The sequence below is a fragment of the Dyadobacter sediminis genome, from assembly GCF_005860765.1.
GTDB classification, from domain to species: domain Bacteria; phylum Bacteroidota; class Bacteroidia; order Cytophagales; family Spirosomataceae; genus Dyadobacter; species Dyadobacter sediminis.
In genome coordinates this window covers 922,745-1,038,087 of sequence record NZ_VCEI01000021.1, presented here as the reverse complement: position 1 = coordinate 1,038,087, position 115,343 = coordinate 922,745, and the positions used below count along the sequence as shown (strand labels likewise).

The following is a 115,343-nucleotide window of genomic DNA, read 5'->3' as shown; positions in this document are numbered from 1 at the left end:
CGGCCAGAAATAATTTGTGACTGACCAGAAGCTGCTTTTCCCAGCCCGCAATTCCGCGAAAGAATTCGGAACGGATCACGCCTTCTTTTTCCAGCCAGTACGATTGCTCGCCAAACCATGCATCATCGCCTGTCGGAAAGCGGTGATAATACGTTGCGGCGGTCAGCAGGATAAAGACAAAAAGTACGAAATACAGGCGTTGACCGGAAAAAAGGTGCATGCAGCTTGATAATGAATATGCTTTCAATTAAACAAGCCACAATACTAGCAATTATTCGTTTAACGTTTACTGATTACAATTTTTTATCCGGTAGGTTTTGGGAGTAAACCGGTTATTTAAATTTACTTTCCGCTAAAAGGCATTTTACATAACCTTGATTTCACTCTTCCTGAAACGGATCAGGATCTGTTCAAGCACATAGCTTTTGAATGCCGTTTCGGAATAAACGTCATTGAGCCAGACTGTAATTTTGAGCTCGACATTGTCCGCTGCAATCGCGCTGAACAAAATTTGGCGGGGCGCTTTTTTTACAATCCCTTCTGCATCATCAACAATATCGTTGATGATTTTCTTGGCCGCTTCCAGATCGGAATCGATATTGATCTTGAAAACAACTTCGCTTTTCAGACGTGCATTGCTGGTTGTGTAATTGACAAGCCGGCCTGAAAGCAGATCGCCGTTCGGGATAATGACGCTGGAACCCTGCGGCGTAAGCATGCGGCTCGAACGGATTCCGATGTCCATAACCTTTCCTTTTTTGTCGGCCAGCTCGATGTAATCGCCGATTGTAAACGGTTTTTCAAAAATAAGGATGATTCCGGAAACAAAATTATTGACGATATTCTGCATACCCAATCCGTTTCCGACACCGAGTGCCCCCAGCAAAACAGTTATTTTATCCAGCGGAACACCCGAAGCTGTAACTGCAAAAAGGAAGCCTATAACAATGATCACAAGCCGGATCAATGCCAGTTTGGAGCCTTTGTGTACGGATTCTTCCGTAAAACTGACCTCCGGACCGGAGAAAAACAGACTGATGTTTTTTTGAAGATTATTGGAAATCCAGAGAATCAACGAGAAAATCAGGACATTTTGAAGCGTAAAGGTGATGCTGCCGAAATTACGCGGTTTTTCCATGATCCCGAATAAGAAACCGAATACCGGATCAATGATATTGAGGTTGATGAAAAATACAAGCAGCCAGAGCACAACCGAAATGACCGTCATGGCTTTTTGAAAAGAAGCGCGCGTTTTCTGAACATTGATCCTGGAAAATATTCCGTTGGAACATGAACTTACTTTGATCTGCAGTTCCACTGCTTCCGTAAGCACATGCACAAAAACGCCCAGACTCAGAATTTGTATCAGTCCGCTTATTGCTGTGATATTGAGTGTTTTGGCCAGTGTAACGCGGCCAAGCGCATTCAGTAAAATGGCTGAACTATTCAGGAAAACATAAATAATCAGAATTGGTTTTATAAATCTTTCTTCCAGCTTTACTTCTTTCAGTTTTTTGTAAAACCTGATTCCGAACAAGATAGAGCCGACATTCAGCCCAATTAGTAAAAACCGTAAGAAGAAAGATGCGTCAACGATTACATTGCTGAAAATGACGAGCACATATAAAATCAAAACCGAAAACCACCACATCAGGTGATTTGGCGGCAGCATTTTCAGAAAGAAAACGGTCAGCGTCATCAAAAGCAAAAACTGGTTCAGTTCTATATAGATGGACGGCGCGCGGGGTTCGAACAGAGGAGTCAGGTTAAGCAGCACAATAAACGTGGCCAGCAATGGCCTGGCATTTATGTAGTTGAATTCAAGTTTGCCGATTTCCCGGCTGAGCTTTGCGCCTGCGGCCTTGCTGTAATTGTAATAAACCCATACAAAAAATCCGATACAAAGCAGTACAAGTAAAATGCGGTTATCCCACGTGGACTGAAAAAAATACCTCAGAATATTGTTCTGGCCCAAATAGGAAACGCTGATCATGTTCCTGACCTTTTCCTGATTGTCGCGGACAGAAGGCTTCCAGATGTAGCTTGTTTCCCTGCCGAACAAATTGCGGCCGGATTCCTTCAGATAACCGCTGATGGTGGACTGAAGATCATTGGCCAGAAAGTACACTTCCGATACGTCCGCAAGCAGATTGCTGACCGTATCCAGATTGGCCGTCGTAATCTTTCCGGCTTGCTGCAGCCTTTGCCTCAAATCATAAATCTGTCCGGAGTAAAGCTTTTTCTGTGTCGTATCGCGGTTGTTGACAGCCAGTAACGAATCCCGTCCGAATTCAATGATCTGTTCGGACATCTGCTGCAGTTCCGCATTGTGCCTCGACAGCAACTTTCGCCATTGTGTGGTTTTCTGCTGTACATCGGTGAGCATAATCCGGTAATTCAGAAGATCTTTATTATTCGGAATAGCCTCGGTGTCAGCAAGCGCGCGCTGTATATGGCCGGCGTTGCCTTTGATGGTCTTGAGTTCACGCCGGATGTTACCGCTGTTGTAACCTTTTGTATTAGCCGTGTTGATCTGGGTGATCACCGCCTGGGCCTGTTCTATTTTAAATAAAAGCGTATCCGGAATTACAATGCTCCTTTTTCCCGTGGAATCGGAACGCTGCGCATTGGCCGTGAATGAAACGGCACATGCAGAGAAAATCAGAAGAAATAAAAAATGATAGAAAACCTTAAATGCAGCAAACGATTGAGTACTTGTATTTTTCTTTTTGTGTTCAGACATGTTTATTTATTTTCATCACGAGGATGTGCTGTCAATCTATGTCTGAATCTGCAAAAATTTCATACCAGAACCTGCTGTACCTGCATTTCAGCGATCATGCAGCTTGAACATGGTTGCGTACGGAATGGCTGTTGGCTGTTAGCTATTGATGTTTAGCTTTTTGGAAATTAATAATGGGATTTGAGTTAAAAAGTGTAATAACAAAATGCTTTATACGCTTTTTCAGAATACCTGTGAAGCAGTGAGTTCTTTCAGACCAGGGTTATGCCGCTGAGGTCTTTGGTCCCTTTTTCAGGATCTGTCTTGTATTCAAAATGCAGCTTTTTTCCGGTTTCATCGGCTTCTTCCAGCAGTTCGAAAACACGGCGTTCGCCCAGCATCAGCAGTGCCTGAAACAGAACGCCCGCGTAAGTACTTTCTTCACTCCCCGGCCCTTTTTCTTTTGCAAGATCATTGTAATGTCCGAACAATTCTTTTCCTTTTCCCATGATGGTATAACTGGTTTGGTGAAAAAGTTTGGTGAAGGTTGTAACTACTCGTGATGCCCTTCCTTTTTTACAGGATGATCCATGCCATGCCGTTGAACTATTCCGATTCCTCCTGTCCGCTTACATCCGGATCCGTTTTTCACCGGATGGCGGCGCTTTTACTCACACTCCATTCTTCGACCAGTTTGTTGACATGCCGCAGCCAGAGCCGTTTTCCATGCACATTCCAGTGTCCGTCGCCTTTATGGAACCACTCCGGATGCCTGCGAATTTCCCGGTGAAGTGATAAAAACGGTGCTTTCAACGCAGGATGCTGTTCAATTCGTGTAATCTGGTTGTTATATACGGACCTGTCGGGCTCGCAAACCGTCACTTTGTTGGGCAGCAGACAAAAATAGACTTCATCAAAACCGGCGTTTTTATAATAATCCCGAATGGCGTTCATGTTTGTAACTACCGTATCAACGGATGCCGGGCCAACTGCGGCGAATGGCGACAAAACACTTTTCGGATTTGCCTCTACATCATAAAATATATACTCCCGGTTGGCCGAAACAAGCGAACCGGTATGCGTCCGGTTAAACCATGAAAGCATGATTCCGGCTTTCAGTTCCTTGATTTTCAGAAACGGTTCAGAGTTAAAAAGCAGAAATTCCAGCCGCTGGTTAATCTGATGCCCGAACTGGTCCCACCAGAAGGAAGCCGGATCGGTTTTTTCAGCGGGTTTATTTGTTGCCGGTTTATTTTCAAACTGAAAACCCATGTTGATGTAGAGTTTCCGGTAATCGCTTTTAAGCCGCTCCTGAATGGTTCTTTCAATAATTTCTATAACCAGAATGGATTTACGGTCAGGATGCAGCCGGGCTGTATCCACATTTACGCCAAGCCAGATATGGTAATTATTTCTGCCGGCATAAAAACTGGTATCCATCGGTGTAAAGCTGTCACCAATGGTATAAAGATCTACATGATCAAATCTTTTTGCAGGCTTGTCCGCTTCCGTAAGCTGCGAATTCTGCTGCATATCCGTTTCCTTGAATTTCTTCAGATTGGATACATTGTAAAGATCTCCGAAACGGTACTGATCCGGAATAAGGCCCCATTCGAAAATTTGTCTCTGCAGGTTGGAAGATAAACCCACAACAAGGATAATCCCGGAAGCTGCAATTAAAAAAAGACGGAGCAAGCCGTACATCCGGTTCATAATTTAAAACTGAAAATAAATAAACTGATTGCTGTTGAACACGCCGAAAAGGTAACACAGAAAAGAAACTGTGAAGAAAGAAAGCCAGAATGCAGGCTTTTGCGGCACATAATCCGGTAAATAATAATCCTTGAACATCAATAATGCGATCAGGAACATGCAAAACCCGAACTCGGTGCCATTGATACCGATTTTCGGAACCGCGTAAGCAGCCGGATCAAATATAACGGAAATGATCTCAATTGCTTCGGCTGTACTGCCGGCCCTGAAAAATATCCATGCAATTGCCACCAGCAAGAATGTCCAGATAACATGAAAGGTTTTTACAACCGGAGAAACTTGATTTTTATTCGATGCCGGCCACCACGGAACGCCTTTCATAAACTGTGCAAGGATGAGGTAAATGCCGTGAATGCCGCCCCAGATAATGAATTTCCAGTCTGCACCGTGCCAAAGCCCGCTTAACAGAAACACAATCATGGTGTTTATATAAAGACGCGACTTTCCGACGCGGTTTCCTCCGAGCGGGATGTACACGTAATCCCGGAACCATGTAGACAATGAAATATGCCATCTTTTCCAGAATTCTGAAATGGAAGCTGAAAAGTAAGGCGCTCTGAAATTGGTCATGAGTTTAAAACCCATGGTTCGGGCGGTACCGATGGCAATATCCGAATAGCCCGAAAAATCGCAGTAGATCTGAAAGCTGTAAAAAACAACGGCAATGATCAGCGTGGAAGCATTCTGGCCGGCCACATCGCCGAACGCATGGTCTGTAACCAGTGCGAGCCGGTCGGCAATGACCACTTTCTTGAACAGTCCCCATGCAATCATCCATAATCCGATCCGGATGTTTTCCCAGTCAAATTCCATTTTCTTGTGAAATTGCCAGAGCACGTTCTGCGGCCGTTCGATGGGCCCGGCCACGAGCTGCGGATAAAAAAGAACATACAGTGCATAGATGCCAAAGTTTTTTTCCGCTTTCTGATTGCCGCGGTATACTTCAATGGTATAGCTCATGGACTGGAAAGTATGAAATGAAAGTCCGATCGGCAGGATTAATGAGGGATAAAGCTCCCTGAACAGCGGAACCTGATTTTTTTGTCCGGCGAATCCAAGCAAAGCGGAGAAATTAATGCTCAGAAAATCAAAATATTTGAAAAAAGCCAGAAAGCCGACATTTGCCACAAGGCTCAGAATGAGAATCCACCGCCGTTTTTTGCCCGCCGAATTTTCGATCCATATGCCGGCGGCGTAATCAATAACAATCACTACACCCAGAATCAGCAGATAAGCCGGAATGAACGAAGCATAAAAGTAAGCACTCGCCGCCAGTAAAAGAATCCAGCGCAGACGCCAGTTAATCGTATAATAAAGTGTTGTAACAAAAATGAAAAAGATAACAAAGTGCAGCGAGTTAAAAAGCATTTCCGTTGAGTATGATTCAGCTTATATTCCAATGAACTTTTAAACCTGTTGTCAGCCGTGTGCAGGAGTTCTGATTCAGATATAATAGCCATTTGATAATTAGTTTGCAGAATATGTACAAAAGCTGCACTGATTGCAGGTTTGTCCAATTTAACCGCTTCGTTGGTATTGCGAATATTCAAAAGTTACCCGCATAATTGCAAGCAGTAGCCGGATGAATTGTAAAGAAGTTGATTCCCGCCTGCTTTTATTCTTACCTTTAAGCATCAAATTACGATCTGAAAATTGAAATACATCGCATTACTTCTGTTGCTTTTAAGCTTTTACAACGGCTTTGGTCAGGATGGCCTGCTGCCGCTTGACAAGGATAAAAACGTTTATTACGCCGATCTGGGAAAAGCGGACAAATCGAGGGCAACCATTTACAAAAATGCCCAGAACTGGATCTCAGCCACTTTCGGAAATTATGAAAATGCAGTTAAGCAGGATGATCCGCAATCCGGAAAACTTGCTATCATCAGCTACGTTCCGGTTTCAGGTTCTTCGTACGAATACGTAAGGTTCCAACTTGCAATTGATTGCGAGGATAACAGGTATCAGGCAAGAATTGACAGGCTTGACGGCATTTCAAGATTACACAGCCCGGAAAGGCTTGGTATTAAAAACAACGATGTGGTAACGGCAAAAGAACAGGCCGTAAAAACAGAAAACAACCGCAAAAACCGCACTGAAGCAGAAGAAGCGCTGAAAACAGCAAAAGCAGATAATGACGCCGTTAACACGGCTATGTTCAAGCTGCTTGCAAGTCTGAAACAGGCACTAACCGCTGGCGAACAGTAATAGGGCTATTTAAAAATGTTCATTTCAGCTTTTTCCACTTTTCTGCAAGCTTTTCCGCAATGACTGCATAACCTTTGTCGGATGGATGAAGCCCGTCATAAGTCATGTCCACTGCTTCCGCCGGATATGGATATTCGTCTTTTTCGGGATCAAAAGGAATATTGGTGTAAGCAGGATAAGTATAATCATTGTAATTTCCAGAAGCCGGATCTTTCAGCCTTTTAAAATGGACCATGTTTTCCAGCGTAATCCCGCTTTCATGGTACAAATCCAGAACAGGATATTTTTCAAGTTTTCCGATTTCGACAATAGCCTTCGCAAATTGTTCCAGAGTCTGCCCGTTCTTCGGTTTATATGAACCGTATGCATTGTTTTTGGCACCGTTGATATAAACAAAATCACCGCGCTGCATAGGTGTGATGAGTATTATTTCTGCTTTTTTGTTCAGCTTTTTCAGTTTATCCGTGATGACACGAAATGAGCCATAAACGGTTCCGGTGCCGGTTTGCTGCTCGTAATCAGCGATAGTACCGAGCGTTTTTCCCTGCCACCAGTCATTTGTACCCAGAAAAACGGTATATACATCGGCTTTTACCAACCCGAGATCATTGATTTTATCGGCAATATTTACCGATGTCCAGCCATTATGGCCCTGATTGATATAACTTACAAACGGGTACTTTTCAGCAATCAGCGCCATGTACCCTTTGGTGATACGGTTTCCGGTTTCATCCGGATGATCGTTGAGATAAGTAATGGAATCGCCAATGGCAACCCAGGAAATTTTACGCGGGCCAGCTCCGGCCATTGATAAAAGCAAGGCAAAAAACAGCAGAAATTTCTTCATCAGGGTTCAGGTTATTTTTGTCCCAATATAAGAATTCCCACGATTTCTGGTATGAAGAAACACTATAAAAAATAGCAGTGAACTTTCCATAGCCGGGCTATCCGAAATTCACTGCCAACTGTTATAAATCTGTCAAATTATTTTTCCAGGTTTTCAATCCATTTCCTTGCGTTCACAAAAGCCTCCATCCAAGGTGAAACCTCGTCTTTTCTTCCTTCGGGATAGTTGGCCCAATGCCATTGAAAAAGCGATCTTTCGATGTGCGGCATCATGACAAGGTGCCTTCCGGATTCGTCACAAAGCATGGCCGTGTTAAAGCCGGAGCCGTTCGGACAAGCCGGATATGTTTCATAGCCGTATTTGGCAACGATTTGATAGCGGTTTTCAGTAAACGGAAATTCGAAACGGCCTTCACCGTGTGAAACCCAGACGCCAAGCGTACTGCCCGCAAGCGAAGAAAGCATCACCGATTTATTTTTCTGAATGGTCAGTGACGTGAAAATACTTTCGTGCTTGCCGCTTTTGTTATGCAGCATTTTCGGTTTTTCTTCATGATCGCCATTAATCAAACCAAGTTCAATGAATAACTGACAGCCGTTGCAGACACCCACAGACAGGGTATCATCGCGTTTAAAGAAGTTTTCAAGCGCAATTTTTGCCTTTTCATTGTAAAGAAATGCACCCGCCCAGCCTTTGGCAGAACCCAGCACATCCGAATTGGAAAATCCGCCTACGGCTCCGATGAACTGGATATCTTCCAGCGTTTCCCGGCCCGAAATCAGATCGGTCATATGCACGTCTTTTACGTCAAAACCGGCCAGATACATGGCATTAGCCAGCTCCCTTTCGGAATTACTGCCTTTTTCACGCAATATGGCTGCCTTCGGCCTTGGTTTTGAAGGGTCGATTTCCGGTTTTTTCCCGTCGAAATGAGCAGGGAAATTGTAGCGGAGCAGCTGAAATTTATAATTGTCGTAGCGTTCCTTTGCCAGTTGCGGGCCGCTTTGCCTGCAATCCAGCAGATAGGAAGTTTTGAACCAGACGTCGCGCAGCTGATCTATGTCAAAATCCCATGTTCCGGCTGCATCTTTTACAACCAAAGTAGCCGCCATATTTACGGTTCCGATCTTGTGAAAAGCAACGCCGTTTGCAGCAAGAATTTCCTCGGCAGACTCGTCGGCCTGGAAAACGATTCCGTTGTTTTCAGCAAAGAGTTTTTCAATCATATCCTGATCGCCAAGCGCGGAAAGGTCAATCGCAGCGCCCAGATCGCGGTCTGCAAAACACATTTCAAGCAAAGTCGTAATCAGCCCGCCGCTGCCGATGTCGTGCCCGGCCTGTATTTTTCCGCTTTTGATCAGTTCCTGAATCGTATTGAATGCCGTTTTAAATGTATTTGCATCCAGCATATCCGGCGTTTCAGAACCGATTTTGTTCAGGATTTGTGCGAATGACGAACCGCCCAGCTTGTAACGGTCGCCGGAAAGATTGATATAATAGATGGAGCCGCCGGTTTTGCGCAAAACCGGTTCCACAACGGCTGTAATGTCATCGCAATGCCCGGCTGCAGAAATAATCACCGTGCCCGGTGCAATCACTTCCGCATCTTTGTACTTCTGCTTCATCGAAAGCGAATCTTTTCCCGTAGGAATATTGATTCCCAGACTGATCGCAAACTCCGAACACGCTTTTACGGCCTTGTACAAACGGGCATCCTCGCCTTCGTTTTTACATGCCCACATCCAATTGGCAGAAAGCGAAACGCTTGTAAGGCCGTCTTTCAGAGGTGCCCATACGATGTTGGAAAGCGCTTCGGCAATGGCGTTACGGCTTCCGGCAGCGGGATCAATCAAAGCAGAAAGCGGCGCATGTCCGACCGAAGTCGCAATACCGTCAATTCCCCGAAAGTCCAGCGCCATAACGCCGACGTTGTTCAAAGGCAACTGAAGCGGACCGGCACATTGCTGCTTGGCAACGCGTCCGCCCACGCAGCGGTCTACTTTATTCGTAAGCCAGTCCTTGCTGGCAACGGCTTCCAGTTGCAGCAATTGTTCAAGGTATTCATGAAGCTTTGCAATGTCATAAGCAACCGGCTCATACTTTCTTTCAACTGTTTTGTCCTGCATTACCACCTTTGGCGAGCTGCCGAACATATCGTCCAGTTCCAGATCCATCGGACGAGCGCCCGTTTTGGCTGATTCGAAAGTAAAGCGGTGATTGCCCGTTACGTCGCCGACTGTATACATCGGCGCTCTTTCGCGATCTGCAATTTTCTGTAAAGTTTCCAGGTTTTCCTTGCCGATCACAATTCCCATACGTTCCTGGGATTCGTTCCCGATGATTTCTTTGGCAGAAAGCGTCGGATCGCCAACGGGTAATTTATCCAGATCAATTTTTCCGCCCGTTTCTTCCACCAGTTCGGAAAGGCAGTTCAAATGACCGCCTGCACCGTGATCGTGAATGGAAATAATGGTATTGTTGTCACTTTCCACCATGCCGCGAACCGCATTGGCTACGCGTTTCTGCATTTCAGGATTGGAACGCTGCACGGCATTCAGCTCAATACCGGAACCGAAAGCGCCGGTATCCGCAGAAGATACGGCTGCGCCGCCCATTCCGATCCGGTAATTTTCACCGCCGAGCACCACGATTTTGTCATCCGTCTGCGGCTTGTCTTTTTTCGCCTGGTCTGCTTTTCCGTATCCGATCCCGCCGGCCTGCATAATTACTTTGTCATAACCCAGCTTACGGCCTTCTTCTTCATGCTCAAAAGTAAGTACGGAACCCACGATCAGCGGCTGACCGAATTTATTCCCAAAATCGGTAGCACCGTTGGAAGCCTTTATCAGAATGTCCATCGGCGTCTGATAAAGCCATTTTCTTTCCTCCACGCCTTTTTCCCACGGACGGTTTTCTTCCAGACGCGAAAGCGCGGTCATATAAACAGCCGTTCCGGCCAATGGAATGGAGCCTTGTCCGCCGGCCAGCCGGTCGCGGATTTCTCCGCCGGAACCCGTTGCCGCTCCGTTGAAAGGCTCCACGGTGGTAGGAAAATTATGTGTTTCCGCTTTCAGCGAGATAACGGATTCAAAATCTTTTATTTCGTAATACTCAGGAACATCCGGCCTTTTCGGCGCAAACTGCTGCACTGTGGGCCCTTTTACAAAAGCGACATTGTCTTTATAAGCAGAAACAATTCCATTGGGATTCGTTTCAGAAGTTTTACGGATCAGCTTGAAGAGAGAAACCGGCTGTTCCTCGCCGTCAATGACGAAAGTGCCGTTGAAAATCTTGTGGCGGCAATGTTCCGAATTGACCTGAGAAAAACCAAAGACTTCCGAATCGGTTAGTTTGCGACCGAGTTTTTGAGCCAGTTTATTCAGATAATCCACTTCCTCATCACTGAGCGAAAGTCCTTCCTGCTTGTTATATGCAGCAATATCGCTGATTTCCAGCACAGGTTCAGGCTGAATACGGATCGTGTAAATATCCTGATCAAGCTCGTTGTACTTCTGCGAAAGCATGGGGTCAAAACCGTCAAAGCCGGCTTCTACCCTTTTAAACTCCTCAATCCGGACAATGCCCTGAATGTCCATATTCTGCGTTATTTCAACGGCATTGGTGCTCCATGGCGTAATCATGGCAGCGCGTGGACCTACAAAGGAATCTGTAATGACCGTTTCTTCCATGCGTTGTGCGCCGCCAAAAAGCCAGCTTAGTTTTGAAATATCGGAGTCTGTAAGTATGCGCTCTGTTTGTAGGGCAAAAACAGTATTGTGATCGTCGGCGAAGAAATAAATCATGGTATCGTTTTATGGTGCAAAGGTAATTTAAAAATTCCTTGATGCCCATTGGAAGATGAAAATTGCTCTGTTTTGGTAACAGCCGGCGGCTACGTTGTTGTTCCTGAACGCGGTGAATAAGTTTTAGGAAACAGATTTGACATGCTAAAAAGAAAGCTGTTGGCTCCTCCGGAGCCTTCTGGCATCCACAATTTTATTAGGAGGCCCCGCCGGGGCCAATGAACATCCTATGCATTTACGTGCTACAAACAGGGAGCCGCTCTGCGGATTGGCTGAATGCGGTTTTCCCATGGGTAGAACTAAACAATAAGGCACCAGCGCCAAGCTCCGGAGGAGCTTTCTGTTTCTAGAAAAAAGCATAGCGGCGATTTTTTTTGGCTCCGGAGGAGCCTTCTGGCGTCCACAATTTTATCAGGAAACCCCGGCGGGGCCAATAAACATCACGTGTATTTTCGTGCTACAAACAGGGAGCCGCTCCGAGGCTTGGCTGAATGCGGTTTTCTATGGGTGGAACTAAACAATAAGGCACCAGCGCCAAGCTCCGGAGGAGCTTTCTGTTTCTAGAAAAAAGCATAGCGGCAATTTTTTTGGCTCCGGAGGAGCCTTCTGGCATCCACAATTTTATCAGAAGGCCCCGCCGGGGCCAATGAACATCTTATGCATTTACGTGCTACAAACAGGGAGCCGCTCTGCGGATTGGCAGGATGCGGTTTTCTATGGGTAGAACTAAACAACAAGGCACCAGCGCCAAGCTCCGGAGGAGCTTTCTGTTTCTAGAAAAAAGCATAGAGGCGATTTTTTTTGGCTCCTCCGGAGGAGCCTTCTGGCATCCACAATTTTATCAGAAGGCCCCGCCAAGGCCAATGAACATCCTATGCATTTACGTGCTACAAACAGGGAGCCGCTCTGCGGATTGGCAGGATGCGGTTTTACAAAAAAAATGCATCTCAGCATTGTTAAAACTATATTTTCATTAAACAATTAGAGTAACTTGCCCGAAGTATAATCCTCAATCCTAAATAGACCTATGAAGTCCAAACTCCTTGCCTGTTGTGCTTTAATGATCATGATGACGTCCTGCAATGACAAAAAAACGACAACGGACGAAACTGCATTACCATCCATTACCGGAACATGGGAACTGGTTTCCAGCCGGGTTATTGCCAAAGGTGACACAACGGTCACTTATCCGGTTAAAGGTCAGGAAATGATCAAGATGTTTGCCGGGAATCATTTTTCCTTTCTGAAACACGACACCAGTCAGGGAAAAGGCGATTCGGCAGTTTTTGATGCAGGCGGCGGTACGTATGAGCTGAAAGGCGAGGATTATTCGGAGCATCTGCAATACTGCAATTACCGCGAATGGGAAAACAGGGACTTTCATTTCAAGCTGCGGACCAAAGGAGATTCATTGATCCAATCCGGCATTGAAAAAATCGACAGTCTGGACATCAATCAGGAAATTCTCGAGATTTACGTCAGAAAGCATTGAGATCAAATCAAGTCTTGTTTAATATTTTTCGTCATTTCAGCGTCATTTCTTCCGGCAATCTTGTTATTCCGGGCAGGCTATTCTTACCTTGCTCAGAAAGTAGATTACTTTTGAACAGCCAATACAAAAAGATTAAAACAATTACTTAACCCGATGAAACCAAAGACCGAACATCCGGAGCAACTCAATTTGTTTTCACCGGATCATGACGCAAATCTGAATACATCCGATATAAATCATCCCGAAACAGTACAAGGCAAATTATTTCCTGATTTTAAATCTCTACCCAACATCCCGTGGATTCAGGTTGCAAAAGATGCGCCTTATTTTATAACTGAAAACGGCGAAGACTGGACGCCGGTCGGACAAAATGACGCCATCACATGGCCTGATTTTGCAGGACTTTTCCGACGTAAAAATCTGCAGCAGGTGGAAGGTCATCTGGCCTGGCTTGCGGGACATGGCGTAACGTGCCTGCGGCTGATGCTGGAATACGCACAGGGCGAAAGCCGCTATTTTGAAAAGCCTGCCGGCACGTTTTCCAAAAATATGGTCGCGTTATGGGACGATCTTTTTCTGCTTTGCGCAAAGTATCATATGCGCATTCTGCTTACGCCGGTGGATACTTTCTGGATGTGGATCCGCTGGAAACATCATCCGTACAATGCTGCAAATGGCGGTCCTTGCAAAAAACGTTCGGAATGGCTTTTATGTGAAGACACATTAAAAGCTGTCAAAAACAGGCTCAGTTTCGTTGCCGAAAGATGGGGCGGCAGCGGCGTTCTGTTTGCCTGGGACCTGTGGAACGAAATCCATCCGGCACATGCAAGCGGCCGAACGGACGTTTTCGGCAATTTTGTGGGCGAGCTCAGCCGGCATCTGCGCGAAACAGAAATGCGGCTTTACGGACGCTGCCATCCGCAGACCGTATCGCTTTTCGGGCCGGTACTGAATGAACAGCCTGCCGTTGCAGATGTTATCTTCCGGCATCCGCTGCTTGATTTTGCAAGCACGCATTTTTATGATGCAGCTACGATCGACAATCCGAAAGATACGGTGGCATCAGCCATTTGTACCGGAAGGCTCGTTCGGGAAGCACTGGAACATTTACCCGCAAACAGGCCGTTTTTCGACAGTGAACACGGGCCGATTCATGCCTTCAAAGACAAGCATATTACTTTTCCGGCTTATTTTGATGATGAATATTTTCGTCATATTCAATGGGCGCATCTTGCTTCGGGCGCAGCAGGCGGCGGTATGCGCTGGCCAAACCGGCATCCGCACTGCCTGACTCACGGCATGCGTGCTGCTCAGAAAAACATGGCGGAATTCACAAAATTGATCGACTGGCAAAATTTCAGGCGCAGAAACCTAAATCACGAAGTAAAGTCAAGCCATCGGGCATTTGCCGTTTTTGCCTGTGCTGATGGCCAACAGGCAGTTGTATGGCTGCTCCGGACGGATATCAACAAAAAGGTGACAAGAACGTTACACATCCTGAATGAACAGGCAAATTCATTGGATACTGAAGTCAATATTCCCGGAATGGAATCCGGCACTTATTCCATTACAAGCTGGGATACACGCACCGGACAAACGATCCGGTCCGAAACTTTGGAACTGAAATCAGCGGGAAATCTTCTTTTCAGTATTTCCGGAATTGCCATGGATGTGGCTGTTGCAGTAAGGCGTATAACGCCGGAAGTGTAATTTACCCGTTGTAAAGTACACTTTGGTTTTGCAGGCATTTGAACATAACCAATTTGAAAATGCTCAAATGCTGCAAAGCCTGAAAAAACTTCTTCTGTTACATTTCTCAGAACGTCACTACTTCATCCGGTTTCGATTTTAAATAAATTTCAGCAGAACTGTTATCCAGAAAACACGTGCAGCTCGGGTGCAACTGCAGGATGCTTGCCGGAAATTTATTGCTTACATTTTGCAGCAGACTGTCGCTTACAGCCTGCGCTTTGCGTTCATCAGGAACCGAACAAATAATATGCTCCGATTTCATGATCTGCTTGACCGACATGCTGATTGCCTGCTGAGGCACGTCTTCAAGCGATTCAAACCAGCCTTCATTCATTTGCTGTCTGCGGCACGGCTCGTCCAGATTGACGACGAGATAAGGCTGCTCCGTATCAAAATCAGCCGGCGGATCATTAAAAGCCAAATGCCCGTTTTCACCGATTCCAACGAGCGCAACATCAACCGGATGTTCTGAAATCAGCTTGTTTAACCGGCTTAGTTCCGTTTCAGAGTCTGCTTCGCCGTTAATCAGAAATACTTCATGCAATGGCGGGACATTTTCCAGAAAACGTTCTTTTAAATACTTTCGGAAACTGGCCGGATGCGTTACAGGCAAACCGATATATTCGTCCAGATGAAACATGGTTACTTTTGACCAGTCAATGTCCTCTTCCTTCAGAAGCTGACTGATTGTTTCAAACTGGCTTGTACCCGTAGCCAGAATGATATTGGCTTTTCCTTTTTCCGAAATAGTGCGGCGAATCAAATCTGCGGCTTCACTTCCTGCGGCCCGGCCCAATTCCTGGCTGTTGTTCGAGATGATAATTTTCATTCAAATCATTTTAATAATTAAAACTTAGGCTTTTTATGCCTTGACAAGTGTATTTCCTCCTTTTTTAAGCTCAATATCAACCGGCGTATTCGTTTTCCATGCGCCGGAAGTAAAATCGGGAACGTCAATGGAATTGGAACGGTTGGCAACCGACCATTCACTCAGCGGCGCGATCACGCTCCACGAAGCCGCATCGTATACATCCTGATCCAGCGGAAGTCCGTTGCGCAGACAGTCGATCAAACGCCAGTCCATTAAAAAATCCATACCGCCGTGCCCGCCTACTTTTTTGGCCAGCTCGCCGATTCTGGTCACAATTTCAGGCTGATACTTTTTTTCAAGCACTTTATATTCCTCTTCCGAAATCCATTCATGGCCATGTGAAATTTTTCCGGGCAACGGGTATTTCTGGGCAGTTCCTTTCGTGCCGCTGATGAGGTGAATCCGTGAGTACGGCCGCGGCGACGTCACGTCGTGCTGCAACATAATGGTTTTGCCTTTATTGGTCCGGATTGTCGTCGTATTCATATTTCCTCGAAAGCTTTTCCCTTCAAATTCCTTGAAGGCCGGATCTGTTTTTGCCATTTCATTGGCTTTTGCAGCAAGCATGAAATCATTGCTCGCAGTAGAAACCAGATAATCCATTTTATCGCCTCGGTTGATATTGAGCACCTGACAAACCGGCCCGAGTCCGTGCGTCGGATACAGATTACCATTTTTCTGGTTTTCTCTCAATCGCCACAGATCATACCTTTTGGTTTTATCAAAAAACGATTCATAAATGTCATGGATATAGGCGCCTTCCACGTGCACGATCTCGCCGAAAAACCCCTGGCGCGCCATGTTCAGCGTAAGCAGCTCGAAGAAATCGTAGCAGCAGTTTTCCAGCATCATGCAATGCTTTTTGGTACGTTCGGAAGTTTCAACGAGTTTCCAGCAGTCTTCCACCGTCGTGGCAATCGGAATTTCGCAGGCGACGTGCTTGCCGTGTTCCATGGCATAAAGCGCCATCGGTGTGTGCAGGTTCCAGGGCGTACAAATATAAATCAGATCGATGTCGTCGCGTTCGCAGACTTTTTTCCATTCGTCCGCATGGCCTGAATAAAGCTGCGGTTTGTGCGAAGTTCCTTCAAAAGTCTTTCCGGCTGCGACTGCATTTTCCTCCCGGATATCGCACAACGCCTTTACTTCCACATTATCCAGATGAACGATGCGCTTGATGGCGCCTCCGCCCCGGTTGCCCAGACCTATGTAAGCCATTCGGACGGTATCTATTTTCGGCGCCGCATAGCCCGACATGTTGAAAGTCTGGCGATGCGCTGCTTCCGCCTGTTTTTTGATGGCCGGCAACTGCGAAGTAGCTTTGCCTGTTGTACAGCCCTGCTGGAAAATGCCGCTTGCCAGACCGGTTCCGCCCAGTGCGGTAAGTTTTAAAAATGCTCTCTTGTTCATTGCTGATCCGTTTTATTGAAGCCGGGAAATCGTAGTTTGTCCGGCCGGAAAATTTAACATACTATTCAATGGTCGTAAGCGGCGCAATATTCAGTTCAGCGCCGTTGTAGCCGGCATTCTGATTGATTACGCCCTGTGTATTAGCCGTAATCACCAGCGACGGAATGGGCCAGAGTGCATGAAAAGGCGCCATATTTGCGGTGTTACCCAACAGCTGGATTTTCTTTTCGTACGTATTATTGTATTTCATTACCCGGTCAAAATAGAAGTTTTTGGTACTGAAATTGCTTAAACTGTATCCGCCCAGATTCGATTTCGCCATGATGTATGAGATTCTCACCAGCTCGGAATGCCGGGGTTCTTCGGCAAACAGTTCGCGGGCGCGTTCATCCAGAATGAAATGGATATTTACATCGGCGGCTGTAACCGGCAATGCTTTTGCACGTTCCCTTACTTTGTTAAGGTCCGCTGCGGCTAAGGCAAGCTGTCCTTTCCAGTAATACGCTTCGGCTCTTAAAAGATACGTTTCGGCCAGTCGGAAAATATACCAGTCGCCGTTGCCGCCTACGGGTATGGCTTTCGGATCGTCCATTGGATTGTACATGATGTAATGCGGAATGGCGTACACATGCTTGAAAGTATCTACTTGCGCAGCCAGAAACCTGATATTTACAGGCTTGCCGAAATCGACCGATGCCGGATTGTTGTATTTCAGTTCGTCAATATCCACCCAGTTGATATCGCTTCTTCTCAAATCCGGCGTAACGCGCCAGTTGACGCCCTTGTAAGTCCAGATATCGTACTGATAATAACCTGTCAGGCGAATGTTGGCGTTTCCTCTTCCCAAAGAATCGTACATCGGCCCGCTCGCCACCATGCCGGGCTTTCCCTGACTGTCCAGCACCTGTGGCTGAAACCATTGCGGATTGTACAAACGCATCGTATAAAGACCAAGCGACCTTGCTCCCGGCGGCGCTTCGTAACGATCTATGGAGGCAAGAATAGTTTCGGTATTCTGCGTGCTGCTGAAATTCTTGGAACGGTGCAGATCCCAGATCAGGTTACGCTGCGGTTTGGCGGCATCAATCCCGAAGCGCTGCATCATCAGCGCATAAGGTCCTGAAATCACATTGTTTGCAGCTTTTATGGCCTTGTCAAATTCCAGATTGGCGAGGTAAACTTTCGCAAGCAAATGATTTCCCGCACCTTTGGATACCGCACCGGCTTTGGCCGTAACGGGCAGCCACTGAACGGCAAATTCCAGATCTGATTGTATTTTCTTTAAAATGGCTTCCCGGCTGTGCGTCTGGAAATCCAGCTTTGCGCCTTCTATTTCCTTGCTGATAAACGGAACATCACCATAGGAATTCACAAGCCGGTAATACCAGTAAGACCGGTGCCAGTATGCTTCCGCCAGGATGCCGTTGCGTTCTTCTTCAGATGTCCACTTGATATGATCAATTCTGGAGATCAGTACGTTGGTATTTTTTATGGAAGTATAAATCTGCGTAAACATGGCCAGAAAACGATAGTACTGATCCGTATTCGGCGTGAGGTTATAAAAATCCAGCTGCGACCACGGCGAAGCAAGGTCCGAAGCTGCAAATTCCATGGTCAGATTGGGCATCGTTCCCGTATTTTCGTTTTTAAGGTCTTTTCGCATCGTAATGATCAACGACTCAAAACCGGTCTTGTCCGTAAAAACGTTTTCAGGACTGAAAAAGGAAAGCGGCTCGGGTTTCAGCCAATCCTTGTTACAGGAAGTCAGTGCAACCAAGAGTATAAAGTATGCTGCAGATAGTGGTCTGAGTAATTTCATAATTCTTTTCATTTAGGGTTATGCTCCAGATTACAGTGACAAGGTGAGTCCGATAGTAAAATTCCGCGGCATCGGCACATTATTTCCGGCATTGTCCCACGCTTCCGGGTCCCAGCCGGGCCATTTGTTGAAGCTGTACAGATTCCTGACCGAAGCAAAAACACGCATATTGTTCATTTTCAGCCTTGTTGCAAGCTCCGACGGCAATGCATACGCAATGTTCACATCCTGAATCCGGACAAAAGAAAGCGGTTTGTAAACCTTGATCCCGCCGCCAAAAACATTGGTATTGGTGTTCAGTCTCGGAAAATCATTAATGCCGTTTTCAGGTGTCCAGTAAGGAAAATCGTTGGTGTTCCTTCTGTCGTACGTATCCGATCCGCCCGTGCGCAGTCCTTCGGCAAACGGTGCAATGTGGCCGAGTTCGCTTCTCAAGAAAACGGAGGCCGAGAAATTTTTGAAAAAGGTAAATTCATTCCGGAGTCCGAGCCGGAACCTTGGCTGACGGTAACCAATGAACCTTTTATCCAGAAGCGCCTCGTATTTTCCGTTTCCGTCCACGTCCGTAGCTTTGAAATCGCCCGGTTCCAGCTTGTAAACGGCGGCAGCATCTTTTTCATTCGTCTGCCAGATTCCGTTTACGTCGTAATTCCAGACACGGTCCAGCGCCTGTCCCGGAAACCATTCATTGGTGTAATCCGGAAGTTCCGTTCTCACCGCATTGCCGTCAATGGTTTCTTCCTTGTAATCTCCGAACAGCCTTTTGATTTTATTCCGGTTAAATGAAAACACCAGACTGGAACGCCAGCTGAAATTTTTCTTTTCCGTATTGACGGTATTGATGGTCATTTCGAAACCCTTGTTCCCAAGCTGGCCAAGGTTGGAAACGATGTTCCTGAATCCTGTAATTTCCGGAAGCAGGCGGTTCATCAGCAAATTGGAAGTCGTCATGTCATAATATTCCATGCTGAGGTCCACACGGTTTTTCAGTATGCTCAGGTCCATGCCCAGATTGATGGATTCCGTTCTTTCCCAAACCAGGTTCGGATTAGCCAGCGTATTCGGATAAACGCCGACCTGTACATTGGAGCCATCGTAATACTGCGTGGAAAACATTTGCGCAATGGCCGAATAAGCGCCGATATCGCGGTTCCCGTTCACGCCGTAGGATAACCGCAGTTTCATCTGGCTTACAAAATCAAGGTTGAAAAACTTTTCTTCCGAGATTTTCCATGCCAGTGCGAGCGCCGGAAACACAGCTCTCGGCTGCTTTGTACCGAATGCCGAAAAACCATCTCTTCGCAGGGAAGCCGTTAACAGATATTTATCCAGCAAAGTATAATTCAGCCGGATCATGGCGGCGTCGCCGGTCAGTTGCGTGTCATTGGTAAAAACGGTCGGGCTGGTTCCGTACTGAAGGCCGTGAAAACCGAGGTTCTGATTGGGCACAAAAGACTGGTTTGTAATCGTGGATGCCCATGCCCGGTTTCTTTCCGAACTGTACAGCAGTGTCACGTCAAAAAGATGAACTCCGAATTCCTTATTCCAGTGCAGCAGATTGTCCAGAATCCATTCGTAAGTGGAAGCATCGTCGCGCGTGGCGTACCCGTTGGAACGCGAAGAACCTCCTGCCAACGTCGCCGAAGACCAGAAATCATAATCTTTCATAGCTTCGTAACGCGGCTGAAAAGACAATTTGTAATCCATACCGAACGGCAGTTTCAGTTTTGCATAAATGGAGGCAAAAAGCGTATTGACCTTTTTAAAACGGTCCTGACCGTAATAATCGATCAGCGGGCTGGCTACTGCAAAACTGTTTGGATACCAGGAAGCACTTCCGTCTGCTTCAAACATGGAACCATAAGGGCTCATCAGATACATTTGTCCGAGATTGGCCGTAACGGTACTTTCATCACGGTCTGCAAACTGGGTATTGACGCCGACGTTCAGCCAGTCCGTCACTTTGAAATCCACATTCAGCCTCGAACGGATCGTAGAAAACTTGTCTCCGCGGATCAGTCCTTCGTTATTCTGATAACCCAGCGACCAGTAATACGTAACGTTCTTTGAGCCGCCGCCGATGCTGACGTCATAATTCTGCCGGATGCCTTTCCGGATTACTTCATTATACCAGTCTACCGTTTTGCCGGCCAGATAATTTTCGGTTTCAATCGGGAAAAACCGCAGTCGTCCGAGCCATTCCTGCGTATTGTCGGTCTGCGGATTGTTGCTTGCGTTTCTCCATTGGTCCAGCGTTACGCCGGCAGGAAGCTGCGCCGGATTGTCATAATAAAATTTCGGATTGTTCGGATTGGTGGCGCGGAGCAAATCCCTTCTGAACGTAAGATAACCCTGCGCATCAAAGGGCTTGAAATCGTTCGTGGTTTCCGTCATGCCGACGTTTGCAGAAAAGTTGATTACCGGCTTTCCGACCGTTCCTCTTTTGGTCGTGATCAGAATAACTCCGCCGGCCGCCCTTGCGCCGAACACAGCCGCCGAACTCGCATCTTTCAGGATATCAATTGTTTCAATATCAGCCGGATTGATATCCGAAATACTGCCGTTGAAAATGACACCGTCCATAACCACCATCGGATTCGTGGAAGCATTCAGTGATTTCGGCCCTCTGATCTGAAGAGAACTTCCGCCGGCAGCAGTAGTACTCTGATTGGCGTTAAAACCGGCAACGGTTCCCGTAAGCATGTCGGTAAGCTGCGTCATCGGCTGGTTTTTAAACGTTTTGGCATCCAGCCGGATTACCGCCCCCGTCAGATCGCTTTTTTTCATCGTTCCGTACCCGACCACAACGAGTTCATCCAGCGCATTTACATTGGACTCGAGTGCGATATCAATGGTTGTTTTTGTTCCGACATACATTTCTTTCTGCGTGTAACCTACAAAGCTGAACGAAAGCGTATCCTTCATGCCGCACTGAATTGTGTAATGCCCTTCTGCATTAGTCGTGGTTCCCCGCTGCGTACCTTTAACAATGACGGTCACACCCGGCAGGCCGGTTTTCGACAAGCTGTCCAGTACATTTCCGCTGATTTCTTTTTGTTCCTGGCCGTAAAGCAAGCCGGAGCATGACAGAAACAGAAGCATAAGCCAGGCTCTGGAAAACCTTGAAATAGGTAGTTGAAGAATCATATGGTATGGTTTAGGTGAGTGGAAATACTTGCTGCTGAAACTTGCTTTGCCCGTTTTTAAACCGTAATTATATTCCGTGAACGTGTATTACAGGAATACATCAAACCAGTGCTTCAAACAATAGGCGGAAGTATATTCTGAATAAAAACAATTTTACAAGGAATTACTCAAGGTTCCTTGCCAAATGCGGAAAATAGTAGCGTAAACGTTACCGATAACGTTTACGATGCCGGACAAATCAGTACTTGGAGGTGCGGGAATTATTAATTATTATTCAGAACACGCCATTGCATGAATTAATCAGCAATCACACGGCGAATTATTTTTTGGCTTTATACCGGATTCAGACTTTATGCGCAAGAGATATACGACGATTAAAGACATTGCGAAAGCATTGAATATTTCGGTTGCGACGGTTTCGCGGGCATTGCGGGACAAATATGACGTGAGCGCGGAAACAAGGCAGAACGTTCTAAAAATCGCGGAAGAACTGAACTATAAACCCAACTTCAATGCGACCGGCCTCGTTCAGCGGAGCACGCATAATATTGGCGTAATCATTCCCGGCATCACCAATTATTATTTTTCAACCGTCATTACCGGGATTCAGGAAATGGCGCGTGAAAATGATTTTAACATTATTCTGTACATCACCAATGACTCGCCTGAGACAGAAATCAAAATAGCAAAAAACCTTTCTGCAAGCAGTCTGGACGGGATTCTGGCTTGTGTGTCGGCACATTCCAATGATTGTTCCCACTTTCAGGAAATGATCGAAGACGGCCTGCCTGTTGTCTTTTTTGACCGCGTTGCCAAGTCAGTGGATACGTCAAAAGTGATGCAGGACGATTATAACGGCGCATTTGCGGCAGTTGAACATCTGATCGGCTGCGGTTACAAGAAAATAGCGCATATCACAGGCACAAAAGATTTGTCACTGACGGAAAACAGACTGAAAGGATATTATCATGCCCTGGAAAAATACGGTTTGCCGATTGTACCGGATTTTACCATACACTCGGGATTTTCACAAAAAGACGGAGAAAATGACGTGAATATTTTGTTTGAAAACAAATGGAATACGCCCGATGCCATTTTTGCCGTAAATGATCGTAAAGGAGTCGGAGCCATCATTGCGTTAAAAAAAAGGAACATTCAGGTTGGTAGAGAAGTTGGTGTCATCGGGTTTACAAATGACCCGATTTCTGAAATTATTTCCCCTGCCCTTTCCACAGTTGCCGAGCCGGCACTGGAAATCGGAAAAATCAGTTGCGGATTGTTGCTGAAACACATTAAAAAGAGCAGCTTTCCGGCAGAACAGGTTATACTTTCAGGAGAACTTATTGCAAGAAACTCGACGCAAAGACATGAACTGCCATGAATGCAGGATTTGTGCAGGCTGAAAAAATCCGGGCGGCTTTCCTGTTTTTATTGAATATTCAGCAAAACTGAAGCACTGCGCCAATAAATGATTCTACCTTACGCGGGCGTTTTACACTCTTCTTATTCCATTCTGATAACGCCGGCTTCGGGGCATTTTCTTTTAAGCGACTGCCTGCAAAAAGCACGGCAGAAAATGCAGCAGCAATCCAGACGAATAATTTTGAGCTCGGTTTCATTAACAACGAATGATTCAGGAAAAAAACGATTGATTTCCTGAATCAACATCTGTAAAACTGACATTAACAATAGCTTTATCCACTGGCTTGTTATGAATGATCAAACGATGAATCACGGTTATTGCTGATTGGATTACTGATCACCAATAAACTGCGAGGCACGGAAACTTCTTAAAATTCGCCAGAAGTATTTTTCTGCACGTGTAGGAAATTCCATTTTCAATGTTTAACTTTGAAATGCAAAGTACTTTTTATGAAAACAGAGCAGGAATATATCAGGGATTTGACAGAGATCCGTTCCATGATGGAACGATCCACCAAGTTTTTGTCTTTAACGGGCTGGTCTGGCATCATGGCCGGCATATATGCGCTGATCGGCGCTTATATCGCCTTTCAGCTGCTGGATTTCAACGGGCATGATGTAGCTTTGTACAACCGGAATATACAGCAATTGCCTGCGAACGGCCCGGAACTGGTTATTTTAGCGTTAACGATTTTGCTTCTGGCTGTCGGTACTGCTGTTTTTCTTTCCTACCGGAAGTCGAGGCAGCGCGGTGAGCAGCTGTGGAATGCGGCGGCACGCAGAATGGTCATTAATATGGCTATTCCGCTGTTTGCAGGCGGCTGCTTCATTCTGATTTTGTTTTCCAAAGGAATTCTGGATCTGATTGCCCCTTCCATGCTGATCTTTTACGGGCTTGCTCTTCTGAACGCCGGTAAATTTACTTTTGGAGAAATGAGGGATCTGGGAATCATCCAGATTATACTGGGTCTTGCAGCTGCTTACTTTACGATGTACGGATTGGTTTTCTGGGCTGTTGGATTTGGATTGATGCACATCGGTTATGGTATTTATATGCATGTAAAGTACGAGAAGTGAAAACAATCATCAACGCGTTAAATAAAGCTTTTGAAAGCAGGGTAAGGCTTGGCATTATGTCAGCGCTTATTGTCAATGACACCTTGGATTTCAACAATTTGAAGGAATATCTGGAAGTAACGGACGGCAATCTGGCCAGTCATCTGAAAGCATTGGAAAAGGAAGAATATGTTGCCGTCAAAAAGTCGTTTATCGGCCGAAAGCCCAATACGCAGTATGTCATAACCCAGCAGGGAAAACAGGCTTTTGAAGAACACATTTCCGCATTGGAAGATCTGATCAGAAGCCAGCGATAAAACTATATTTTTTTATTCATTCACTTTGAAATGCAAAGTACTTTTAGCTATGAAAGCCAATTATGACACATCTTGAAAAGGGAGGAAAGGGTAAAAGGGAAAAGGGAGGAAAGGTTTGAACCGGCAGCTAATAGCCAAACAGCTAACAGCTAACAGCAAAATAAAAATCTAACGAATTATTCACGAACCAAACAATCAATAAAAATGAAAGAGGAAATTATTGACAACATTCAGAATCCCAGACGGCTGGAAGCATTGTACCGGGAAAATAAAATGGCGTTCAGAAGCGCTTTTAATATCATTTATCAGGAAATCAAGGAAAATGCAACGGCTCAGATCTGGAATGAACGGCTGAACTTTGAGCGTAACGACATTTCGTGGGGCACCAACAAGGAGCTTATCTTTGTGATTGCAGCTTCATTTCTGGCGGGCCTGATTGCCAAAATTCCGAATTTCACGGCGATTGATCCTGAATTCTTTTATCCGAGAAACATTGCATTTGTCGTTTTTCCGTTGCTCGCAGTTTACTTTATCTGGAAGCAAAAAGTGGAATTCAAAAATATCGTTGTTATTTCCATAACATTCCTGTTTGCAGCCATTTATATCAACTTGCTTCCCGATAACCGTACAAGTGATACGCTGGTTTTAGCCTGCATGCATCTTGCGTTGTTTTTATGGACGGTTCTGGGCTATGCATATGTCGGCGGAAAACTGCACAATTATCAAAAACGGCTGGATTTTCTGCGGTACAATGGTGATCTGATCGTCATGACGGCCATTATTCTTCTGGCAGGCGGTTTGATGGCCGCAATTACAGTCGGGCTGTTTTCGCTGATTGATGTCAAAATAGAAGAGCTTTATTTTCAATATGTCGGAATCTGGGGACTTTCGGCCGCTCCGATTCTGGGCACGTACCTTGTTCAGACCAATCCGCAGCTCGTCGGCAAAGTTGCTCCGATTATTGCCAAAGTTTTTACGCCGCTGGCTTTGGTAACGCTTGTCGTTTATTTGATAGCCGTGATTTACACCGGAAAAGATCCGTACAATGACAGGGATTTCTTGATTATTTTCAATCTTCTTTTGGTTGGTGTCATGGCACTTATTCTTTTTTCCATTATTGAAACTTCGAAAAATGCAGGAAGCAAAATTGAAACGCTTTTGCTGCTTGGACTTGCGGTAATGACCATTGTAATCAACGGAATCGCGCTTTCAGCCATTGTTTTCCGGATTTCGGAATGGGGAATTACACCGAACCGGCTGGCTGTTCTTGGAAGCAATTTACTGATGCTCACCAATTTGTTAATAGTGACTTACAGACTTTTTCGTTCTGTAAATAACCCGCGCGAAGTTGAGAAAGTGGAAATCAGCATTGCCTTGTTCCTGCCCGTTTACAGCATCTGGACCATTCTGGTGACGTTTGTTTTTCCGGTTCTTTTTGGTTTTAAATAAAAGAAATTTAATAATTCAAACTGAATTGTAATTCAATTCTAATTTAAATGAAAGCACGGAGAGGTCATTACGAACGTTGTTAAATTACGCTTTGTCAAGCCTCGGGACTTTCGTCCGTAAGCCTCTCCAAAACCTTTGTTTTAATTCATTATTTATGAATAACCCGCTTTTCCTTTTTAATTTGTTCAAAGCTTTCCCAAAGAAGTTTTAAATCGAAAAGAGCTGATTTTTCAACTTTATTGAATGAAATATCCGAATGATAAAGCGCCAGATCATGAATCAGTTTCAATGAACGCGACAATTCTGTAGCGCCATGTGAAAGTACAAGTTCTAAAAAATCCGCCTGTGATTGCGTGAAATTAAATCCGGCATCTGATTTTGAATGCGTATCAACTATTTTGTTAACTGAATAATCATTTGCGTTAACGCCTAGACCGTTTGACATTTGCGATTTACTTGGATTAAATTAAAAAATGGAAAGGTCACTGCAAACGTCACCAAAGCACGCTTTGACTGGTCTCGGGACTTTCACCCGTATGCCTTTCCAAGGCCATATAATTAGACCAGTTTGTTAATAATTGTGCCATAAATAAGTAACGTTTGCATTACAAATATAGAATTAAATTATAATCTGTGGCAAGTTGTAAAATACGCAGTTATTCAAAATCGGCTTGCACAGTAAATGCGGTAAATGGATTTCCGTTCTGAAAATCATCTAAATATTTTCAAACATTTTCTGATTTTCAATAAATATTTCAGAGCGCGCTGCCTTTACTTTAATTCAGAAGACAAAAAGTCCTGACCCAAAATTTATCCATTAAATTTTACCATGAAAACCAGCAAAAAAGAACTTTCCACGGAACAAAATTCAGAACTGATTCAGATTTTAAAGGATCGTTTTGAAAAAAACATGAACCGCCATAAAGGCGCAGACTGGGAGAAAGTGCAGGCAAAACTGGAAGCAAATCCTGAAAAACTTTGGTCGCTCGATGAAATGGAAATTACTGGCGGCGAGCCAGATGTCATTGATTTTGATGAGAATACAAATGAATTTCTATTCTGTGATTGTTCGGCAGAAACACCGAAAGACCGCCGGAGTTTTTGTTACGACCATGAAGCGCTGGAAGCCAGAAAAGCAAACAAACCGGAAAACAGCGCCGTAAATAGCGCCGCAGAAATGGGCGTGGAATTGCTGACCGAAGAACAATATCAGCAACTGCAGCAACTCGGAAATTTTGATACGAAAACATCAAGCTGGCTGAAAACTCCTGCTGAAATCCGCAAACTGGGCGGTGCAATATTCGGCGACCGCCGTTTCGGAAGAGTCTTCATTTATCACAACGGTGCCGAGTCCTACTACGCCGCCCGAGGCTTCCGCGCTTCACTAAAAGTCTAAAAATCAAAAAAACAACAAATGACAACAAACAACAACAAACGACTAAAAATAACAACAAATGACTAAAAATGACCAAACATGACAACTTGTAACTAACTATGCAAATCCATGAAAACCCCTGACCAAACATGACAGCATTAAAGGAAACCCTTTCCCAACTCGAAGCACTTGGCAGTGAAAAGATGCATGCGTTCAACAAAAAACATGGCGTCGGGAATAATCAGTTTGGCGTTAAAATGGGCGATATCCGGACATTGGCAAAAAAGATCAAAACCAATCATCAGCTGGCACTGGAACTTTGGAATACCGGAAATACCGACGCACGGTTTCTGGCTATTCTACTGATTGATCCGAAGCAATTATCATCGGACGAAATAAGCGGTATGGTGAAATCCGAGCGGTTTACACATGTTGCCGATTGGCTATATACGTACGTCATCAAACTACATTCCGACAATGAAGCGCTCCGAATAGAATGGATGCAATCGGAAGATCCGATGTGCGCCCGCGCGGGATGGAGCCTGACAAGCGGATGCGTTGCCAGAACCCCGGAGGTGCTGGATTTGCCTGCGCTGCTGGACAGAATAGAAACTGAAATGCCAAATGCTGCACCCGAAGCACAATGGACCATGAATTCGACGCTTGCACAAATCGGCATCCGCTTTCCCGAATACCGAGCCCGTGCACTTGCCATCGGAGAAAAACTGGGAATTTACCGTAACTTTCCCGTATCCAAAGGCTGCACCTCTCCTTTCGCGCCGATCTGGATTAATGAAATGGTGCGCAGGCAGGAATTAGAAAAAGCATCTGAAAATAAAAAAAGTTGAACCCAGGAAGTTCAAATTAAAAGCAATCTCATTAGGTACTGTGTTTCTGGCCAAAAGTTACTTTCTCTAACCTAAAATAACTGCATAACTAAAAAACAATCCGCCTCCTTCAACAAATGACAAAGAATAACAATTAATGACAAAGAATGACAATCAATGACTACAAATGACTATAAACAACAAAACCCCACCCATCATCAATACCCCGCCGCCTGACCATCTTTCCGCATTTCGGAAGCGCCGTGATAAACCTTGTTGACACTATCGACCTGAATAGCCTGATACCCGCCAAAAAAATCTTTATCGCTGAGTTTATGGCCTTTTGCCCTCAGCTTTTCTCTGGTTTCTGCCGGTATGCCGCTTTCCAGTGCGAGCAATCCGCCTGTTGTCATCGTGGTGCCGACGGGTTCGCTGCTTCCCGAATGACTGAACCGCGCAGCATCTCCGGCCTGCTGCACATTCATGCCGAAATCGATCATATTGCATAAAACCTGCAAATGCCCCTGCGGCTGCATGGCGCCGCCCATCACGCCAAAACTCAGGAACGGCTTTCCATTTTTCATAACAAATCCCGGAATTATGGTGTTGAAAGGCCGTTTGCCCGGCGCGTACACATTGGCGTGCCCGGATTTTAAGCTGAAACTGGTGCCGCGGTTGTGAAATACAAATCCAAGTCCGTCCGGTACCATGCCGCTGCCGAATTCCAGCATATTGCTCTGGATCAGCGACACAATGTTCCCGTCTTTATCTGCAACGGTGAGGTAAACCGTATCTCCTTCTTTTAAAGCCAGTTCTCCCGAATCATACCTTTCCGCAGCGGCTGTTTTACTGATCAGTTTTCTTCTTTGTGCGGCATACTCCTTGGAAACAAGCTGCTTTACCGGGACTTTGGAAAACTGCGGATCAGCATAATAACGCGCACGGTCTTCAAAAGCAAGTTTTTTGGCTTCAATAAGCAAATGCAGGTATTCCGCACTATTATGGCCCATGCTTTTCAGGTCGTAGCCTTCCACGATGTTCAGCATCTGAAGGACCGAAATCCCTTGTCCGTTCGGCGGCAGCTCGTACACATCAAATCCTCTGTAATTAGTTGAAACAGGCTCGACCCACGTACTTTTTGTTGCGGCAAAATCCTCTTTCCGAATGAGTATTCCGGTTTTACGAGCATAGGAATCCATTGCGGTTGCAATTTCACCTTTATAAAAAGCATCCCGTCCGCCTTTACCGATCTTCTCATAAGTAGCGGCCAGATCCGGATTTTTAAAGATTTCTCCTTCTTTCGGCGCATGGCCATTGATTAAAAATGTCTTTTTAAAATTATCAAACTCACCGACTACACTTTTCTGCGCATCCAGCCGGACAAAAGCCTGATTCCATGAAAAGGCAATTACTTCGGGCACCGGCGCGCCTTCCCGTGCAAACGTGATACCCGGCGAAAGGAGTTTTTTCATCGGCAACTTGCCAAAACGCCTATGTAGTTCAAACCAGCCATCCACCGTTCCCGGCACCGATACGGACAATGGCCCGTAAAGCGGAATCTGCTCCTTATCTTTCAGCTGCTCTTTCAGCATGGCAAACGACTGCCCGGCTGCCGACCTTCCGCTAGCGTTCAATCCATACAGTTTCTGATCTTTTGCCGACCATACGATTGCAAATAAATCGCCGCCGATCCCGCAGTTATTGGGTTCAATGACGCCCAGTGCCGCATTGGCTGCAATCGCGGCATCTACTGCAGAACCGCCTTCTTTCAAAATATCCAATGCAACTTGTGTGGCAAGCGGGTGACTCGTCGCAGCCATGCCGTGCTGCGCAATGACGGAACTTCTTCCGGTAAAATTCGGGCCGCTGAGGCGATCCCCTTTTCCGGTTGTCTGCGCAACGGAAATACCGGAAATATGAAGTAAAATGGATACTGTACAGCAGGCAAAAAGGCTACTCGGTTTATTTGAAAACATCGTTAATCGGTTACTGTGTCAATATAAAGTAAAAATCTGCTATTCAGATCAAGATAGCGATTTTTTCATTTTTAACACGTTATAAAAGCCTTTACAATTTGTCCGCTGCTGTCCGGCATTGTCCGAAATCGAACAGGTTTATTTCTGAAAAATGCCTTGAAAAACGTTTAAACAGGGAATGAAAAAATGGTATGATATTTACCCGGACTTCGTTTGCCACGTTTATAATCTGAACTTATGCTACGGAGCTATATCACCATTGCCTGCCGGAACCTCGTCCGCTACAAAGGCTACACGTTCATCAATGTTTTCGGGCTGGCTATTGCGATTGCCTGCTGTCTGGTTATTTTCCTTTTCGTGCAGGATGAACTGCGGTTTGACAGGTTCCATGCGAAAGCAAAACAAATTCACCGGATTATCAATCACCGGAGTTCCGACGGCGTACAAATGGTGATGGCGCGCACGCCGCCTGCTTATGGCCCGGCTCTGGAACGTACCTTTCCGGAAGTTTTGCAAAGTACCCGGATTTTTGGTTTTGGAAACAAAGAACTGGTTGCTTACGGAAACAGAAAGTTTTTTGAAACCGGTATCCTGCTTGCAGATTCCACTTTTTTCGAGATGTTTTCATTCCCGTTAACCCGTGGCAACGCAAATCAGGTGCTTAACTCACCGGATGCCATTGTCATTTCGGAAACGATGGCGGAAAAGTATTTCGGAAATCAGGACCCGCTTGGCAAACAGCTTGTGCTGGACGGCTCCTATAAATTCCGGGTAACGGGCATTATGCGCGATATGCCTGCACAATCACATCTGAAGGCAAGCTTTATCGGATCATTTGATGCATTGCGTGAAATTGTAAGTGCTGAACGCCTCCAAAGCTGGGGCTGGCAACAGTTTTATACTTACATCACGCTGTCGGAAGGAAGTGATCCTGCAAAGCTGAACGCCAAACTGCCGGCGTTTCTGGCACAGCATGCCAAAGAAGAGGCCAGTCAGCAAAACTCGCGTGACCATTATCAGCTTCAGGCGCTTACGGACATTCACCTGCGCTCGTCCGACATCGAATACGACATCGTGGAGAAAGGAAACATCCAATACATCTATGCATTTTCGCTTGTCGCTGTATTTACGCTGCTTATTGCCTGCTTCAACTTTATGAACCTGAGCACCGCACGTTCTGCACGAAGGGCCAGGGAAGTCGGCATGCGCAAGGCAATCGGGGCGCAGCGAATCCAGCTGATCGGGCAATTTCTGGGCGAATCCATTCTGCAGACCGGCATGGCGCTTGTGCTTGCGATATTGCTGACTGCCATCGTAATTCCTACGCTGAATAACTGGACCGGAAAAACGCTTTTACTAAGTTCACTAAGTACATTTCCGTTTTTACTGGGTCTTTTCGGATTTACGCTGTTGATCGGACTGCTTGCCGGAAGTTACCCCGCATTTTTCCTGTCAGGATTCAAGCCGTTGCATGTGCTGAAAGGCATGGTCATCACCGGGAATTCAGCGACATTTCTGCGCCGGAATCTGGTTGTCGTTCAGTTTGTCGTTTCCATTATGCTCATGATCGGAGCCGGGGTTGTATTTTTTCAGGTCAGGTATATTCAGGAAAAAAATCTGGGTTTCTCGAATGAACAGCTAATTACGATGCCGATCCGCAATACAACCATGCTGCAAAATATAGAAACGATCAAAGCGGAACTCAGACAAAATCCATCCATTCTGAATGCCACTGCCTGCTACGGCGTGCCGGGCGGCCAGTTTGCAGGGGACGGCATTGTAATACCGGGCCGTACCGAAGAATTTTCGACCAATATGTTTCTTGTCGATGAAGACTACATTCCGACCCTAGGCATGACGATGGCAGCCGGACGTAATTTTTCAAAATCATTCGGCAACGACGCACGTGAAGCATTCATCCTGAACGAAACGGCCGTTCGTGAACTGGGCTGGGGCAAACCTGAAAGTGCAATCGGCAAAACAGTAAACTGGCGCCAATGGCAGCCGGCCACACCTGCCGATTCCATCAAGCGGGGCAAAGTAATCGGGGTTGTAAAAGATTTCAATTACAAGACCATTCACCAGAAAATTGAACCTATGGTTCTGCAGATTGTTCCGGCGGAGTTCTCGCAAGTTGTTGTCCGCATCCGGCCGGAGGCTTCCAGGTCTGCACTGGCTATGCTGGCCGAAAAATGGAAGGCGGCTGCCAGTGAATGGCCCTTTGAGTATACTTTCCTCGACGAGCAGTTTGCGGCGCAGTACAAGTCAGAACAGATTTTCAGCAAGGTTTTCGGGCTGTTTACCTTTCTTTCCATTTTCATTACTTGTCTGGGCTTGTTTGGACTTGCCGCTTTTACTGCCGAGCAGCGCACCAAGGAAATCGGCGTCCGCAAGGTTTTGGGCGCCAGCGTGGCAAGTATTGTCGCGCTGCTTTCAAAAGATTTCCTTATGCTGGTATTGATTGCGCTTGTAATTGCCTCGCCGGTTGCGTGGTATGCCATGAATTACTGGCTGGAAGCATTTGCTTACAGAATTGAGATCCAATGGTGGATGTTTGTGCTGGCCGGCTCGCTTGCTATCGCCATTGCCTTTTTTACGGTTTTTTTCCAGAGTGTAAAAGCGGCCTTGCTGAACCCGGTAAAAAGCTTGCGAAGTGAATAACAGTTTGTTTGTCTTCTTAAAAAATCCGAATGCAGCGGTTAACAGTATGGCAATTTTGATTTATAATACATTTTGAAAGCTTGCAGTGTACCGTTAAAATTAACGGTACACTGGCATTCTACACCTGCTTTGCAAGCTGGATATTGGCAATCATCTTGATTTTCTCGCCCAGGGCCAGTCCGCCGGTTTCAGTAAGCGCATTGAAAGTAACATTGAAATCCTTCCGGTCAATGGTTCCGCTTACCTCAAAACCTACTTTGATATTCCCGTAGGAATCTTTTTCAGTGCCGCCGTACTCGGCTTCCAGCTCCACTTCCTTCGTAATTCCTTTAATAGTCAGATTGCCCGTCAGCTTATATAAATCCGCCTTGATCTTTGTAAATGATGTAGAGGCAAATGTGAACTGCGGATAGGTTTCTGCTTCAAAAAAGTCGGCATTTCTCAAATGTTCGTCCCGTGCGGGCTGACCGGTATCGACACTGTTTACATCGATCGTAAACTCCACATCGGCATTTTCAAACTGATCCTCTTCGGTAACGACTTTGCCGCTGAATGATTTGAACGATCCGGTAACGGTGGAAATAACAAGATGTTTTACCTTGAACTGAATTTCTGAATGGAGCGGGTCTACATTCCAGATGATCTTTGACATTTTCTATAAATTTATGTTCGTACTGATTTTATGAATGAAGCCTGTTTTGCAGCCGCAACGAAGGCTGGTTTTTCAGTCTTGCGGATTACAAATGCTCCTTCTTGTTTGACTGCACAAATTTATTTACCTTTAATATGAAAAAGATACTAGTATACAAAAGCATAGTAGTATCCTGTTGTATACCGCATTTTTAAAAACGGACTGTCATGGAAAGAAAACTTCACACCAAGGAAACCTGCAAGCGAAGTGTTACCGAAATTACAGACGCATTGTATGTACTGAATGGAAAATGGAAATTGCCCTTGATTGTTTCACTGACAAACGGGCCCAAACGTTTCAATGAAATACAAAGGGAATTGAAGAACATAACGCCCAAGGTACTTTCCAAGGAACTGCGCGAACTGGAGCAGAATGAATTTGTAACCCGGAAAGTTTTCGATACAGTCCCCGTTTCAGTGATTTACGAACTAACGGAATACAGCAAATGCCTCGACGCTATTATAGAAGCGCTGCGGGCATTCGGACAGCAGCACAGAGAAAGGATTATCGGGAAAAACAGGTCATTGTCGTTACATGAACATGCAGCAGAACTTCCGGAGCCGAATATAGGGATGAGTTGGAAGTGATGAAATAGATCTCTTCCTGAATAAACTATCAGTTATAAAACAATCAAATGATTCTGCATGAGTATCTGCTGAACTTGCTCGGGCATTTGCGTCCCGATCAGCAGAAATCGCCTTTTTGACTTTTTCCTGATTTCAATGCCATTGTTGCCGGATACGGTTTGAGCAGTTCCCCGCCAGGAAAACCGGATTCCCCATCCTCCAAACTCCGCAATCGGCGCATAGGCGCGGACTGTAACTTTCTCCATTTCCTCCCATTTTATCAGGCGCGGACGTCTTTGAAAAGGAAGCCAGCGATAAGAAATGCCCTGTTCGCTGATGATGGTTTCCAGTTGCAAAAACCATAAGAAAACAGAAACGCCAACGACGACCCATATCCCGCCGTGACCGCGATAAAGCACAACGCACAAGCTAAAAAGCAACAATGCCCAAAGCCAGGGCTGACGGAACTTCTGGACTTCGGTATAATATACGGAACTGTTATTTATTTCATTCATGCTTTGTACCTATTCATTGATGCTCTAAAATAGTTATTTTATAAAAAAGTAACAATGGCAACAAACACAAATCAATACATCTTACATAATATGTTTCTCAATATTCTGACTTTTCGCCAACAGCAATCAGGAAACAGCAATGCAGAGGCGTAATAAATTCAATTACTTGCCGATACAAAACTTCGAAAAAATATTATCCAGCAAATCATCCGTAACAATCGTCCCTGTAATTTCCCCCAAATGATGGAGCGCCAGCCTTATATCCTGTGCCAGAAAATCACCTGTGATGCCGAGTGACAAGCCATTGATGACATCCGTTAATGAATCATGCGTTTTGACCAGATGTTCGTAGTGACGCAGGTTGGTAACAACAGTATCGCCGGCAGATTGCTTGTGCACCATGGAAACAAGCTTTCTTGTTAGATCAGGCAAACCTTTCTGCGTCTGGGCAGAAATGGCAATGATTTCGCTTTCCAGCTTTTGCAGTTTTTCTGCTTCGGCCGGATTGATGTCGATTTTATTCAAAACATATAAAACCTGCTTTGTTGGCGCGAGTGATTTTGCCAGTTCCTTGTTTTCATGAAACGTTTCCTCAGTATCAAAAAGGAAAATGACAATATCGGCTTTTTCCATGGCCGCTTTGGAGCGTTCAATGCCGATGGATTCTACAAGATCGGTCGTTTCACGAATGCCGGCGGTATCAATAAAGCGGAATTTCAGGCCTTCCAGAACCATGGTGTCTTCAATTACATCGCGCGTGGTGCCGGCAATGCTGGTGACAATGGCTTTTTCTTCGTTTAACAATGCATTCAGTAAAGTTGATTTTCCAACATTCGGTGAACCGATAATCGCAACGGGAACGCCTTCCTTGATTGCGTTTCCAAAATCAAATGAATTGATCAGCGGCTCAATGGTTTCCAGCAATGCATTGATCAAACGCCGCAAATCATCGCGCTGGGCAAATTCGACATCTTCTTCGCCAAAATCCAGTTCAAGCTCGATCAAAGAAGCAAAATGGATGAGTTCGCTGCGGAGTGAAGCCAGCTTTTTGGAAAAACCACCTCTCAAATGATTCAATGCAGTTTTATGACTTGCCTGTGAATCTGCGGCGATCAGATCGGCAACAGCCTCGGCTTGCACAAGGTCAAATTGTCCGTTCAGAAAAGCACGTTGCGTAAATTCGCCCGGCTTTGCAATTCTTGCACCTTTTGTAATCAGTATTTTTAGAATCTGCCGGATGATATAATCGGAGCCGTGACAAGAAATTTCAACCGAATCTTCTTTAGTGAAAGATTTCGGCGTTTTGAAAACGGTTACCAAAACCTCGTCGATTATTTCTCCGGCATGCTGTATGGTACCGAAATGCACCGTATGGCTTTCAGCATTTTCAAGATTTTTTCCTTTGAAAACGGTATTGACCAGGGCAATGGAGCCAAGTCCGGAAACCCTGATTACGGCAATTGCGCCTACGCCCGACGGCGTTGCAAGCGCACAAATAACTTCTTGTTGATGGATCTGCAATGTATTCATACTACAAATATGCGACTAAATCCAGGATTGAACATGGAAACGTTCCATTTTGAATTTCTTACCTTTGTGGCATTTTTCGTAACATTTGTTTGTTACCTTTTTTGAACATTTCCCTTTTTGAACTTTGCTTACTGAAACTTTGCCGATTGTCACAAGCCAGCTCCCTGTTATGGAGGCCTTTTACACCTTGCAGGGTGAAGGGCAGCATAGCGGACGTGCTGCCTATTTTATCCGTCTGGGCGGATGCGAAGTCGGCTGTCACTGGTGTGACGTAAAAGAATCCTGGAATGCCGATCTTCATCCCAGCTACTCTGTTGATTCCATTGTAAAAGGTGCTTTGCAATATCCCGGCCGGCTTGCAGTGATCACGGGCGGCGAGCCGCTGATGTATAATCTGGATGAACTGACTGCTGCTCTTAAACATGCGGGATTCAAAACAAACATTGAAACTTCCGGCGTCTATCCTTTTACCGGCTTCTGGGACTGGGTTTGTTTTTCTCCGAAGAAATTTAAAAATCCGCATCCTGACATTTACAAAAATGCAAACGAGCTGAAATCCATTATTTATAACAAAAGTGATTTTGATTTTGCCGAATCGCATGCGTCGCTGGTTTCGCCGGATTGTACGCTGTTGATGCAGCCGGAATGGAGTAAGCATACGCAGATGCTGCCTTTGATAATTGACTATATCAAAGACAATCCCAAATGGAAAATGTCGTTACAAACGCACAAGTACATGAACATTCCCTGATGCAACGTGCCTTTTTCGTTATTTTACTTGCCAGTCTGATTATTTCAAAACGGGTAACTGCGCAGGAAGCGCCATTGTCAAAAAAAGCGCGTGAAAATTATGAAAAGGCGCAAAAAGCATGGCAGGGACGACAACTTCCGGAAGCGATTGCATTGTTTGAAAAAGTACTGGAACAGGAACCGAAAAGCTATGATACGCATTTGAGGCTTGGCCAGATTTACGAACTTCAGAAAAACCGGGATCTTACAAAAAAACATTATTCGGCTGCCGTTCAGCTGAAACCGGCTTCTCCGCAATCTGCCGCTGCCTTTCACTGGCTTGGCCGCTATCATTTTGATTCGGAAAGATATGATTCCGCACAGGTTTATCTTGAAAAGTCCTTCGCTCTTTTTCCTGTAAAATCGAGTCTTTCCAGATTGACGGAGAAGTTGATTGCTTCATCAAAGTTTGCGCAGAATGCCATCAAGAATCCTTTGAGCATTCAAAAAATCTCACTCGGTGATACGATTAATTTTCTGCATACGCAGTATTTTCCGGTTGCAACTGCGGATGACGAAACGCTGATTTTTACAGGACTTACCGAAAACCGGGACGAAAATATCTACATTTCGCACCGCAAACAAAGCGGCTGGGATGTGCCAGAGGAAATTTCCAAAGCCATTAACACCACCAATAATGAAGGAACATGCAGCGTTTCTGCCGACGGAAGGACGCTGGTGTTTACAGCCTGCAACCGGGAAGACGGGTACGGAAGCTGTGACCTTTACATTTCGAGAAAAGAAGGCAAAGAATGGAGTGCACCGCTAAACCTTGGACAAACTGTAAATTCAAGAGACTGGGAATCGCAGCCTTCGCTTTCGGCTGACGGGCATACGCTTTATTTTGCTTCTGACCGCAAAGGCGGACTTGGCAAAAGAGACATTTGGGTTACAACAATGGATCAGAAAAAACAATGGACCGAACCAAAGAATCTGGGTGCGGCCATTAATTCTGCCGATGATGAAAATGCGCCGTTTATTCATGCCAACGGAAGGACTTTGTTTTATGCTTCCAACGGTTTTCCGGGCATGGGCGGACTGGATATTTTTATGTCGCAGCAAATGGATACGGTCTGGTCTCAATCCGGAAACATTGGTTACCCGATCAATACGGTTGCGGACCAGGTCGGATTATTCATTGCTTCTGACGGGCAAAAGGCGTATTATACAGATGACAATTCGGACAAAAAAAGCGGCCGTTCGTTGATTTACACCTTTAAGCTGCCCGAAACGATCAAGGAACGGATTGTACCTGCACGCTATGCAAAAGGAAAGGTGTTTGATAAAAAAACCGCGGCGCCGCTTTCCACCGACATTGATCTTTATGATCTGAAAACGCAGCAAAAAGTCGGCGCATTTACTTCGGACAGTAAGGACGGATCTTTTCTTACCGTTCTGAACAATGGTGGTGAATACGCGTTCTATGTTTCCAAGGCAGGCTATTTGTTTAAAAGTCTGACTTTCAGCGTTAGCGACACTACTTCTTACGTTAACCTGGATATTCCGCTCGAACCGATTGAAAAAGACCGCGTGGAAGTTCTGAACAATATATTTTTCAAAACCGGCGAATATAATCTTGATGAAAAATCAAAAGTCGAGTTGAAAAAAATGGCTGATTTCTTAACGGATAACAAAACGGTCCAGATCGAAATTTCAGGTCATACGGATGATGTTGGATCAGATTCCGAAAATATGGAGCTTTCCAGAAGACGGGCGCAGTCGGTACAACAATATCTGCAACAGTCAGGAATTGCGGCAGAAAGGATTCTGGCCAAAGGTTATGGCGAAACAAAGCCCGTTGCACCCAATGACTCACAGGAAAATCGTCAGAAGAACAGAAGAATTGAATGGCGCATCCGCTGAACCGATTTGCATAAAGAGCTGAAATTTCGCACTTTTGTCGATCACGTAGTGTTATATATGACGAGTACAATCATTGCATTGCTTCTGTAAAAAATGGTTCAATGCCTGATACCGGACACAACTCTTATACGAAACACAGGTTTACAACATACGTCGTTAACAATCAGTATTTATAATAACATGACATCTGAAAAAGTTTCTTGTCTGATTATCGGCTCCGGCCCTGCCGGGTACACAGCCGCTATATATGCTTCACGTGCCGGACTGAATCCGGTTTTATATCAGGGCGCTCAGCCCGGCGGCCAGCTCACCATTACAACGGAAGTTGATAATTACCCCGGTTATCCGGACGGAATTACAGGTCCTGAAATGATGATCAATTTCGAAAAGCAGGCAAAGCGCTTTGGAACGGATATCCGTTACGGCATGGCAACGGAAGTGGATTTTACCTGCTATCCGCTGAAAGTTGTCATTGACAGCAAACATGAAATTACCGCGGATTCCGTTATTGTTTCAACTGGTGCTTCGGCCAAATGGCTTGGCGTTGAAGGCGAAGACCGTTTGAACGGACGGGGCGTTTCGGCTTGTGCGGTTTGCGACGGATTCTTTTTCCGCGGACAGGATGTTGTGGTTGTAGGTGCAGGCGATACTGCTGCCGAAGAAGCCAGTTATCTTGCAAAACTGGCACGTAAAGTGTATCTGCTTGTTCGTCGTGATGAAATGAGAGCTTCCAAAATCATGCAGAAGCGTGTGGAAATGCTTCCGAACATTGAAATTCTATGGAATACCGAAACGGTAAAACTGAACGGTGACGAAGGATTGGAATCTGTACTGGTTAAAAACACTAAAACCGGCGAAGAACACCTTTTGGACGCAACCGGATTTTTCGTAGCCATCGGCCACAAACCGAATACGGATATTTTCAAAGGATACCTGAACATGGATGAAACCGGTTATATCCAGACAGTAAAAGGAAGTTCCTGCACGAACATCAAAGGTGTTTTTGCCTGCGGCGATGCACAGGATAATGTTTACAGACAAGCCATTACGGCTGCCGGAACAGGTTGTATGGCTGCGCTGGATGCAGAACGATTTTTAATGGAGCGTGAAGTTGAAATTCTTGCAGAAGAAACGGCGGCTTAACAAATACCGGAATCAATTATTTATCAGACTGTATGATTCGTTCAATGAAGCATACAGTCTGATCCAGTTTTATAATTATGATGAAAATAAGGCTTATTGTAAGTTTGCTAATGATCGTGTGTTTGATCTCCCGGAACACGCAAGCGCAAGAGCGAGGAAAATTCAAGAAAAATCCGAAAATAAACCAGTCCGGAAACAATGCCAACGAAGGACCTACCCGAATTGCAACGCCCCAGCCCGAGGACGAATATCAGGTTGAAACATCCAGTTTAAAATTTCAGAGCCAGTTTGAACCCGTAAAACCATTGAACCCGCTGGTCAGTGAAGACACAACGACGATTGACGAAGGCGATACCGAAGTAGTCGAAGTCGTGGATTCTTTGCTTGTTGCCGATGAATGGGTAAAAGCAGCGGAATATTACGTAATCTGGGATGCGCGTACCATTAATCCTTACGGTTTGAGTCCGCTCGAATTTGACGAACCCGTTGATCTTACCTTATATGATGAGGCTGCCAAACGTATGTGGAGTACGCCGCTGGCTGTAACCAAACCTACTTCCCAATTCGGATACAGATGGGGAAGATGGCACAATGGCAGCGACCTTGATCTGGAAACGGGTGATACAGTTCGTTCCACTTACGACGGCATGGTGCGGATTGTAGCCTGGGACGGAAGCGGATATGGCCGCTTTGTTGTTGTAAGACATTACAATGGGCTGGAAACCTTATACGGGCATTTATCCAAACAACTCGTTGAATCCGGCCAGATTGTGAAAGCAGGCGAAGTAATCGGGCTGGGCGGAAACACAGGCCGCAGTACAGGCTCGCATCTTCATTATGAAAACCGCTATGAAGGAAACCCGTTTGATCCAAGACATATTTTTGACTGGGACAATAAAATGATCCGTTCGGACCATTTTCTTTTAACCAGCAATGTATGGGGCCATCTTCGTGGAAAATCCAATAAAAGTGAATTTGAATCCGGCGATGCAGCGCCTGTCTCTGTCTCGCGATCCATATTACATAAAGTACGTTCCGGCGATACCCTGTCTTCCATTGCAGGAAAATACGGCGTCAGCATTTCCTCCATTGCACGCAGAAACCGTATGTCAAGCCGTTCGACATTAAGAATCGGACAGAAGCTCCGCATTAAATAATCATTATGAAACTAGATATTCTTGCCATAACCGCGCATCCCGACGATGTGGAGCTATGCTGCGCCGGAACTTTGCTTGCACAGATTGCGCTCGGCAAAAAAGTAGGCATTGTGGATCTTACACGAGGTGAACTGGGTACAAGAGGTACGCCGGAAGGAAGATTGCAGGAAGCGCAGGATGCCGCAAAAATCCTGAACGTACACGTAAGAGACAATGTGGGACTTGCCGATGGTTTTTTTGCCAACAATGAAGCGCACCAGAAAGCCATTATTCCGTTTATCCGCAAATACCAACCGGATATTGTGATTACCAATGCCATCGACGACCGGCATCCCGATCATGGAAGAGGCGGCAAACTTGTTTCGGACAGTTGTTTTTACTCCGGTTTGCGAATGGTCAAAACCTTTGATGAACAGGGAAATGAACAGGAAGCATGGCGTCCGAAGCAGGTATTCCATACGGTGCAGGACCGGTATATCTCTCCGGATTTCATTGTTGATATTACGGCATTTCATGATCAGAAGCTGGAAGCGATCCGGGCTTTCAAGAGCCAGTTTCATGTTCCGGAATATACAGGAGAAGGCGAGCCCGAGAGTTACATTTCCTCACCTGAATTCTTTGAATTTGTAATTGCACGCGCCAAAGAAATGGGCCATGCAATCGGCGTAACGTTCGGTGAAGGATTCACGACAGCCCGAAAACTCGGCGTCAGAGATTTATCCGTGTTCGTCTAATTTTTTCTTCAACGATATTTTTATAAAAAAAGCTCAGCGGTTCAACTATTGCTGACTGCAATTCGTATATAGAAAAAATAACCTGGAACAATATGAAAAGAGCAATGGCATTGTTGCTGTCGGGTGTGTTTACATGCTTTTTGCAAAGCTGCTACGGACAATCGTCACCTGCCGGGCAGAATGAGAAAAAAAGTGCGGATTACTCCCACACGGATACGGAGCCGGTAAACAAGAGCAATAAAGACTGGCAGAAAATACTTTCCCCGGAAGTGTACGAAGTTGCGCGTCTGAAAGGAACGGAAAGGCCTTTTACAAGTGAATATGAGCATTCCAAGGAAGTAGGGACGTTCTATTGCGCCGTATGTGGCAATGCGCTTTTCAAAAGCGATGCCAAATATGAAAGTGGCTGCGGCTGGCCGAGTTTCTTTGAACCGATCAGTAAAAAATCCATCATTGAAGCGGCTGACAACAGTTATGGAATGCGAAGAACCGAGGTGATGTGCGGAAGATGCAAATCACATTTGGGCCACGTTTTTGATGACGGACCGCCGCCAACCGGCCTGCGTTACTGTATCAACGGCGTTGTGCTTGATTTTGAAAAAGCTAAAACCGCCGAAAAGGCTTACAGCAACAGAAAAAAAACAAACAGCGGCAGCTAACTTGTTTATGGGAGCTTTTGATGATCAGCTTGAAGTAATCGGCATTTAGCCTTATGTTGTTAAGAAAATGAAAAAAAGTGCCATAATCTGGAAACGATTCTGATTATGGCACTTTTTGTTTTTATCCGAATCAGTAATTCGGATTCGGCTTTTCACATTTAATCTTCTGCAAAAAACCTCAGCAATTCCATCATCCTCCTGAATTCTGACTGATAATCCGCTTTAATCAAAACCAATTCACGCGATAATGGATGAACGAATTCCAGTTCAACGGCATGCAGCAGCATGGTTGTCATCTGTAACTCTTCCTTGAAATATTTGTTTTGCTTGTTGCATCCGTATGGCCGGTCGCCGATGATCGGATGAAAAATGTGCGCCATATGTTTTCTTAACTGATGCATGCGTCCGGTTGCGGGATTTAGTTCTACAAGCGAATACCGGGAACTTGCATGCTTGCCGGTTCTGAAAGGCGCTTCTGCCCTGTTCAGCGTTATATAGGAAGTAAATGCTTCCTGAACCGTGCCGTCCTCTTTTTTCAATGCGTAATCTATTTCTCCGCTATCTTCTGTAAATCCTCTGACAATGGCGTGGTACTTCTTTTTAACTGTTCCTTCCATAAACTGCTTCTGCATAGCACTGTTCATTGCTTCATCCAACGCAAATAACAGCACGCCGGCCGTTTTTCTGTCCAGCCGATGTACGGGAAATACTTTCCGGTCCAGCTGGTCTCTTAACAACTGAACGGCGAATGTTTCTGCATCTGCTGCAATGGGTGACCGGTGCACAAGCAGGCCATGCGGTTTGTTTACCGCTACAAGGCTGAAATCCTGATAGATAATTTCAATTGTAGAAGTAGTGTTAAGTAATACTGGACTTTCGATGACTTTTCTAATTAATTATTTATAATCATTTCAAATATAAGTAATGATTTGTTTCTATCTTGAACGCTTTCACAAACCTCATAGTAACTTTCAGTATTTATTAACCTACTTTTTTAAACCCGTTATGAAATTTAAACTTTTACTTTTAATTCTGTTTGTAAATTTTTCCTATTTAAATGCCCAGAACTGCACAACGGACTATGTTTTATCAAGCCAGCAAAGTATTGACAACTTCCCTAAAACTCCGGACTGCGCCGTTGGAAACCTGAAAATTTCCGGAGCCGACATTACGAATCTGGACGGGCTTTCCGGAATCACGGAAATTAACGGGTATCTGGATATCAGCATCAATCCGCTGCTCACGAATGTAAACGGATTGTCCGGACTTACCAAAGTATCGGGCTACATCGAAATCAGCAGTAACAAATCACTGACCAGTTTGAGCGGTCTGGAATCTTTGACAACCGCAGGAAACAGTATCAAGCTGGCAAATAACACGGTACTCACCAGTATTTCGGCCCTGAACAAACTGACAACAATCAAAAGTTTTCTGGAAATCAGCAAAAATGATGCGCTTCCAAGCCTGAATGGATTCGGTGCACTTGCACAAGTATTTGGATACGTCGAAATTTCACAAAATCCGTTGCTCACCAGTTTATCCGGACTTGGATCCTTGCAGCTGGTCGGAGGCAATCTGAGAATTGCGGAAAACAATGTATTGAGCAGCTTGTCTTCCCTCGATTCTCTTACCAACATAAACGGTTTTCTGGATATCAGCAACAATCCTGTTCTCAAAAAACTGAATGGTTTGTCGCGGCTTTCCAAAGTTCTCGGCTACATCAATATCAACAATAATCCGCTTTTAAGCGACTTGTCCGGATTCGATTCGCTGATTTCCGTAGGCGGCAATCTCAGGATTGCGGCAAACCAGTCGCTGAAAAGCATTGCCTCCCTGCATAAACTTACAACCATAAACGGGCTCCTTTCCATTGGACGCAATGCCTCGCTGCCCGACCTTCACGGTCTGGAAAGTATCAATGCCATTAACAGCGCCGTTGCCATTGCAGCCAATGACAGTTTAACAAATGTGGATGGACTGAGCGGAGTAACCTACATCGGCGGGTTCCTCTACATCGGAAGAAATCCTGCTCTGACCAGTCTGGCGGGATTAAACAAGCTGACGACCATTTCCGGATACCTGAATATTGAAGATAATGACGCATTAACCAATCTCGCCGGCCTTGACAATATCAATTCTTCGTCCATTGAATTTTTACAGATTCAGAATAATGACCAGCTTTCGATTTGCGGTGTCAAAAGCATCTGTCAGCTTCTGGCTTCCGGCACCAATCACAATTTGAGTGACAATGGTCCCGGTTGTGCTTCGCAGCCGGAAGTGACCAGTTCTTCCTCATGCCAGACTGCACTGCCGGTCGATCTTGTAAGTTTTGCGGGTAAAAATTCGGTTGAAGGAAATGTTATTTCGTGGCAAACGGCATCCGAAATAAACAATGCAGGATTTACTCTGGAAAAAAGCAGAAATGCGCGGAATTTTGAAAAACTGGCCTTTTTACAAGGCCAGGGAAATTCCGGCCGGCCATACAATTATACATTTACAGACACAAACCCATATGAAATCACCTATTACAGACTGAAACAGACGGATTTCGACAACACAATCACTTATTCCCGGATTATCAATGTAAAACAGGGCGTTGCTCATCCTGCTGTCAAACTATTTCCTAACCCTGCGAAAGGCGAGCTTTTTATAGAAGCCGAGAACAGGAACCTGGCATACAGTATCAAAAACAGCTATGGTGTTATGGTCAGAGAAGCTGCCCTGCTTCCTGTCAAGCCGCTGGATATCAGTGAACTTGAAAATGGATTGTATCTGATAAAAATTGGCAGTGAAGTATTCAGAGTAATTATCAGTAACTGATAAATTAACAGTTCGGACCGGATACGACAGGAATCAGCTTTTCCTGTTGTATCTGATCCGGAAACGGACAATTACCCATAGTACAAGGTACAAAATGCCAAGCAGCATACCAATTTCCATACTGAAAACCAATGCCGTACGATCCATTGCACTTTCCAGCAAATTCTTCAGGATTAATTGCGGGTCGTGAATAATATCCCAGCTGTTCATTCGCCTGACCCTTCCGAGGTATACGCCAAATCCGGCAAGCGGCAAACTTGCCAGAAGAAAAGAATTACTGGTTACACGGTTAAAAATGCGGCGCCAGGAACGGTGAATCCAGTACAATGAAACCAGGCCGTTGAAAAGACTGACTTCTGCATAAAAAAACAGCATAATGACATCGTGCCATGTAAGGTCCCTTTCATAATCGACGGTGAGATGCGCCAGATCTGTGATCATGTAAGGCGCGTTTGGGAAAAAAGCCAGCCATACAACACTCAGCAGAATGAGTACAACAGGAATTTTGCCAAAACGCTTTGTAAAGTTATCCGCAAAAAAAGCAATGATCAACGGAATCCAGCTTAGAAACAAATTCCAGTCCATTGAAAAATCAACGGGGGAATTAAACAAAATACGGATAAGATGAAAAAATACAGCGACGAAGCTTAATAATAACAGCAGTAACAGCGAAAACAAACCTTCCATGGAAATGATGGCAGGATCTGATACGCTAAACTTGTGATTTCTTATCCAATCTATCAAACGATCCAATAGTACTTCATTTTAGTTCATGCACGACGGCTTAAAATGCAAAGCAAATGAAAATAAAAAAACGCATACCAGACCTATATCCTGCTCAGTAATTGACACAGGTGTCATTTCAATATTTTCCTGATTCATGCTGCTTACGTCTGACAAACTCTGACAGGGTTATGCCTGGGTCGGTTTCTTTTGTTCCTGCTTGGGTTTACGTCTTTTATTTTTTCCCGGCGACTTTGAAGAAGAAGAATTAGTTGAATTACTTTTCCTTGGTCCTTTTGAACGGGAACGCCGGGCTTCAAACACAGGTGCTTCTCCGAGACCAAGTTCCTTTGTAATGGCCTGCTTTTCAACTTCCTTTTCAAAAAGTTTTTCAATTTTCAGGACATACTTCTGATCCGATTCATTGATAAAGGTGATGGCCGTTCCTTTTGATTCGGCACGTGCAGTACGCCCGATCCGGTGTACATAATCCTCCGGATCACGCGGCACATCGTAATTTACAACGTGGCTCAGATTATCAATGTCGATTCCTCTTGACAATACGTCGGTAGCAACAAGAACCGGAAAAGTCCTGTTTTTAAAATCTCTTAAAACAATTTCGCGCTCGGCCTGCTCAGAATCCGATGAAATTCCTCTGGCGGAAAGCCCCAGCTTGCGGAGAGAACGGACAATCGGCTCAACCGTGGATTTTCTGGAAGTAAAGAGCACCATGCTTGTACTTTGCACCTGCGAAAGCAAATGAAGCAGCAAAGGCAGCTTCTGTTCATCTTTGGCAAGATAAAACTGCTGATCGATACGGTCTGCCGGACGCGACACAGCCAGCCTGATTTCTTCCGGATTTTGCAGGATGCGTTTGGCAAGTTCATTGATTTTCGGTGGCATCGTTGCCGAGAACATCAGCGTTTGCCTTTTAGCAGGCAAATAGCTCATGATTTTCAGAATGTCTCCCAAAAAGCCCATATCCAGCATACGATCGGCTTCGTCCAGTACAAGATGCTTTACATCGCTGAAACTGACGTAACCCAGTTGTAAATGCGCAATAAGCCGTCCGGGTGTGGCAATAATAATATCCGCTCCTTGTGTAAGTGCTTTTTTCTGCTGATCCCACTCGGGACCCTTGTTACCGCCATAAACGGCAATACTGGTGGCTCCGACAAAATAGCCCAGCCCCTGAATCTGCTGATCGATCTGGACGGCAAGTTCGCGTGTCGGAACAAGTATCAGCGCCCCGGTATGCTGGGCGGATTCGTGAGCGACTTTGTCCAGGATCGGAATGAGGTATGCGGCTGTTTTGCCGGTCCCTGTCTGCGCGCAGGCTAAAAGGTCTTTACCGCTAAGAATATAAGGAATAGCCTGCTCCTGAATGGGTGTGGCCTGTTGGTAGTTCATGGAATCCACGGCGTTGAGTACGTCTTCGTGGAGCTCAAATTCATTGAAATTCAAAATTCAGCTTGTATAGCCCAAAGCCACTTGCTTCAGGAAGTTAATAAAGAGCTGACTTTCATTTTCCTGTCAGCAAACCGCTTGATTTTAACAAATATAATAAAAACCGGTCTAAAATAAAAGAAGGGATTGAACAAGTATGCAGCATACCCGTTCAATCCCGTTCTTGACCTTAAATCTTTATTCCTGCGCCGGAACCGGTGCAAGTTCAGCCGTTTCCTCAGCCGTGTACAATCTGGACTTTGTAATGAACCTTACGCCCAGCGGAATTTCCAGCGAAAAGCTTGCGCCACGGCCTTTGGTAACATCAATGGTAAGCTGCGTATGCTGCCAGTATTCAAACTGGTCGCGGCTCATGAAAAATTCACAACCTGCAATTTCTCCAAGAAGTACATCGCTTTGAGAAGTTCTGAATTCGCCTTTTTCAAAGCACATCGGCTGCGAACCGTCGCAACAGCCGCCGCTCTGATGGAACATGAGCTCGCCAAACCTTTCTTTCAGCGTATTTACTACTTCTTCGGCTTCTGGAGTGATCAGTACTCTGGATGTTGTCATTTCTTGTTTGATTCAAAAGAAGCCGAGTTTATTCTTGTCGTAAGAGATCAGCATGTTTTTGGTCTGGCGATAGTAGCCAAGCATCATTTTATGGTTTTCGCGCCCGAATCCCGATTTTTTGTAACCGCCGAAAGGTGCATGTGCCGGGTACGCATGATAATTATTGACCCAGACCCTGCCCGCCTGAATCGCACGCGGAACCTGATAAATCTCGTGCGCGTCGCGTGTCCACACGCCTGCACCCAGGCCATACAACGTGTCGTTGGCAATGGCAATGGCTTCTTCAGTAGTTTTGAAAGTCGTTACGCATACAACCGGACCAAAGATCTCTTCCTGAAAAATCCGCATTTTATTATGTCCCTTGAAAATTGTCGGCTTGATGTAATAGCCACCTGAAATCCCGTTTTCAAAAGTCTGTGCATCGCCGCCTGCAAGTACTTCCGCTCCTTCTTCCTTACCGATTTTCAGATATGAAAGAATTTTTTCGTACTGATCGTTCGAAGCCTGCGCACCCATCATGGTTGTACTGTCCAGCGGATGGCCCATTTTAATCGCATTGGTTCGTTCAATAACGCGGCTCATGAATTTATCATAGATAGACTCATGCACCAGCATTCTGGACGGGCATGTACATACTTCGCCCTGGTTCAAAGCAAAGAGCACGGCGCCTTCAATGGCTTTGTCAAAAAATGCATCGTCTTCGTCCGCAACCGAAGGAAAGAAAATATTCGGTGATTTTCCGCCGAGCTCCATGGTCACCGGAATGAGATTGTCGGAAGCATACTGCATAATCAGCCGGCCTGTTGTTGTTTCGCCTGTAAAAGCTACTTTCGCAACTCTCAGCGACGATGCGAGCGGCTTTCCGGCTTCCACACCAAATCCCGTTACGATATTCAAAACCCCGGCTGGCAAAATATCACCGATCAGTTCCATCAGAATCATAATGGAAGTTGGCGTTTGCTCGGCCGGCTTAACGACCACGCAGCAGCCGGCCGCCAATGCGGGAGCGATTTTCCAGGTGGCCATCAGCAAAGGAAAATTCCACGGAATAATCTGTGCAACAACGCCAAGCGGCTCATGAAGATTGATACAAACTGTATTTTCATCATGCTCCGAAACGCTGCCTTCTTCTGCACGGATCACGCCGGCAAAATACCTGAAATGATCCACGCACAATGGAAGGTCTGCCGCGCGTGTTTCACGAATGGCTTTTCCGTTGTCAATGGTTTCAACAACAGCCAGATATTCCAGATTATCTTCAATAACCTGCGCAATTTTGAGAAGCAGGTTACTGCGGTAAGTTGCAGCCGTTTTGCTCCATGAAGGAAATGCCTTGTGCGCCGCATCCAATGCTTTTTCTACGTCTTCCTTTGTCGAGCGTGCCACTTTGGTAAAAACCTGTCCGTCTATCGGGGAAACATTTTCAAAATATTCACCTTTAACCGGCTCTACAAACCGGCCGTCAATAAAGTTACCGTAACGTTCCTTGAATTCCGGCCTTCTGGCCAGGCTTTCACTTGCATAAGGTTTGCTTTCAACCGCTGCGCTCTCCGTGACTGTATCCATATCCTGAAAATTGATTTAAAATGAATGATGACACAAACCTAGTCGGTAAGCCTGCTTTTCATTGGCACGATTGTTCCATTTAGTAGCACTATTATCTCATTTAATCAAAAAAGAATTATATTTATAACTTATCTCCATTTTTGGCAAACCTCAATTAACCCGCATTCAGCAGCAATGGCAACAGGACACCGATTGAACCAGATTATGGTTTCAGAAGAGAAGTCACTCAAGACACTTGTTGAAAACCGCCGCGCCTTTACGCTTCAGAATTGTGAACTAAACATTTTTGAAACGTTCCAGCCTTCGCATCTTGTGCCGCTTACTTTTAATGACCTGGTCATTACGAGCATGCTTCGCGGAAAAAAAGTAATGCATCTTTTTGACAAGCCGGGCTTCGACTATTTACCCGGGGAAACCGTACTGGTGCCGGCGAATGTGACGATGAAAATAGATTTTCCGGATGCCAATCAGGCAAATCCGACGCAATGCATGGCGCTTTCACTGGATCAGGCCAAAATCCGACAGATCGTAAACCGGCTGAATGAAGAATATCCGCGGGAAGGCAGCGACGAATACTGGAAACTGGATCATCATGAATATCACTTTCTGAACAACCTGGAACTGGCGCAAAGCATGAACAAGCTTATCCATATCTGTTCAAGTTCAAAAATAGGCAAAGATGTTCTGGCTGATCTGACGCTTCAGGAACTGATCGTGCATATAATCCAGAAGCAGAATCTTGAGTCGGCCGCCCATTTCTCTTACAGCAAAGAAGACAGTCCGCTTGCCTATGTAATCAGTTACATTCAGGCCAACATCAGCGAGAAAATTCAGGTGGATGAACTCAGCGAAAAAGCATGCATGAGCAGGACTTCATTTTATCGGGCATTCAAAAGAGAATTCAGTATCAGTCCGCTGGAGTTTATCCTAAAGGAAAAAATCAAAAAAGCGAAGCAGATGCTGTCGGAAACAAAAACAAGCATTTCAGACGTTTGTTATCAACTCGGCTTTTCCGATCTCAATTATTTTGGAAGACAATTTAAAAAGTCGGAAGGAATTTCTCCTACTCAGTACCGCATAGTTTCCAATGCACAGGAAATTAAATAATCCATTATTCAAAATATATATATTGTAGAATTAGTTAAGTGCGTATATACATAATAGTCTTAATTAAAAGAGAAATAGTTTTACTATTTAAATTTTTATTACTTGTCTGTTTGATAGTTCATCCAATTAGAAAGCTTTGTACTCAGCAGCTATTTTATACAATCCTAATTAAATCAAAACTGCTTTTCTGCACCGTATACAATTAATAAAATTGCTTTTTTTATATTATTTATCCTTTGTGTGTACTTGTCAATGGATCTGATTTCAACTGACTTTCAAAATAATTTCCAAGTACATCTTCGCCGTTAGATAATTTCTTGAATAATTATCAACTATTTGAATTGCAGACTAGTGTTCCGGGCCAAATAAATACGCTAAAATAACCAATTGAAAATCAGTTATTTATACAACAAGAAAATATTTACAACCTGAATTAATTCAACATTAGATGTTGTTTGGTTGTATTTTACATCTTAATAAAATACCATTTGATCATTTACAAGACATTTTATTTATATATTTGCTTAACAAACTCTTCTGAACAAAACGATTTTGCAAATTATTATAATCGGTTGTACAATTCATGCAATATTACAATTGTAATGGTCAGGTAACAGTTGATTAACAAGCAATTATTGGTTTTAATGAATTTGAAATTTCTGTTTCAGTATTATGGAATGAATTTACGGGATTAAGAGGTCGAAATTATACCTGTTTTCCTTTTTAAGCCTGGTTTTAAAAGTCAGTTAATTGTCGAATATGTTCCTTTGTAAAGCTGCATAACAGCAGTCCGATGCGATAGTGAACAGCCTTTTATACGGGTATAACTGCAAATGCTTAACTGAATTTTATTTGCTTGAAAATTGAAAACAGGTCACAGCATAAAAGAAATTTTGCAGATCCGCCAGAACAGAATGATGATCCATATTTAATATTCTATTTCCCTACTATTATATTCTAATAGCTAAAATTTACACTGCTATGACAAACGTTATGATTATTGAGGATGAAGTAAAAGTTGCCAATGAACTTAAGTTCATGATTGAGCAAAGCAACAGCAACTTCAAGGTATGCAGCATTCTTCATTCTGTTCTCGATGCAAGAGTATGGCTGATGAACAATAAAGCACCTCAGCTTATTTTTTGCGATATTCATCTGAAAGATGGTTTGGGTTTTGAAATCTTCCGTAACCTTCCGGTGGTTGCGCCCGTAATCTTCTGCACTTCCTATCACGAGTATGCCCTGAAAGCTTTTGAAAACAATGGCATAGATTATCTGATCAAACCGATAGACAATGCCCGGCTTAACCGGAGCCTGAAGAAATTTTTACAGCTGAAGGAAATTTTTACTGAAGAAAATGCTTTGTTCAACAAGCGGAACAGCAATGCAGTTTCTTATATGAATGGCTATAAAAGCTCGCTGCTCGTTTATTATCAAGATAAGATAATTCCGATCAGCCTTGATAAACTGGATTTTATCTATTACAACAATTATCACGTAACTGTTCACACGCAGACCGCACAATATGAAACACGCGATACTCTAAACAATATAATTACCACACTTAATCCAAGAGACTTTTTCAGGGCAAACAGGCAGTTTATCGTTCATCGGAAAGCAGTTACAAGCATTCAGCAGTACTTTGGGAGAAAATTGCTGATCGGCATATCATCGCCTACGCCGGAACCTGTCATTATAAGCAAGGCCAATTCCAGTGAATTCCTCAAATGGGTTGAAGGCGTTAATTACCAGACTCCTTTGCCGCTGATGCTGGAAAATGCCCGCTTTATCAATTAACTTGTCTGATTGGTGCCGGCAATATTTGACTGCGGTGGATCTTTACAGACTTTTGCTCCCGTTATCAGTGACATACTAGTTTATTAGAAGGCATTTGAAGAATTGTACACGGCTTCTAATTATTATTCGCCTGATTAAAGCAAAGAAACATTATTTGATAATGTAGAAACTGTTTATAACGTATATAGGTATCGGTTAAAATAGTTCTAAATTGCTATTGGTAATTTATTTACCGGCTCATGCATCAACTGCCGCAGACTTATTTATCACAGCCGGCTGCATTGCAAAAACCAAAAGAATACCTTGAATAATATGATGTCTGATTTTACTCAAAAACAACATTAAGTCAACTACGGAGAAGTACTAAAACGGGTTACCCGAAAATTGGCCTGCTCTTTTGCGGCATGTGTATACTTCATCCGTTCAGTATGGATTTTAATACTACCTAATAACGTAAACGTGCAAATGCAACCGGAACGGGATTCCTGCAGATGCAATTACAAACTGAGAGTTAAAGCCGCAATCTTTTATATCATTGCGGCTTTTTATTATCACTCAGTCAATGGCTTAACCTGAATGTCTTTGTAGAAAACGACGCTTTTGGGATCATGTGCCTGCAAAGCAAACGTACCGCTGCTCAAAATCCGGTTCTTCATGTCGCCCGGCCTTTGGTCTGCATCCGTTTCTTCATAATCAACAACCGTTTTGTCGTTAATCTTGATTGTAATATGCTTGCCTTCCACTTTGATGTACTCCGTGTACCATTCATCGTCTTTCACATAGGTTTCCTTTACATCTTTTATGTTGTACAAACTTCCGGTTCTTTTCCAGTCCGTATGCGAATTGTTAACCTGTACTTCATAGCCTTTGGAAGGCCAGCCATCTTCTTCATACATGGTATGAATGTAAATTCCGGAATTTGCGCCCGGTTTGGTTTTTACCTGCGCTTTGAACTCGAAATTTTTGAACATATGATTTTTTACCGGTCCGTCGTAGAACAGGTGCGCACGAGGCCCTGCGACCTGAATGGCGCCGTCCACAACTGAAAATGAGGAAGCATTGGCTCCAACTTTCCAGCCATCCAGATTTTTGCCATTGAACAATGAAACCCAGCCGTCCTGCGCCACAACGGAAAAACTGGCTGACAGGCAGAACAGGATGCTCATCAGAAATGTACCCGAAACTTTTTTCATGAATGCTTTATGATTAACTGTTGATAAAATTTGGCAATACAAATTAACGTACAGCTAGTAAATCTTAAATACGGACAAAACTACTCCTCACCATTTAAAGTATTCAGATGAAAAATGCGCAGCATGGAACGGAATACATGCGATTGCGTTTATGCGGTAAGGTGCCGGAAACTGTTTTGGAAAGGCAGAAAAAGCAGTTACATACTGAAAAAAGGCAAAGCATCAATAAAGAAGGGATTTCTCAAAGTTCGATTCAGGAGATTTTGAGGCATAAAATAAAAATCGTTACAAGGATAAATTATAAAAACAAAATACCTTCCGGCTTGTTTCTGACCAGTATGAAGGCCTTACAACTACTAAATTTTAATAAATATTTACAACTAAAAACTGATACACACTCCATTACAGGAATCATACAATTGAATAATCCAATTTTACATTTTTATTAATTTAAAAAAAAATCAGGGTAACATTCTGCTAACTCTTGTTTTTTTTATCTTAAATTTGTCCAACTTTATAAAACAACAAAATTCCGGTTTAAAAATGTTGTTGCCGCAGTAAGCTTCAATGTTATATAACCGAAATTATTATGCTCAACTGGTTATTTGACACTAAAAAGAAAGAGGAGCTGGATTTGTCCCGAATCGGGATCGATATTCACTCCCATATTATTCCGGGCATTGATGACGGTGTTGAAACGATTGAAGAATCGGTTGCAATGGCAAAAAAAATGCAGGAATATGGTTACTCACGCATGTTTACAACTCCACACGTTATGTGGGATTGTTACAAAAACACACCCGAAATCATATCAACTGGGCTGGAAGACGTAAGAAACGCAGCGAAAGAAGCCGGCCTGACCATAGAGATCAATGCAGCAGCGGAATACTTTATTGATGAACACTTTATCGATCTTCTGACAACCGGACAGGAACTCATGACATTGCCGGGAAACAGGCTTCTGGTCGAACTTCCTTATTCCACTCCTTTGATGAACACGTCTGAAACGCTTTTTTCCATCATTGAAAGAGGATATCAGCCAGTTCTGGCGCACCCGGAACGTTATACCTATTTTTATTCCGATCCTTCGGTTTATAAAAAACTGGCGGATCAGGGTTGTGAACTGCAGGTGAACATTCTTTCGCTGAGCAATCATTACGGAGAAAACGTTCATAAAATGGCAGAATGGCTTTTGCGGAATGACCTTATCTCCTATCTCGGAACCGATGCGCACAAGATTCAGCACGTTGAACTGATCCTGAAAAGCAACAAAAATAAATGGCTCACTAAATATCCTTTTCAGAACGAAAAACTTATTAATATTTGATATTGATAATTGAATTTATTCTACATTTGCAATAAATATTTAATTGATTTGTATTAGTATATTATTTTGTACCATCAAGAAAAAAAGAAATCGCAAATGAGTGTATAACTTGAAGTTACACTTCCAAACTGGCGACGGGCCCTTGTCAAATCCAAAATCATTTTTTCAAAAAAAGCCGAAGATTCAACCCAAAATTTATTTCTCACCAACAAAACTTTTTACTCACCGTTTTTACATGAAAATACACCGCTTTTTGCCTGTTCGATTACTAGTATTTTTATCGCTTGCGTACATGGCTATCTTGGGAGGAACCACCTCGTGCGTATCGCCGCAATCGATCATTTATTTCCAAGGAGACACCGCAAGCATTTCAAAAGCCAAAATACAACAAAGCTACGTGCCGGTTATCGAGAGTAACGACATGCTTTCCATTGTGGTCGGAAGCTTAAACCAGGAAGCCAACGCCATCTTCAACTCGGCAAATGAATATGCAACGACATCAACCAGTTATGGTTCAGGAAGCAGCTCGGGACGCCAGCCTTTCGGTTATCTTGTAGACCGGGACGGAAACATTGAACTTCCGCTGGTTGGAAAAATCAAAGTGGAAGGACTTACCACGCCGATTGCAGCAGATACAATCCGCGGACGCCTGCAGATGTATCTTAAAGAGCCGTCTGTCAACATCAAGAATATCAACTTCAAGGTTTCAGTACTTGGAGAAGTGAACAGGCCGGCCGTTTACGTTGTCCCTGATGAAAAAATCACCCTTCCTGAAATCCTGAGTCTTGCAGGCGACCTGACAATTTACGGAAGAAGGAACAACGTTATGATTATCAGAGAAGAAAAAGGAGAAAGACAATATGCACGTGTTGATCTTACTTCGCGGAAAATCTTTGAATCGCCTTTCTATTATATGCACAAAAACGATGTAGTATATATAGAACCAATCAAGGCAAAAATGAACACTACCGACAGGGCAGTTCAGTTGGCTCCTCTGTTTGTAAGTATGGTAACTGCCTTAGCCTTGTTGATTTACAGATTGAGGTTATAACAGTAAATTTTTGAATACAAGTACATACTCAACGGTCCAATTGATAAACTCTAAAGAAGAAAAATTTAGTTATGAGCAATCAAAGTATTGATTTTTATCAGGAACAAATTGAGGAGCAGGAAAAGAAATTTGACATACATAACTATGTCAGAGGATATCTGAGATATTGGTTTCTGTTCCCTATCTTTCTTGTTCTGACGTTAACAGCTGCATTCTTTTACCTGCAGATTACGCAGCCGGTATATCTGGCAAAAGCTACGCTGCTGATAAAAGATGAGAAAAAAGGAATTTCCGGAAGTTCAGGTGATATTTTCGAGCAGATGACTCAGTTTGGCGGCAACAAACTGGTTGAAAACGAAATTGAAATCCTGAAATCCCAGACCTTAATGGAACAAACTGCAAGCGAACTGCAGCTTGATGTAAATTATGAAGCTAAGGACGGGCTTAAAACCATTGATCTGTACAAAGCAAGTCCGGTCAACGTACAGCCTGAACTGATTTCTGAATATGCGTATCAGAATCCGTTGGTCATTCATGTTAAAAGCGAGTCGGAATTTACGATCAATGATGAAGATACATCTCACAAGTACGGACAGAAACTTCGTAATGCCTGGGGTGTTTTCACGGTTACAAAAGGAACTGAATCGTTGTACAGCGATATTACTGTAAAGTTCTATAACATTGCCAGTATGACTGCGGGTATGCTTGGAAGGCTGGAAATTGCAGCTCCGAACCCCAAAAGTACGGTGCTTGAACTGACTTTTGAAGATACTTCGATCCAAAGAGGAAAAGACGTTCTGAACAAGCTTCTGGATGTATACGTGCAGTCATCCCTGAATGATAAAAACAATGAAGCGAGCAATACGCTGAAATTTATTGAGTCGAGGCTTGGATTGATTACCGGTGAACTCGGCGATGTGGAAAGAGATGTTGAATCTTACAAAACGACCCAAGGTCTGACGGATATCGGTGCTGAATCAAATCTGTATCTTCAGAATATTAAAGAAAACGATACGCAGTTGAATGATGTGAACATTAAAATTTCCGTTCTGGAAAGTGTTGACAATTACATCAAAAATGCGGACGCGGGTTCTCCTGCTCCTGCCACGTACCTGATTAATGATCCGGTTCTTGTTGCTTTATTGACAAGATACAACGACTTACAGTTACAAAGAGAAAAGTACGCGCAGACAACGCAAGCCAATAACCCGTTGCTGGGTACAATTAACACACAGATTGCAAATACACGCCAGGCAATTACGGAGAACCTGCAGAATCTTCGCCGCGGACTGGATGTGACAAAGAAAAGCCTTGAAGCTGTTAATTCCAGATTCTCCGCAGGTTTGAGAAGCATTCCTCAAAAAGAACGTGAGTACGTCGGCATCAAGCGTCAGCAAACCATCAAAGAAGGCTTGTATCTTTATCTGCTTCAGAAAAGAGAAGAAACGGCATTGGGATATGCTGCTACGGTTACAGACAGCAGACTTGTTGATGCGCCGCAAGCCGCTTATTTACCGATAAAACCTCAGAAACCTTTGGTATGGCTCGGAGCCGGTTTGGCCGGAATCATGTTACCGGTTCTGCTGATCAATCTGCTGCTGCTTTTCAGCAACACCGTTCAGACACGCGACGAAATCGTTAAAATGTCTCAGTCTTCGGTAATTGGTGAAATCGGGCATATGAAAACAACGGGTGACCAGCCGGGTGAAGAGGCCATTATTAAAATGACCAGCCGCAGCGCAGTTGCCGAGCAGTTCAGGGCGCTTCGTACCAACCTTCAGTATCTTGGTGACGGAACATGCCGTGTCATTATGTTTACATCTTCCATCGGCGGTGAAGGAAAAAGTTTTGTCAGCATCAACCTTGCTGCAAGTTTGGCTTATTCCGATAAGAGAGTGTTACTGATCGGACTGGATTTGCGCAAGCCTACGCTTCATGAACGTTTGCATGTTTCCAATAAATTCGGTGCGTCCAACTGTCTGATCGGTCAGGGCAATACCGTTGATTTCATTCAATCCACAGGCATACACCCTAAATTTGACGTATTGACCAGCGGACCGATTCCGCCGAACCCATCCGAACTGCTGAGCAACGGACGTCTGCCCGTATTGATTGCTGAATTGCGTGAACGTTATGATTATATCCTGATTGATTCACCGCCATTCGGTCTGGTGACGGATTCCTCGCTGATCGCGAAGTATGTGGATGCAACGCTTTATGTTGTACGTCATAACTATACTTTGCAGGATCACCTTAAGCGTATTGGAGAACTGCAGCGTACACACCGTTTTGCCAATTTGTCTGTGATCTTTAACGGCGTTAAATATGGCGGCGGATACGGATACGGCGGATATGGATACGGTGGTTACGGATACGGCTATTACTCCGAAGATCAGGATACCAAATCTCCGAATTTCGGAACGAAAGTCAGAAAAATGCTTAGCAGAAGTTCATAGAGAATAACACGGAAAGTAATCTTGTTTTTGTCGTTCAATCCTTTTGCAATCCACTTTCAGGCATGGATTGATAGATAAAAACAAGATACTTCTTCACTTCTTGAGGAATTTTTAAATTAAAATTGCATTGGACTAAGAATTGTACTATTTTTAGATATCCAAATATAATGATTGCATTATTACCTTAATCAGGCTTATAAAAATCATTAATCAACTCAACGTTATATCATGAAAAAGTCTTTGCTTATCTCCCGACAACATCCGGATCAATGTATCTCCTGTGCATTCCAAATGCAGGTTGCATGTTCTTAAATTTCCGGATCTCTCACTGAATATTATTACATCTTATTTATACAAATTATGAAACTAGCAGTAGTTGGAACAGGGTATGTTGGCCTGGTAACAGGCACGTGCTTTGCTGAAACAGGAAATCAGGTTACTTGTGTCGATATCGACATCAACAAAGTTGAACGTCTTAGAAATGGCGAGATTCCTATTTATGAGCCAGGTCTTGATGTTTTGTTTGACAGAAACGTTGCCGAAGGCCGTTTAACATTTACAACCAACCTTCAGGAAGGTATCAAAGATGCGGAAGTTATCTTCCTTGCACTTCCTACACCTCCGGGAGAAGATGGATCCGCTGACCTTAAGTATATTCTTGGCGTTGCCAATGATCTTGGTCCGATCCTTGAATCTTACGCTGTAATTATCGACAAAAGTACTGTTCCGGTTGGAACTGCTGAAAAAGTACATGCAGCCATTGCAAAGAATGCGAAAGTTGACTTTGACGTCATTTCCAATCCTGAGTTTTTGAGAGAAGGTGTTGCAGTTGAAGATTTCATGAAGCCGGATCGTGTTGTAATCGGAACAACGTCTGAAAAAGCGCAGAAAGTAATGGAGAAACTGTACGCTCCGCTGGTACGTCAGGGAAATCCGATCATCTTTATGGATGAGCGTTCCGCTGAAATGACGAAATATGCAGCCAATTCATTCCTTGCGCTGAAAATTACGTTCATGAACGAAATCGCCAACCTTTGTGAAAAAGTAGGCGCCAATGTAGATGACATCCGTCGCGGTATCGGTACAGACAGCCGTATCGGAAAACGTTTTCTTTTTGCCGGTATCGGTTACGGTGGAAGCTGCTTCCCGAAAGACGTTCAGGCACTTGCCAAAACTTCGGAAGATTACGGATATGATTTCCGTACGCTGAAATCGGTTATGGCCGTTAACGACGATCAGAAGAAAAAACTGATTCCTGTGGTTAAAGAGTATTTCGACGGAGATCTTAAAGATAAAACAATTGCAGTATGGGGTCTTGCATTCAAGCCTTACACGGATGACATCCGTGAAGCACCGGCATTGGAAAACATCAAAGCGCTGCTTGACGCAGGTGCAAAAGTGACAGTTTACGATCCGGAAGCAATGGATAACGTTAAACGCCTGATTCCTGGAATCACTTATTGCCATACCGCTTATGCTGCACTGGACGATGCTGATGCTTTGATGATCTTTACAGAATGGCCTCAGTTCCGTACACCTGATTTCGAAAAAATGGGTAAACTTCTTAAAGAAAAAGTAATTTTTGACGGAAGAAACCTGTACGAACTGGACCAGATGCGTGATAACGGATTTACTTATTACAGCATAGGACGGGAAGCATTAAACGTAAAAGAACTGGTTTAGTTACCCGACAATCGTAAAAGCCAAACAATGTCAAAGCTCATACATGTCATATTATCCGGAGGAGTAGGAAGCCGCTTATGGCCGGTATCCCGCAAATCCATGCCCAAACAGTACATTCCCATGTTTGGTGACAAATCCCTGTTTCAGCTCAGCGCCGAGCGTAACAAGCATTTGGTAAGCCAGGCACTTGTAGTTGGAAACAAGGAAAATTATTTGCTGTCACAGGCGGATATGGTGAGAGCGGACATTGCTATTTACGATGAAATAATTGAAGCGTTACCGCGGAATACGGCGGCGGCTGTTGCTTTCGCCGCATTCGCGGTTCATTCAGATGATATCTTGCTGGTTACTCCTTCTGACCACATTATAACTAATGAAGATGCTTATGCCCAGGCTATTTCCGAGGCAGTTGGATTTGCTTCCGAAGGTTACCTTGTGACCTTCGGAATCACGCCAACCAAACCGGAAACGGGTTACGGCTATATTGAGTGTGATGGAAATGCGGTGTTGTCTTTCAGGGAAAAACCGGATTCGGAGACGGCTCAATCGTTTCTGGAATCAGGAAATTTTCTTTGGAACAGCGGCATGTTCTGTTTTCAGGCAGGCGCCTATCTGGACGAACTGAAAAAGTTTGAGCCGGAAATTTATGAAGCTTCGCTTACAGCTTTTTCTCTGAGGTCCGACGATTTTCTTCCAACTGAAGAAAGCATGCTGATCCCTTCCAAAAGTATAGATTATGCGGTAATGGAACGCTCGGATAAAATCAAGGTTGTAAAAGCAAATTTCGGATGGTCTGATCTGGGTTCGTTTGAATCCATCTGGGAACATTGGGAAGGTCAGGGTGAAAATCACCGCTTTGTGAAAAACAACTGTGTCGTAGGTTCCAGCAAGCATGTTGAATTTCTTGGAGTTGACAACCTTGTTCTGGTCGAAACAAATGATGCCATTCTGGTTCTGGCCAAGGGCAGTTCACAGGATGTGAAAAAGATTTATGAAAGACTGGAAAAGGAAAAGCCGGAACTGGTTAATTAACGATTAAAAATCGAAAGTTAATTTGCAATCGTTTTTTACTTACCCTTACAGTTCGCACTTTTACAGTATCATAGAAATAAATAATACTACCAAAATTATTAACAAAGCAAAATGTTATTCAACGCGGTAAGCTTTGCTACATTCCTGTCCGTTTTACATGCATTAAAGTGGCATTCCCTAAATCCTGTTTTTACTCCCTGGCATCTGTCCATGTTTCCAAAAGCTGTACGTTCCTCTACTTCAACAACATGCGATTTTAAGATACTATAACCGTTTGCGGCCTGCATGCCTTTTGTTAAATCCAGTCCTTCCGGGCAAGCCAATTAAATTCCTCCAAGTAAAAATGATGTGATGAATACTGCCAGTGCATTAAAGAAAAATCTAATTTCCAATATATTACTGTTTGTTTTAAATGGAATAATCAGTTTCTGGTTGCCTCCGTTTCTGGTAAAAAAGCTTGGAATCGGCGCTTACGGTCTTATCCCGCTCTCCACTTCCATGATCGGATATGCTGCGATCATAACTGTTGCTATCAATAGTTCCGTTTCCCGGTTTCTGGCACTCGATCTTACCAATGAAAATTATACAGCCGCCAACCGAACTTTCAATACCGCTTTTACCTCTTTGTTTACCCTGCTGGCGCTTCTTGCGCCTTGTCTGTTTATATTTTCGTTCAACATTTCCAAATTCATTTCCATACCCGAAGGACTTGGACATGATGCTTCCATCCTGTTTATGTGTGTAAGCGTTGGCTTTATTATGTCCGCCTTTACATCCATTTTCAATTCATCCGCTTACATTGCAAACAGACTGGATCTTGTTAACCGGGTTTCTGTCATCAATACATACACAAGAGTAATTTTAATTCTCCTCATCTTCTTTCTTATCAACGTTTCCCTGGCGGGTTACGGAACTTCTATTCTGATCGCAAGTATTATTTCCAGTTCTTACAGCTTCTACCTTTTCAGAAAATTTACGCCTACAATCAAAATCGATTTCAAGCTTTTTGACAAATCGGTTCTGGGTGAAATGCTTTCCATGGGCTGGTGGCTGATTGTAATTCAGCTCGGAAGTATTCTGTTTTTACAAATTGATTTATTGGTTATCAACAAATTGCTCGGAAACGTACAGGCAGGAAAGTACGGGATTATCCTTGGGTGGAGCCATATCATCAGAACACTCGCCATTGCACTTTCAGGATCACTTGGACCGCTGATCCTGAATCTTTATGCCAAAAAGGAATTTGATCAGATGATCCGTTTGACGCAGATGTCGAACAAAGTCCTTTCGCTTTTCATCGGTTGTATGGTAAGCGTACTTTGCATCATTGCGCCGGCACTGCTTTCCATCTGGATCGGGCCGGAATATGCTTCGTTAAGATGGCTGTTTATGCTTGTTTTGCTCCCACTACCGATCAATCTGGGCGTTTTACCTTTGTTTTCATTAAACCGGGCTTACAACAAATTGCGTGTTCCGGGTATATACACGGTTATTATGGGAGCCTGCAACCTTTTTCTGGCCATGTATCTGGTTGGGGAAACCAGTCTGAAGTTGTATGGAGTGGCAGCAGCAAGCGGGATTGTACTTACTTTCAAAAATTTCATTTTTATGCCCATTTACGTTGCCAGCAACATGGGTATTAACAAGCTGACCTTCTTTAAAGCATCCCTGAGTACAATGCTCCTGCTGGTTATAGCAGTTGGAACAAGCCTTGTTTATTTCGATTTCTTTGTAATTACCGACTGGTTTCATCTGATTCTTCACAGCGGCATTCTGTTCCTGATATTTGCCGGTATTTCATTTTTATTACTTAATAAAGATGAGAAAAAGATGATCCTGAACACCGTATTAAAAAAAACCAAAAAAAAGTGAAAAATATTATTTTTTTTAAACCTGCGAAGCAAACTGAAAATATCGGAGATCTGCTGATCAATCTGGTGGAAGTTGAATTGCTGCGTCCATATGGTCAGATTGTAGTAGACGATCTTTCAGCTCCTTCCTGGTTTGTTGATGAAATCAGTACTTCTCCTGCGGATCAGCGTTTATCAAAAATTTCAGGAAATCAGTTGTTGAAAACGCTTTCTTCGCTGCTGGTGAAACAATTGTTTTCCAAAAAATATCAGTACTATCTTTTTATTCAGCCTGGCCACACTTCCAGAACCGGCAACGATCTTGCCATGTCAACGCTGAAGCTGAATCTGAAAATGAATCTGCTGAAGATGCTGGGGTTGCGGATTTGCAGGATCGGTTTTTCAATTGGCCCCGTGGATGTTCCGAACGGCTGGGCAGAATCCATCGGATCGCGTGCATACCATTATTACGCATTAAGAGATCATGAATCTTTGAAAATTGCGCAGCAATATAATTTTAAAAATCCGCAGTATTTTCCGGACCTTGCATGGGCATATGCGCCTGAAAAAATAGAAAAACAAGCCGGTGATTACGTGGTGATCAGCCTGCGCTCCAATGCGTACGGAAAGGAACATGATTCGGCTTACCTTCAGCCGCTTATTGCAAAGTTCAGGGAGTTACTGATCCATGCCGGCCAGCAATCACTTAAGGTCATGATTACCTATCAGGTAAAATACGACAGAGATGCTTGCGTAGAACTGTATGAAAACCTGAAAAATGAATTTGACTGCGAATTTGTAGACAGTAAACTGACGCTTAAAGAAGCCAATAAAATTTACGGAAGCGCCAAATTCATTGTAAGTAACAGGCTCCATGTTTTGCTGCTTGCATTAAAATGCGGAGGTTTGTCTTTTGCATTGGTTGATCAGAAAGACAACAAAAAAATAACCAGTATTTTTCACGATAATAACCTGAAAGAACTGATCCTTGATGTAAAGGAAAATGCAAACGCGAATGCGGAAAGACTGAAAAAAGGACTTTCAAAAAGCAATGAAATGATGGCTGAATTCAAAACCATTCAGGCTGGAAATAAAAAAGTAATTGAAGACAAACTGAACAATATTTTCAATCAGTAACATTATAGTCAACCGGATTATTTAAACTATCAACATGGTATCCATTATTATTCCATGCTACAATTGCGAAGGTTTCATTAATCGTGCCATTGATAGTGTTATTAGGCAGACTTTTGAGGACTGGGAACTCTTGTTGGTAAATAATAATTCTACGGACAATACACAGAAAGTACTTGAACTTTGCCAAAGCAAAAATCCGGAACGCATTTTTATTTTTCAGGAAAACAAAAAAGGCGCTCCGGCTGCACGAAATAAAGGGCTTCAGAATGCAAAAGGAAAATGGGTTCAGTATCTCGATGCAGATGACGAATTGCTGCCTGATAAAATAAAAAATCAGTTGAATTCGGCAGAACAAAACAATGCAGACTGTATTATTGGAAATGCTGAATTGATTGAGAAAAAAGGTGAAAAAACCGTAAGAAGCATCAGGCCGTTATATTCTGCCGATGTGTGGATCGGTCTAACAACTTCCCAGCTTGGAATTACAAGTGCCATTCTCTGGAAAAAAGAAATACTTGATAAGATCAATGGCTGGAATGAACAGCTGACATCATCGCAGGAATACGATATGATGTTCAGAATGCTGAAAGCCGGCGGCAAGGTCATTTTTGAAGAAAGTACAAATACGCTGATTCATAAAACGGACAGTGCTATCTCAAAAAATCCTGATAAAAGTAAAATGCTTAAAATCATTGACAACAGGATTAATCTGAGATTACAGATTTTTGAATATCTGACAGAAACCGGCCAGCTTACGAAAGAAAGAGAAGCCATGATTCACAAGTATATTTATCAGGAACTTGCTGGAAACGGGATTAATGTAAAGAAATATCAATCAGAAAAGCTGAAAGGTTTTTCCATAGATGTTCCCTATAATCTGAGATTTAACGCCTATTGGAATGATACAAAACGCACGCTTAAAAGCAACGTTAAATCATTAATCCTTGGCAATAAAACGAGCAGATAAAATAGCAGTATGATCTTTCAGATTAAAATATAAGCGTCGTGCTAGTATCCATTATAATACCGACATATAAGGATTGGAACCGTCTTTTACTATGCCTGAAAGCATTGGAAGAGCAAACTTTTCCTGCCAGTGATTTTGAAATTATTGTAATCAATAATAATCCTGCTGACCTGGTTCCTGAAAATTATCCGGTTCCTGTTAACTGTAAAATCGTAACGGAAGCAAGACCGGGTTCTTACGCAGCCAGAAATGCAGGAATCCGACTGGTGCAAGGCGATATTATAGGCTTTACCGATTCTGATTGTATTCCTGCACAAGACTGGATTTACAATGCGGTTGATTATCTGAAAAAGCATAAAGACGTAAGCAGAATAGCCGGAAATATAGAGTTGTTTTTCAAGAGCAATGACCTTACTCCTGCGGAATTATACGAAAAAGTATACGCTTTCAAACAGGAAGAAATTGTCAAAAGCGGACTGAGTGTTACCGGCAATATGTTTACTTACAAACATGTATTTGACAAAGTTGGAATATTTAATGAAGAGCTGCTTTCCGGCGGTGATTACGAATGGTCCAAACGAGCTTCCAATGCGGGTTTCAAAATTGTTTATGGTCACAATGTGGTTATAAAACATCCGGCCCGAGACAAAATGTCTGATCTGATCAAAAAGACAAAGCGTGTGGTTGGAGGCGATAATCTGTCAAAAACGATGGCTGTTCTGGATTTGATGAAAAACCTGAAACCACCGTTGCGAATTGCATTCCATCAGATCAAAAAGTACGGAAATGACTTGTCTTTCAGCCAGAAACTTAAAGTTTATTCCATCAAATATTACCTGGCAATTACCTGCAGTGTAGAAAAAATAAGGATTTCTTACGGAAACCAGGCAAACAGGGAATAGTCAAAAAAAAATTGAATGCAACTCAACGGATTTATTTATCAGTAAAAGGAATGAATCAAGCTCATAAAATACTTATTCTGTGTAATGTTTTTGATTTTACGGCTTATACCAGAAGAGCTACACTGGAGTCAATTGCCAAATTGTCGCCGGGAACGAAATGCATTTCAACCGTTTCATACTGGTTTCCGCAAGAGCTGAGACTGCATAGCGACCATCTTGAAATTACACCGTTTTTTTATTATTTCCCGTATCAGTTAATCAGAAGATTCAGGATTCTGAATTACATCAATTTTATGATTAACCGCATGCGCAAAAACTTTCATCTGGAAGATTTCGACACTGTAATTCTTTCACGTCCGCACAATCATATCTTCGGGCCTTATATCAAAGACAAAAAGAAGATTGTAATTTTGAGCGATGCGTATCATACCATGGGAAATACGCTGGATGAAACCAGAAAAGTCATTGAAATGGCCGATGTTATTATGGCTACAAGCATGGCTTTGAAAGAAGTATATGTACAAAAATATTATTCTATTACGGATAAGAAAATCGTTTACTGGCCCAATTGCGTAGATCTTGAAGTTTGGGATCCTAGGAAACTAAATGAAAAAAAATCCAGATCGGTAAACGATGAAATTACTGTTGGCTTTGCAGGGAACTTTATGGAAGCTACGGATATCCATCTGCTTTATGAAGTTGTACAAAAAATGAAAAATGTAACTTTTATTCTGGCCGGAAAGGATAATTTTCCTGCAAACGCGCCGGAAAAAGAAATATTTCAAAAGATAATCAGTGCTCCGAATGTAAACTATAAAGGTTATATCCATTACACACAACTTCCGCAAGAAGTAATGACATGGGATATATGCATTATGATTGATGCAATCAGTGAACATGCTTCCTATCATCATCATAATAAGATGTATCAGTATCTGGCACTCGGAAAGCCGGTTGTTTTTCAGAAAAATCACAATGATTACGAATCTCTTAAAGAAGTTGCCGTAGGCGTAACCGGTTCTTCCGAGTTTGTAGAGCAACTAGGATTAATGATTCAGAAAATCAAGAATGGAGAAGATTTTACAGAAAAAGCCAAATATATGGCGTCACTGAATTCAAGCGAAAAAAGAGCCGAACAACTTCTCAGCATGATTTAAATACCACACTTATGGCAATTTTTGATAAAAAATGGTTTCCGATAATCGCAACGATGCTCTGCATGTTTGGCGGGCCGGGTGTTTTACTTTTCATTGGATATCCGCAATCTGACGCAGGTGGTTCAGCTATTTTCCGTATTCACCCGCTGGGCTATTTTCTGATTTTACTTACCATTTATAATGTAATCCGATACAATTATTTTGTCGGAATATTTAAGGAATACTGGGGCTATACCATCTGTGTTGCAATTGTACTTATCTATTCATTAACCTACGGTACTTCGAAAGGGAATCTGTTTTTGTTTAATGTGCTTTTTTGCCCTGCGCTTGTCATTTACAATTTCCAGTTTATGGATATTAAGAGATGGAGACAAGTCATGTTAATCCTGAAAATATTTTTTTATTCCGATTGTGTCCTCGCGATTCTTGAAAATGTTTTCCGCTTCAAATTATTTCCAATTAATGAAACGGCAATTCTTTTTCGCTCCAATGCATTTCAGGGCCATCCGCTGAATAACTCGCTTTTTTTGATATTTTTTGGTCTGTTCTTTTATGCATATGAAAAGAACTTTGTCAGACAAATGATTATCATTGCCCTTACTGTTGGTGCGCTGGCAAGTTTTGGTGTAAGATCGGGATTGGTGGCCTTTTCTCTTGGTATTACTTTACTCAGTTTGAAATTCGTTGAAAATGGTAAATTAAACTTTTCAATGAAGAATATTGCCACGCTTGTTATTTTGTTTGTAAGCGTTATTTACATCGTATTTTATACATCACTCGGCACAAGGATCACAGCGGTCGGAAGTTTTCAGGATAATAGTACAGAAGTTCGTTTTGGTGCTTACAGTTTGTTTTTGGGTATTTCATGGAATGAAATTATCTGGGGAACGCCACAAGAACTTATAGATTACCTCATGTACATCTATAACATCAAAATCATTGAAAATTTCTGGATAATCTGGGTACTTAAATATGGTATTGTATTTACAGCTTATCTTGCCGTTTACTTTATTATTTTTCTTTTCAAGATTACAAAACTGGGTTTTCCGTGGGGATTATATAACCGGTATGCTGTACTCGGATGCTTTTTGATTGCAGCATCTTCCAATAATTCGCTTGCAGTAAACACAATGGTTGTGAATGCCATGACTATTTTATGCATGGCACAGTACCGGATTTTGCATGCGGATAAAAAAGAAAAAGCGGAAAAAGCAGCCAGAATGGTACGCACTAAATCAGTAGAAACGATTGCAATCGGCTGACCGATTAACTTTTCTGCATTAATGAAAATTGGCAGTTGATTTAAAGTAATCATTTCTGCAGCAACAGATCGAATTAAAGGCATTCATACAAATAACAGTGCCGTGGTCTGTTCAGTCAATGCTCAACGTTTTAAGAATTATTATGAAAATTAAAGTACTGCATATTCTTAATAACCCGTCTATCGGCGGCATTGAAACTTTTGTTTATTATTTAACCAAAGTACAACAGAATAATCCGCAGCTGGATATTTCACTCCTGTTTTCAAGGCCGGATGGAAATCTTAAAGAAATGTTTATTGCAACCGGCGTCAAATGTTTTTTTCTGAATATCAAACCGTTTGATCTTGACATCAATAAATATGCAGCATTCAAAAAGATTTCACTGGATTTCGACATTCTGCATTTTCATACGTTTCTTCCGATACGGGATTTGCTTGCATCCCGATCCGGATCAAAAAGGATTTTCACGCAGCACAGCGTCGACGGGATTGGCCGGGTAACCAAAAAAACTGATTTCCTGAAAAGAATGATGCTCCGAAATTTCCTGAATACAAAAGTGGATTATGTTACTTATAACTCACATTACACCAAGCAGTTCTGGAAGGAAAGAGGCATTTCAAACGAGCATAACCAGGTCGTTTACAACGGGGTTACTTTTGCAGCGGATACCGCTCCCAAAAACAGTGCAGAACCGATTCTTCCGGTAAATAAAAACCATTTTGTCATCGGAACATCTTCCAGGTTTATTCCCTGGAAGCGCGTTGATCTGCTGATTCGTTCATTTGCATTGTTTCAGGCTGGCAAAGAGGACGTTACATTACTGCTGGTTGGCGACGGGACTGAAATGGACAATCTGAAAAAGCTTGTAAAAGAGCTTCATATCGAAAACAAGGTTACATTTACCGGATATACGACCAATGTGACCCATTATCAGTCATTAATGGACGTTTGTGTGTTCCCTTCTACAACTGAAGCATTTGGTCTGGTTGCCATTGAATGTCTGTATCTCGGGAAGCCTGTTCTTGTTTTTAAAGACGGCGGCGGCATTACGGAACTCATCGAAAAAATAGAACCGGAAAACGTGGTCAGTGATGTTAACGCACTTGCAGGCGCTTTTGACAACTATTATCAAAACCGCGATTTGCTTTCGGATGAACACAAGAAAAAACGCAGAGCCTTTGCCGAGCAGTTCAATATGGAAATTACCGCAGAGCACTTTTTCAATATTTACAAAGAAATACTATAAAACAACCTCCGTAAACACTGATTCTATCATCTACTGAAAACACTCTACTTTAAAATTATATGAGTAAAAAGCTATATTTCATTTCACGGGATGCCAACTGGCAGCATTACCGCAATGAAGTTCTTACCTATCTTGCCAACAAGCACGATTATCAGGTGGAAATTCTGACTACCGGCCAGCTGAAACCGTACCTTCATGAAAATGACCGTCTGAAATACAAAATTTTCAAAAATGTATTTTCAGATGAAGCCAAAAAAAGTTTCTTTCCGGGCGCTTTGTCCTACATGCTTAAAAACAAGCCCGGCTATGTGCTTGGATTGAATAACGGAACGCAGCTGACGGAATACATCGGCATCCTGCTTTGCAAACTGGCCGGGATCAAGTTCATTGCGTGGACGCATGCATATGATCACAAACCGATCAAAAATCCGCTTAAAAAGTTGTTCAAAGCTGCACAGAATTACTATTTCTTTACACTGGCCGATTCCATTGTGACTTTTTCCTATGCAGGAAGGGATTACCTGATTGAAAAAGGATTTCCGAAAGAAAAAATTCATGTTGCACCCAATACGCTGGATACCAACAGACTGCTTGCGATTAAGGAAAAAATCAAAGTAGGTTTTGATCGTACTTCGTTCCTGAAAACCGTTTCTCCGGAAATGAACGAGAATTCCAAAGTGATCATTTTTTCCGGAAGGCTCAACAAATTTAAAAAAGTAGATGCGATCATTCGGGCCATGGCGCTGCTCAACAAACAGGACCCGAACATTCATCTCATTGTAGTCGGTGACGGCGACCAGATGACATTGCTGAAAGAACTGGCCGTTTCCCTGAACATTCAGAACAAGGTACATTTTACAGGCTATATTTTTGAGGAAACGATTGTCGGACAATACTTTCTTGCATCCGATATCTTCATCATGCCGGGTTATGTCGGGCTGGCGATTGTGCATGCATTTTCATACGGACTTCCGCTGATTACCGAAGATATTGATTTTCACAGTCCTGAAATCCAGTTGCTGCACGACGGTCAGAACGGCTACTTTGTAAAGGAAAATGATGAAAAGCAGCTTGCCGACAAAATCCTTCATTTGCTAAGCGACAAAGCTTTGCTGCAGCAACTGAGCGCCAATGCATTGAAAACGATTCAGGAAGAAGCCAGCATTGATCTGATGGTGGAAAGAATGAATACGGCAATTACACAATAATTATTATTTCAAAAGAATTACCATAAATATGGCTGATGTAAAATGGTTGATCAATCGTCTGAAAACGATGAGTGCTGGTGAAATCCAGTTCAGAACCAGTCAGTTTGTAAAGAAAAAAATTGAAAAGAAGAGGCTAACTGTTCCTAAATCCACTTTGATCCGTACGGCGGATCTGTCTTCCTTCAAGACTTTTGATTTCAGTGCGTTTGAACTGCCGGAAACGGGTAAATTCCATTTTTTCGGCCTGGAAATTGATCTGGACAAACCGATCAATTTTCATCATGATATTTCATCCGGAAAGGATTTCCCGATGTCTTTTTCAAAAGATATCAATATCCGTTCAGATGCATTCGGAAGCGCAAAAGTAGTTTGGGAAGTTAACCGGCTGCAGTTTCTTTTACCGATCCTGATCAAATACAGACAAACCGGCGATAAATCATTTCTGGATCAGTTTGTCCGGATCATGACCGACTGGAATGCGCAGAATCCGTATCTGAAAGGTGTAAACTGGTACAGTAACATTGAAGTTAACATCCGGCTGATCAATTGGTATTGGTGCTGGCTGCTGCTGGCAGATGATAAAAAATGGACATCAGGCGCGGATTACAAGAAATTTACGAACGAAATATGGCTGCCGCTGATTTATCAGCATTGCTTTTATGCGCATAACAATCCATCTTATTACTCCTCTGCAAACAATCATTTGATCTCGGAATATGCCGGATTGTTCATTGCCAATTGTCTCTGGAAATTTGAAGAATCGGACAAATGGCTGGAATTTGCGGTAAAAGGGCTGGAAAAGGAAATTCTGGTTCAGCATTCTGCAAATGGTATTAACAAAGAAGAAGCTGCGGAATACATCCAGTTTATTACAGATTTCTTTCTGATCAGCTATGTCGTCGGCGAACAGCATGGAATCAAGTTTTCGGCTTCGTACGGAAATATGCTGAGCAAAATCTGTGAGTACATTTATCATTTTCTGGATGCAAAAGGCAACTTTCCGAAATATGGCGATGAAGACGATGGCCGTGTAATCCTTCCGGATTTTGATACGCACAGCAACAATTTCATCTCGATTCTGAATACTGCGGCTGTACTTTTTCAAAAACCTGAATGGAAGAGACCGGATTCGGAATGGGACATTAAATCGGAATTGCTGACTGCGCACCGGAACGGCAAAGCATACTGGAACAATATCACGCCTTCGGCCATACCGCTTGAAAGCAAATTCTATTCAGAAGAAGGACATTTTTATTTCAAGGGCGCCACAAACACAGGTAAAGAAATATATGCGCACCTTGATGCGGCAGCACTTGGATTTCTGTCCATTGCAGCGCACGGCCATGCGGATTCACTTTCGTATTTTATCAATCTGGACGGATTTCCGTTTCTCGTTGATCCCGGCACATTTACGTATCACACGCATCCGGAAGTAAGAAAGTACTTTGTCAGCACACTTGCGCACAATACGATTGCCGTTGGTGACGAAGATCAGGCGAAACTGGCAGGCCCGACCATGTGGCTTCAGCATTTCGAAAGCAGTGTGGAATCTGTTCAGAAAGAAGGCAATACGCAAAAAGTGGTTGCGAGCCACAACGGGTATCTGAAAAGCGGTGTGCTGCACAGAAGAACGTTTGAATTCGACAAAAAGCAATCTGAATTCAGGATTTCTGATGAAATCACATTGGAAGGAACGAAGGAAACGCAGCTCAGAATGCCTTTCCATGTACACCCTTCGGTGCAGATCCAACAGATTGACCCGGTAAATTTTATTTTGTCAAGGCCCGGCGATACGGAATTAAGAATTCACATTGAATTATCTTCGCAGCTGAATTACGAAATCTGTAAAGCAAAAGAAGAAAATCCGCTGGGATGGTACTCTCCTACTTTTATGGTAAAAGTGCCTTCCTCGCTAGTATTAGGAAGTATTAAATTAAGTAAATCTATTTCTCTCGAAACTAAAATTAAAATTTTATCAACGTTATGAACATTAGTATATTCGGTTTGGGGTATGTTGGCTGCGTAAGCCTTGGATGTCTTTCAAAAAATGGCCACACAGTAATCGGTGTAGATGTAAGTCAGGACAAAGTTGATCAGATCAACAACGGACAGGCTACAATCGTCGAAAAAGATATTGATGAAATCATCGCAGAACAACATAAAGCAGGAAGAATAAGCGCCACCACGGATTTCAAAGCCGCTATTTTTCAGACTGAAGTTTCCATTGTTGCGGTAGGAACGCCTTCCAGCGCAAAAGGACATTTGAACCTGGATTACATTTTCAATGTAGCACGCAATATCGGTGAAGTGCTGAAAGAAAAAGAAGCATTTCACGTGGTTGCGCTTCGTTCTACTGTGTTACCCGGAACCTGCGAAAAATTCGCGCATATTATTGAAGATGCTTCCGGCAAGAAAAGCAATGTGGATTTTGCCGTTGTCGACAATCCGGAATTTTTGAGAGAAGGGACTGCGGTAGAAGATTATTACAATCCGCCATTGACTTTGATCGGCGGAGAGAGCGAAAAAGCGACTTCGCTGATTTCAAGCCTTTACGAGCAGCTTCCTGCAGAAGTGATTGTAACGGATACAAAGACTGCGGAAATCATGAAGTATGTCAACAATACTTTTCATGCGCTTAAAATTTCGTTCGCCAATGAAGTTGGAAACATTTCAAGTGCGCTGGGCATTGACTCGCATAAAGTAATGGAGATTTTCTGCAAGGACAAGCAGCTGAACATTTCTCCGTATTATTTCAAGCCTGGATTTGCGTACGGCGGCTCTTGCTTGCCAAAAGATTTGAAAGGTCTGCAGACGCTTGCGCATGATTTGTACGTAAAAGTGCCTTTGATCGAAAGTATAGACCAAACCAATGTTATTCAAATCCAGCGTGCCGTCAGCTTGCTGAGCAAGTTTTTTGGAAAAAGAATTGCGATTCTTGGTCTGAGCTTTAAAGCGGGAACAGATGATTTGAGAAACAGCCCTTCGGTTGAACTGGTGGAAACCCTGATCGGAAAAGGATTTGATATTTCGATTTACGACTCCAATATCCAGATTGCCAAACTGACCGGAAAAAACAAGGATTATATCGAAAGCCGCATTCCGCACCTTTCCAAACTGCTTGTCGATAACCTGGATTACGTAATTGAGAAAAGCGATGTACTTGTTGTCTGCAATAAAGAAAAGGAGTTCATCCAGAAGCTTTCTGCAATAAAAGGAAAAACCATTGTGGATCTGGTTCGTCTGCCGGCTCACAACGAAGTTAAAGCAGAAAATACTTACCACGGAATTAACTGGTAAGATCGAATAATCGCACCCAAAGAATATAAGTGATGAACAATGACCTTTTAGGTAAGCATATTTTAATTGTAGTTGAAAACCTTCCCGTTCCGTTTGACCGGCGTGTGTGGCAGGAAGCAAATACATTAAAAGAGCAAGGCGCAAAAATATCCATTATTTGCCCTAAAATGAAAGGATATACTCAGAGCAGAGAAGTGATTGACGGTATTGAAATATACCGTCATCCGCTTCCGCTTGAAGCGAGCGGCGCATTGGGTTATCTGATGGAATACGGGGCTGCGCTTTTCTGGGAACTGGTATTAGCGATCCGTATCTATAGTAAAAAACGCTTTCATGTCATTCAGGGCTGCAATCCGCCCGACCTGATTTTCCTTATCGCATTGCCGTTTAAGCTGCTGGGTGTCAAATACGTATTTGATCATCATGACATTAACCCGGAATTGTACGAGGCCAAATTCAACAAGAAGGACTGGTTTTACAAACTGATGGTCTTTTTTGAGAAACTGACTTTCAAAACGGCGGATGCGAGCATTGCAACCAACGAATCGTACCGGAACATCGCCATTCAGCGCGGAGGCATGAATCCTGCAAAAGTTACCGTAGTACGAAGCGGCCCGAAACTGGACCGTCTTAAAATTACAGCCGGCAATCCGGTTTATAAAAAAGGACGTACTTATCTGATCGGTTATCTTGGCGTGATCGGTGATCAGGAAGGTATTGACCTTTTGCTGGAATCATTCAAATACATCGTCGAAAGAAGAAAAGATGTACAGCTTGCAATCGTAGGCGGCGGAACCAGCGTGGAAAGTCTTAAGGCACTGTCCCTGGAAATGGGATTAGGTGATTATGTAGATTTCTACGGAAGGGTTTCGGATGAACTTCTTGTCGATATCCTCAATACTGCGGATGTTTGTGTGAATCCGGACCGGCCAACAACCATGAACCAGCTTTCCACAATGAATAAAATTATGGAATATATGGCTCTTCAGAAACCGATTGTACAATATGATCTGAAAGAAGGACGTTTTTCTGCACAGCAGGCTTCCTTATATGCGGATAATACGAATACAACAGACTTTGCTGAGAAAGTAATGTGGCTTCTGGACAATCCTGAAGAACGCAAAAAGATGTCTGCATTTGGTTACAGCAGGGTTGTAAGAGAGCTTTCCTGGGAATTTGAGAGTAAAGTTTTAATTGATTTTTATAAAAGACTGCTGCTTTAATCTATAAAGCTTGTGCAGCTGAACCGGAGTTGTAATGAAGAAATTGGTCAGTATCTTGCTTGTTACAGGTTGTGTTTTGTCAGGAAAAGTTATTGCCCAACGAAATGATGTTATTCTTCGGGACTTTTTCCAAAACAAGGATTATAAGAAAAACTGGGAAAAGGCCGAAAGCTGCTGCCCGCACTCCATAAAGCTGCTGACCGGTGCTGATCAGGTCGCTGGAAGAAATGCCATCCGGTTTGAAGTGGACCGCAACGACCAGAAAGTCAATAACGGCTATCGGTCCGAACTCCGAATGGCCAAGGAAAAAACGGCGGACATTGAACGCTGGTATAAATTCAGTATTTTTCTTCCCAAGGATTACGAAATCGATTCAACATTTGAAGTATTGGCGCAGTGGCATGAAGTTCCTGATTTTTCATTGGGAGAAAAGTGGCGTTCTGCGCCAATTTCCCTTCAGACTGACAAGGAAAAATGGAGAATATGCATTAATTCCGCCAGTGATCCGGTCAATACGGACAAGACAATTAGTTTGAAGAAGACCATCGAATTAAGTGACATTAAAAAAGGGGTCTGGACAGACTGGCTTTTCCATATCCGGTTCTCTTATCAGGAGGACGGCGTTCTGGAAGTCTGGGAAAACGATAAAATGGTTGTCGATTACAAAGGGCCCAATTACTACAACGACAAAACAGGTCCGTTTTTCAAAATCGGTATTTATAAAACCCCCTGGAAATTTTACAGGAACAACTCGATCGTAACCAACCGAGTCATTTATTTTTCGGATGTGAAAGTTGGAAATGAACATGCAAGTTTTGATTCAATGAAAGACTAGAAGTTCTACACTTCTTTCTAACATATGTGAAAATATTATAGGACAATTTATTATTCAAATTGTCCTATAATATTTATCAAAAAGAAAAAAAGTACAATTTTCATCTAAATTTCAAGCTATAATCATGGCTTATATGCCTGTTTTTGCTTAACTTTCCTTTCTCTAAAAATTACTTTTTGTAATTGATCAACGTCTCTGCCGCAGGATAATTGAAAGTCTTAAAAGCAGAACCTCTTAATTTAACTTTTGAATGTTAATCATGTGGATGGTCATTAAATATGCCATATGGGCATTATTTTCTGAATTGTCTATGTAGTCCATCTTGTATTATACAATAGATTCTACTTGTTTATAGTATAATATAATCGGTTTATTTTTCACTTGTAGCTTATTATATCTGATTTAAACTATACCTAACCTACAATGCTTTTGAACGAGTTGGCACCACTAAGTATCTTTGATTTTAGGCAGGAATCTACATTTACAAACAGCAACATCCTATTTTCACGCAAAGGCGAAGCATCCTATTACGGAGCGGACGGCCTTCTGCACTTTTCACAACTTGGCCAAAACTGGCTTATGCAAAGCCAGAACCTGACTGTCAAACCTTGGATCAGTGTCGGCGTTTCGGTAAGCACACCGAGCAGCATTGCAGCACCGGACGGCACATTCAGTGCTAATAAAATCACTGAAAATCAGGTCACCGGCGAACACAGAATGTCCAGGAACCTTTCTGTAACAAAAGGTGAAGCCGTAACGCTGAGCATTTACGTCAAAGCAGGCACCCGAAGCAGGATACAGTTCAGCTTTTCAAACGGTTCATCGTACACAGGCGGAAATCCTACCGTGAAGTTTAATCTGGCAACAGGCACTTTCACTTCCATAAGTTCCAATGTTGTGAGTTCCCAAGCTGTCAACAGCGGAAACGGATGGTGGAGAATCAAACTGACCGGAATGCCGGACCTTGGAACTGCTTCCGGATTTCATCTGTATATAGTAAACGATTCCAATGGGATCAATTACAGTGGAGGTAGTGATAAATACATTTATGCATGGGGCGCGCAGATGGAGGCCGGAACTAATATGTCAACATATATACCTACTACGGTAGCTCCTTTGTATGGCAGTAGTTTGCGGTACAATTACAATCTTTCCGGTTCCACGCCTACACTTGCCGGCGCACTTATCGAACCCGAATCCACCAATCTGATTCCCTACTCCCAGAAATTTGACACAAGCGCCTGGAACAAGAGAAATTCAACAGTCGTTACATCCGGCACGAAATCACCGGACGGCGTTAGCAGCGCGTATAAAATAAAGGAAAACACTTCCAGTGCCACCCATAACATTGCACCCGTTTCAAACCTCACTACTTCTTCCGGCGGTACCTACACATTAAGCGCCTTTCTGCACGAAGCGGAACGTGACTGGGGCTATTTTAACGTAAACGGATCATCCATTCATTTTGACCTGAATAACGGAACGCTCGGAAACAAGAATAGCCTTTTCATTTCCTGGATGATTGAAAATGCCGGAAACGGATGGTTCCGCTGCAGCGCCACATTCATCGCCTCCTCTTCTTCCACTTCCATTTACATCGGTGCGGAAAAGTACAATGGCCAGCAGTCATATGGCGGCGACGGTAACAGCGGAATTTTAGTATGGGGCGTACAATTTGAAAAAAGTATAGTTCCAACCAGTTATATTCGTACCAACGGAAGCGCTATGACCAGAGATGCAGACATTGTAACGCTGAGTTCACCGGATTCCAATCAATACGATGTATTTATCCAGCGGTCACAAGGCGGCAGCTGGATAAATGGTAAAAGCGGCAGTTATCAGGTTGAAACCTCAATCAACGAAATACTTCTGATCAACTTATACAATTCCGGTGTAACAATACGTGAAAAGGAAGAAAGTGTTCAGGCCATGTTCCCGCAGGTATACGAATCCATAGGCATTAGCGGCACAACTGTTCCGTTGTTTAATGAAGTGTATTATACCCAGTCGCCCAGCAAGTCGTGGTCCATGCAGAAGGCAGTGAACAAAACCGCTCCGATATTTCGCGCACAGGTCAATTCCAATGACGTTTGGTCGGGTGATGCCAACAATCAGGATCGCGAACGCTCGGAACTTTACCTTAAGAACGCAAACCTTCCATTTAACCGTGACATATGGCTTTCATTCGCCATCAGAATAGCACCAGGCACTGCATTAAACCTTGAATCGGCAGACTTCTGCTATCTTGGACAGTTTCATGCCAGCGAAGATGACCGCGATATCAGTTCCCCGCCGTTGCTTGGAATAAGGCTGGAAGGACTGGATACAATCAAGGTATTCACTTGTTCGACCACGGATAACCCGCATTACAAAAGTCCGAAATCAATATTGAGAGGGACAACCCAGTTTGAACGCGGAGTATGGCATAAAAACGTCATGCGTATCCGTTTTTCTCCTACCAACGGACAGTTGCAATGGTGGAAAGACGGACAGGAATTAGTTAATCTCTCCGGTATCGGAATCGGCTATCCGGACGAAGTGGGACCATACTGGAAATTTGGTATTTACCGGTCACCAATGTCAAATACAATTGCTGTTGAATATGCTAATATGGAAGTTGATTCTGTAAATTCACTATTATCCCGCATCAATAATCCACTTATAATATCGTAAAAATCTTTGCTTAATTAAACAAACATGATACTTAAACGCAGGAACTTTATTCAGGTCGTTTCCTTAGGTCTGGCAACTGTAGCATCAGGATTTAAAGTAGCACTTCCGGAAAAACCAACTCCTCCGGATACCAAAACGCTGGATATCATCATGCCTTCCCGGGATGGCAAATATGTGTTCTTTGTTGACGGGCAAAAACAACTGCTTCAGATAACAAATGAAAAAGGCATCCTGAGAATTCCTACACATTCGTGTATTATCAAATATATTGCAGCCGATGGCGTAACCAAGTTGTCCGTTTACATTGATCAGGATACCGCCAAATCTCACCTGCTGCCCGGAGTACCGTTAACAGAAGTTGAAAATGATTCCGAATGGAATGCAGTCATACTGGGCAATCCGATCCGTGAAGGAAAATTATCCACACAGATCTCCGGCCCTGTCAACACCAATGCCGTTATTGAAGTTCTTGATCTTCAGGGTCGTTCCCTGATCAAAGAAACAGTTAACAAAACCAAGTCGGTAGAAGCATTTACGCTTGATGTGCAGCGTTTTGCAAAAGGCATGTTACTGGTAAAAGTAAGTAGCGACGAATTCACAAGGACTATGAAAGTCCTGCATGTAAACTGAAATATGCTGCATGAATACGGCGGAACGAACAAACCCGATTGTTGTAAAATACTTTTGTCAGATCTGAAGTATTTTACAACAATCCGCCACACTCAGAAAATGGGTAAGCAATTGTACTAAGCGTACTTATTTAAAATTTCCTGAAACGATTGACATACCAATTTGTGCATCAATCTGTTTTGATCGGAACAATGCGGAAATCAGGCTGCTGCTGCCGAAATAAAATCTTTTATACTTCACGCCTGCCCCGATATTGATACCCGCATATTCCTGATAGGAAATCGGTACGGATACTCTGAACTTGTGGTTTCTCCATGTGGGAACTATGCCCGCATAAGCCGGACTATGCAGGTTATACGCAAAGTCTTTTTTCCTGGTGTCCATTCCGGCATCAACAAGCACACTGTAAGCATCATTGATGTTATAATGCATTTTGAAGCGGATCATCATGGGCAGCCTGTATGAATACTGCTTTTTGAAAGTATCAGTCTGCTTGAAAAACTTGCTGTATTTATCGTAAATTCTGGTTGTATGGCTGAATGATGAAAACTTGATGCTGTTGTTGAAGTAAAGCCTCATGTTTGACGGAATGCCTATATCATAAGATTTGCTATACTTCGGATCAGGCATATAATGAACTTTCCCGACATCCGTTACAGAAGCCATAATGGTCAGTTTCGGCGCTTGTTTCAAATCTTTGTAATATTCGTAAACCAGACCGAAGTCTGCGCCGAGACTTGCTTTCCGTGGTTTCAAAAAACCCAGAAGGCCGAATTCTGCAAGGAAATTTCCGGATGTCTGCGCAGATACTTTACCGGTTGCATCCGTCAGATAACTTCCTTTTGTTTTGTTTTTCTTAATGGTTCCTACCAGATCCGATGAAAGCATTGAACTGTTTGCGACACCGTTAATGTATCGTAAAGTAGCCCCTCCCCGGATTCTCGCATGCTCGCCCGACCATAACGTTCTGGAAACCGATATGCCTAAGTCATTGAATACTGCGGTATTCATGCGCATATCCTTCTCTGCCACGATATGGCTTGGATACGTATAAACCTTCTTCGCCGTCTCGCCGATTTCCGAAATCAGCCGGCCAATTACGTCTGAATAGTTAGCTATCACGCGCGAACGGGTTGTAACTGCAATACTCGTTTTCTCATCGAGACGGATTGCAAACGAAGGCCCGAGTAATCCGATTTCAGCATAGCCCGATGACGGTTTTTTTATTCCTAAAATGCTTCCGCGTAAAAGATCATTATGAAATACCGTGAACAAGGAGAATTTGGCTGTATTGGCAGAAGACCTGAAATACAGGGACGCATAATGAGCAGACCATTTATGCGATTCAGGAACTTGCAGGACAGCAGGATTATAGAACGTATTGGTTAATTCATACTGGTTAAATTCTGTCGTGCTGAACTGAGCAAATGAACTGCTGCTTGCAAGCATGAAGAAAAAGAGATACAATCTTTTCATGAAAGATTAAAGATGTTTGATAAAGATTTCCAACATAGGTCCGGATGCCTGGTTCATTACGGCGCTACTTTCTTCTTGCATCAGGCAATGTACAGCATATCTGTAAGTTACTGAAAAATCCGGTCCCTAACATTGCCGTTTCAAAGAATAGTCGTTGTCCGCAAAAGAGTTAATGTTTCCGTAATACGGAGAAAGTTCAATTTTATGGAAAGCTGTGCACTTGACAAATTGCAAACTGCTTCATACAGGATTGTGTGCATTTTCCAAAGCCTTGCCTTTACTCCAATGCAAAAGTAACCGAATACTTCCTCACTGATATTAAAATGCGGTTAGACTTACAAACTCCTTGTGAGGAAAGCTACAAACAAAAACACGTTATTATAAAATAAATACTACAATCTCAATTCTTGCACTTCTTTCCATTTACTTTTCTAATCCATTTACATACTTCATTCTGCTATTTAGTAATTCCAGCTTGGACGGCTTAGTTCTGAGCAAGCATTCAAGTTCTTTTGTTAAAAACTATTTGAACAAAACGTATCAGATCAATCCATACTGACTTTATTTAAATGCCCTTTTGTAATACTAGTTTGTAAAATTTATTTTGAATATTAAATTTTGTTACATAGCTTTAATTAATAATTAATACCAAATAAATACGTATAATATTTATCAAATTTGTACTACAAACAATTTATAGAGATTTACATAAGTCATTTACTCTAAGCTCTTTTCGATACCTATTCGAATTTATTTAAAGTTATTCCCTAAATGTATTGAAAATGTCAACACCTATTCAAATTTTCGATTTTAGAGAAGAGCCATCCAAACTCAATAGCAACATTTCATTTCAAAGAGAAAGTGAAGCTTCCTATTATGGCTCTGACGGTTACTTGCACTTTGCCCAATCCGGCATAAACTGGTTGGCACAAAGTCAGAATTGCAATAGAACGCCCTGGATTAATGTACGGGTGACGCCTTCTGTTACCAGCGATGTCATGGCAGTTGATGGAACTGCTACGGCAAACAAGATTGCAGAAACTACTGCAACCGGAGAACACCGGATTTCACGAAACCTGAATGTCCCGCAAGGCCAGCCTGTCACAGTAAGTGTTTATCTTAAGGCAGGAACCCGAAGCCGGGTACAGCTCAGTTTTTCAAATGCCACCACTTACACAGGCGGCAATCCGACGATCAAATTCAACCTTGCAACCGGTGTTTTTATAACAAAAAGCTCCAACTTGGTTAATTACAAGGCAGTCGATAGCGGAAACGGCTGGTGGAGGCTTCAGATAACGGCTATGCCCGACCTCGGTGTTGTTTCAGGTTTTCATATTTACCTGATGAATGACAACAATACAGTAGGCTATGCGGGGAGTCCTGATAAATACATTTATGCATGGGGTGCCCAAATGGAGCCTGGAAGAGACATGACTGCTTATACGCCTACATTGGATGCTCCTTATATGGGTCTCAGGTTCAATTACAGCCTTGCCGAGTCTGGTCCGAAACTTGTTGGTGCTTTGATCGAACCTGCCGGAACAAACCTGGTGCCCTATTCTCAACAGATGGAAGTTGCAGCCTGGCGTAAACAATCTGCAACCATTGCAATAACAACCACCAAATCACCGGATGGTGAAACGAATGGCTACAAGATAAGAGAAACTACTTCCACCAGTTCGCACTACATTGTCCCGAATCCAACTTTAGTTACCGCAGCCGGAAGAACCTATACTTTAAGCGTCTATTTCAAAGCGGCAGAACGTAAATGGGCTTATTTCAATGTGAACGGGCTTACCATCCACTTCGATCTTGTTAACGGAATCATTGGCAACAAAAGCAGTGTTTTTATAAACTCAGTAATAGAGAACGTAGGACAAGGCTGGTTCAGATGTTCCGCCACTTTCATTGCTTCCTCATCCACCACTTCAACGGTAATCGGTCCTGAAATAAGCAACGGCAAACAATCGTATGCCGGAGATGGTTCGAGCGGGATTCTGGTATGGGGCGTACAGCTTGAAAACAGCGATGAAGCAACTAGCTATATCCGGACAGGCGCAACGCCTGTTACCCGCAAAGCAGACGTAGTTACTCTTTCCAAACCAAGTTCAGGCGATTTATTTGATATTTTTATACAAAGAAAAAACGGCGGTGACTGGATAAAACAGGTTACTGCCAGTTATGAAGTAGTACCGTCCGAAAACGAGATTCAGGTTATCCACTTCTATGAATCCAGTGAAATAAATGAATTCCATGAAGAAACCGCACACACGTTGTTTCCTGAACAATATGCTTCTGTCGGGGTAAGCGGATCCATGCTTACGATGTTTGATAAACTGTACAATACCCAGACACCCAACAAGCAATGGTCGCTTCAGAAAGCTGTGAACAAATCCTCACCGGTGTACCGCGTTGAAGTAAATGCAGGAGAAGTCTGGACGGGTGATTATACCAATCAGTACAGAGAGCGCTCAGAGTTTTATCTAAAAAATTACCAAATGCCCTATGACAGAGATGTGTGGCTTTCATTCGCCATTAAAATAGAACCCGGAGAACCGCTGGTTCTGGCAGCGTCCGACTTCTGTTACATAGGCCAGTTCCATGCGAGCGAAGATGCGGGAGACATCAGCTCGCCACCGGTACTTGGTATCCGGCTTGATGGTTTGGATACTGCCAATGTATACACTTGCGCAACAACCGAAAACCCGCATAAAAAAAGTCCGAAATCCATATTGAGAGGAACGGCACAGTTCACACGTGGCATCTGGCATAAAAATGTCATGCGTATTCGCTTCTCTCCTACCAATGGCCAGCTGCAATGGTGGAAAGATGGAAAGGAACTGCTTAACATTGCCAATATCGGGATCGGATATCCGGATGCAACCGGACCATACTGGAAATTCGGCATTTACCGGTCACCAATGCCCAGAAAAATAGTTATTGAATATGCCAATATGGAAGTCCAGTATACTTCATCGCTGGAATCCCGTATAACCAATCCATTGTTAATTGTATAACACATCAATCAAAACTGCACAGCCATGGATATCAAACGCAGAAATTTCCTTCAGTTTGCTTCCTTAAGCCTTACTACCGTTCTGGCAGGATTCAAACTTCCGGATTCAGGTGAAGCAGACCTGGATTCCTATACAAAGCCATTATCTGTACAAATGGCTTCCGGACAGGGCACATACATTTTTTATGTAGATGGCAAAAAGCAAATCGTGGATATCGTTGATGAAAAAGGCCAGCTTTTTACACCGGCATATTCATGCGAGATCAAATACCTTGCTTCCGACGGAGAAACAAATCTGATTGTTAATGTTGATCAGGATACGCAACAGCTGTTTCTGGTGCCCGGATTTTCTGAAACTTACTCAGAAATGAAAGGCAAGTTGTAATTTAAAATAGGGTAAAAAGATTTACATTCCATTCCGCATCATGCCTGTAAAAGCTGGTCAAGCTTTTACAGGTTTTTTTTATATGTCCTATTTTGAATACGACAGACCAAATTGCAGTAGGTTGAAAAGGTTATTTTTACACTGAATTCTATACAAAATCATAATTAACGAATAATTTCGACAGCATAGTAAAAATTAGTTTTCAGTATGATATAGGTCATGTTTTCAGGTCGGGCTTGTGCCTAATTTTGAATCATCAAATCAAACAACACCTGCTAATAATACTGACATGAACACTGCACGTAAAAACCTCCTCTTCATTGTTTTACTGATCGTTACTTCTTTATCCTCCTCTTTCAGTGCACCTTTATTTACCAAAACAAAGCCTCTGACCATCCAGATGCCCGTGGCTGACGGCAAGTACGCCTTCGTTGTAGACGGCAAAAAACAGATTGTCGAAATCAGCAACGAAACCGGCAAACTGCAGATCCCTGCGGAACCTTGTGTGATCCGCTACACGGCCGAGGACGGCGTTACAAACCTGACGGTTTTCATCGAGCAGCAAACATCCAGATCGTTTCTTCTGCCAGCCGTTCAGGTCAATGAAAGCGAAGTGGAGGCCAAGTGGGAAGCCGTGATCCTGGGCAATCCGGTACGTGCAGGAAAGGTGATGACGCAGATCACAGGCCCGATGAACAGCAATCCGACGATCGAGATCTACGATTTGCAGGGACGTTCGCTGGTGAAGAAACAGGTTGCCAAAAACCAGGCAACCGAATCGTACACGCTGGATGTGCCGCAGCTATCGACCGGCATCCTGCTTGTAAAAGTAAGCTGCGAGGACTTTTCTCAGACATTGAAAGTGTTGCATACAAACTAAAATACCAATTTAGCAACGGGCAGGGTTGCTACATGTCAAGGCCATAAAGTACTTCTTTGCAGGGAAGAAGTACTTTATGGCTTTTTTTATTGCCCGCTATTTAGATTTGGCTATTTGAAAGTGTTGCAAATACATATTAATTGTACAGGGCACAACATCAATTTCAAACTGCATTTTGTCTCCGTTTTACGCAGCTGTGCCTGAAAGTACCTGATACCCCAGAATAAAGCCGTTGTACCCCATTATTTTAGACATTCCGCCTGCATTAACTTTCTTTGTATTGTCAATCAGACGAGCGATTGACAAAAAAAATTTTACCAGTTATAATTACTCAACGATCCTAAATAATTCTAATAAAACCTGACCATGTAATGCTTTCAGCATGCTAAAAAGCATACGGGTCACATTGCAGAATCAGGTTTTATTGGCAGAATACCCTCCTTGTTATGACGAACGTATTAATTATTGAAAGTAAGCTGCAAGATGCCAATGCATTGAAGCGGATGATAGAGCAGGCCAATCCTGACTATAATATCTGCGGAGTTGTAAATTCGGTCAAGGATGCCCGCAACTGGATTATGAACAACAAATCACCGCAACTGATCTTTTGTGACATTCAATTACCTGACGGATCGGGATTTGATTTATTCGGCAGCCTTCCTGTGGCCGCACCTGTCATTTTTTGTTCCAATACGCAGGAACATGCGTTTAAAGCTTTTGAAAACAATGCAATTGATTATCTGGTCAAGCCATTCAGCAGCGACAGATTGCAGAAAAGTTTTAGAAAATTCACACAGTTCAGACAACTATTCGGCCAGCAGACTGTATCTCAAGCGCAGGACTTTAACCATGCTGTTTCCAATGTCAGCAAGTACAAAAGTTCATTGCTTGTTTATTATCAGGACAAAATCATTCCGATCAGTCTGGATAAGCTTGACTTCATTTATTACAATAATTACCAAGTAAATGTACACACACAAAATGCACAGTACGAAACCCGGGATACATTGAATAGTATAATAAATTCTCTGAACCCGCACGATTTTTTCAGGGCGAACAGACAGTTTATTATTCATCGGAAATCGGTAACGAGCATACAGCAGTATTTTGGCAGAAAATTGCTTGTAGGCACCTCATTTCCTACTCCTGAACCAGTTATAATCAGCAAAGCCAATGCATCGGAGTTTCTCAAATGGGTGGAAGGATTGAACAAAGTACCGGAATATAGCGTTATGCATTAAACATTGTCCGTTTCAAGGCTCAATTTGTCCGGCTTATAATAATACCATTTGTTTTACTTTTGCATTTATGCAAATTTGATTTAGTAAGAATCCAATTTTGCGCTAACTTTGACTGCTTTAACATCATCGAATTTATCCAATTCTTTCATGTTAAATTAGTTATAGTTTACAATAAAATAATTCTAACGCAATTTGCTTGTAAATCATGAATATGTTGATATACTCAGGCATGCTTAAATACAAAAAAGGGATTACAATACTTGTGAACACCCGATTGCTGAATACCTGACAATCAATTTGATTAAAAAAACATATTAGAACTAGTTCGTAACGTATACAGAAAACAGTTAGACAAAACTTTACTTTTTAATTTAACTAACAGAAAAAAGCCTAAGCATCTTTCTGATGCATTTCAGGCGATGTGCAAGATTCAAGTTGTTCATGGATAGTAATACTCTCGATGAAAACAGAATCTGCACCATTAATAAAGGACATGTCGGATTTGGATTGAACTGGCCGAATTAACAATATGATAACCGGTCGAGTCAATCTTTATCACTAATTTTCCGACATGGTAAAATTGACGTAAACCACAAGAATGACACTGTTCTAAAAGAAACAGAATATGGATCGCAGAAATTTTCTCCAGCATGCTGGTATTTTAACGGGTGCCTTACTGTCCACTTCAATCGTGAAGATGACAAAAAAGACAAACCCGACCTTATTGCTGGTTTCCGGGTGGCAGGATGTAAATATCGGAGATATTGCCCATACACCGGGATTGATTGGTCTTATTCGCAAAAGGCTTCCACATGTGAATATTATCCTCTGGAAAAGAAACCGGAGTGAAATGGTTGAAGCCATGCTCGGCAAGCATTATCCGGATGTAAAAGTAATTCACGGCGAAGTCAACGATAAACTTATACCGCAAAGCGAGTCGGTTCGCGAAGCATTTCAGGAAGCAGATTTCTTTATTCACGGTTCAGGACCGTATGTTGTTGCAGCCAATTACCTACAGGCTTGGGCTGCACACACCGACAAACCATTCGGAATTTTTGGGGTAACGATCCAGGAAATCAAGCCGGATCTGAAATCCTTGCTGCAAAAAGCATCTTTTATTTTTACCCGGGAAACAGCTTCCATAAAGGTTTTGAATGAAAACGGGATTTCAGGAGAATTCATCCGATTTGCTCCGGATGCCACTTTTGCCCTTGAGATTCATGATGATAACAAGGCGGCCAGTTTTATCAAAGACAATAAACTGGAAGCCCGCAAATTCATTTGTGTCATTCCGCGCCTGCGGCTTACACCCTATTATAAAATGAGGCCGAAAAACGCAGGATGGTCTCAGGAAAAAATTCAGGAGACGATTGCGCTGAATGATAAATACAAAGAAGAAGATCATTCAAAAGTGCGTGAAGCAATGATCACATGGGTACGTAAAACCGGAAACAAAATAGTCGTGTGCCCGGAGATGACGTATCAGGTAGATATCATAGATGAGCTGCTTGTAAATCCTTTGCCGGAAGATGTAAAGCCTTTTATTGTAAAACATGGCTACTGGCTGCCGGATGAAGCTGCTTCGCTCTACAGGGAAGCACATACTGTTCTCAGCCTGGAATGTCATTCGCCGATTATTGCCATAGCAAATAATACACCTGCTTTTTACCTGCGTCAGCCGGAAGATACCATCAAAGGACAGATGTATTATGACCTGGGATTGAAAGACTGGACTTTCGAGATCATGGAAAGCAACGGACAACAGATTTCGGATCAGTTAATGAAAGTTTACGATCATTATGAAAGTGCCGAGCAAACTGTAAAACAAACGCTGAGCCGTGTAGAAGTACAATATAATGATGCTTTTAAAACCATGGTGAAAGATTTGCAGACAACGGAAAAAGAAAACTTTTTTTCATAATGTGAATGAAAGCAGGTTCGACAACTGGCATGCAAATAGTGAGCGTTAAATTAATTGAATTCTTTGGTTTAAAATTTTAGAATATTGTAAAAGTTACATTTACAAGTTTGAAGCAGTTTAGATCTGAATTTGTATAAAAAGAAGAAGAAAATAATTTTATTAATAATTAAGAAACATATGTTATTGATTATCCAAGAATTATGATGGTTTACTCGATTGAAGATTTTGATTAATAAAAGAAAAGACTTAAACTTGTTATAATATATACTCAGCGTATTTTACTATGAAAAATCACTACTCCGGCATACTCCCGAAGGTACATTTGTGGACAGATGTCTTAATATTGAACTTCAGTTTTTTTGTTGCTTATCTTTTTAAGTTCGACAATTTCACCGGACTGATAACGGATCAGTACATCAATCTTTTACTTGTCGCAAACCTTGTCTGGATTTTCACGATCCATATTTTTAAAACGTACATTTTTACCCGGCTTTCCTACCATTTCAACACACAGCTTGGTCAGTTCCTGAAAGCGGTTACGGTACATTGCGCCGTTATGATGGCTTTCCTTTATCTGACCAAACAAGGTGAGGAATATTCCAGGTACCAGTTTCTGATGACATACGGTTTGTTCATTGCAACATCCACGGCATCGAGAGCGGCAGCCATTTTATTCCTTAAGTTGTATCGTCAGGCGGGTTACAATTACAACCGTTATGCGATTGTAGGAAAAGGCGATCTTGCTTCTTTGATCCGTGAATTTTACAGCAATCGCAAGGAACTTGGTTACAGGTTTTACGGAATCATGGAACTGGACGGAAGAGAAAACAGCGTGGCATCTCTGGAACTGATGGTGAAAGAAAAGAAGCTTGATTACATTTATTGCTGCCTTTCGGAAATGAACGATGAACAGGTTCAGGAAGTAATCAGAATGGGCGAACGTCAAAGAACGCAGATCAGGCTTGTTCCGGATTTCCGCGGATTCATGACCAACATGGCGACCATTGAGTACCATGACATGTATCCTATCATTCAGGTTAATACCAAACCATTTTCAAGTTTCAACGAACAAACGCTGAAACGTACATTTGACCTTGTGTTCTCCATTATTGTAATGATTCTCGGTGCTCCGGTTTTCTTCGCCGTATGGGCAGCAATCAAAATTACATCTCCGGGGCCAGTTTTCTTTAAACAAAGACGTTGCGGACGCTGGGGTGAAATGTTTGACATTTACAAATTCAGAAGTATGCATGTAGACGCCGACAAAATGGGTCTTCAGCATTCGCAAGGTGATAACGATCCAAGAATTACTTCCATTGGCAGGATTTTAAGAAAATCTCGTCTGGATGAATTACCTCAGTTCATCAATGTACTGAAAGGTGAAATGTCCGTAGTAGGTCCTCGCCCGTTATACAAATACGATGTTGATATGCTGATGGAAGCAGCACCGCATGATTTCCAGCGTCTGTTAACGGTTAAGCCTGGAATCACATCCATCGGACAAATCAATGTAGGGTATGCAGATACTGTTGCGAAAAATGTGGAGCGTTTGAAATACGATCTTCAGTATCTTAAAACCTACAGCGTATTTGATGACGTTCTTTTGATATTCCGTACAGTTCAGGTTATGGTTTTGGGAAGAGGCCAATAAGATTGATTAAAATAATTTCCCTGCGTTACTCAACGTTTGTCACATATAAGAAAACCTGTCAGATCTAATAATCTCGTCAGGTTTTTCTTTTTTAGTACATTCCATGTTTTACCTGGCTGAAGAATAAAGTCAATTGAAGAATCAAATATTGGTGTTGCAAACTTTGTTAAACAAGAATAACGGAAAGGAATATAGGTACACTAGTTTTACATTTATCCCATTTCCAATCAAAGTATTTTGAAGTGAATAATTGTACTTGCTTGAAAGGAGCATTCTGTTTTTAGCAACAAGAATACATTGCAGATGTTGGCTCCGGAGGAGCTTTCTGATTCTGGCAAAGAGATGCATTGTGGATATGAGGTCCGGAGGAGCTGCCTTGTCAAGGCAAATGGTATTAAATTCAGCAATTTCCAAAAATCAAAATGCCGATTCAGCATTAACAATCAGCAGCTTTACATTAACTCATTAAACGCATATTGTCAAAAAGCGCAGAATATGCATTTTCTTCAGTATTCAGCCCTTCAACCCATTTTAAAAATTCCGATGAATTTGCTTTGCTTACAACAACAGGTTCCGGTGTTGGTGAAGATGTTCCGATAAGCAGCTTTCTTCCAAAATATTGCTGAATATTAACAACAGCTTTCCGGTGAATAATAAATTGCCTGTTTGCCCGAAAAAAGTCCTTCGGATTTAATGAAGTTATAATATTGTTAAGGGTATCTCTTGTTTCATAATGTGCATTTTGCATGTACACATTCACCTGATAATTATTGTAATATATAAAATCAACCTTGTCCAGACTTACGGGAATAATCTTGTCCTGATAATAAACAAGAAGTGAGCTTTTATAACTGTTCAAGTATAAAGCTGCATTGTTAAATTTCCTGTTATTCAATGCATTCTCTTCACCAAACAGCTCTTTCAATTGTGTAAACTTCTTTAAACTCCTTTGGAGTTTAAAATGATCCAATGGTTTTAACAGGTAATCAATACCATTGTTCTCAAAAGCTTCCAATGCATATTCATTATAATCTGTGCAAAAAATTACCGGAGCTGCAATGGATAAATCCTGAAAAATCTCAAATCCCAATCCGTCAGGCAACTGAATACTGCAAAAAATAAGCTGAGGAGTTTTGTTGTTAATTAACCAGATTTTAGCTTCAAAAACGGATTGAAGTATGCCGCAAACCTTGAATTCAGCGTTTGTCAGCTCAATCATATCTTTTAACTCCTGTGCAATTTTGGATTCATTTTCAATGATTAGTATTTCAGTCATAATAGAAGGGGATTTATCTATAAATGATATTATTTTATTCAAGAAAGGAAACAGAACAATGAAGTTCTTACTAGTTCAACTTTCCGACTGGTGCAAATGTTGTATCCGGACTGTTGAGATTTATACCCAATTTGCCCGGATTATCTATGGACGAATCTATTTTTTGAATGCTCAAATCCGTTTAGAATTCCCTATTTATTTTCGGGCAATTTTCGATTGAATTGTAAGCTTTTGAAATTCAAAATGATAGAAAATCAATTTATACAGATTTAAATTTATAAATCAATACATACGTTGGCAAATACATATCCAATTTAAATGAGCAGTTATACTTTTGAAAAAACCCTTCCAGATTCTATCCGTTATTATTAATGAATTATTAAGTTTTAGAAAAATGCATAGCGTATGAAGAACAACTTGCCCATGAACTAATAGGGAATTCTTTCATACAAATTATATGAAGTTGCAGAAATTGCTGATAAAAAATGAGTAAAACAGATTTACAGATTACTAATATTTAATGTATTTCTATACGATAATCAATTGATTTTTTTGCAAGTAAGAAGCTTAGAATAATATTAGAATTTCTGCCTTAATCAAGCTTTGCTGTTTAAATTATCCGACAAAACTATATTTACTAATGAATGAATTATTTGGATAATCAGAATTGCGCTATATTTGTAGTAGTAGTTTCCTTTTTACTAAAATGACGATTTATTTAAAAGGATTTAACATTTTATTGGGTTCTTTTTTAAGATATTGATAATTTAAGATCTGAAAACCACAATAATTATGATGACTACAAATAATACCAATCATTACGTAAAATATCCTGATACACCAACAGCTATAATGGAGAAAAAATCCAGTACATCCAAATATCCTTTAATCTCCGGGCTTATAATTGGTGTGATTGGTGGCACAATCGGAACTCTGATTTATAATTTTTTAAAAGAATCAAAAGTTTATTCCAAGCTGAATCCGATTTTTGATTTTACATTGAAAGCAATTAATTTAACATATAAACTTCCGGTATATGCTGTTGTTATTTTAATGCTTTTGGCTCTGGCAGGAGTATTCTTTTACAATAAAAAAGCATTGAAATAAATCTTAGAATCGCTTCATTATTTCAATCCTGATTTTCGGTTGCGTTTGAAATTTTATGCAACAGATTTTACCTGAATAACCCACAACTTTCTTGCTTTCCTGATTTCTACAACTTGTGCCGGCTTCTTAATTGCAGCTGTATGAAATCATATTATTTTTGAGGTAACCAGCTTGAATCCAATACATCAGGAGTGATGAATGCTTTTGTAGTTAAATTTATTCTTACCATGTTATAAGAATAAATACTACATTGTATGTATATTTGTTAAGATGCTTGCCTTTTTATAAATCGGCAGCATGCAGGTAATTACGGACTGGAAATGGTTCAGCAAGGAAAAATCGTCGCTTAGCCATTGGTTAAATAAAGTTTCTTGCAGCCGGTCCGATCGTTATATTTGGCAAACATACATTAACAAAATCAGATGAAAATCATAGTTCTCGGGGCTTCGGGGCAGCTGGGCAGCTGCATAAAAAAGGTCTCGGCCGAAAGAAACACACATGATATCGTATTCGCCTCGCAGGAAAACGGCAATATCCTGAATGAAGAATTGCTCAGCAGGCTTTTCGAGCGGGAGAAGCCATCCTTTGTTATAAATTGTGCCGCCTACACTGCGGTTGACAAGGCTGAAGATGAACAGGAACTTTGCCGCAGGATAAATCGTGATGGCGTACTGTTCCTTGCAAAAGCATGTAAACAACACCACGCGTCGCTCATTCATATTTCAACCGATTTTGTTTTTAAAGGCAACATTGCTTATCCGCTGAAAGAAACCGATCCGACTTCGCCTGAAAACATATACGGGATTACAAAACTGGAAGGCGAAGCAGTTCTTGCAGAAACGCTGCCGGAACATTTTATTGTCCGTACGAGCTGGCTGTATTCTGAATTCGGAAACAACTTTGTAAAAACAATGCTTCGGCTCGGAAAAGACAGAAGTGAACTGGGCGTTATTGCGGATCAGATCGGCTCTCCCACTTATGCCATTGATCTTGCAGGCGCTATTCTGGACATCATTGAATCAGAAAGCAAGTCGTACGGCATTTATCATTACAGCAATGAAGGCGTTGCATCATGGTTTGATTTTGCAAAAGCGGTTTTCGACATCAGTAACATGTCAATGCATTTAAATCCGCTAAAAACCTCCGAGTATGTCACCAAAGCTGTTCGGCCACCCTATTCGGTAATGGATAAGACAAAGGTCAAGAGCACTTTTGGCATACAGATTCTATACTGGCGCGACAGTCTTGCAAGATGCATGGAGCAACTGACAGTTACCGCCTGATCCGACGACTGCGAACATTATTTATAAAATCTGGAAGGCACAAGGTTTTACCGTAAGACCTTTATGCCTTTCGGTGCATCTATTGTTGATTTGATACTTCCGTCAGCCTGTTTTTCATGTCTGATTTTCACAATGCCCATTGGTGTCGGATAAGTACCTTCCACCCATTTTAGATCAGCAAGATTGGGCTTTACCTGAATGGTTTTACAGCCGGGTTCCATTACACTGACGCCAAGCACATGCTCCGTAAGCCATGCCGTCGGGCCGGATGCCCAGCCATGACATAAACTATGACGCAGGTTTTTGTAACAATAGGCTCCGAAATCACCGTGAATGTCGTCTTTCCCTTCCGGGACCAGCTCATCAATGGGAGCAGCGTTTTTTGTCCATGCAAGATCGAAATCTTCCCAGAAAGTCGTGGCGCCCATGTCCAGCATGGCACCCCAGTAATTACGAATGCAATTCAGTGCGCCGTCATAATCTTTGGCCCTGGCTTTTGCCTGTAACATGTAATAACCGTAAAAAGTGGAAAAGCGCTCGCATTCACCTTGTGAAATGACCTCCGCGTTCGCCTTTTCCGCCGGCACAAGACCGGAAAGTGCGAGCAAAGCTGCAGCCTGTTTGGATCCGTTTGCATCCGGCACGTAAAGTTTGAGTTGGGTTGCCGTAGCTTTGCATTTGGCTGCCTGCGCAGGCTCATCCAGAATGGTGCAGAGTTCGGCACCTGCTTCCAGCGTCATAACCATCAAGGCATGGAGCCCGGCATGAATTCCCTTTGGATTTTCACTGGAAGGCCAGTCCAGAAAACGCGTTCCGTCCAGATTCTCTTTGTTATCCTTGGTTTTTTGCATCAAAAAATCGAGCAGACCGACAAGGTATTTCTGCTGTTTTCTGAGGTATTCAAGATTGCCTTGGTTTTTATATAAATCCCTGTGAATCAAAATCCACCACATGGAATAAGCACTGATTCCATTCATCCATCCGGGCAAAGGCGTAATATCCCGGGCCTGATCCAGACTTTTGGCAACAACCTCGTTTTTACCAAAAACACTGTTGATCGTCATGACTTCCGGATGCATATCTCCTACCCAAACCAGCCTGTCGCGCTTGATTCCGTCCCACAGAAATTCCTGCATATTCAGATGAACGGTATAAGCTCCGGTATTCCAGATTTTATTCAGACGTTCGTCATTGCTTTTAAATGAACCCAGATACGGAATATCGCGGTATTCAAAAATGGCACGTACTTCTTTGAGCTGCAATTCGCGATCGGTATCTACAAGATCAACCCTCGCAAACCTGAATCCCGAATTTCCGACCTGCATGGTTCCGAGCCATGGAACTTCCGTTGTAAAATCGCGCATGGCGTGATCGTTCGTTGCACCTTGAATGGTATCAATATCCGACATGGCCTCGCTGACTGATTCACCAAAACGAATCCGGATCCGGATCGGTTTCTGATTAGCCGGCTGATCTGTAACCAGTTGAATGCCGCCCTGAATTTCCACTCCAAAATCGAGGAGTATGCCCGGCGTGTTGCCGTCTTTACTGATCATCGTACAGAAATTTTTATGGACAAGGTCAGCCTGCCCGCTTCCCGGAAGTAAAAGACTTTGTGCATTGACAATACTTTTGCCGCTTTTGTCGGATGTCCATACAATGCGCTTTGGTGTCAGATACTGCCTTACGCGGGAATCTTTCTGAGCCTGTGTATTCTTATCGAATATTGGAGGAAGTTGCTGCGCCTCGGCCAGTCCGCTGCACATTAAAATAACGACTCCGATAAAGTAAAGGGATTGTTTCACAATAGAAAGGTTAAGCTGCATTGAAATATTCCCGGAAAATAAATGATTATAATTTGCTCATCCAACCTGTTGTATCCTGTTTTCCGGACAACAACCCTTGCCCGTTTAAGGAAACATTTTTTTTTAAATTCCGGCAATCCGGATTTAACATCTTTGCAATGCTTTTTTCCGGACATGCTAAAATTAACTAAAAACCGTTCTAATTTTGACATTTGGTATCATTCGCTGTTAACTTACAGCATCATATTAATTATGCTCCTGCCATGAAAGAAAATAGCCCGCTGAACCGTGACGGGCTGCCGCCGTTTGTTAAAACCTGGAAACAGATGTATATCTTACTAACCGGCACGCTATTCCTGCTGATTGCCCTCTTCTACTTATTTATGAATCACTTTCAATGAGCTCACTGGACTGGATAGTACTTTCGCTTACATTAATATTTGTTGTATCCTATGGAATATACCGCAGCCGTGAAACGCATACCATGGATTCTTTCTTGCTGGCCGGCAAGTCTTTACCCTGGTACCATGTAACTTTATCACTGATGGCCACGCAGGCCAGTGCCATTACTTTTCTGTCTGCGCCGGGACAGGCTTATACCGACGGAATGCGTTTCGTGCAGTTCTATTTCGGACTTCCGCTTGCGATGGTTGTACTTTGCATTACGTTTGTACCCAAATTCGGCCAGTTAAAAATTTTTACTGCCTATGAATTTCTGGAAAGTCGTTTCGACCTGCGTACACGCGGCCTGACTTCCTTTCTGTTTTTGCTGCAGCGCGGACTTTCAACCGGACTGTCCATTTATGCGCCTTCGCTTATTTTATCTGCTATTCTTGGGTGGGATATTACCTGGACCAATATCATTTCAGGCGGAGTCGTCATGCTTTATACCATTGCCGGCGGCAGCAGGGCCGTTTCCCATACGCATCTTCAGCAAATGGCCATTATCACAATCGGAATGGTTGTAGCGGGTATTATGGTTGTAAAGTTTTTGCCCAGCGATGTTTCTTTTACGGATGCGTTGCATGTTGCCGGCAAAATGGGAAAAATAAATCTGATTGATTTTACATTTGATCTCAACAGCCGTTACAATGTATGGTCAGGTCTGATCGGCGGGTTTTTTCTTCAGTTATCGTACTTCGGCACGGATCAGTCGCAGGTCGGGCGCTTTCTGACCGGCAGCTCGCAGGGACAAAGCAAACTTGGGCTGGCCATGAACGGACTTCTTAAAATTCCGATGCAGTTTCTGATCCTTCTTGTTGGCGTCCTGGTCTTTGCTTTTTACCAGTTTACAAACCCGCCGTTGTTTTTCAATAAAACAGCTGTTGACAAAGTCAGGAAAACGCAGTACGCTGCACAGTACGAAGCACTGGAAAAGAAGCATGAGCTGATCCAGAAAGACAAGCACCCGCACATCATGGCACTTACGGAGGCGCTCAGAAAAGAGGATCAAAATGCCATTCAGGAGTCGCGCGTTGTACTGGCCGGTTTTGAAACAAAAGTTAAAGAAGTCCGTAAAGAAGCTGAAATCCTGCTTTCGGAAGCCAATGGCGGAGATACCAATGACGTCAACTATATTTTTCTCCGGTTTGTAATCGATTATCTTCCGGCGGGAATGGTCGGATTACTGATTGCCGTTATCCTGCTTGCTTCCATGGGCTCGGTTGCGGCGGCTTACAACTCGCTGGCTTCCTGTACGATTGTGGACATTTACAAACGCATGATCCGCAAAGATGATGATTCCAAAGACTATGTGGCGGCTTCCCGCTGGGCAACGTTTTTCTGGGGCATTTTCTGTATTGCCATTGCGCAGTACGCATCAAGGCTCGGCAGCATGATCGAGGCCGTCAATATATTGGGTTCCTTGTTTTACGGTGTTATTCTGGGCATTTTTCTGGTGGCGTTTTACTTTAAGAACATTGGAAGCAGAGCCGTTTTTTACGGCAGCATTCTCGGAGAAATCTTTGTTGTCATCAGCTACATTTTCAATCTGACCGCTTTCTTGTGGCTCAATCTGATCGGGTGTCTGCTTGTTATTATTTTTGCGTGGATTATAGAATATGCCTGGCCGCAATCTGCATCCCGGAAACCTTCTTTGTAAATCCTGAACCATTCGAATACGAAGGAAGCTGGTTCCTGCAAAATTCAAACATTACACCATTTCTGCTATTCAGTATAATTCTATTTAATAATTATACTTTTTAAAGAAAGTGTAGTGTTCCTGCAATTTTTTAGCGCATGGTATGAAACTATTCCGCTATTTAAATCCTTAACCAATACATTCGAGCAAAGTTGATGTAATTGCTGGATTACCTATGTCACCGATTGTTACATTCTTGTCATTTATCCGGTTTATGAAGTTGTTATCTGCTACAAAGACGGTGCGGCCTGCTTTCAGGTACATTCTGAAGGATAGCTGACATCAGTCTTTCAATATTAAAATCTATCCTCTCAGTAAACGGTTTTTTGTTATTTCTCTATCTTAAATATTTCAGCTACATGAATCATTGCTCTAAGCCACAAAAAACAATGCGTTTGGCGCTTAGCTCGGCATTCCTTTTCCTTACTTCTTTTTGCCCTATTTTTTCTCAGGCCATTCAGGAAAGTTCCAAAGAAACGCCGTTACTGCAAAAGGCAACATTGCAGGACGTTGTAAATTATGCCATTAAAAACCAGCCTGTTATCCAGCAGTCGCTCATTGATGAACGGATTACAGAAAACCAGATCAGAAGCAGGCTTGCAGACTGGTACCCGCAGATCAATTTCAATTACAACCTTCAGCACAATTTTATTGTACAAACAAGCATTATCAACGGCAATCCTGTCAAACTGGGTGTAAAAAACCTTTCCGCCGCGCAGTTTACACTTTCACAGCAGATTTTTAACCGTGATGTTTTGCTGGCAAATCAGACGAAGAATGATGTTTTGCTTCAGGCAAGTCAGAACACTTCTTTTAACAAAACGGATCTGGCGGTGAATGTGTCCAAAGCTTTTTATGACGTACTGGCTACTTCCCAGCAGATCGATGTAGCGGAGGAAGATATTGTGCGGCTTGAAAGAAGCCTTAACGATGCCAGAAACCAGTACAATGCAGGCATAACCGACAAAATCGACTTCAAGCGGGCTACTATTTCGCTTAATAATACGAGAGCAAGCAAAAAAAGTTATGAGGAAGTCTTGAAATCCAAACTCCAGAACCTGAAAGCACTGATGGGTTATCCGGTGGAACAGGAGCTGGAAGTAAGTTATGACACGCTTCAGATGGAACGTGAAGTTACACTGGATACCATGCAGAACGTTGATTTCACAACGCGTATCGAATACCAGCTGCTGAGCACGCAGAAAAAATTGCTGGAAGCCAATCTGCAGTACAATAAATGGAGCTATCTGCCGAATCTTTCCATAAACGGCGCGTACAACCTTAACTTTCAGAATAATCAGTTTACGGAACTTTACAACAGAAATTACCCGAACTCCTTTGGCCTGGTTACGTTATCGCTTCCGATTTATCAGGGCGGAAGAAGACGGGCCAATACCAAAGTAGCGGAATGGCAGATCAAACGCGTGGACTGGGATATAAAGGGTCTGCAGCAGAATGTCAGCGCGGAGTATTCAACGGCATTGGCCAATTATAAAGGAAATCTGAGCCTGCTGCTTGCACAAAAGGAAAACATGGACCTTGCCCGCGAAGTATATGACGTTCTTCAGCTGCAGTACAAATCGGGCATCAAGACTTATCTGGAAGTTGTTACATCTGAAACAGATCTCAGGCTCGCAAGAATCAATTACTATAATGCGCTTTATCAGGTTCTGGCCAGTAAAATAGACGTTCAGAAAGCACTCGGACAAATGAATTATTAAAAACCGGATCGCAGTACCGTCAGCTGCTCCGGTTAAACGCTCTTGATACATTAATAGAAAATTCCATGAATGATATGTTTTTAAATAAAATGAAATATTACCCGGCAGCTGTATTATTTGCGCTGCTGACTTCCTGCGGTGATAAAAACCAGCAGCAACAGCCAACCCAGCCACCGGCAGTTCCCGTTACGCTTACTGCGGTAAAAAGTGCACAAGCGGCTTATTACGAAGAATACCCCGGAACCGTAGTTGCATTGAATGAAATCGAACTGCGTCCTCAGGTATCCGGATTTATAACCGGTATCCATTTCAAGGACGGTGCGCGTGTTCGCAAGGGACAATTGCTTTATTCCATCGATGCGCAGCTTTACAATGCCAATTATGATCAGGCAGTAGCCAATCTGAATGTACAGGAAGCCAACCTGGCCAGAGCACAGAAGGATGCCGACCGTTACCATGAACTGGAAAAAAACGATGCGGTTGCCAAACAGCTTGTTGACAATGCAGATGCCGCGCTGGAAGTAGCTAAAAGGCAGGCAGAAGCTGCAAAAGCCAATATCAAAGGCGTACAAACCAGTGTTCGTTACACTAAAGTGGTTGCACCTTTTGACGGTGTGATCGGTATTTCTGCAGTGAAAGTAGGTGCTGCCATTACTGCCGGACAAACTGTTCTGAATACCGTTTCTACGGACAATCAGCTTGCAGTGGATTTCAATGTGGACCAGAAAGAAATTTACCGGTTCAGTACTTTGATGAAAAAGGCCAAATCCTCTGACTCGACATTTACACTGAAATTCGGAACCGACATTTACCCGGAAGCCGGCAAAATTGCATTACTCGACCGCGCCGTTGATCCTCAGACCGGAACAATCAAAGCACGTCTTGTTTTTCCGAACAAGGAAAACCGATTGAGGGCTGGAATGAGCGGAACTGTAAGGGTGCTTAACAACGCAGCAGGAAATTCCATCGTCATCCCCTACAAAGCAGTTACCGAGCAGCTTGGCGAATTCTTCGTTTATGTAGCCGGCGACAGCAGCAAAGTAAGCCAGCGCAGAGTAGTGCTCGGCAATGCAATCGGATCGGATATTATTGTCAAGGAAGGACTTAAAGAAGGTGAAAAGATCGCGGTAGAAGGAGTTCAGAATTTAAGAGAAGGAGTAACAGTTGCAGAAGGTAAATAATTTCTCTCCTATTACATATAAAATCCAGTAAAAGATGATTGCAGATATTTTTATTAAAAGGCCGGTCACAGCAATTGTTTCATCCATTGTGCTGGTCCTTGTGGGTCTGATTGCTCTATCAACCCTGCCCGTTGCACAATATCCGGATGTAACCCCGCCTACTGTAACAGTAAGCGGCAACTTCACCGGTGCGGATGCACAAACGGTTGAACAGACGACGACAACGCCGATCGAAACCCAGATCAACGGTGTGCCGGGCATGACCTACATGTCCAGCAACTCCACGAGCAGCGGACAAAGCAGCATTAACATCACGTTTGATGTCGGAACGGATGTAAACATTGCCGCGCTTGACGTTCAGAACCGTGTGAGTGTGGCCGAGCCTACATTGCCGGACGCCGTTAAACGACTTGGATTAACAGTGCGTAAACGCCAGCCGAGTATCATGCTTGCAATTGCGCTTTACTCACCGAAGGGAACGCACGATGCACAGTTTATAGGAAACTTTGCAAACATTTATCTGAAAGATGCATTGCAGCGGGTAAAAGGTGTTGGTGATATTATTTCACGTGCGGACGATTTTGGTATGCGTATCTGGCTCAATCCGGAAAAACTGGCCAACCTTCGCATGACACCGGCCGATATCTCAGCAGCACTGGCAGAACAAAACCTTCAGGTTGCAGCCGGAACAATCGGCGGAAATCCTCAGCCCAATACGCAGAGTTTTGAATACAGTGTGCTGACGAACAGCCGTCTGAATACAAAAGAACAGTTTGAAGACATCGTCGTAAGGTCATCTCCGGCAGAAGGAAGTGTTGTATACCTTAAAGATGTTGCACGTGTTGAACTTGGAAAATTCGATTACGGCAGCAATGCTTTTGTAAGCGGAAAACCGGCTGCCTTTGTACTGATTTATCAGGCACCGGGTGCAAACGCACTGGATACCTACGAAGGCGTGATCAAAGCATTGTCGGAAATGAAAAAGACGTTTCCGAAGGATATCGATTATGTTATTCCAACGGAAACGGCAACGGTTGTACAGGTATCCATTGAGGAAGTGCTGCATACATTTGCCGAAGCCATGATTCTGGTGGTGATCGTTGTGTTCCTTTTCTTACAGAACTGGAGAGCGACATTGATCCCGATTCTGGCGATTCCGGTTTCATTGATCGGTACGTTTATCTTTTTCATTCCGTTTGGTTTTACGATCAATACGCTTACGCTCTTTGCCTTCGTACTGGCCATCGGGATTGTGGTGGATGATGCCATTGTGGTGGTTGAAGCCGTTCAGCATTATATTGATGAAAAGAAAATGTCGCCGCGCGATGCTACGGTACAGGCAATGAAAGATATTTCCGGCCCTGTAATTGCTATTGCCCTGATCCTTGCGGCTGTGTTTGTTCCGGTAAGTTTTGTTCCGGGGATTGTAGGGCGTCTTTATCAGCAATTTGCCATTACCATTGCCGTTTCCGTTCTTCTTTCCGCATTTGTTGCCCTTTCGCTTACGCCGGCACTTTGTACGATCATGCTGAAACCGTCCAAAGGGGAAGGTGAAAGAAAAAACTGGCTCGAAAAGTTCTTTGACCGTTTCAACCGCTGGTTCGACAAAGTTTCGCATTCCTATACGCGTGGTGTGTCCAAGTGGATCAAAGCAACACCTTTGGTACTGATTATGATGGTTTGTCTTTTTGTAGGACTTTTCTTCCTGTTCAAAAACAAGCCTTCCGGATTTATTCCGGTTGAAGATGAAGGTCGTCTTTTTGTTACGTATGAAATGCAGGAAGCTACTTCCACAACGCGTAACATCGAAATGATCAAGGAAATCATGAAACGCGTTTCTGAAATTCCTGAAGTTAAAGTTGTCGGTGGTTTGGCCGGACTTAACATCATCAGTTTTTCCAACAAGTCGAACGTTGGAACCATGTTTGTCAATCTTAAGCCATGGGCTGAACGTAAAGGTGCCGAACATCATGTACAAGCCGTGATCAAGGAAATCCAGAAACGTACAGGCGACATTAAGGAAGCGCGCGTACTGGCTATTTCGCCACCGGCAATTCCCGGCCTTGGCGCTACTTCCGGATTTACGTTCCAGCTTCAGCAATCGACCAGTACGGACAATATCCAGCAGTTTGAAGCCGTGACGCGCAATTTCATTGCTGCTGTTAACAAGCGTCCTGAAATTGCCATGGCATATACTTTCTTCAATGCAAGAACGCCAAGTTATCAGATCGATGTGGACAGAGACAAGACAAAAAAACTGGGTGTTCAGGTTTCGGACGTATTCAGTTCGCTTTCCACACTGCTGGGTAGCAGTTATGTGAATGATTTTAACCTTTACGGACGTAATTTCCGGGTAATGGTTCAGGCGGACAGCACTTTCCGTTCTTCACTCGACAACATATCCAAATTCTATGTTCGTAACCGCGAAGGAAACATGATTCCGCTGAGTTCGCTGATTACTTCCAAAGTCGTTGAAAACCCGGCTCTGATTTCGCACTATAACATTTATCGTTCGGTAGAAATTAACGGAACTCCAAAACCGGGATACAGTAGCGGACAGGCAATTAATGCGCTTCGTGAGGTTGCCAAAACACTTCCTGCGGGTTATAGTTACGAGTTTTCCGGTATGAGCAGTGAGGAAATCAAGGCCGGCGACAGTACAACAACAATCTTTGCGATTTCAATTGTATTCGTGTTCCTCTTCCTTGCGGCACTTTACGAAAGCTGGTCTATTCCGTTTTCGGTTCTTTTCGCCGTACCGATCGGAGCATTCGGTTCGATCCTGACACTTACGTTTTTACCGAACTTATCCAATAACATTTATGCGCAGATCGGTTTGATCACACTGATTGGTCTTGCTGCAAAAAATGCCATTCTGATTGTGGAATTTGCCAAAGAACGGGTTGATGCCGGAATGGAGGTGGTGAAAGCAACGCTGGAAGCCGTACAGCTTCGTCTCCGCCCGATTATCATGACATCGCTGGCGTTCATTCTTGGGGTTCTTCCGCTGGCTTTTGCAAGCGGCGCAGCAGCCGAATCCCGCAAAACCATTGGCTGGACCGTATTCGGCGGTATGCTTGCGGCTACTTCGCTGGCAATATTTGTAGTGCCGGTACTTTTTGTAGCCATTGAAAAACTGGTGAACGGTAAAAAGTTCAAACAGAAAAGCACGGTAAATCCAGGCAAAGAGCAGGAAGTAGTGGTGTAAGTAAAACGGTTCCATATCAAAGCGGAGTGCAGATCTGGTTTCTGCACTCCGCTTTTTTGTTTAATGGGAAATTTAAAGACGTTCCATGAGCCGGCATCATATTTTATGTTAATAAAAACAAGCTACTAAATTAACTGTACATGTACGTAAAGCAGGTTTTTTCAATCTGGCGGCTTCTGCGAGGAATCTGGCCGGGACTTTTGGTCGTAACGGCTTATGCTGCGCTGGTTTTTCACCTCTACAATGCAAAAAACTGGCATTTTCTTTCTTTTCCTATTTCCATTATCACCATTCTGGGAACGGCACTTTCACTGCTGCTTGGTTTCCGGACCAATTCTGCGTACGACCGTTGGTGGGAAGCGCGGAAAGTTTGGGGCGCCATTGTAAACGACAGTCGGACGCTGGTAAGACAATCGATTTCATTTATTGAAACTTCCAAAGAAGAAAAAGACAAAATCATTTATAATATTGCGCATCTGCAGATTGCGTGGTGCTATGCACTTGCCAATTCGCTCAGAAAGGGGCAGGTTCTCGTTTATGCCGATTTGCATCTGGATCAATCAGAGCATGAGTATGTTGCCAGTCAGGACAATATTCCGAATGCCATTTTAAACCTGCTTCAGTTTAAATTTTCCGAGCTGCATGAAGAAGGAAAGATCAAGACGCTGCTTTTTCAGAATGTGGATCAGACTTTACAGCGGCTCTGCGATGCAATGGGAAAATGTGAACGCATCAAGAATACGGTTTTTCCGACCCAGTACAGCTTTTTTGTCGTACTGGTGATTTTCATTTTCACGCTTGTACTGCCGATGGGCCTTGTGGAAAGCATCGGCAGAATAGCCATTCCGATCACCTTTACCATTTCATTTCTTTTCTTCTACGTCGAATGGATCGCGTATGTCATGCAGAATCCGTTTGAGAACGGTCCGAATGACATTCCGATGACTTCATTGTCAAGAACGATCGAGATAAATCTGCTGGAAATGATCCATGCAGATAAAATTCCGGAAAAAATTCTTCCGAAAAACGGCGTTGTAATGTAAAAAAAGCGGCTTTGCACATACGCTGTACAAAGCCGCCCTGCTTATTTTTAATTCAGATTATTCTGCTTTTACATATGTGTAATACAGTTCCAGTTTTACGCCGGGATCCCCATTGTTCTGATCGCCGATTACAAGCCTGTTTACACTCTGGGAAAATTCCGTCCCTGCATCATAATACTGTGCAGACTTGCCATATGGCGACGTTCTGATCAACAAGCCACCGGTTTGCGCAAAATCACTGCTCACAAGTGATGAAACAAACGAACTCACATCCAGAAGATAAAATTGCTTGTTATTGATCAGATCGGTAAAATAAGAACCGGATACAGCTACTCTTCCATTCAGTTCCGACAGTGGAATTGGAAGTCCGTCGGAACTGCCGATCAGCAGCTCATTGTTTTTATCACACAGATAAACATAAAGCATTGCAGGCGGAGCAGTAAAATTCGAAACAGATGCACGCAAAGGCGTTACCCTCAAAACGGCACGGTTCACAACTGTGAATTTGTTGTACTTCAACTGGTTTATAAAAGGAAAATCAACCCGGGTCATCGTTCCCAGACCGGCCTGAATAAAGGACATATTTCCGGTCTGTGAAGAAGGTAAAGAAATCCTGTGTGTAGCCGGCAACTTTACAAGTTGTGTGCCGGCCCTGTCGGCAAGTATCTGATTATAATTGGCCGTCAGAGATACCGTGCTGGAATCTTTTTTAATCCCGTCTGCATTGGAAACATGATAATGAATCTGCACGTTTGTATTGCCTCTCGTAAATCCTGCTAAAGACCCGTTATCCGTAACAGCAGGCTTTAATACCAAACCTTTCACCAGATTGATCCAGTCATTATTGGAAGTAATCTGATTGTTCTGTGCCTTTGCAAATAGATCCTTTCCTAATACATCCGATAGTTTTATTCTCAGCTGATTGTTTGTTCTTGGCCTGGGAACAACCTTTGCCTGACCAACCGGCACAGCGTCAAATGGCATTGTATTGGCGTTATAGTATGCATTTTTATTCAGAATATCGGATTGCAACTTATGCACACTCAGGTTCATGGCAACGGTCGTATCGCCGTAAGTATATCCATCGTATTTAAGTGAGAGCACCAGGGAATCGTAAACTGCAAGTTCAGGAACCGTCACGGCACCGCTTGTAGTTGTCTGAAAATAGCTGGCAGCCTGGATTTTACCAAAGTAAGGATCAACATAACGTCCGATAAGCATCCGCTCCGAAGCACCGGTCATCATGGAATCCGTTATTACGGAAGAAAGGGCAACCGTGGAGGTATCTGAAAATAAAACTGCAAAATCATCCGGATTAGGCTGAACGAGCGCTTCTATCTGCACATCGGATGTACAGCCTGTTATATAGGCGAACAGACTGAACAAAACCAGAAGTTTAAAAACCGCTGTGGATCTTTTATAAAAAAAGGGATTGAATTTCATTTAATGCAAGAACAGTAAAAAGTGCGAAATTATCATATGTAAACGTAATTACAATATGATTCGGATAAATGGACCAAATTTGTGCATCGGCACTGGAAACATTGCAACAAATGCCGGATTGCAAACGTAATGTCTGAATAACTGCGTGACTGAATTTATAAACAGCACAATGCTTGAAATTCTGTTATCCTGTTTTCTATCAAGCAGACTGTGGTGTCAGTAACAATACGTATCAAAGTGCAATAAAGTGGCAATACCTGAGAAAAAACGTAAATGAGCAGGTTATTATTTCAATAATAATCGTCTTGCAGCGCTTAAAACAACATTGCACAAATACTGTGCGTTAATGGTTGGCAGATCTGCAAACTTTATACAAAAAGTGACATATAATTTTACTTAGCAATATCAAGATGTTATGTTTGCAAAAATTTAAGGTAAAATGCCTGTTTCGGAACGGCAACGTTCATACATATTCTTAATCAATCAAATCTTTTATTATCAATTCTTTTGTATCCATTAGTCAAACCATATTTACATGTTTAATACCTTAAAAAAAGCTTCTTTAGCCCTTCTCGTTGCTTCCACTTCATTGGTTCAGTTTAGCTGTGATAAAGACGATCCGGAAGCTGATAAACAAGGAAACTGGTATAAAACCGGCATTCCAAGTTTCGGCGGATCTGCAAGAACACGTGCCGTTAGTTTTGTCATTAATAATAAAGGTTATATCGGAACCGGTCTGGTCAATGAAATTGTCCCCAGAGTTAAAGATTTCTGGTCGTATGATGCCGGCACCAAAATATGGACGCAGGTTGCTGCATTCGCCGGAACCGGCAGAACGGACGCAGTTGCATTTGTTGTGGGAGGAAAAGCGTATGTTGGAACAGGTTACGACAATGTTACAACGATTGACAACGGCTATAAAAAGGATTTTTACCAGTACGATCCGGCTACGAACAAATGGAAAGCCGTTGCTGATTTCCTTGGCGGAACTCGTCAATATGCGACTTCATTTGTAGTAAATGACCGGGCATATGTCGGATTGGGATATAACGGAAGTAACTTTTATCAGGATTTTTACGAATATAACCCGACGACGGACAAATGGTCTGAGGTCGCTACTTTCACAGGTGGAAAACGCAGAGGTGCCATTTCCTTTACCGTTGGCGGCAATGCATACGTAGGTTTCGGAACCAATAATTCAGGAACAGAAACAAAAGATCTTTACGTATTTGATCCCGCCGGCAATTCAGGAAGCGGAGCATGGTCAAGAACAGAGCATAATGATGATAATTTCCCGACAAGGTCACATGGTTTAGCACTTGTGATCAATGAGAAGGCTTATATAATTGGTGGAAACAACAAATCTGATACTTGGGAATATACACCGGGTGCAAACACTTGGAAAGAAGTTACATCATTTGAAGGTGGAGCAAGAGGATTTGCTGCCGGGTTTTCTATTGGTAACATCGGTTATTTTGGTACCGGAAGCCCGACAGGCTCCAATGGCCTTGACGATTTCTGGGCATTTGATCCGACAGCAGCGGCTAATGATGATGACAATTAATGATCAGAAAATTTAAAAACGTTCTGATTGCAGGTTTGTTAGCCTTCGCATCCATCACTTTTATTTTTACATCCTGTAACGGAAAAAAAGATAAAAATGCTGGGCGCGAAGGCTTTCAGCATTTTAGTGTCAAATCATTCCGGAATGGCACGGGCTGGGGTTACCGGATTTATCAGGATACCGCAGCAGTTATTGAGCAGCCGTTCATTCCCGGAATGGCCGGTAACGTAAGCTTTTCCACGGAAGAACAGGCATTGAAAACGGGGCGCCTTGTGGAGCAAAAACTTGAAAACGGCATCTTCCCTCCCACGGTTACCATGCAGGAACTGGACAGTATGAAAATCAAATACTAGCTCCGCCATGTTTCTTTACTTTTTAACAACGGCATATTCACCCATAACCGGGTAATGATCGGAATGCTTGATTTCATCAAAAGTGGTAAAATCAGCCAGCTGTAACTTGTCGGAACTGTAAAACTGATGATCAATCCGGATGAAGTAAGGCAGGTGATTGAACGTAAACCCGAATCCGTTTCCCTTTTCCTCAAAACTGTTGTTCAGCAGCTTGCGCATACGTCCGTAAACATATCCATATGGAACTTCATTGAAATCACCGCAGACAATAATGGGATAAGGTGAAGCTTTTACCCAGGATTCCAGCGCTTTTACTTCCATGGAACGTCGCGTAAAACCACGCTTCATCTGCCGCAAAGTAGTTTTGCTTTCTTTCTTCACTCCTTCCATTTCCTTCTGGCTTACCAGATTGCCAAGCTGAAGCGTCATGGAATAAAGGTGCAGGGCAATGATCCGGACCGTATCCGATTTTATCTTTATATCCGTCTGGATCATACCATTTTGCGCTTCGAAAATGGTATCCCGGCTGGCAATAATCGGAAATTTGGAAAATACGGCAAGACCTGAATATGCTTTGTTCTGCTGCTTGCGCGCTTTGTTGTAAAACACATAATACTGATATCCTTTCTTGCGAAGCGCATCGTTGACACTGAACAGATTGGTGCTGTTATCGTAATATTCAGGCATACACAAAATATCCGCCTCGCTGTTGCTTACCCACGCTTTCATTTCCCGGATATGCCTTTTCACATAAGGCAGTTTGATATCCGAATCACGCTGGAAAACATGCGTATTATAGTTCATTACTTTAAAAGTCTTTTCATTTTCTGCAACATCAGCTTTGTTATGGCCGAATGCATACGAGCGCGGAAGAAATATACTGCCTGCCAGCAGCATGATCAGTGGCAGAAACGCTTTCCTGGCATCTGCAATGAGCCATACCGGAAGACTGATCATGTGCATCATGATTACAACAGGAAAAGACATCATCATAAAACCGGCAAGCCAGCCGCCAAAAGGAATCCATAAAATCAAGATGTAAATAATCAGAGTATAAAAGGCAAAACATTTATACAGAAACCACAGAAATTTTATTACTCCTTTCATTAAATTAAAATTGATATTTCACAAAAATAGGTGAAGGATATGGATTTGGGGTTAGTATCTTAACTTGTGCAAATGATAAAATATTTTTATCTTTGCAAATAATTCTATTTTGATCAATTGATTGAGGGGGTCTTAAATCCCCTTTTTTATTTGCAGTAAGCCATACATGACAATAAAAGAGCAGTTAGAAGCAATGCTTGCGCCCCTTTTGGATGAAGGCAATTGTTTTCTTGTTGATATAATGATCAAGCCTTCCAAGGCAAGTCAAAGAATAATTATCCTTGCTGACAGTGACGAAGGCATTACCATTCAGCAGTGTACATCCATCAGCAGAAGATTGGCTAAGCAACTGGAAGAGCAGGATTTTTTTTCAGAAGCCTACACACTTGAAGTTTCTTCGCCGGGATTGGACCAGCCTCTTGTTTTACCGCGCCAGTACAAAAAAAATATTGGAAGAAATCTGAAGGTGGCTTTGAAACAGGGCGAGACACTGGCGGGAACGCTGCTGGAATCGGACGATGAAAGCATTACGCTGCAATTGCCGCAGCCAAAAAAGAAGTCGAAGGTTCCTGTTGATGAAAGTGAATTGATCCGCAGAATTTCACTGGAAGATATTTCAAAAGCATTAATCGAGATTTCTTTCAAATAAGTACACTTCAGAGTACATCTGATTTGTAATGAATTATATAATATGTATAACTTAGTATCAGCAAATATTCTATAACATAACAATGGATAGCGGAATATTAATTGAGTCATTTGCGGAGTTCGCCACCTCAAAAAACATTGATCGTCCTACAATGATCAGTGTTTTGGAAGAAGTATTTCGTACCATGATTCGTAAAAAGTACGGAACAGACGATAACTTTGATGTTATTATAAACCCGGAAAGCGGCGATTTGGAAATGTGGCGTACACGCGAAATTGTGGACGATAATTCCGAAGACATCTGGGATTATAACAAAATTCCTCTTTCCGAAGCAAGAAGGATACAAAGTGACTTTGAAGTGGGTGAAGAAGTTGCCGAAGAAGTCAAACTGGTTGAATTCGGCCGCAGACTTGTTCAGACCGCACGTCAGACGCTGATCCAGAAAATCAAGGACATGGAAAAAGAAATCATGTTCGAAAAGTACAAGGATCAGGTTGGCGAAATGATTACCGGTGAAGTTTATCAGACGCTGAGGCATGAAGTAATTATAGTGGATTCGGAAGGAAATGAACTTTCTCTTCCGCGCACCGAGCAGATATCCAAAGACCGTTTCCGCAAAGGTGAATCGGTGAAATCAGTCATACATAAAGTGGAGATGAATAACGGATCTCCGAAGATCACTTTATCCAGAACTTCTCCGGTTTTTCTGGAAAGATTGTTTGAAATTGAAATTCCCGAGATATACGATGGAATTATTTCGGTAAGACGTGTTGTTCGTGAACCAGGGGAACGTGCGAAAGTTGCCGTTGAATCCTACGATGACCGCATTGATCCGGTGGGTGCTTGTGTAGGTATGAAAGGTTCAAGAATCCATTCCATTGTGCGTGAACTTGGCAATGAAAACATCGATGTCATCAATTATACTGACAACCTGGAATTGCTGATCAGCAGAGCATTGAGCCCGGCAAAAGTAAGTTCCATGCAGATCGACCGTGACACAAAGCGCGTTTCGGTGTTTCTCAAACCGGATCAGGTGTCCCTCGCAATCGGTAAAGGCGGGCAGAATATCAAGCTTGCGGGCAAACTGGTCGGAATGGAAATCGATGTTTTCCGGGATATTGAAGAGCATAATGACGAAGACGTCGATCTTACTGAATTCTCGGATGAAATTGACGAGTGGATCATCAGCGAACTGCATAAAATAGGCCTTGATACTGCCAAAAGTGTCCTTGCCCTGAATAAAGAAGAACTTGTCAGAAGAACTGACCTGGAAGAAGCAACCGTGGAAGAAATTCTCGATATTCTTCGAAAAGAATTTGAATAGTAACAACCGGCAAAATTATGCTTGCAGCTGATTTTGCCACAATGCAAAACTTTTTCTACTAATTGCTAATATGGCAGAAGATAAAATGATGCGCCTTAGCCAAGTGGCACGGATCCTGAACGTAGGAATTACTACGATCGTGGATCATCTGTCTGCCAAAGGGTATAAGGTGGAAAGTAATCCAAATACAAAAATAAACTCCGATCAGATTGAATTTCTTGCAAAAGATTTCAAATCTGATGATCTGAAATCATCTCTTTCCTTTAAACCTGCTCCGGTGGAAGCCCCGGCCGAAGTTAAAGAGGACAAGGTAAAAAGCGACGTGGACGGAATTCTTTATTTCAGAAACACCACCTCGAAAGAATCTGAAGAGAAACCGTTTGCTGAAGAAAAAGCGCCGGCACAGCCTGCATTTGAAAACCGTTTGCCTGGGATCAAGGTTGTTGGAAAAATTGATCTGAATGCTAAAAGATCTGCTCCTGCTCCGCAGCCGGAACCTGTACCGCAGCCTGCTGCAGCAGAAGAACCGAAAAAAGCAGAGGATATCAAACCGGAAGTCGTGAAAGCAGTGATTCCGGAACCCGTTATAGAAAACAAAGAAGTGGCTCCGGCTCTGGTTGAACAAAAAGAAGAGGTAAAAGCAGAACCTGCTGCACCTGTTGAACAGAAAATACCGGAACCGAAGACAGAACCGGTTATTGAAAAAGCACCAGAACCAAAAGCCGAAGAATCGAAAGTAACATTGCCCGGAATACAACCTGCAGTTGTGGAAGAGTCTGTCCCGGTGTTGCCGGCTGTTTCGACTCCTGAACCGGTTATTGCAGCTGCCGAACCAGCTCCGGTTGCAGAAGCACCTGCCGCAATCAAGGAAGAACCTAAAACAGCTGCCGCAACGGAAACGCCGGTTGTCAATGAAGTACCTGCTGAAGGAGAACTGATTGAAGCCCGCGGCGAACAATTACGCGGATTAAGGGTTGTCGGTAAAATTGAACTTCCTGCAGATAAAGCGAAGAAAAAAGATCCTGTTGCTTCCAGCAGCGATACAGCAGCAGATAAAAAACGTCGCAGAAAAAGAAAAAGAATTCGTGACGGCGCTACGGTTGGCGGTGAAAATCGTCCGGCAACACCTGCGGCGGCAGCCGGAACACCGGAAGCCAATGCCAATACAGCCAGCAGACCAAAAGAAGCCAATGTTCCGCCTGCTTCCAACAGGTCGGGTAACAGGACCAATACAAATAATACCAATGCCGGAACGGCGACTACGCCTCCGGCTTCGGGTAATACAGGAAATGCCGCACCAAAAACAGGAACGAACCGTCCTGCAGGTGGAGGAAATAATAACAGTAACAATAATCGCCGGGGCGGTAAAAGAGAAGAAGTTTCCGATAAGGAAGTTTCTGATAACATTAAGGCTACGATGGCCCGTATGGGTGGTGGAAACACCAAAAATACGGCTCGTGGAAAAGGCCCGCGCCGTCGTGACCGTGCCGACCAGAATGATCCGAATGGATTGGGCTCGGAAGAAACAAAAGTATTGCGCGTAACCGAATTCGTTTCTGCAAATGACTTGGCTTCATTAATGGACGTCACAGTTCAGGAAGTAATTTCGGTTTGTATGAGCATGGGTATGTTTGTTTCGATTAACCAGCGTCTGGATGCCGAGGCGATTACCTTTATTGCGGATGAATTTGGCTTTGAAGTTGCATTCATATCTGCTGAAGAAGAAGTTCAGAACGATGTTCAGGAGGAAGTGGATGATGAAGAAAGCCTGCAGGAACGTGCACCGATTGTTACCATCATGGGACACGTCGATCATGGTAAAACATCACTTCTGGATTACATACGTCAGGAAAACGTTGCCAGCGGTGAGGCCGGCGGAATTACGCAGCACATCGGTGCGTATAGCGTTAAAACCAAAACTGGAAAACAGGTAACATTCCTGGATACGCCTGGTCACGAAGCATTTACGGCCATGAGGGCGCGTGGTGCCAAAGTTACGGACGTTGTTATTATCGTGATTGCAGCAGACGACAGCGTGATGCCGCAAACACGTGAAGCTATCAATCACGCGCAGGTTGCAGGTGTTCCTATAGTTTTTGCATTCAGTAAGGTAGACAAGCCGGGCGCAAATACTGAAAAGATCCGGGAAGAACTTGCCAACATGAACCTTCTGGTGGAAGAATGGGGCGGTAAATACCAGACTCAGGAAATTTCTTCCAAATCCGGAATGGGTATCGATGAACTTCTGGAAAAAGTATTGCTGGAAGCGGAATTACTTGAATTGAAAGCCAATCCGAATCGCCGTGCAATCGGTACGGTTGTTGAAGCTTCTCTGGATAAAGGCCGCGGATATGTTACTACGATTCTTGTCCAGACCGGAACATTGAAAGTCGGAGACGTAGTCCTGGCGGGTGCGCATTTCGGTAAAGTAAAAGCAATGACGGATTATCTTGGAAGAAGGCTGAAAACAGCCGGTCCATCCATGCCGGTCCAGTTGCTTGGTCTGAGCGGAGCGCCGCAGGCCGGTGATCGTTTCAACGTTTTTGAAAATGAACGTGATGCAAGAGATATCGCAACAAAACGTGAACAGATTCAAAGAGAGCAGTCAATTCGTACCCGCAAGCATATTACGCTGGAAGAAATTGGCCGCCGTAAAGCGATCGGAAGTTTCCGCGAGTTGAACCTGATTGTCAAAGGTGACGTGGATGGATCGGTTGAAGCACTTTCGGATTCCTTACTGCAGCTTTCAACTTCGGAAGTTCAGGTTAATATCATTCACAAGGCAGTCGGTCAGATTTCTGAATCGGATGTGAACCTTGCGATTGCTTCTGATGCGATTATTGTTGGTTTCCAGGTACGTCCTTCGTCCAACGCCAAGAAAATGGCAGAACAGGATCAGATCGAAATACGCCATTACTCGGTTATTTACAACGCAATTGAAGAAATCAAGGACGCCATGACGGGTATGCTTGCTCCGACAATTGAGGAAATCATTACGGGTAACATCGAAATTCGTGAAGTATTCAAGATCAGCCGGATTGGTACCATTGCAGGTTGCTATGTAACAGACGGTTATGTCAAACGAAATAACAAAATCCGTGTGATTCGTGACGGTATCGTGTTGTTTACCGGTGAAATTGACTCACTGAAACGTTACAAAGATGATGTTCAGGAAGTTAGAAATGGTTACGAATGTGGTTTGAGTATCAAGAATTACAATGACATCGAAGTGGGTGACATTATTGAGAGCTTTGAACTGCGTGAAGTAAAAAGAACGCTTTAAGAAAATAGTACAGAAGAAAAATCTTCGTTTAAATAATACAAAAACAGCCTGCACCAAATTGGTAGCAGGCTGTTTTCATTTAATTGCTCTGATAAATCCGTAGGAAGTAGCGGGTTCGAACCGCTGACCTCCGCCCTGTCAAGGCGGCGCTCTGAACCAGCTGAGCTAACCTCCTTTTTTAATTCTTCAATATTAAATCAATTTTCATTACGCTCCAATTCAAAACGGTAAACTTTTCGGGAAGGAATGCGATAAAGTAAAATCAACCCGATCATAAAAATGACCAGCAAAGCCAGAATGCTGTTTCGCATGCTTCCGGTAAGATACTCAACCGTTCCGTAAATAAATGTCCCCATTACAATGGCCAGCTTTTCGGTAACATCGTAAAAACTGAAATAGGAAGCAGTGTCCGGCGTATTTTCCGGAATCAGTTTGGAATAAGTAGAACGTGAAAGCGATTGAATACCGCCCATCACCATCCCTACTGCACATGCCACAAAGTAGAATTCAACGGCTTCGGTCGTGTAATAAGCCGCCGTGCAAATGCCGAT

The 115,343-nt window shown here is 43.1% G+C and carries 87 protein-coding genes and 1 tRNA gene (2 of these 88 running past the window's edge); 58 read left to right on the top strand and 30 right to left on the bottom strand.

The genetic code is table 11. The features are described 5' to 3' along the window. From FEM55_RS11560 to FEM55_RS11540, 5 genes are all read right to left on the bottom strand, one after another. A protein-coding gene (locus FEM55_RS11560) for a glycosyltransferase family protein (RefSeq protein ID WP_138281472.1) crosses the window boundary here: on the bottom strand, positions 1 to 220 show its 5' end (the start). Its footprint begins 1,196 nt before the window's first position; the window shows 220 of its 1,416 coding nt (coding positions 1-220); its start codon is at positions 218 to 220; the stop codon falls past the left edge of the window. A gap of 144 nt (positions 221 to 364) precedes the next feature. Then, positions 365 to 2,743 (bottom strand): mechanosensitive ion channel family protein, encoded by a 2,379-nt coding sequence (locus FEM55_RS11555; protein WP_138281471.1) that lies wholly within the window; start codon positions 2,741 to 2,743, stop codon positions 365 to 367. A 251-nt stretch (positions 2,744 to 2,994) separates the two neighbouring features. Continuing rightward, positions 2,995 to 3,231, bottom strand: coding sequence for a hypothetical protein (locus FEM55_RS11550; protein WP_138281470.1), 237 nt, complete (start codon positions 3,229 to 3,231; stop codon positions 2,995 to 2,997). A gap of 139 nt (positions 3,232 to 3,370) precedes the next feature. Continuing rightward, positions 3,371 to 4,417, bottom strand: a complete 1,047-nt coding sequence (locus FEM55_RS11545; protein ID WP_171036535.1) for a hypothetical protein — start codon at positions 4,415 to 4,417, stop codon at positions 3,371 to 3,373. 21 nt (positions 4,418 to 4,438) lie between these two features. After that, on the bottom strand, positions 4,439 to 5,863 hold the full coding sequence (locus FEM55_RS11540; protein ID WP_138281468.1) for an MBOAT family O-acyltransferase: 1,425 nt from the start codon (positions 5,861 to 5,863) through the stop codon (positions 4,439 to 4,441). A gap of 285 nt (positions 5,864 to 6,148) precedes the next feature. On the opposite strand from FEM55_RS11540, the gene FEM55_RS11535 reads away from it, so the two are divergent. Beyond that, positions 6,149 to 6,703, top strand: a complete 555-nt coding sequence (locus tag FEM55_RS11535; RefSeq protein WP_138281467.1) for a DUF4468 domain-containing protein — start codon at positions 6,149 to 6,151, stop codon at positions 6,701 to 6,703. 19 nt (positions 6,704 to 6,722) lie between these two features. Here FEM55_RS11535 and FEM55_RS11530 read toward each other — a convergent pair whose 3' ends face one another. Then, the gene (locus FEM55_RS11530; protein WP_138281466.1) at positions 6,723 to 7,550 is read right to left on the bottom strand and encodes an SGNH/GDSL hydrolase family protein; all 828 of its coding nucleotides are present in this window, start codon (positions 7,548 to 7,550) and stop codon (positions 6,723 to 6,725) included. 137 nt (positions 7,551 to 7,687) lie between these two features. Further along, a complete protein-coding gene (gene purL, locus FEM55_RS11525; protein WP_138281465.1) occupies positions 7,688 to 11,353 on the bottom strand; it encodes a phosphoribosylformylglycinamidine synthase in 3,666 nt (1,221 codons plus the stop codon). 1,027 nt (positions 11,354 to 12,380) lie between these two features. Here purL and FEM55_RS11520 point away from each other — a divergent pair. Continuing rightward, positions 12,381 to 12,845 (top strand): lipocalin-like domain-containing protein, encoded by a 465-nt coding sequence (locus tag FEM55_RS11520; RefSeq protein ID WP_138281464.1) that lies wholly within the window; start codon positions 12,381 to 12,383, stop codon positions 12,843 to 12,845. Positions 12,846 to 12,998: 153 nt separating this feature from the next. Next, the gene (locus FEM55_RS11515; RefSeq protein ID WP_229209207.1) at positions 12,999 to 14,555 is read left to right on the top strand and encodes a glycoside hydrolase 5 family protein; all 1,557 of its coding nucleotides are present in this window, start codon (positions 12,999 to 13,001) and stop codon (positions 14,553 to 14,555) included. 106 nt (positions 14,556 to 14,661) lie between these two features. On the opposite strand, the gene FEM55_RS11510 is transcribed toward FEM55_RS11515, so the two are convergent. From FEM55_RS11510 to FEM55_RS11495, 4 genes are all read right to left on the bottom strand, one after another. Continuing rightward, positions 14,662 to 15,426 (bottom strand): glucosamine-6-phosphate deaminase, encoded by a 765-nt coding sequence (locus FEM55_RS11510; protein WP_138281463.1) that lies wholly within the window; start codon positions 15,424 to 15,426, stop codon positions 14,662 to 14,664. 33 nt (positions 15,427 to 15,459) lie between these two features. Further along, positions 15,460 to 16,878 (bottom strand): Gfo/Idh/MocA family protein, encoded by a 1,419-nt coding sequence (locus FEM55_RS11505; protein WP_138281462.1) that lies wholly within the window; start codon positions 16,876 to 16,878, stop codon positions 15,460 to 15,462. A gap of 61 nt (positions 16,879 to 16,939) precedes the next feature. Then, positions 16,940 to 18,697, bottom strand: coding sequence for a RagB/SusD family nutrient uptake outer membrane protein (locus FEM55_RS11500; protein ID WP_138281461.1), 1,758 nt, complete (start codon positions 18,695 to 18,697; stop codon positions 16,940 to 16,942). A gap of 30 nt (positions 18,698 to 18,727) precedes the next feature. After that, the gene (locus FEM55_RS11495; protein WP_138281460.1) at positions 18,728 to 21,844 is read right to left on the bottom strand and encodes a SusC/RagA family TonB-linked outer membrane protein; all 3,117 of its coding nucleotides are present in this window, start codon (positions 21,842 to 21,844) and stop codon (positions 18,728 to 18,730) included. A gap of 352 nt (positions 21,845 to 22,196) precedes the next feature. Between FEM55_RS11495 and FEM55_RS11490 the strand changes: the two genes are divergently transcribed. Next, positions 22,197 to 23,225, top strand: a complete 1,029-nt coding sequence (locus FEM55_RS11490; RefSeq protein ID WP_138281459.1) for a LacI family DNA-binding transcriptional regulator — start codon at positions 22,197 to 22,199, stop codon at positions 23,223 to 23,225. 58 nt (positions 23,226 to 23,283) lie between these two features. Here the strand turns inward: FEM55_RS11490 and FEM55_RS11485 are convergent, their stop codons facing one another. Next, complete coding sequence (locus FEM55_RS11485; RefSeq protein WP_138281458.1) at positions 23,284 to 23,463, bottom strand: hypothetical protein; 180 nt, start codon at positions 23,461 to 23,463, stop codon at positions 23,284 to 23,286. 253 nt (positions 23,464 to 23,716) lie between these two features. Here FEM55_RS11485 and FEM55_RS11480 point away from each other — a divergent pair, with 253 nt between their 5' ends. The 3 genes from FEM55_RS11480 (at position 23,717) to FEM55_RS11470 (ending at position 26,088) form a co-directional block, all read left to right on the top strand. After that, positions 23,717 to 24,343: a hypothetical protein gene (locus FEM55_RS11480; protein WP_138281457.1), complete on the top strand. Its 627-nt coding sequence runs from the start codon at positions 23,717 to 23,719 to the stop codon at positions 24,341 to 24,343. After that, positions 24,340 to 24,639: a winged helix-turn-helix domain-containing protein gene (locus FEM55_RS11475; RefSeq protein ID WP_138281456.1), complete on the top strand. Its 300-nt coding sequence runs from the start codon at positions 24,340 to 24,342 to the stop codon at positions 24,637 to 24,639. Before FEM55_RS11480 ends, FEM55_RS11475 begins: the two co-directional genes overlap by 4 nt. A gap of 204 nt (positions 24,640 to 24,843) precedes the next feature. Beyond that, positions 24,844 to 26,088: a hypothetical protein gene (locus tag FEM55_RS11470; RefSeq protein ID WP_138281455.1), complete on the top strand. Its 1,245-nt coding sequence runs from the start codon at positions 24,844 to 24,846 to the stop codon at positions 26,086 to 26,088. A gap of 148 nt (positions 26,089 to 26,236) precedes the next feature. On the opposite strand, the gene FEM55_RS11465 is transcribed toward FEM55_RS11470, so the two are convergent. After that, positions 26,237 to 26,533 carry a hypothetical protein gene (locus tag FEM55_RS11465; protein ID WP_138281454.1) on the bottom strand — a complete coding sequence of 99 codons (297 nt, stop codon included), beginning with the start codon at positions 26,531 to 26,533 and terminating at the stop codon, positions 26,237 to 26,239. A gap of 384 nt (positions 26,534 to 26,917) precedes the next feature. Here FEM55_RS11465 and FEM55_RS11460 point away from each other — a divergent pair, with 384 nt between their 5' ends. Next, the gene (locus FEM55_RS11460; RefSeq protein WP_138281453.1) at positions 26,918 to 27,484 is read left to right on the top strand and encodes a DUF4256 domain-containing protein; all 567 of its coding nucleotides are present in this window, start codon (positions 26,918 to 26,920) and stop codon (positions 27,482 to 27,484) included. 128 nt (positions 27,485 to 27,612) lie between these two features. Further along, a complete protein-coding gene (locus FEM55_RS11455) occupies positions 27,613 to 28,311 on the top strand; it encodes a DNA alkylation repair protein (protein WP_138281452.1) in 699 nt (232 codons plus the stop codon). A 197-nt stretch (positions 28,312 to 28,508) separates the two neighbouring features. On the opposite strand, the gene ggt is transcribed toward FEM55_RS11455, so the two are convergent. Beyond that, positions 28,509 to 30,266, bottom strand: coding sequence for a gamma-glutamyltransferase (gene ggt, locus FEM55_RS11450; protein WP_138281451.1), 1,758 nt, complete (start codon positions 30,264 to 30,266; stop codon positions 28,509 to 28,511). A 237-nt stretch (positions 30,267 to 30,503) separates the two neighbouring features. Here ggt and FEM55_RS11445 point away from each other — a divergent pair, with 237 nt between their 5' ends. Next, complete coding sequence (locus FEM55_RS11445) at positions 30,504 to 32,927, top strand: ABC transporter permease (RefSeq protein ID WP_138281450.1); 2,424 nt, start codon at positions 30,504 to 30,506, stop codon at positions 32,925 to 32,927. A gap of 118 nt (positions 32,928 to 33,045) precedes the next feature. Here the strand turns inward: FEM55_RS11445 and FEM55_RS11440 are convergent, their stop codons facing one another. Beyond that, on the bottom strand, positions 33,046 to 33,579 hold the full coding sequence (locus FEM55_RS11440; RefSeq protein WP_138281449.1) for a YceI family protein: 534 nt from the start codon (positions 33,577 to 33,579) through the stop codon (positions 33,046 to 33,048). 206 nt (positions 33,580 to 33,785) lie between these two features. On the opposite strand from FEM55_RS11440, the gene FEM55_RS11435 reads away from it, so the two are divergent. Next, positions 33,786 to 34,205 (top strand): winged helix-turn-helix transcriptional regulator, encoded by a 420-nt coding sequence (locus tag FEM55_RS11435; RefSeq protein WP_138281448.1) that lies wholly within the window; start codon positions 33,786 to 33,788, stop codon positions 34,203 to 34,205. Between the two features lie 32 nt (positions 34,206 to 34,237). On the opposite strand, the gene FEM55_RS11430 is transcribed toward FEM55_RS11435, so the two are convergent. Both FEM55_RS11430 and mnmE read right to left on the bottom strand, forming a co-directional pair. Beyond that, positions 34,238 to 34,699, bottom strand: coding sequence for a hypothetical protein (locus FEM55_RS11430; protein ID WP_138281447.1), 462 nt, complete (start codon positions 34,697 to 34,699; stop codon positions 34,238 to 34,240). A gap of 162 nt (positions 34,700 to 34,861) precedes the next feature. Next, the gene (mnmE, locus tag FEM55_RS11425) at positions 34,862 to 36,229 is read right to left on the bottom strand and encodes a tRNA uridine-5-carboxymethylaminomethyl(34) synthesis GTPase MnmE (protein ID WP_138281446.1); all 1,368 of its coding nucleotides are present in this window, start codon (positions 36,227 to 36,229) and stop codon (positions 34,862 to 34,864) included. Between the two features lie 169 nt (positions 36,230 to 36,398). Here mnmE and FEM55_RS11420 point away from each other — a divergent pair, with 169 nt between their 5' ends. From FEM55_RS11420 to msrB, 6 genes are all read left to right on the top strand, one after another. Beyond that, positions 36,399 to 36,980: a 7-carboxy-7-deazaguanine synthase QueE gene (locus tag FEM55_RS11420; protein WP_138281445.1), complete on the top strand. Its 582-nt coding sequence runs from the start codon at positions 36,399 to 36,401 to the stop codon at positions 36,978 to 36,980. Next, a complete protein-coding gene (locus FEM55_RS11415; RefSeq protein ID WP_229209206.1) occupies positions 36,935 to 38,881 on the top strand; it encodes an OmpA family protein in 1,947 nt (648 codons plus the stop codon). The genes FEM55_RS11420 and FEM55_RS11415 overlap by 46 nt, the downstream gene beginning before the upstream one ends. Positions 38,882 to 39,061: 180 nt before the next feature. Beyond that, positions 39,062 to 40,024 (top strand): thioredoxin-disulfide reductase, encoded by a 963-nt coding sequence (gene trxB, locus FEM55_RS11410; RefSeq protein WP_138281444.1) that lies wholly within the window; start codon positions 39,062 to 39,064, stop codon positions 40,022 to 40,024. Between the two features lie 80 nt (positions 40,025 to 40,104). Beyond that, on the top strand, positions 40,105 to 41,181 hold the full coding sequence (locus tag FEM55_RS11405; RefSeq protein ID WP_171036541.1) for a M23 family metallopeptidase: 1,077 nt from the start codon (positions 40,105 to 40,107) through the stop codon (positions 41,179 to 41,181). 5 nt (positions 41,182 to 41,186) lie between these two features. Beyond that, positions 41,187 to 41,915 carry a bacillithiol biosynthesis deacetylase BshB1 gene (bshB1, locus tag FEM55_RS11400; protein ID WP_138281443.1) on the top strand — a complete coding sequence of 243 codons (729 nt, stop codon included), beginning with the start codon at positions 41,187 to 41,189 and terminating at the stop codon, positions 41,913 to 41,915. Positions 41,916 to 42,007: 92 nt separating this feature from the next. Continuing rightward, positions 42,008 to 42,574, top strand: a complete 567-nt coding sequence (msrB, locus tag FEM55_RS11395; RefSeq protein ID WP_138281442.1) for a peptide-methionine (R)-S-oxide reductase MsrB — start codon at positions 42,008 to 42,010, stop codon at positions 42,572 to 42,574. 158 nt (positions 42,575 to 42,732) lie between these two features. On the opposite strand, the gene FEM55_RS11390 is transcribed toward msrB, so the two are convergent. Continuing rightward, positions 42,733 to 43,455, bottom strand: a complete 723-nt coding sequence (locus tag FEM55_RS11390) for a pseudouridine synthase (protein ID WP_138281441.1) — start codon at positions 43,453 to 43,455, stop codon at positions 42,733 to 42,735. Between the two features lie 124 nt (positions 43,456 to 43,579). Between FEM55_RS11390 and FEM55_RS11385 the strand changes: the two genes are divergently transcribed. Then, the gene (locus FEM55_RS11385; protein ID WP_138281440.1) at positions 43,580 to 45,394 is read left to right on the top strand and encodes a T9SS type A sorting domain-containing protein; all 1,815 of its coding nucleotides are present in this window, start codon (positions 43,580 to 43,582) and stop codon (positions 45,392 to 45,394) included. Positions 45,395 to 45,427: 33 nt separating this feature from the next. Here FEM55_RS11385 and FEM55_RS11380 read toward each other — a convergent pair whose 3' ends face one another. The 4 genes from FEM55_RS11380 to FEM55_RS11365 all read right to left on the bottom strand — a co-directional run bounded on the left by FEM55_RS11380 (position 45,428) and on the right by FEM55_RS11365 (position 49,702). Then, positions 45,428 to 45,979: a DUF1361 domain-containing protein gene (locus FEM55_RS11380; RefSeq protein WP_229209205.1), complete on the bottom strand. Its 552-nt coding sequence runs from the start codon at positions 45,977 to 45,979 to the stop codon at positions 45,428 to 45,430. A 327-nt stretch (positions 45,980 to 46,306) separates the two neighbouring features. After that, entirely contained in the window at positions 46,307 to 47,581 is a 1,275-nt protein-coding gene (locus tag FEM55_RS11375) for a DEAD/DEAH box helicase (protein ID WP_229209204.1), read from the bottom strand. A 180-nt stretch (positions 47,582 to 47,761) separates the two neighbouring features. Next, the gene (locus tag FEM55_RS11370; protein ID WP_138281438.1) at positions 47,762 to 48,136 is read right to left on the bottom strand and encodes a DUF779 domain-containing protein; all 375 of its coding nucleotides are present in this window, start codon (positions 48,134 to 48,136) and stop codon (positions 47,762 to 47,764) included. A gap of 12 nt (positions 48,137 to 48,148) precedes the next feature. Continuing rightward, positions 48,149 to 49,702: an aldehyde dehydrogenase family protein gene (locus FEM55_RS11365; protein WP_229209203.1), complete on the bottom strand. Its 1,554-nt coding sequence runs from the start codon at positions 49,700 to 49,702 to the stop codon at positions 48,149 to 48,151. Positions 49,703 to 49,876: 174 nt separating this feature from the next. Between FEM55_RS11365 and FEM55_RS11360 the strand changes: the two genes are divergently transcribed. Next, positions 49,877 to 50,809, top strand: a complete 933-nt coding sequence (locus FEM55_RS11360) for an AraC family transcriptional regulator (RefSeq protein ID WP_138281437.1) — start codon at positions 49,877 to 49,879, stop codon at positions 50,807 to 50,809. A gap of 981 nt (positions 50,810 to 51,790) precedes the next feature. Further along, positions 51,791 to 52,606 (top strand): LytR/AlgR family response regulator transcription factor, encoded by an 816-nt coding sequence (locus FEM55_RS11355; protein ID WP_138281436.1) that lies wholly within the window; start codon positions 51,791 to 51,793, stop codon positions 52,604 to 52,606. 551 nt (positions 52,607 to 53,157) lie between these two features. Here the strand turns inward: FEM55_RS11355 and FEM55_RS11350 are convergent. Then, positions 53,158 to 53,799, bottom strand: coding sequence for a 3-keto-disaccharide hydrolase (locus FEM55_RS11350; RefSeq protein ID WP_138281435.1), 642 nt, complete (start codon positions 53,797 to 53,799; stop codon positions 53,158 to 53,160). Positions 53,800 to 53,906: 107 nt separating this feature from the next. Here FEM55_RS11350 and FEM55_RS11345 point away from each other — a divergent pair, with 107 nt between their 5' ends. The 20 genes from FEM55_RS11345 (at position 53,907) to FEM55_RS11250 (ending at position 79,735) form a co-directional block, all read left to right on the top strand. Then, on the top strand, positions 53,907 to 54,248 hold the full coding sequence (locus FEM55_RS11345) for a hypothetical protein (protein ID WP_138281434.1): 342 nt from the start codon (positions 53,907 to 53,909) through the stop codon (positions 54,246 to 54,248). A gap of 140 nt (positions 54,249 to 54,388) precedes the next feature. Continuing rightward, positions 54,389 to 55,126: a tyrosine-protein phosphatase gene (locus FEM55_RS11340; RefSeq protein WP_138281433.1), complete on the top strand. Its 738-nt coding sequence runs from the start codon at positions 54,389 to 54,391 to the stop codon at positions 55,124 to 55,126. A gap of 292 nt (positions 55,127 to 55,418) precedes the next feature. Next, positions 55,419 to 56,177 carry a polysaccharide biosynthesis/export family protein gene (locus FEM55_RS11335; protein ID WP_229209202.1) on the top strand — a complete coding sequence of 253 codons (759 nt, stop codon included), beginning with the start codon at positions 55,419 to 55,421 and terminating at the stop codon, positions 56,175 to 56,177. 71 nt (positions 56,178 to 56,248) lie between these two features. Further along, the gene (locus tag FEM55_RS11330) at positions 56,249 to 58,633 is read left to right on the top strand and encodes a GumC family protein (RefSeq protein ID WP_138281431.1); all 2,385 of its coding nucleotides are present in this window, start codon (positions 56,249 to 56,251) and stop codon (positions 58,631 to 58,633) included. A 360-nt stretch (positions 58,634 to 58,993) separates the two neighbouring features. After that, positions 58,994 to 60,316, top strand: coding sequence for a UDP-glucose dehydrogenase family protein (locus FEM55_RS11325; RefSeq protein WP_138281430.1), 1,323 nt, complete (start codon positions 58,994 to 58,996; stop codon positions 60,314 to 60,316). A 27-nt stretch (positions 60,317 to 60,343) separates the two neighbouring features. Further along, the gene (locus FEM55_RS11320) at positions 60,344 to 61,348 is read left to right on the top strand and encodes a mannose-1-phosphate guanylyltransferase (RefSeq protein ID WP_138281429.1); all 1,005 of its coding nucleotides are present in this window, start codon (positions 60,344 to 60,346) and stop codon (positions 61,346 to 61,348) included. Between the two features lie 351 nt (positions 61,349 to 61,699). After that, positions 61,700 to 63,220 (top strand): lipopolysaccharide biosynthesis protein, encoded by a 1,521-nt coding sequence (locus tag FEM55_RS11315; RefSeq protein WP_138281428.1) that lies wholly within the window; start codon positions 61,700 to 61,702, stop codon positions 63,218 to 63,220. Then, entirely contained in the window at positions 63,217 to 64,335 is a 1,119-nt protein-coding gene (locus tag FEM55_RS11310) for a polysaccharide pyruvyl transferase family protein (RefSeq protein ID WP_171036534.1), read from the top strand. The genes FEM55_RS11315 and FEM55_RS11310 overlap by 4 nt, the downstream gene beginning before the upstream one ends. 34 nt (positions 64,336 to 64,369) lie before the next feature. Next, complete coding sequence (locus FEM55_RS11305) at positions 64,370 to 65,302, top strand: glycosyltransferase family 2 protein (protein ID WP_138281426.1); 933 nt, start codon at positions 64,370 to 64,372, stop codon at positions 65,300 to 65,302. Between the two features lie 38 nt (positions 65,303 to 65,340). Further along, positions 65,341 to 66,204: a glycosyltransferase family 2 protein gene (locus FEM55_RS11300; RefSeq protein ID WP_171036533.1), complete on the top strand. Its 864-nt coding sequence runs from the start codon at positions 65,341 to 65,343 to the stop codon at positions 66,202 to 66,204. 50 nt (positions 66,205 to 66,254) lie between these two features. Continuing rightward, on the top strand, positions 66,255 to 67,361 hold the full coding sequence (locus FEM55_RS11295) for a glycosyltransferase (RefSeq protein WP_138281424.1): 1,107 nt from the start codon (positions 66,255 to 66,257) through the stop codon (positions 67,359 to 67,361). A gap of 11 nt (positions 67,362 to 67,372) precedes the next feature. After that, the gene (locus FEM55_RS11290; RefSeq protein WP_138281423.1) at positions 67,373 to 68,623 is read left to right on the top strand and encodes a VpsF family polysaccharide biosynthesis protein; all 1,251 of its coding nucleotides are present in this window, start codon (positions 67,373 to 67,375) and stop codon (positions 68,621 to 68,623) included. Positions 68,624 to 68,765: 142 nt separating this feature from the next. Continuing rightward, a complete protein-coding gene (locus FEM55_RS11285; RefSeq protein ID WP_171036532.1) occupies positions 68,766 to 69,869 on the top strand; it encodes a glycosyltransferase family 4 protein in 1,104 nt (367 codons plus the stop codon). Between the two features lie 59 nt (positions 69,870 to 69,928). Then, positions 69,929 to 71,077 carry a glycosyltransferase family 4 protein gene (locus tag FEM55_RS11280; protein ID WP_138281421.1) on the top strand — a complete coding sequence of 383 codons (1,149 nt, stop codon included), beginning with the start codon at positions 69,929 to 69,931 and terminating at the stop codon, positions 71,075 to 71,077. Positions 71,078 to 71,105: 28 nt separating this feature from the next. Next, the gene (locus FEM55_RS11275) at positions 71,106 to 73,064 is read left to right on the top strand and encodes an alginate lyase family protein (RefSeq protein ID WP_138281420.1); all 1,959 of its coding nucleotides are present in this window, start codon (positions 71,106 to 71,108) and stop codon (positions 73,062 to 73,064) included. Continuing rightward, entirely contained in the window at positions 73,061 to 74,374 is a 1,314-nt protein-coding gene (locus FEM55_RS11270; RefSeq protein ID WP_138281419.1) for a nucleotide sugar dehydrogenase, read from the top strand. Before FEM55_RS11275 ends, FEM55_RS11270 begins: the two co-directional genes overlap by 4 nt. A 32-nt stretch (positions 74,375 to 74,406) precedes the next feature. Further along, on the top strand, positions 74,407 to 75,597 hold the full coding sequence (locus FEM55_RS11265; protein WP_138281418.1) for a glycosyltransferase family 4 protein: 1,191 nt from the start codon (positions 74,407 to 74,409) through the stop codon (positions 75,595 to 75,597). A 34-nt stretch (positions 75,598 to 75,631) separates the two neighbouring features. Then, entirely contained in the window at positions 75,632 to 76,432 is an 801-nt protein-coding gene (locus FEM55_RS11260) for a polysaccharide lyase family 20 protein (protein WP_138281417.1), read from the top strand. A gap of 423 nt (positions 76,433 to 76,855) precedes the next feature. Then, positions 76,856 to 79,105, top strand: a complete 2,250-nt coding sequence (locus FEM55_RS11255; protein WP_138281416.1) for a phage head spike fiber domain-containing protein — start codon at positions 76,856 to 76,858, stop codon at positions 79,103 to 79,105. A gap of 24 nt (positions 79,106 to 79,129) precedes the next feature. After that, entirely contained in the window at positions 79,130 to 79,735 is a 606-nt protein-coding gene (locus tag FEM55_RS11250) for a T9SS type A sorting domain-containing protein (protein ID WP_138281415.1), read from the top strand. A gap of 126 nt (positions 79,736 to 79,861) precedes the next feature. Here the strand turns inward: FEM55_RS11250 and FEM55_RS11245 are convergent, their stop codons facing one another. Further along, on the bottom strand, positions 79,862 to 81,211 hold the full coding sequence (locus tag FEM55_RS11245; protein WP_138281414.1) for a DUF5723 family protein: 1,350 nt from the start codon (positions 81,209 to 81,211) through the stop codon (positions 79,862 to 79,864). A gap of 782 nt (positions 81,212 to 81,993) precedes the next feature. Here FEM55_RS11245 and FEM55_RS11240 point away from each other — a divergent pair. From FEM55_RS11240 to FEM55_RS11215, 6 genes are all read left to right on the top strand, one after another. Beyond that, positions 81,994 to 84,228: a phage head spike fiber domain-containing protein gene (locus tag FEM55_RS11240; protein ID WP_138281413.1), complete on the top strand. Its 2,235-nt coding sequence runs from the start codon at positions 81,994 to 81,996 to the stop codon at positions 84,226 to 84,228. A 24-nt stretch (positions 84,229 to 84,252) separates the two neighbouring features. Beyond that, positions 84,253 to 84,612, top strand: coding sequence for a hypothetical protein (locus tag FEM55_RS11235; RefSeq protein ID WP_138281412.1), 360 nt, complete (start codon positions 84,253 to 84,255; stop codon positions 84,610 to 84,612). Between the two features lie 289 nt (positions 84,613 to 84,901). Further along, positions 84,902 to 85,492 (top strand): T9SS type A sorting domain-containing protein, encoded by a 591-nt coding sequence (locus FEM55_RS11230; protein ID WP_138281411.1) that lies wholly within the window; start codon positions 84,902 to 84,904, stop codon positions 85,490 to 85,492. Positions 85,493 to 85,938: 446 nt separating this feature from the next. Continuing rightward, complete coding sequence (locus FEM55_RS11225) at positions 85,939 to 86,733, top strand: LytR/AlgR family response regulator transcription factor (protein ID WP_138281410.1); 795 nt, start codon at positions 85,939 to 85,941, stop codon at positions 86,731 to 86,733. A gap of 697 nt (positions 86,734 to 87,430) precedes the next feature. After that, entirely contained in the window at positions 87,431 to 88,654 is a 1,224-nt protein-coding gene (locus FEM55_RS11220) for a polysaccharide pyruvyl transferase family protein (RefSeq protein WP_229209201.1), read from the top strand. A 283-nt stretch (positions 88,655 to 88,937) separates the two neighbouring features. Continuing rightward, positions 88,938 to 90,305 (top strand): sugar transferase, encoded by a 1,368-nt coding sequence (locus FEM55_RS11215; protein ID WP_138281408.1) that lies wholly within the window; start codon positions 88,938 to 88,940, stop codon positions 90,303 to 90,305. A 457-nt stretch (positions 90,306 to 90,762) separates the two neighbouring features. Here FEM55_RS11215 and FEM55_RS11210 read toward each other — a convergent pair whose 3' ends face one another. Beyond that, entirely contained in the window at positions 90,763 to 91,623 is an 861-nt protein-coding gene (locus FEM55_RS11210) for a LytR/AlgR family response regulator transcription factor (protein WP_138281407.1), read from the bottom strand. A 750-nt stretch (positions 91,624 to 92,373) separates the two neighbouring features. Between FEM55_RS11210 and FEM55_RS11205 the strand changes: the two genes are divergently transcribed. Next, positions 92,374 to 92,688, top strand: a complete 315-nt coding sequence (locus FEM55_RS11205; protein ID WP_138281406.1) for a hypothetical protein — start codon at positions 92,374 to 92,376, stop codon at positions 92,686 to 92,688. A gap of 422 nt (positions 92,689 to 93,110) precedes the next feature. Further along, positions 93,111 to 93,971, top strand: coding sequence for a dTDP-4-dehydrorhamnose reductase (rfbD, locus tag FEM55_RS11200; protein ID WP_138281405.1), 861 nt, complete (start codon positions 93,111 to 93,113; stop codon positions 93,969 to 93,971). A 47-nt stretch (positions 93,972 to 94,018) separates the two neighbouring features. On the opposite strand, the gene FEM55_RS11195 is transcribed toward rfbD, so the two are convergent. Beyond that, positions 94,019 to 95,776: an alpha-L-rhamnosidase-related protein gene (locus FEM55_RS11195; protein ID WP_229209200.1), complete on the bottom strand. Its 1,758-nt coding sequence runs from the start codon at positions 95,774 to 95,776 to the stop codon at positions 94,019 to 94,021. Positions 95,777 to 96,173: 397 nt separating this feature from the next. On the opposite strand from FEM55_RS11195, the gene FEM55_RS11190 reads away from it, so the two are divergent. The 5 genes from FEM55_RS11190 to FEM55_RS11170 all read left to right on the top strand — a co-directional run bounded on the left by FEM55_RS11190 (position 96,174) and on the right by FEM55_RS11170 (position 105,069). Then, a complete protein-coding gene (locus FEM55_RS11190; protein WP_138281404.1) occupies positions 96,174 to 97,877 on the top strand; it encodes a sodium:solute symporter family protein in 1,704 nt (567 codons plus the stop codon). Positions 97,878 to 98,305: 428 nt separating this feature from the next. After that, on the top strand, positions 98,306 to 99,637 hold the full coding sequence (locus FEM55_RS11185; protein ID WP_229209199.1) for a TolC family protein: 1,332 nt from the start codon (positions 98,306 to 98,308) through the stop codon (positions 99,635 to 99,637). Between the two features lie 89 nt (positions 99,638 to 99,726). Continuing rightward, positions 99,727 to 100,818: an efflux RND transporter periplasmic adaptor subunit gene (locus FEM55_RS11180; protein ID WP_374756477.1), complete on the top strand. Its 1,092-nt coding sequence runs from the start codon at positions 99,727 to 99,729 to the stop codon at positions 100,816 to 100,818. A 34-nt stretch (positions 100,819 to 100,852) separates the two neighbouring features. Then, complete coding sequence (locus tag FEM55_RS11175) at positions 100,853 to 104,026, top strand: efflux RND transporter permease subunit (protein WP_138281401.1); 3,174 nt, start codon at positions 100,853 to 100,855, stop codon at positions 104,024 to 104,026. 140 nt (positions 104,027 to 104,166) lie between these two features. Further along, a complete protein-coding gene (locus FEM55_RS11170) occupies positions 104,167 to 105,069 on the top strand; it encodes a bestrophin family protein (protein ID WP_138281400.1) in 903 nt (300 codons plus the stop codon). A 57-nt stretch (positions 105,070 to 105,126) separates the two neighbouring features. Here FEM55_RS11170 and FEM55_RS11165 read toward each other — a convergent pair whose 3' ends face one another. Continuing rightward, positions 105,127 to 106,512, bottom strand: coding sequence for a DUF4270 family protein (locus FEM55_RS11165; RefSeq protein WP_138281399.1), 1,386 nt, complete (start codon positions 106,510 to 106,512; stop codon positions 105,127 to 105,129). 535 nt (positions 106,513 to 107,047) lie between these two features. Here FEM55_RS11165 and FEM55_RS11160 point away from each other — a divergent pair. Together FEM55_RS11160 and FEM55_RS11155 are read left to right on the top strand one after the other, a co-directional pair. Then, the gene (locus tag FEM55_RS11160) at positions 107,048 to 108,076 is read left to right on the top strand and encodes a Kelch repeat-containing protein (RefSeq protein ID WP_138281398.1); all 1,029 of its coding nucleotides are present in this window, start codon (positions 107,048 to 107,050) and stop codon (positions 108,074 to 108,076) included. Further along, positions 108,076 to 108,429: a DUF4907 domain-containing protein gene (locus tag FEM55_RS11155; protein WP_138281397.1), complete on the top strand. Its 354-nt coding sequence runs from the start codon at positions 108,076 to 108,078 to the stop codon at positions 108,427 to 108,429. The genes FEM55_RS11160 and FEM55_RS11155 overlap by 1 nt, the downstream gene beginning before the upstream one ends. Before the next feature lie 15 nt (positions 108,430 to 108,444). Here the strand turns inward: FEM55_RS11155 and FEM55_RS11150 are convergent, their stop codons facing one another. Beyond that, positions 108,445 to 109,536 (bottom strand): endonuclease/exonuclease/phosphatase family protein, encoded by a 1,092-nt coding sequence (locus FEM55_RS11150; RefSeq protein ID WP_138281396.1) that lies wholly within the window; start codon positions 109,534 to 109,536, stop codon positions 108,445 to 108,447. A gap of 166 nt (positions 109,537 to 109,702) precedes the next feature. Between FEM55_RS11150 and rimP the strand changes: the two genes are divergently transcribed. The 3 genes from rimP (at position 109,703) to infB (ending at position 114,792) form a co-directional block, all read left to right on the top strand. After that, positions 109,703 to 110,185: a ribosome maturation factor RimP gene (gene rimP / locus FEM55_RS11145; protein WP_138281395.1), complete on the top strand. Its 483-nt coding sequence runs from the start codon at positions 109,703 to 109,705 to the stop codon at positions 110,183 to 110,185. An 82-nt stretch (positions 110,186 to 110,267) separates the two neighbouring features. Next, the gene (gene nusA / locus FEM55_RS11140) at positions 110,268 to 111,509 is read left to right on the top strand and encodes a transcription termination factor NusA (RefSeq protein WP_138281394.1); all 1,242 of its coding nucleotides are present in this window, start codon (positions 110,268 to 110,270) and stop codon (positions 111,507 to 111,509) included. A gap of 70 nt (positions 111,510 to 111,579) precedes the next feature. After that, positions 111,580 to 114,792 carry a translation initiation factor IF-2 gene (gene infB / locus FEM55_RS11135; protein ID WP_138281393.1) on the top strand — a complete coding sequence of 1,071 codons (3,213 nt, stop codon included), beginning with the start codon at positions 111,580 to 111,582 and terminating at the stop codon, positions 114,790 to 114,792. A gap of 100 nt (positions 114,793 to 114,892) precedes the next feature. On the opposite strand, the gene FEM55_RS11130 is transcribed toward infB, so the two are convergent. Beyond that, positions 114,893 to 114,967 (bottom strand) — tRNA-Val (locus tag FEM55_RS11130). Positions 114,968 to 114,989: 22 nt separating this feature from the next. After that, a protein-coding gene (locus tag FEM55_RS11125; protein ID WP_138281392.1) for an MFS transporter crosses the window boundary here: on the bottom strand, positions 114,990 to 115,343 show its end. The gene runs 960 nt beyond the window's last position; the window shows 354 of its 1,314 coding nt (coding positions 961-1,314); its start codon lies beyond the right edge, outside the window; it ends in the stop codon at positions 114,990 to 114,992.

Excerpts from the sequence above, each read along its gene's own strand:
- FEM55_RS11305 (WP_138281426.1), top strand. The coding sequence starts at position 64,370 with ATGGTATCCATTATTATTCCATGCTACAATTGCGAAGGTTTCATTAAT.
- FEM55_RS11220 (WP_229209201.1), top strand. The coding sequence starts at position 87,431 with ATGACAAAAAAGACAAACCCGACCTTATTGCTGGTTTCCGGGTGGCAG.
- FEM55_RS11550 (WP_138281470.1), bottom strand. The coding sequence starts at position 3,231 with ATGGGAAAAGGAAAAGAATTGTTCGGACATTACAATGATCTTGCAAAA.
- FEM55_RS11255 (WP_138281416.1), top strand. The coding sequence starts at position 76,856 with ATGCTTTTGAACGAGTTGGCACCACTAAGTATCTTTGATTTTAGGCAG.
- FEM55_RS11275 (WP_138281420.1), top strand. The coding sequence starts at position 71,106 with ATGGCTGATGTAAAATGGTTGATCAATCGTCTGAAAACGATGAGTGCT.
- FEM55_RS11325 (WP_138281430.1), top strand. The coding sequence starts at position 58,994 with ATGAAACTAGCAGTAGTTGGAACAGGGTATGTTGGCCTGGTAACAGGC.
- msrB (WP_138281442.1), top strand. The coding sequence starts at position 42,008 with ATGAAAAGAGCAATGGCATTGTTGCTGTCGGGTGTGTTTACATGCTTT.
- FEM55_RS11245 (WP_138281414.1), bottom strand. The coding sequence starts at position 81,211 with ATGAAAAGATTGTATCTCTTTTTCTTCATGCTTGCAAGCAGCAGTTCA.
- FEM55_RS11185 (WP_229209199.1), top strand. The coding sequence starts at position 98,306 with ATGCGTTTGGCGCTTAGCTCGGCATTCCTTTTCCTTACTTCTTTTTGC.
- FEM55_RS11460 (WP_138281453.1), top strand. The coding sequence starts at position 26,918 with ATGAAAACCAGCAAAAAAGAACTTTCCACGGAACAAAATTCAGAACTG.
- FEM55_RS11270 (WP_138281419.1), top strand. The coding sequence starts at position 73,061 with ATGAACATTAGTATATTCGGTTTGGGGTATGTTGGCTGCGTAAGCCTT.
- FEM55_RS11285 (WP_171036532.1), top strand. The coding sequence starts at position 68,766 with ATGAAAATTAAAGTACTGCATATTCTTAATAACCCGTCTATCGGCGGC.
- FEM55_RS11150 (WP_138281396.1), bottom strand. The coding sequence starts at position 109,536 with ATGAAAGGAGTAATAAAATTTCTGTGGTTTCTGTATAAATGTTTTGCC.
- FEM55_RS11215 (WP_138281408.1), top strand. The coding sequence starts at position 88,938 with ATGAAAAATCACTACTCCGGCATACTCCCGAAGGTACATTTGTGGACA.
- FEM55_RS11435 (WP_138281448.1), top strand. The coding sequence starts at position 33,786 with ATGGAAAGAAAACTTCACACCAAGGAAACCTGCAAGCGAAGTGTTACC.
- mnmE (WP_138281446.1), bottom strand. The coding sequence starts at position 36,229 with ATGAATACATTGCAGATCCATCAACAAGAAGTTATTTGTGCGCTTGCA.
- FEM55_RS11260 (WP_138281417.1), top strand. The coding sequence starts at position 75,632 with ATGAAGAAATTGGTCAGTATCTTGCTTGTTACAGGTTGTGTTTTGTCA.
- FEM55_RS11265 (WP_138281418.1), top strand. The coding sequence starts at position 74,407 with ATGAACAATGACCTTTTAGGTAAGCATATTTTAATTGTAGTTGAAAAC.
- FEM55_RS11505 (WP_138281462.1), bottom strand. The coding sequence starts at position 16,878 with ATGAACAAGAGAGCATTTTTAAAACTTACCGCACTGGGCGGAACCGGT.
- FEM55_RS11455 (WP_138281452.1), top strand. The coding sequence starts at position 27,613 with ATGACAGCATTAAAGGAAACCCTTTCCCAACTCGAAGCACTTGGCAGT.
- trxB (WP_138281444.1), top strand. The coding sequence starts at position 39,062 with ATGACATCTGAAAAAGTTTCTTGTCTGATTATCGGCTCCGGCCCTGCC.
- FEM55_RS11345 (WP_138281434.1), top strand. The coding sequence starts at position 53,907 with ATGAAAAATGCGCAGCATGGAACGGAATACATGCGATTGCGTTTATGC.
- FEM55_RS11240 (WP_138281413.1), top strand. The coding sequence starts at position 81,994 with ATGTCAACACCTATTCAAATTTTCGATTTTAGAGAAGAGCCATCCAAA.
- FEM55_RS11500 (WP_138281461.1), bottom strand. The coding sequence starts at position 18,697 with ATGAAATTACTCAGACCACTATCTGCAGCATACTTTATACTCTTGGTT.
- FEM55_RS11205 (WP_138281406.1), top strand. The coding sequence starts at position 92,374 with ATGATGACTACAAATAATACCAATCATTACGTAAAATATCCTGATACA.
- FEM55_RS11420 (WP_138281445.1), top strand. The coding sequence starts at position 36,399 with ATGGAGGCCTTTTACACCTTGCAGGGTGAAGGGCAGCATAGCGGACGT.
- FEM55_RS11380 (WP_229209205.1), bottom strand. The coding sequence starts at position 45,979 with ATGGACTGGAATTTGTTTCTAAGCTGGATTCCGTTGATCATTGCTTTT.
- FEM55_RS11190 (WP_138281404.1), top strand. The coding sequence starts at position 96,174 with ATGAGCTCACTGGACTGGATAGTACTTTCGCTTACATTAATATTTGTT.
- FEM55_RS11520 (WP_138281464.1), top strand. The coding sequence starts at position 12,381 with ATGAAGTCCAAACTCCTTGCCTGTTGTGCTTTAATGATCATGATGACG.
- FEM55_RS11335 (WP_229209202.1), top strand. The coding sequence starts at position 55,419 with ATGGCTATCTTGGGAGGAACCACCTCGTGCGTATCGCCGCAATCGATC.
- FEM55_RS11340 (WP_138281433.1), top strand. The coding sequence starts at position 54,389 with ATGCTCAACTGGTTATTTGACACTAAAAAGAAAGAGGAGCTGGATTTG.
- FEM55_RS11385 (WP_138281440.1), top strand. The coding sequence starts at position 43,580 with ATGAAATTTAAACTTTTACTTTTAATTCTGTTTGTAAATTTTTCCTAT.
- FEM55_RS11170 (WP_138281400.1), top strand. The coding sequence starts at position 104,167 with ATGTACGTAAAGCAGGTTTTTTCAATCTGGCGGCTTCTGCGAGGAATC.
- FEM55_RS11465 (WP_138281454.1), bottom strand. The coding sequence starts at position 26,533 with ATGTCAAACGGTCTAGGCGTTAACGCAAATGATTATTCAGTTAACAAA.
- ggt (WP_138281451.1), bottom strand. The coding sequence starts at position 30,266 with ATGTTTTCAAATAAACCGAGTAGCCTTTTTGCCTGCTGTACAGTATCC.
- FEM55_RS11365 (WP_229209203.1), bottom strand. The coding sequence starts at position 49,702 with ATGGATACAGTCACGGAGAGCGCAGCGGTTGAAAGCAAACCTTATGCA.
- FEM55_RS11160 (WP_138281398.1), top strand. The coding sequence starts at position 107,048 with ATGTTTAATACCTTAAAAAAAGCTTCTTTAGCCCTTCTCGTTGCTTCC.
- FEM55_RS11360 (WP_138281437.1), top strand. The coding sequence starts at position 49,877 with ATGGCAACAGGACACCGATTGAACCAGATTATGGTTTCAGAAGAGAAG.
- FEM55_RS11530 (WP_138281466.1), bottom strand. The coding sequence starts at position 7,550 with ATGAAGAAATTTCTGCTGTTTTTTGCCTTGCTTTTATCAATGGCCGGA.
- FEM55_RS11165 (WP_138281399.1), bottom strand. The coding sequence starts at position 106,512 with ATGAAATTCAATCCCTTTTTTTATAAAAGATCCACAGCGGTTTTTAAA.
- FEM55_RS11405 (WP_171036541.1), top strand. The coding sequence starts at position 40,105 with ATGAAAATAAGGCTTATTGTAAGTTTGCTAATGATCGTGTGTTTGATC.
- FEM55_RS11440 (WP_138281449.1), bottom strand. The coding sequence starts at position 33,579 with ATGTCAAAGATCATCTGGAATGTAGACCCGCTCCATTCAGAAATTCAG.
- FEM55_RS11540 (WP_138281468.1), bottom strand. The coding sequence starts at position 5,863 with ATGCTTTTTAACTCGCTGCACTTTGTTATCTTTTTCATTTTTGTTACA.
- FEM55_RS11495 (WP_138281460.1), bottom strand. The coding sequence starts at position 21,844 with ATGATTCTTCAACTACCTATTTCAAGGTTTTCCAGAGCCTGGCTTATG.
- FEM55_RS11485 (WP_138281458.1), bottom strand. The coding sequence starts at position 23,463 with ATGAAACCGAGCTCAAAATTATTCGTCTGGATTGCTGCTGCATTTTCT.
- FEM55_RS11155 (WP_138281397.1), top strand. The coding sequence starts at position 108,076 with ATGATCAGAAAATTTAAAAACGTTCTGATTGCAGGTTTGTTAGCCTTC.
- FEM55_RS11370 (WP_138281438.1), bottom strand. The coding sequence starts at position 48,136 with ATGACAACATCCAGAGTACTGATCACTCCAGAAGCCGAAGAAGTAGTA.
- FEM55_RS11350 (WP_138281435.1), bottom strand. The coding sequence starts at position 53,799 with ATGAAAAAAGTTTCGGGTACATTTCTGATGAGCATCCTGTTCTGCCTG.
- purL (WP_138281465.1), bottom strand. The coding sequence starts at position 11,353 with ATGATTTATTTCTTCGCCGACGATCACAATACTGTTTTTGCCCTACAA.
- FEM55_RS11315 (WP_138281428.1), top strand. The coding sequence starts at position 61,700 with ATGAATACTGCCAGTGCATTAAAGAAAAATCTAATTTCCAATATATTA.
- FEM55_RS11355 (WP_138281436.1), top strand. The coding sequence starts at position 51,791 with ATGACAAACGTTATGATTATTGAGGATGAAGTAAAAGTTGCCAATGAA.
- rfbD (WP_138281405.1), top strand. The coding sequence starts at position 93,111 with ATGAAAATCATAGTTCTCGGGGCTTCGGGGCAGCTGGGCAGCTGCATA.
- FEM55_RS11230 (WP_138281411.1), top strand. The coding sequence starts at position 84,902 with ATGAACACTGCACGTAAAAACCTCCTCTTCATTGTTTTACTGATCGTT.
- rimP (WP_138281395.1), top strand. The coding sequence starts at position 109,703 with ATGACAATAAAAGAGCAGTTAGAAGCAATGCTTGCGCCCCTTTTGGAT.
- FEM55_RS11490 (WP_138281459.1), top strand. The coding sequence starts at position 22,197 with ATGCGCAAGAGATATACGACGATTAAAGACATTGCGAAAGCATTGAAT.
- FEM55_RS11235 (WP_138281412.1), top strand. The coding sequence starts at position 84,253 with ATGGATATCAAACGCAGAAATTTCCTTCAGTTTGCTTCCTTAAGCCTT.
- FEM55_RS11290 (WP_138281423.1), top strand. The coding sequence starts at position 67,373 with ATGGCAATTTTTGATAAAAAATGGTTTCCGATAATCGCAACGATGCTC.
- FEM55_RS11470 (WP_138281455.1), top strand. The coding sequence starts at position 24,844 with ATGAAAGAGGAAATTATTGACAACATTCAGAATCCCAGACGGCTGGAA.
- bshB1 (WP_138281443.1), top strand. The coding sequence starts at position 41,187 with ATGAAACTAGATATTCTTGCCATAACCGCGCATCCCGACGATGTGGAG.
- FEM55_RS11180 (WP_374756477.1), top strand. The coding sequence starts at position 99,727 with ATGAAATATTACCCGGCAGCTGTATTATTTGCGCTGCTGACTTCCTGC.
- FEM55_RS11480 (WP_138281457.1), top strand. The coding sequence starts at position 23,717 with ATGAAAACAGAGCAGGAATATATCAGGGATTTGACAGAGATCCGTTCC.
- FEM55_RS11415 (WP_229209206.1), top strand. The coding sequence starts at position 36,935 with ATGGAAAATGTCGTTACAAACGCACAAGTACATGAACATTCCCTGATG.
- FEM55_RS11510 (WP_138281463.1), bottom strand. The coding sequence starts at position 15,426 with ATGAAAATTATCATCTCGAACAACAGCCAGGAATTGGGCCGGGCCGCA.
- FEM55_RS11330 (WP_138281431.1), top strand. The coding sequence starts at position 56,249 with ATGAGCAATCAAAGTATTGATTTTTATCAGGAACAAATTGAGGAGCAG.
- FEM55_RS11430 (WP_138281447.1), bottom strand. The coding sequence starts at position 34,699 with ATGAATGAAATAAATAACAGTTCCGTATATTATACCGAAGTCCAGAAG.
- FEM55_RS11555 (WP_138281471.1), bottom strand. The coding sequence starts at position 2,743 with ATGTCTGAACACAAAAAGAAAAATACAAGTACTCAATCGTTTGCTGCA.
- FEM55_RS11280 (WP_138281421.1), top strand. The coding sequence starts at position 69,929 with ATGAGTAAAAAGCTATATTTCATTTCACGGGATGCCAACTGGCAGCAT.
- FEM55_RS11445 (WP_138281450.1), top strand. The coding sequence starts at position 30,504 with ATGCTACGGAGCTATATCACCATTGCCTGCCGGAACCTCGTCCGCTAC.
- nusA (WP_138281394.1), top strand. The coding sequence starts at position 110,268 with ATGGATAGCGGAATATTAATTGAGTCATTTGCGGAGTTCGCCACCTCA.
- FEM55_RS11225 (WP_138281410.1), top strand. The coding sequence starts at position 85,939 with ATGACGAACGTATTAATTATTGAAAGTAAGCTGCAAGATGCCAATGCA.
- FEM55_RS11320 (WP_138281429.1), top strand. The coding sequence starts at position 60,344 with ATGTCAAAGCTCATACATGTCATATTATCCGGAGGAGTAGGAAGCCGC.
- FEM55_RS11175 (WP_138281401.1), top strand. The coding sequence starts at position 100,853 with ATGATTGCAGATATTTTTATTAAAAGGCCGGTCACAGCAATTGTTTCA.
- FEM55_RS11250 (WP_138281415.1), top strand. The coding sequence starts at position 79,130 with ATGATACTTAAACGCAGGAACTTTATTCAGGTCGTTTCCTTAGGTCTG.
- FEM55_RS11515 (WP_229209207.1), top strand. The coding sequence starts at position 12,999 with ATGAAACCAAAGACCGAACATCCGGAGCAACTCAATTTGTTTTCACCG.
- infB (WP_138281393.1), top strand. The coding sequence starts at position 111,580 with ATGGCAGAAGATAAAATGATGCGCCTTAGCCAAGTGGCACGGATCCTG.
- FEM55_RS11295 (WP_138281424.1), top strand. The coding sequence starts at position 66,255 with ATGAATCAAGCTCATAAAATACTTATTCTGTGTAATGTTTTTGATTTT.